General features: G+C 70.8%; 89 protein-coding genes and 7 pseudogenes (1 of these 96 running past the window's edge). 40 read left to right on the top strand and 56 right to left on the bottom strand.

Features of this window, described 5'->3' with window-relative positions; genetic code table 11:
* The 4 genes and pseudogenes from AQJ67_RS49110 to glgB form a co-directional block, all read left to right on the top strand.
* Nucleotides 1-565 (top strand): annotated as a pseudogene (locus AQJ67_RS49110) (alpha-1,4-glucan--maltose-1-phosphate maltosyltransferase); the annotation flags it as partial.
* Nucleotides 562-2,262, top strand: a complete 1,701-nt coding sequence (treS, locus tag AQJ67_RS09220) for a maltose alpha-D-glucosyltransferase (protein WP_062717608.1) — start codon at nucleotides 562-564, stop codon at nucleotides 2,260-2,262. The pseudogene AQJ67_RS49110 and the gene treS, both read left to right, overlap by 4 nt.
* 86 nt (nucleotides 2,263-2,348) lie before the next feature.
* Entirely contained in the window at nucleotides 2,349-3,794 is a 1,446-nt protein-coding gene (locus AQJ67_RS09225; RefSeq protein WP_062717609.1) for a maltokinase N-terminal cap-like domain-containing protein, read from the top strand.
* Nucleotides 3,791-6,424, top strand: coding sequence for a 1,4-alpha-glucan branching enzyme (glgB, locus tag AQJ67_RS09230; RefSeq protein WP_079055851.1), 2,634 nt, complete (start codon nucleotides 3,791-3,793; stop codon nucleotides 6,422-6,424). Before AQJ67_RS09225 ends, glgB begins: the two co-directional genes overlap by 4 nt.
* Before the next feature lie 163 nt (nucleotides 6,425-6,587).
* Here the strand turns inward: glgB and AQJ67_RS09235 are convergent, their stop codons facing one another.
* The 4 genes from AQJ67_RS09235 to AQJ67_RS09250 form a co-directional block, all read right to left on the bottom strand.
* Entirely contained in the window at nucleotides 6,588-8,804 is a 2,217-nt protein-coding gene (locus AQJ67_RS09235; RefSeq protein WP_062717610.1) for a HelD family protein, read from the bottom strand.
* Between the two features lie 162 nt (nucleotides 8,805-8,966).
* Nucleotides 8,967-9,281: a thioredoxin family protein gene (locus tag AQJ67_RS09240; RefSeq protein WP_062718470.1), complete on the bottom strand. Its 315-nt coding sequence runs from the start codon at nucleotides 9,279-9,281 to the stop codon at nucleotides 8,967-8,969.
* 14 nt (nucleotides 9,282-9,295) lie between these two features.
* Nucleotides 9,296-9,682 carry a MerR family transcriptional regulator gene (locus tag AQJ67_RS09245; RefSeq protein WP_062717611.1) on the bottom strand — a complete coding sequence of 129 codons (387 nt, stop codon included), beginning with the start codon at nucleotides 9,680-9,682 and terminating at the stop codon, nucleotides 9,296-9,298.
* A gap of 323 nt (nucleotides 9,683-10,005) precedes the next feature.
* Complete coding sequence (locus AQJ67_RS09250; RefSeq protein WP_062717612.1) at nucleotides 10,006-11,397, bottom strand: cation:dicarboxylate symporter family transporter; 1,392 nt, start codon at nucleotides 11,395-11,397, stop codon at nucleotides 10,006-10,008.
* 197 nt (nucleotides 11,398-11,594) lie between these two features.
* On the opposite strand from AQJ67_RS09250, the pseudogene AQJ67_RS09255 reads away from it, so the two are divergent.
* Nucleotides 11,595-13,280, top strand: a pseudogene (locus AQJ67_RS09255) (sensor histidine kinase); the annotation flags it as partial.
* Between the two features lie 602 nt (nucleotides 13,281-13,882).
* On the top strand, nucleotides 13,883-14,584 hold the full coding sequence (locus AQJ67_RS09260) for a response regulator (protein WP_062717613.1): 702 nt from the start codon (nucleotides 13,883-13,885) through the stop codon (nucleotides 14,582-14,584).
* Here AQJ67_RS09260 and AQJ67_RS09265 read toward each other — a convergent pair.
* Together AQJ67_RS09265 and AQJ67_RS09270 are read right to left on the bottom strand one after the other, a co-directional pair.
* A pseudogene (locus AQJ67_RS09265) lies at nucleotides 14,580-16,955 on the bottom strand (tetratricopeptide repeat protein); the annotation flags it as partial. The gene AQJ67_RS09260 and the pseudogene AQJ67_RS09265 overlap by 5 nt on opposite strands.
* Before the next feature lie 65 nt (nucleotides 16,956-17,020).
* Nucleotides 17,021-17,572, bottom strand: coding sequence for a hypothetical protein (locus AQJ67_RS09270; protein WP_062717614.1), 552 nt, complete (start codon nucleotides 17,570-17,572; stop codon nucleotides 17,021-17,023).
* A gap of 62 nt (nucleotides 17,573-17,634) precedes the next feature.
* Here AQJ67_RS09270 and AQJ67_RS09275 point away from each other — a divergent pair, with 62 nt between their 5' ends.
* From AQJ67_RS09275 to AQJ67_RS50645, 3 genes and pseudogenes are all read left to right on the top strand, one after another.
* A complete protein-coding gene (locus tag AQJ67_RS09275) occupies nucleotides 17,635-18,486 on the top strand; it encodes a 5'-methylthioadenosine/S-adenosylhomocysteine nucleosidase family protein (protein ID WP_107122830.1) in 852 nt (283 codons plus the stop codon).
* A 109-nt stretch (nucleotides 18,487-18,595) separates the two neighbouring features.
* Nucleotides 18,596-20,602, top strand: a complete 2,007-nt coding sequence (locus AQJ67_RS09280; protein ID WP_062717616.1) for an ATP-binding protein — start codon at nucleotides 18,596-18,598, stop codon at nucleotides 20,600-20,602.
* 384 nt (nucleotides 20,603-20,986) lie between these two features.
* Nucleotides 20,987-21,091 (top strand): annotated as a pseudogene (locus tag AQJ67_RS50645) (carbohydrate ABC transporter permease); the annotation flags it as partial.
* A 100-nt stretch (nucleotides 21,092-21,191) separates the two neighbouring features.
* On the opposite strand, the gene AQJ67_RS09285 reads toward AQJ67_RS50645, so the two are convergent.
* The gene (locus AQJ67_RS09285; protein WP_062717617.1) at nucleotides 21,192-22,400 is read right to left on the bottom strand and encodes an RNA-guided endonuclease InsQ/TnpB family protein; all 1,209 of its coding nucleotides are present in this window, start codon (nucleotides 22,398-22,400) and stop codon (nucleotides 21,192-21,194) included.
* Nucleotides 22,397-22,558 (bottom strand): toxin-antitoxin system HicB family antitoxin, encoded by a 162-nt coding sequence (locus AQJ67_RS47520; RefSeq protein ID WP_159058735.1) that lies wholly within the window; start codon nucleotides 22,556-22,558, stop codon nucleotides 22,397-22,399. The genes AQJ67_RS09285 and AQJ67_RS47520 overlap by 4 nt, the downstream gene beginning before the upstream one ends.
* 73 nt (nucleotides 22,559-22,631) lie before the next feature.
* On the opposite strand from AQJ67_RS47520, the gene AQJ67_RS09290 reads away from it, so the two are divergent.
* Together AQJ67_RS09290 and AQJ67_RS09295 are read left to right on the top strand one after the other, a co-directional pair.
* On the top strand, nucleotides 22,632-23,036 hold the full coding sequence (locus AQJ67_RS09290; RefSeq protein WP_279616884.1) for an ABC transporter permease subunit: 405 nt from the start codon (nucleotides 22,632-22,634) through the stop codon (nucleotides 23,034-23,036).
* A gap of 403 nt (nucleotides 23,037-23,439) precedes the next feature.
* Complete coding sequence (locus AQJ67_RS09295) at nucleotides 23,440-24,183, top strand: helix-turn-helix domain-containing protein (protein WP_425264142.1); 744 nt, start codon at nucleotides 23,440-23,442, stop codon at nucleotides 24,181-24,183.
* A 53-nt stretch (nucleotides 24,184-24,236) separates the two neighbouring features.
* Here the strand turns inward: AQJ67_RS09295 and AQJ67_RS09300 are convergent, their stop codons facing one another.
* Nucleotides 24,237-25,262, bottom strand: a complete 1,026-nt coding sequence (locus tag AQJ67_RS09300) for an ATP-dependent 6-phosphofructokinase (RefSeq protein WP_062717619.1) — start codon at nucleotides 25,260-25,262, stop codon at nucleotides 24,237-24,239.
* A gap of 247 nt (nucleotides 25,263-25,509) precedes the next feature.
* Between AQJ67_RS09300 and pta the strand changes: the two genes are divergently transcribed.
* From pta to pyk, 3 genes are all read left to right on the top strand, one after another.
* Nucleotides 25,510-27,612, top strand: a complete 2,103-nt coding sequence (gene pta, locus AQJ67_RS09305; RefSeq protein ID WP_062717620.1) for a phosphate acetyltransferase — start codon at nucleotides 25,510-25,512, stop codon at nucleotides 27,610-27,612.
* Nucleotides 27,609-28,820 (top strand): acetate kinase, encoded by a 1,212-nt coding sequence (locus tag AQJ67_RS09310; RefSeq protein ID WP_062717621.1) that lies wholly within the window; start codon nucleotides 27,609-27,611, stop codon nucleotides 28,818-28,820. The genes pta and AQJ67_RS09310 overlap by 4 nt, the downstream gene beginning before the upstream one ends.
* 94 nt (nucleotides 28,821-28,914) lie before the next feature.
* A complete protein-coding gene (gene pyk / locus AQJ67_RS09315; RefSeq protein WP_062717622.1) occupies nucleotides 28,915-30,345 on the top strand; it encodes a pyruvate kinase in 1,431 nt (476 codons plus the stop codon).
* Between the two features lie 69 nt (nucleotides 30,346-30,414).
* Here the strand turns inward: pyk and AQJ67_RS09320 are convergent, their stop codons facing one another.
* The 8 genes from AQJ67_RS09320 to AQJ67_RS09355 all read right to left on the bottom strand — a co-directional run bounded on the left by AQJ67_RS09320 (nucleotide 30,415) and on the right by AQJ67_RS09355 (nucleotide 51,516).
* Nucleotides 30,415-30,642 (bottom strand): hypothetical protein, encoded by a 228-nt coding sequence (locus AQJ67_RS09320; protein ID WP_062717623.1) that lies wholly within the window; start codon nucleotides 30,640-30,642, stop codon nucleotides 30,415-30,417.
* Complete coding sequence (locus tag AQJ67_RS09325; RefSeq protein ID WP_063807304.1) at nucleotides 30,639-31,667, bottom strand: beta-ketoacyl-ACP synthase 3; 1,029 nt, start codon at nucleotides 31,665-31,667, stop codon at nucleotides 30,639-30,641. Before AQJ67_RS09325 ends, AQJ67_RS09320 begins: the two co-directional genes overlap by 4 nt.
* Nucleotides 31,668-31,702: 35 nt before the next feature.
* Entirely contained in the window at nucleotides 31,703-31,951 is a 249-nt protein-coding gene (locus AQJ67_RS09330) for an acyl carrier protein (protein ID WP_062717624.1), read from the bottom strand.
* On the bottom strand, nucleotides 31,948-33,744 hold the full coding sequence (locus AQJ67_RS09335; protein ID WP_062717625.1) for a fatty acyl-AMP ligase: 1,797 nt from the start codon (nucleotides 33,742-33,744) through the stop codon (nucleotides 31,948-31,950). Before AQJ67_RS09335 ends, AQJ67_RS09330 begins: the two co-directional genes overlap by 4 nt.
* A 129-nt stretch (nucleotides 33,745-33,873) precedes the next feature.
* Nucleotides 33,874-35,067 carry a cytochrome P450 gene (locus tag AQJ67_RS09340; protein ID WP_062717626.1) on the bottom strand — a complete coding sequence of 398 codons (1,194 nt, stop codon included), beginning with the start codon at nucleotides 35,065-35,067 and terminating at the stop codon, nucleotides 33,874-33,876.
* A 39-nt stretch (nucleotides 35,068-35,106) separates the two neighbouring features.
* Complete coding sequence (locus AQJ67_RS09345) at nucleotides 35,107-40,251, bottom strand: type I polyketide synthase (protein WP_062717627.1); 5,145 nt, start codon at nucleotides 40,249-40,251, stop codon at nucleotides 35,107-35,109.
* Between the two features lie 62 nt (nucleotides 40,252-40,313).
* Nucleotides 40,314-48,008 (bottom strand): type I polyketide synthase, encoded by a 7,695-nt coding sequence (locus AQJ67_RS09350; protein ID WP_062717628.1) that lies wholly within the window; start codon nucleotides 48,006-48,008, stop codon nucleotides 40,314-40,316.
* Between the two features lie 319 nt (nucleotides 48,009-48,327).
* Nucleotides 48,328-51,516 (bottom strand): helix-turn-helix transcriptional regulator, encoded by a 3,189-nt coding sequence (locus tag AQJ67_RS09355; RefSeq protein WP_341846152.1) that lies wholly within the window; start codon nucleotides 51,514-51,516, stop codon nucleotides 48,328-48,330.
* On the opposite strand from AQJ67_RS09355, the gene AQJ67_RS09360 reads away from it, so the two are divergent.
* From AQJ67_RS09360 to AQJ67_RS09370, 3 genes are all read left to right on the top strand, one after another.
* Entirely contained in the window at nucleotides 51,515-53,074 is a 1,560-nt protein-coding gene (locus AQJ67_RS09360; RefSeq protein WP_062717630.1) for an FAD-binding protein, read from the top strand. The two genes, AQJ67_RS09355 and AQJ67_RS09360, sit on opposite strands and share 2 nt — an antisense overlap.
* Before the next feature lie 172 nt (nucleotides 53,075-53,246).
* On the top strand, nucleotides 53,247-54,161 hold the full coding sequence (locus AQJ67_RS09365) for an SDR family NAD(P)-dependent oxidoreductase (protein WP_062717631.1): 915 nt from the start codon (nucleotides 53,247-53,249) through the stop codon (nucleotides 54,159-54,161).
* Nucleotides 54,148-54,927 (top strand): thioesterase II family protein, encoded by a 780-nt coding sequence (locus AQJ67_RS09370; RefSeq protein WP_279616880.1) that lies wholly within the window; start codon nucleotides 54,148-54,150, stop codon nucleotides 54,925-54,927. The genes AQJ67_RS09365 and AQJ67_RS09370 overlap by 14 nt, the downstream gene beginning before the upstream one ends.
* Nucleotides 54,928-55,027: 100 nt before the next feature.
* Here AQJ67_RS09370 and AQJ67_RS09375 read toward each other — a convergent pair whose 3' ends face one another.
* The 4 genes from AQJ67_RS09375 to AQJ67_RS09390 form a co-directional block, all read right to left on the bottom strand.
* Nucleotides 55,028-56,392, bottom strand: a complete 1,365-nt coding sequence (locus tag AQJ67_RS09375; protein ID WP_062717632.1) for a hypothetical protein — start codon at nucleotides 56,390-56,392, stop codon at nucleotides 55,028-55,030.
* A complete protein-coding gene (locus tag AQJ67_RS09380; RefSeq protein WP_062717633.1) occupies nucleotides 56,382-56,966 on the bottom strand; it encodes a DUF6114 domain-containing protein in 585 nt (194 codons plus the stop codon). Before AQJ67_RS09380 ends, AQJ67_RS09375 begins: the two co-directional genes overlap by 11 nt.
* Nucleotides 56,967-57,108: 142 nt before the next feature.
* Nucleotides 57,109-57,747: a DUF6230 family protein gene (locus AQJ67_RS09385; RefSeq protein WP_062717634.1), complete on the bottom strand. Its 639-nt coding sequence runs from the start codon at nucleotides 57,745-57,747 to the stop codon at nucleotides 57,109-57,111.
* Nucleotides 57,748-58,411: 664 nt separating this feature from the next.
* A complete protein-coding gene (locus tag AQJ67_RS09390) occupies nucleotides 58,412-59,389 on the bottom strand; it encodes a tetratricopeptide repeat protein (protein WP_062717635.1) in 978 nt (325 codons plus the stop codon).
* Nucleotides 59,390-59,612: 223 nt separating this feature from the next.
* Between AQJ67_RS09390 and AQJ67_RS09395 the strand changes: the two genes are divergently transcribed.
* The gene (locus AQJ67_RS09395; protein ID WP_062717636.1) at nucleotides 59,613-60,248 is read left to right on the top strand and encodes a TetR/AcrR family transcriptional regulator; all 636 of its coding nucleotides are present in this window, start codon (nucleotides 59,613-59,615) and stop codon (nucleotides 60,246-60,248) included.
* 30 nt (nucleotides 60,249-60,278) lie between these two features.
* Here the strand turns inward: AQJ67_RS09395 and icmA are convergent, their stop codons facing one another.
* The 5 genes from icmA to AQJ67_RS09420 form a co-directional block, all read right to left on the bottom strand.
* Nucleotides 60,279-61,979 (bottom strand): coenzyme B12-dependent isobutyryl-CoA mutase large subunit, encoded by a 1,701-nt coding sequence (icmA, locus tag AQJ67_RS09400; protein WP_062717637.1) that lies wholly within the window; start codon nucleotides 61,977-61,979, stop codon nucleotides 60,279-60,281.
* A gap of 74 nt (nucleotides 61,980-62,053) precedes the next feature.
* On the bottom strand, nucleotides 62,054-62,386 hold the full coding sequence (locus AQJ67_RS09405; RefSeq protein WP_062717638.1) for a DUF3817 domain-containing protein: 333 nt from the start codon (nucleotides 62,384-62,386) through the stop codon (nucleotides 62,054-62,056).
* A gap of 48 nt (nucleotides 62,387-62,434) precedes the next feature.
* Nucleotides 62,435-62,944 (bottom strand): MarR family winged helix-turn-helix transcriptional regulator, encoded by a 510-nt coding sequence (locus AQJ67_RS09410; protein ID WP_062717639.1) that lies wholly within the window; start codon nucleotides 62,942-62,944, stop codon nucleotides 62,435-62,437.
* A gap of 63 nt (nucleotides 62,945-63,007) precedes the next feature.
* Nucleotides 63,008-63,322, bottom strand: a complete 315-nt coding sequence (locus tag AQJ67_RS09415) for an antibiotic biosynthesis monooxygenase family protein (protein ID WP_062717640.1) — start codon at nucleotides 63,320-63,322, stop codon at nucleotides 63,008-63,010.
* 20 nt (nucleotides 63,323-63,342) lie between these two features.
* On the bottom strand, nucleotides 63,343-64,611 hold the full coding sequence (locus tag AQJ67_RS09420; RefSeq protein ID WP_062717641.1) for a cytochrome P450 family protein: 1,269 nt from the start codon (nucleotides 64,609-64,611) through the stop codon (nucleotides 63,343-63,345).
* Nucleotides 64,612-64,755: 144 nt separating this feature from the next.
* Between AQJ67_RS09420 and AQJ67_RS09425 the strand changes: the two genes are divergently transcribed.
* Together AQJ67_RS09425 and AQJ67_RS09430 are read left to right on the top strand one after the other, a co-directional pair.
* Nucleotides 64,756-66,387 (top strand): FAD-dependent oxidoreductase, encoded by a 1,632-nt coding sequence (locus AQJ67_RS09425; RefSeq protein ID WP_062718474.1) that lies wholly within the window; start codon nucleotides 64,756-64,758, stop codon nucleotides 66,385-66,387.
* A 54-nt stretch (nucleotides 66,388-66,441) separates the two neighbouring features.
* Complete coding sequence (locus tag AQJ67_RS09430) at nucleotides 66,442-67,410, top strand: amidohydrolase family protein (protein WP_062717642.1); 969 nt, start codon at nucleotides 66,442-66,444, stop codon at nucleotides 67,408-67,410.
* An 86-nt stretch (nucleotides 67,411-67,496) separates the two neighbouring features.
* On the opposite strand, the gene AQJ67_RS09435 is transcribed toward AQJ67_RS09430, so the two are convergent.
* From AQJ67_RS09435 to AQJ67_RS09475, 9 genes are all read right to left on the bottom strand, one after another.
* Nucleotides 67,497-67,817: a TcmI family type II polyketide cyclase gene (locus tag AQJ67_RS09435; protein ID WP_062717643.1), complete on the bottom strand. Its 321-nt coding sequence runs from the start codon at nucleotides 67,815-67,817 to the stop codon at nucleotides 67,497-67,499.
* Nucleotides 67,802-68,257, bottom strand: a complete 456-nt coding sequence (locus AQJ67_RS09440) for an SRPBCC family protein (protein WP_062717644.1) — start codon at nucleotides 68,255-68,257, stop codon at nucleotides 67,802-67,804. The genes AQJ67_RS09435 and AQJ67_RS09440 overlap by 16 nt, the downstream gene beginning before the upstream one ends.
* A gap of 1 nt (nucleotide 68,258) precedes the next feature.
* Nucleotides 68,259-68,525 carry an acyl carrier protein gene (locus tag AQJ67_RS09445; RefSeq protein ID WP_062717645.1) on the bottom strand — a complete coding sequence of 89 codons (267 nt, stop codon included), beginning with the start codon at nucleotides 68,523-68,525 and terminating at the stop codon, nucleotides 68,259-68,261.
* 30 nt (nucleotides 68,526-68,555) lie between these two features.
* Entirely contained in the window at nucleotides 68,556-69,803 is a 1,248-nt protein-coding gene (locus AQJ67_RS09450) for a ketosynthase chain-length factor (RefSeq protein WP_062717646.1), read from the bottom strand.
* Entirely contained in the window at nucleotides 69,800-71,071 is a 1,272-nt protein-coding gene (locus tag AQJ67_RS09455; protein WP_062717647.1) for a beta-ketoacyl-[acyl-carrier-protein] synthase family protein, read from the bottom strand. The genes AQJ67_RS09450 and AQJ67_RS09455 overlap by 4 nt, the downstream gene beginning before the upstream one ends.
* Nucleotides 71,068-71,532: a cupin domain-containing protein gene (locus AQJ67_RS09460; protein WP_062717648.1), complete on the bottom strand. Its 465-nt coding sequence runs from the start codon at nucleotides 71,530-71,532 to the stop codon at nucleotides 71,068-71,070. The genes AQJ67_RS09455 and AQJ67_RS09460 overlap by 4 nt, the downstream gene beginning before the upstream one ends.
* Before the next feature lie 133 nt (nucleotides 71,533-71,665).
* Complete coding sequence (locus tag AQJ67_RS09465) at nucleotides 71,666-72,787, bottom strand: SchA/CurD-like domain-containing protein (RefSeq protein WP_062717649.1); 1,122 nt, start codon at nucleotides 72,785-72,787, stop codon at nucleotides 71,666-71,668.
* Between the two features lie 545 nt (nucleotides 72,788-73,332).
* Nucleotides 73,333-73,626 (bottom strand): MTH1187 family thiamine-binding protein, encoded by a 294-nt coding sequence (locus AQJ67_RS09470; protein WP_062717650.1) that lies wholly within the window; start codon nucleotides 73,624-73,626, stop codon nucleotides 73,333-73,335.
* Nucleotides 73,623-73,967, bottom strand: a complete 345-nt coding sequence (locus AQJ67_RS09475; protein ID WP_062717651.1) for a DUF3817 domain-containing protein — start codon at nucleotides 73,965-73,967, stop codon at nucleotides 73,623-73,625. Before AQJ67_RS09475 ends, AQJ67_RS09470 begins: the two co-directional genes overlap by 4 nt.
* A 254-nt stretch (nucleotides 73,968-74,221) precedes the next feature.
* Between AQJ67_RS09475 and AQJ67_RS09480 the strand changes: the two genes are divergently transcribed.
* The 4 genes from AQJ67_RS09480 (at nucleotide 74,222) to AQJ67_RS09495 (ending at nucleotide 76,899) form a co-directional block, all read left to right on the top strand.
* Nucleotides 74,222-74,854: an AIM24 family protein gene (locus tag AQJ67_RS09480; RefSeq protein ID WP_062718476.1), complete on the top strand. Its 633-nt coding sequence runs from the start codon at nucleotides 74,222-74,224 to the stop codon at nucleotides 74,852-74,854.
* Nucleotide 74,855: 1 nt separating this feature from the next.
* Nucleotides 74,856-75,506, top strand: coding sequence for an AIM24 family protein (locus AQJ67_RS09485; RefSeq protein WP_062717652.1), 651 nt, complete (start codon nucleotides 74,856-74,858; stop codon nucleotides 75,504-75,506).
* Nucleotides 75,503-76,321 (top strand): AIM24 family protein, encoded by an 819-nt coding sequence (locus AQJ67_RS09490; protein WP_062717653.1) that lies wholly within the window; start codon nucleotides 75,503-75,505, stop codon nucleotides 76,319-76,321. The genes AQJ67_RS09485 and AQJ67_RS09490 overlap by 4 nt, the downstream gene beginning before the upstream one ends.
* Before the next feature lie 101 nt (nucleotides 76,322-76,422).
* Nucleotides 76,423-76,899, top strand: a complete 477-nt coding sequence (locus AQJ67_RS09495) for a MarR family winged helix-turn-helix transcriptional regulator (protein WP_062717654.1) — start codon at nucleotides 76,423-76,425, stop codon at nucleotides 76,897-76,899.
* A 16-nt stretch (nucleotides 76,900-76,915) separates the two neighbouring features.
* Here AQJ67_RS09495 and AQJ67_RS09500 read toward each other — a convergent pair whose 3' ends face one another.
* Nucleotides 76,916-78,355 (bottom strand): sensor histidine kinase, encoded by a 1,440-nt coding sequence (locus AQJ67_RS09500; protein ID WP_062717655.1) that lies wholly within the window; start codon nucleotides 78,353-78,355, stop codon nucleotides 76,916-76,918.
* Nucleotides 78,352-79,029, bottom strand: a complete 678-nt coding sequence (locus tag AQJ67_RS09505) for a response regulator transcription factor (protein ID WP_062717656.1) — start codon at nucleotides 79,027-79,029, stop codon at nucleotides 78,352-78,354. The genes AQJ67_RS09500 and AQJ67_RS09505 overlap by 4 nt, the downstream gene beginning before the upstream one ends.
* A gap of 140 nt (nucleotides 79,030-79,169) precedes the next feature.
* Here AQJ67_RS09505 and AQJ67_RS09510 point away from each other — a divergent pair, with 140 nt between their 5' ends.
* A complete protein-coding gene (locus tag AQJ67_RS09510; RefSeq protein WP_062717657.1) occupies nucleotides 79,170-79,790 on the top strand; it encodes a PepSY domain-containing protein in 621 nt (206 codons plus the stop codon).
* A gap of 16 nt (nucleotides 79,791-79,806) precedes the next feature.
* Here the strand turns inward: AQJ67_RS09510 and AQJ67_RS09515 are convergent, their stop codons facing one another.
* From AQJ67_RS09515 to AQJ67_RS09525, 3 genes are all read right to left on the bottom strand, one after another.
* A complete protein-coding gene (locus AQJ67_RS09515; RefSeq protein WP_062717658.1) occupies nucleotides 79,807-81,054 on the bottom strand; it encodes an MFS transporter in 1,248 nt (415 codons plus the stop codon).
* Nucleotides 81,055-81,241: 187 nt separating this feature from the next.
* Nucleotides 81,242-82,198, bottom strand: a complete 957-nt coding sequence (gene meaB / locus AQJ67_RS09520; protein ID WP_062717659.1) for a methylmalonyl Co-A mutase-associated GTPase MeaB — start codon at nucleotides 82,196-82,198, stop codon at nucleotides 81,242-81,244.
* Between the two features lie 46 nt (nucleotides 82,199-82,244).
* The gene (locus AQJ67_RS09525) at nucleotides 82,245-83,441 is read right to left on the bottom strand and encodes an acetyl-CoA C-acetyltransferase (RefSeq protein ID WP_062717660.1); all 1,197 of its coding nucleotides are present in this window, start codon (nucleotides 83,439-83,441) and stop codon (nucleotides 82,245-82,247) included.
* Nucleotides 83,442-83,589: 148 nt separating this feature from the next.
* On the opposite strand from AQJ67_RS09525, the gene mce reads away from it, so the two are divergent.
* The 7 genes from mce to AQJ67_RS09560 all read left to right on the top strand — a co-directional run bounded on the left by mce (nucleotide 83,590) and on the right by AQJ67_RS09560 (nucleotide 93,349).
* Nucleotides 83,590-84,030, top strand: a complete 441-nt coding sequence (gene mce, locus AQJ67_RS09530) for a methylmalonyl-CoA epimerase (RefSeq protein WP_048582912.1) — start codon at nucleotides 83,590-83,592, stop codon at nucleotides 84,028-84,030.
* Nucleotides 84,031-84,263: 233 nt separating this feature from the next.
* On the top strand, nucleotides 84,264-88,112 hold the full coding sequence (gene scy, locus AQJ67_RS09535; RefSeq protein WP_062717661.1) for a polarized growth protein Scy: 3,849 nt from the start codon (nucleotides 84,264-84,266) through the stop codon (nucleotides 88,110-88,112).
* 183 nt (nucleotides 88,113-88,295) lie between these two features.
* Complete coding sequence (locus tag AQJ67_RS09540) at nucleotides 88,296-89,231, top strand: coiled-coil domain-containing protein (protein WP_062717662.1); 936 nt, start codon at nucleotides 88,296-88,298, stop codon at nucleotides 89,229-89,231.
* A gap of 86 nt (nucleotides 89,232-89,317) precedes the next feature.
* Nucleotides 89,318-90,295 carry an ABC transporter ATP-binding protein gene (locus AQJ67_RS09545; protein ID WP_062717663.1) on the top strand — a complete coding sequence of 326 codons (978 nt, stop codon included), beginning with the start codon at nucleotides 89,318-89,320 and terminating at the stop codon, nucleotides 90,293-90,295.
* A 2-nt stretch (nucleotides 90,296-90,297) separates the two neighbouring features.
* Nucleotides 90,298-91,068, top strand: a complete 771-nt coding sequence (locus tag AQJ67_RS09550; RefSeq protein WP_062718478.1) for an ABC transporter permease — start codon at nucleotides 90,298-90,300, stop codon at nucleotides 91,066-91,068.
* A gap of 155 nt (nucleotides 91,069-91,223) precedes the next feature.
* The gene (locus tag AQJ67_RS09555; RefSeq protein ID WP_062717664.1) at nucleotides 91,224-92,483 is read left to right on the top strand and encodes an ABC transporter ATP-binding protein; all 1,260 of its coding nucleotides are present in this window, start codon (nucleotides 91,224-91,226) and stop codon (nucleotides 92,481-92,483) included.
* A complete protein-coding gene (locus AQJ67_RS09560; RefSeq protein WP_062717665.1) occupies nucleotides 92,480-93,349 on the top strand; it encodes an ABC transporter permease subunit in 870 nt (289 codons plus the stop codon). Before AQJ67_RS09555 ends, AQJ67_RS09560 begins: the two co-directional genes overlap by 4 nt.
* 7 nt (nucleotides 93,350-93,356) lie before the next feature.
* Here the strand turns inward: AQJ67_RS09560 and AQJ67_RS09565 are convergent, their stop codons facing one another.
* Nucleotides 93,357-93,689 (bottom strand): hypothetical protein, encoded by a 333-nt coding sequence (locus tag AQJ67_RS09565; RefSeq protein WP_062717666.1) that lies wholly within the window; start codon nucleotides 93,687-93,689, stop codon nucleotides 93,357-93,359.
* Between the two features lie 223 nt (nucleotides 93,690-93,912).
* On the opposite strand from AQJ67_RS09565, the gene AQJ67_RS09570 reads away from it, so the two are divergent.
* Nucleotides 93,913-94,941, top strand: coding sequence for an LLM class flavin-dependent oxidoreductase (locus tag AQJ67_RS09570; RefSeq protein ID WP_062717667.1), 1,029 nt, complete (start codon nucleotides 93,913-93,915; stop codon nucleotides 94,939-94,941).
* Between the two features lie 92 nt (nucleotides 94,942-95,033).
* Here the strand turns inward: AQJ67_RS09570 and AQJ67_RS09575 are convergent, their stop codons facing one another.
* Entirely contained in the window at nucleotides 95,034-95,426 is a 393-nt protein-coding gene (locus tag AQJ67_RS09575) for an SCO5389 family protein (RefSeq protein ID WP_062717668.1), read from the bottom strand.
* Nucleotides 95,427-95,691: 265 nt separating this feature from the next.
* Between AQJ67_RS09575 and nucS the strand changes: the two genes are divergently transcribed.
* Complete coding sequence (nucS, locus tag AQJ67_RS09580) at nucleotides 95,692-96,363, top strand: endonuclease NucS (protein WP_062717669.1); 672 nt, start codon at nucleotides 95,692-95,694, stop codon at nucleotides 96,361-96,363.
* A 100-nt stretch (nucleotides 96,364-96,463) separates the two neighbouring features.
* Here the strand turns inward: nucS and AQJ67_RS09585 are convergent, their stop codons facing one another.
* The 4 genes and pseudogenes from AQJ67_RS09585 to AQJ67_RS09600 all read right to left on the bottom strand — a co-directional run.
* The gene (locus AQJ67_RS09585) at nucleotides 96,464-99,049 is read right to left on the bottom strand and encodes an ATP-binding protein (protein WP_062717670.1); all 2,586 of its coding nucleotides are present in this window, start codon (nucleotides 99,047-99,049) and stop codon (nucleotides 96,464-96,466) included.
* Between the two features lie 262 nt (nucleotides 99,050-99,311).
* On the bottom strand, nucleotides 99,312-99,635 hold the full coding sequence (locus AQJ67_RS09590) for an STAS domain-containing protein (protein ID WP_062717671.1): 324 nt from the start codon (nucleotides 99,633-99,635) through the stop codon (nucleotides 99,312-99,314).
* A 207-nt stretch (nucleotides 99,636-99,842) separates the two neighbouring features.
* Complete coding sequence (locus AQJ67_RS09595) at nucleotides 99,843-100,691, bottom strand: 3-hydroxyacyl-CoA dehydrogenase family protein (protein ID WP_062717672.1); 849 nt, start codon at nucleotides 100,689-100,691, stop codon at nucleotides 99,843-99,845.
* Between the two features lie 136 nt (nucleotides 100,692-100,827).
* Nucleotides 100,828-101,349, bottom strand: a pseudogene (locus tag AQJ67_RS09600) (TetR/AcrR family transcriptional regulator); the annotation flags it as partial.
* Nucleotides 101,350-101,385: 36 nt separating this feature from the next.
* Here AQJ67_RS09600 and AQJ67_RS44900 point away from each other — a divergent pair.
* The 3 genes and pseudogenes from AQJ67_RS44900 to AQJ67_RS09615 all read left to right on the top strand — a co-directional run.
* Nucleotides 101,386-102,211, top strand: a pseudogene (locus tag AQJ67_RS44900) (ATP-binding cassette domain-containing protein); the annotation flags it as partial.
* Between the two features lie 13 nt (nucleotides 102,212-102,224).
* Nucleotides 102,225-102,879 (top strand): annotated as a pseudogene (locus AQJ67_RS09610) (ABC transporter permease).
* A gap of 13 nt (nucleotides 102,880-102,892) precedes the next feature.
* Nucleotides 102,893-103,465, top strand: coding sequence for a cob(I)yrinic acid a,c-diamide adenosyltransferase (locus AQJ67_RS09615; RefSeq protein WP_062717675.1), 573 nt, complete (start codon nucleotides 102,893-102,895; stop codon nucleotides 103,463-103,465).
* Nucleotides 103,466-103,535: 70 nt separating this feature from the next.
* Here the strand turns inward: AQJ67_RS09615 and AQJ67_RS09620 are convergent, their stop codons facing one another.
* Complete coding sequence (locus AQJ67_RS09620; RefSeq protein ID WP_062717676.1) at nucleotides 103,536-104,117, bottom strand: hypothetical protein; 582 nt, start codon at nucleotides 104,115-104,117, stop codon at nucleotides 103,536-103,538.
* 152 nt (nucleotides 104,118-104,269) lie between these two features.
* Here AQJ67_RS09620 and AQJ67_RS09625 point away from each other — a divergent pair, with 152 nt between their 5' ends.
* The 3 genes from AQJ67_RS09625 (at nucleotide 104,270) to AQJ67_RS09635 (ending at nucleotide 108,050) form a co-directional block, all read left to right on the top strand.
* Nucleotides 104,270-105,457, top strand: a complete 1,188-nt coding sequence (locus AQJ67_RS09625) for a sensor histidine kinase (protein ID WP_062717677.1) — start codon at nucleotides 104,270-104,272, stop codon at nucleotides 105,455-105,457.
* On the top strand, nucleotides 105,454-106,095 hold the full coding sequence (locus tag AQJ67_RS09630) for a response regulator (RefSeq protein WP_062717678.1): 642 nt from the start codon (nucleotides 105,454-105,456) through the stop codon (nucleotides 106,093-106,095). The genes AQJ67_RS09625 and AQJ67_RS09630 overlap by 4 nt, the downstream gene beginning before the upstream one ends.
* A gap of 128 nt (nucleotides 106,096-106,223) precedes the next feature.
* The gene (locus AQJ67_RS09635) at nucleotides 106,224-108,050 is read left to right on the top strand and encodes a glycoside hydrolase family 18 chitinase (RefSeq protein WP_062717679.1); all 1,827 of its coding nucleotides are present in this window, start codon (nucleotides 106,224-106,226) and stop codon (nucleotides 108,048-108,050) included.
* A 12-nt stretch (nucleotides 108,051-108,062) separates the two neighbouring features.
* On the opposite strand, the gene AQJ67_RS09640 is transcribed toward AQJ67_RS09635, so the two are convergent.
* The 9 genes from AQJ67_RS09640 to atpB form a co-directional block, all read right to left on the bottom strand.
* Nucleotides 108,063-108,509, bottom strand: a complete 447-nt coding sequence (locus AQJ67_RS09640) for a DUF2550 domain-containing protein (RefSeq protein ID WP_062717680.1) — start codon at nucleotides 108,507-108,509, stop codon at nucleotides 108,063-108,065.
* A 162-nt stretch (nucleotides 108,510-108,671) separates the two neighbouring features.
* On the bottom strand, nucleotides 108,672-109,046 hold the full coding sequence (locus tag AQJ67_RS09645) for a F0F1 ATP synthase subunit epsilon (protein ID WP_030049636.1): 375 nt from the start codon (nucleotides 109,044-109,046) through the stop codon (nucleotides 108,672-108,674).
* 131 nt (nucleotides 109,047-109,177) lie between these two features.
* Nucleotides 109,178-110,614, bottom strand: coding sequence for a F0F1 ATP synthase subunit beta (atpD, locus tag AQJ67_RS09650; protein WP_062717681.1), 1,437 nt, complete (start codon nucleotides 110,612-110,614; stop codon nucleotides 109,178-109,180).
* Nucleotides 110,614-111,531 (bottom strand): F0F1 ATP synthase subunit gamma, encoded by a 918-nt coding sequence (locus AQJ67_RS09655; protein ID WP_062717682.1) that lies wholly within the window; start codon nucleotides 111,529-111,531, stop codon nucleotides 110,614-110,616. Before AQJ67_RS09655 ends, atpD begins: the two co-directional genes overlap by 1 nt.
* 21 nt (nucleotides 111,532-111,552) lie before the next feature.
* Complete coding sequence (atpA, locus tag AQJ67_RS09660; protein WP_062717683.1) at nucleotides 111,553-113,154, bottom strand: F0F1 ATP synthase subunit alpha; 1,602 nt, start codon at nucleotides 113,152-113,154, stop codon at nucleotides 111,553-111,555.
* 125 nt (nucleotides 113,155-113,279) lie between these two features.
* The gene (locus tag AQJ67_RS09665) at nucleotides 113,280-114,095 is read right to left on the bottom strand and encodes a F0F1 ATP synthase subunit delta (RefSeq protein ID WP_062717684.1); all 816 of its coding nucleotides are present in this window, start codon (nucleotides 114,093-114,095) and stop codon (nucleotides 113,280-113,282) included.
* Complete coding sequence (locus AQJ67_RS09670) at nucleotides 114,092-114,634, bottom strand: F0F1 ATP synthase subunit B (RefSeq protein WP_062717685.1); 543 nt, start codon at nucleotides 114,632-114,634, stop codon at nucleotides 114,092-114,094. Before AQJ67_RS09670 ends, AQJ67_RS09665 begins: the two co-directional genes overlap by 4 nt.
* A gap of 41 nt (nucleotides 114,635-114,675) precedes the next feature.
* The gene (gene atpE, locus AQJ67_RS09675; protein WP_009321656.1) at nucleotides 114,676-114,906 is read right to left on the bottom strand and encodes an ATP synthase F0 subunit C; all 231 of its coding nucleotides are present in this window, start codon (nucleotides 114,904-114,906) and stop codon (nucleotides 114,676-114,678) included.
* A 75-nt stretch (nucleotides 114,907-114,981) separates the two neighbouring features.
* Nucleotides 114,982-115,343, bottom strand: the 3' portion of a protein-coding gene (gene atpB / locus AQJ67_RS09680; protein ID WP_062717686.1) for a F0F1 ATP synthase subunit A. Its footprint extends 466 nt past the window's final position; 362 of the gene's 828 nt are visible here — the last part of the coding sequence; its start codon lies beyond the right edge, outside the window; the stop codon is at nucleotides 114,982-114,984.

Below are 115,343 nucleotides of genomic sequence, written 5' to 3' on the forward strand. Positions count from 1 at the left end.
GGGCGGCCGCCCCGCCTTCGAACTGCGCGCCGTCCTCGCCGCCACCCTCTCGCCCACCTGGGGCATCTACAGCGGCTACGAACTCTGCGAGAACACCCCCCTGCGCAAGGGCAGCGAGGAATACCTCCACTCCGAGAAGTACCAGCTCCGCCCCCGCGACTGGACGGCCGCCGAGCGTGAGGGCCGCACCATCACCCCCCTGATCACCCAGCTCAACGCCGTCCGACGGGCGAACCCGGCGCTGCGGCAGCTGCGTGACCTGCACTTCCACCACACCGACAAGGAAGCGGTGATCGCGTACTCGAAGCGAAGCGGTTCGAACACGGTTCTGGTGGTCGTCAACCTCGACCCCCACCACACCCAGGAGGCCACGGTCTCGTTGGACATGCCGCAACTCGGCCTGGACTGGCACGAGTCGGTGCCGGTGCGCGACGAGCTCACCGGCGAGACCTATCACTGGGGCAGGGCGAACTACGTGCGTCTCGAACCGGGCACTCGTCCCGCGCACATCCTCACCGTCCTGCGACCGTCCACCCCGCAGATCGGAGGGTCACCCACAAAATGATCGTCAACGAGCCCGTTCAGGACACCTTCGAGGACACGCCTGCCAAGGATCGTGACCCGGATTGGTTCAAGCGCGCCGTCTTCTACGAGGTCCTGGTCCGCTCCTTCCAGGACAGCAACGGCGACGGTGTCGGCGACCTCAAAGGCCTGACCGCCAAACTCGACTACCTGCAATGGCTCGGCGTCGACTGCCTGTGGCTGCCGCCTTTCTTCAAGTCACCGCTCAGGGACGGCGGTTACGACGTCTCCGACTACACGTCCGTGCTGCCCGAGTTCGGCGACCTCGCCGACTTCGTGGACTTCGTGGACTCCGCCCACCAGCGCGGCATGCGGGTCATCATCGACTTCGTCATGAACCACACCAGCGACCAGCACCCGTGGTTCCAGGAATCGAGGAAGGACCCCGACGGCCCCTACGGCGACTACTACATGTGGGCCGACGACGACAAGCAGTACCCCGACGCCCGCATCATCTTCGTCGACACCGAGGCCTCCAACTGGACCTTCGACCCGGTCCGCAAGCAGTACTTCTTCCACCGGTTCTTCTCCCATCAGCCGGACCTCAACTACGAGAACCCGACCGTGCAGGAGGAGATCCTCTCGGCGCTGAAGTTCTGGCTGGACCTGGGAATCGACGGATTCCGGCTGGACGCGGTGCCGTATCTGTACGCGGAGGAAGGCACGAACTGCGAGAACCTCCCCGCGACCCATGAATTCCTCAGGCGGGTCCGGAAGGAGATCGACGCCCAGTACCCGGACACGGTGCTGCTGGCGGAGGCCAACCAGTGGCCGGAGGACGTCGTCGACTACTTCGGCGACTTCCGCAGCGGTGGCGACGAATGCCACATGGCGTTCCACTTCCCGGTGATGCCCCGCATCTTCATGGCCGTGAGGCGGGAATCCCGCTACCCGGTCTCGGAGATCCTCGCCAAGACACCGGCCATTCCCTCCGGCTGCCAGTGGGGCATCTTCCTGCGCAACCACGACGAGCTGACCCTCGAAATGGTCACCGACGAAGAGCGCGACTACATGTACGCGGAGTACGCCAAGGACCCGCGAATGCGCGCCAACATCGGCATCCGGCGCCGACTGGCCCCGCTGCTCGACAACGACCGCAACCAGATCGAGCTGTTCACCGCGCTGCTGCTGTCGCTCCCCGGCTCGCCGATCCTCTATTACGGCGACGAGATCGGCATGGGCGACAACATCTGGCTGGGCGACCGGGACGCCGTACGCACGCCGATGCAGTGGACCCCCGACCGCAACGCCGGATTCTCCTCCTGCGACCCGGGACGGCTGTCCCTGCCCACGATCATGGACCCGGTCTACGGCTATCAGGTGACGAATGTCGAGGCGTCCATGTCCTCGCCGTCCTCTCTCCTGCACTGGACCCGCCGCATGATCGAGATCCGTAAGCAGAACCCCGCTTTCGGACTCGGCGCCTACACGGAACTCCAGTCGTCGAATCCGGCCGTGATCGCCTTTCTGCGCGAATACGAGGACGATCTCGTCCTGTGCGTGAACAACTTCTCCCGGTTCGCGCAGCCGACGGAACTGGATCTCCGCAGGTTCAACGGGCGGCATCCGGTCGAACTGTCCGGCGGGGTGCGATTCCCGGCCATCGGTGAGCTGCCGTACTTGCTGACGCTCGGCGGGCACGGCTTCTACTGGTTCCGGCTCCGCAAGGACGCCGTCTGAGAGCCCGGGCGGGGCGGTTTCTCCCGCCCCGCCCGGGGCACGCATCAGTAACCACCCCGACCGGCACGGGGAAAGGACGTGACGCCATGTCGAAAGCCGTCACCCGCACCCTCACGACCTCACCAGGTCTCCTCGCCTCGCTGGATCCCCTGCTGCGGGAGTGGCTGCCACGGCAGCGCTGGTTCGCGGGCAAGGGACGTCCGGTCACCGGGTTCTCGCTGGTGGCGGCCACCGAACTGCTGCCGCCCGGCGGCAAGCTGGGCCTGTACCACCTGCTGGTGCGCGCACACCAGGCCCTCACGCCGGTGCCGGGCGCACCCGAGCAGCCCGCCGACTGCTACCAGCTCCTCATAGGGGACCGCGAGGCGCTGCCGCCCCGGCTGGCGCCCGCCCTGATCGGCCACGTGGCGAAGGGCCCGCTCGCCGGACGCACGGTGTACGACGCCCTGTACGACACGCGTCCCACCGAACTGCTCCTGGAGGCGCTGCGCACCGGGGCCCGGATCGGCGGACTGCGCTTCGAACGCGCCGCCGGCCAGGACATCCGGTCCGGTCTGGTGCCGCGCCTGGTCACCTCCGAACAGTCCAACTCGTCGGTCGTCTACGGCGATACGTTCATCCTGAAGCTGTTGCGCCGGGTCGTGCCCGGCGTCAACCCCGACCTGGAGCTGCCGCTGGCGCTGGCCCGGGAGGGCTGCGACCGGGTGCCCGCGCCGACGGCGTGGATCGGCGCGGAGCTGGCGGGCGACTCGTACGTGCTCGGTGTCCTCCAGCCGTTCGTGCAGGGCGCCGCCGACGGCTGGGAGCTGGCGCTGCGGGAACTGGCCAAGGGTGAGGACTTCGCCGCGGCGGCCCGGGCGCTCGGGCGCGCGACCGCCGAGGTGCACACGGCGCTGGCCCGCACCCTGCCGACCGTCACGCTCGGGCACACGCAGGTGCGGCAGCTGGTCGACGGCATGGTCGGGCGGCTGGAGGCGGCCGCGCAGGCCGTACCCGCGCTGCGGCCGTACGCGCCCGGCCTCCGCTCGGCCTTCGCGGCGCTGGCCGATCTGGCCGCCGAGGGGTGCACCTGGACCGCCCAGCGCATCCACGGCGACCTGCACCTCGGGCAGTGCCTGCGTTCGCCGGCCGGTCAGTGGTGGCTGATCGACTTCGAGGGCGAGCCGTCGAAGCCGCTGGCCGAACGGCGGATGCCGCAGCCGCCGGTGCGGGACGTCGCCGGCATGCTGCGCTCCTTCGACTACGCGGCCCACTCGGCCGACCCGCCGATACCCGGCTGGGCCGACACCTGCCGGGCCGCCTACTGCTCCGGGTACGCGCAGGTCAGCGGCGTCGATCCACGCACCGACCCGGTGCTGCTGCGCGCGTACGAGACCGACAAGGCGATCTACGAGGTCGTCTACGAGGCCCGTCACCGCCCCGACTGGCTCCCGGTGCCGCTGTCCGCCATAAGCCGCCTCGCCGCGGACACCGGCACGCCCCCTTCCTCCACTCCCCTCTCTCCACCTTCGCCTAGGAGGCCCAGCCCGTGACCCCCCGCACCACTCCCTCCAGCGGTACGGCATCGAAGAAGACGGCCGAGCAGTCGACGCAGCAGCCGGCCGAGCAGACGAGCGTCGCGAAGAAGGCGGCGACAAAGACGGTGAAGGCCGCCGAGAAGGCCGCGGAGGCCATGAAGAAGGGGACGGCCAAGAAGGCGGCCACGAAGACCGGCGCGGCGAAGAAGACGGCCGCGAAGAAGGCTCCGGCGAAGAAGGCCGCCGCCAAGAAGACCGTGCCCAAGAAGGCCGTGGCGAAGAAGACGGCCGCGAAGACGACCACGGCCAAGACGACGGCGAAGACTACGGCGAAGAGCACCGCCCCGAAGAAGGCCGCCGCCAAGAAGATCCCCGCGCAGAAGGCCACGGCGGCCAAGAAGATCCCGGCGCAGAAGGCGGCCCCCGTCGCGCCCCCGGCTCCCGTGGACGTCGCCGTCTCCCCCGCCCTCGACGCCGCCGACCGCGAGCGTCTCCTCACCGGCACCCACCACGACCCGCACTCCGTGCTGGGCGCCCACCCGGTGCCCGGCGGTGTCGCCTTCCGGGCCTTGCGGCCGTACGCCCTGACGGTCACCGTCGTCGCCGGGGCCCTGCGGGCCGAACTGCACGACGACGGGGAGGGGTTCTTCTCGGGCCTGCTGCCACTGCGGGAGGTCCCGGCCGACTACCAGCTCCTCGTGGCGTACGAGGAGTCGGTGCAGGAGACCGAGGACGCGTACCGTTTCCTGCCCGCGCTGGGCGAGCTGGACCTGCATCTGATCGCTGAGGGCCGGCACGAGGAGCTGTGGAAGGCGCTCGGCGCCGAGCCGATGACGCACCAGGGCGTGACCGGCACCCGGTTCACGGTGTGGGCGCCGAACGCCCGCGGCGTGTCCCTGGCCGGCACCTTCAACTTCTGGGACGGCACGGGCTATCCGATGCGCTCGCTCGGCGGCACCGGTGTCTGGGAGCTGTTCGTGCCGGAGATCGGTGAGGGCGAGCTGTACAAGTTCGAGATCACCCGGCCCGACGGTTCGAAGACGCTGCGCGCGGATCCGCTGGCCCGCCGGACGGAGGCCCCGCCCAACACGTCGTCGATCGTGCACGCCTCGCGGCACGAGTGGGGCGACGCGCAGTGGCTGGCGCGGCGCGGGACGGTGCCGCCGCACGAGGCGCCGTTCTCGGTCTACGAGGTCCATCTGGCGTCCTGGCGGCCGGGGCTGACCTACCGCCAACTGGCCGAACAGCTCCCCGCGTACGTCAAGGACCTGGGCTTCACCCACGTCGAGCTGATGCCGGTCGCCGAGCACCCCTTCGGCGGCTCGTGGGGCTACCAGGTGACCGGCTTCTACGCGCCCACCGCCCGGCTCGGTACCCCGGACGACTTCAAGTACCTCGTCGACGCCCTCCACCAGGCCGGCATCGGCGTACTGATGGACTGGGTGCCCGCGCACTTCCCGCGCGACGACTGGGCGCTGGCCGAGTTCGACGGGCGTCCGCTGTACGAGCACGAGGATCCGCTGCGGTCCGCGCACCCCGACTGGGGCACGCTGGAGTTCGACTTCGGGCGGCGCGAGGTGCGCAACTTCCTGGTGGCCAACGCCCTGTACTGGTGCGAGGAGTTCCACATCGACGGGCTCCGGGTGGACGCGGTGGCCTCCATGCTCTACCTGGACTACTCGCGTGAGCCGGGCCAGTGGGTGCCGAACGAGCACGGCGGGCGGGAGAACCTGGACGCGGTGGCGTTCCTGCAGGAGATGAACGCCACGGTGTACCGGCGGGTGCCGGGGGTCGTGACGATCGCGGAGGAGTCGACGGCCTGGGACGGTGTGACACGGCCCACGCATGTATCCGGTCCCGGCGGCTTCGGGGGGCTTGGCTTCGGGCTCAAGTGGAACATGGGCTGGATGCACGACTCGCTGGAGTACATGGCCAAGGAGCCGGTGCACCGCAAGTACCACCACGACGAGATGACGTTCTCGATGGTGTACGCGTACAGCGAGAACTACGTCCTGCCCATCTCCCACGACGAGGTGGTCCACGGCAAGCGGTCGCTGGTGTCGAAGATGCCGGGTGACTGGTGGCAGCAGCGGGCCAACCACCGGGCGTACCTGGGTTACATGTGGGCGCATCCCGGCAAGCAGTTGCTCTTCATGGGGCAGGAGTTCGCGCAGGGCGCGGAGTGGTCGGAGGCGCACGGGCCGGACTGGTGGCTGCTGGATCCGGCGTACGGGGCGGAGGCCGACCACCGGGGGGTGCGGGACCTGGTCCGCGACCTCAACACGGTGTACGGGCAGACGCCGGCGCTGTGGCAGCGGGACACGGACGCGTCCGGGTTCCAGTGGGTGGTGGGGGACGCGGCCGACGACAACGTGTTCGCGTTTTTGCGCTTCGACGCCGAGGGGGCTCCGCTGCTGGCGGTGTCGAACCTGTCGCCGGTCGTCCGGCAGGACTACCGGCTCGGTGTTCCTGACGACATCCCTGCCTGGTACGAGACGTTGAACACCGACGCGGCGCGCTACGGCGGCAGCGACGTCACCAACCCCGACCCGGTCAAGCCCGAACCCCAGGGCTGGCACGGCCGCCCGGCCAGCATCCGGCTGACGCTGCCACCGCTGGCGACGGTGTGGCTGCGGCCGGCCTAGCTTTCCTCGCCCCCGCCGCCCCTACCCGTCCCATCCTTCTGGGGCTCCGCCCCAGACCCCGCTCCTCAAACGCCGGAGAGGCTAGATCTTTCAGCCCGTCCGGCGTTTGAGGACGAGGCCCCCAGGGACGGGACGGGTAGGGGCGGCGGGGGCGGATTCCGTTCTAGTCGGTGACCAGCGCCGTCGGCAGCCGACCCGTGTGCAGGACTCCCAACCGCTGCGTAGCCCGAGTCAGCGCCACATACAGATCACTCGTGTCGTACAGTCCCGGCTCCACCACCAGCACCGAGTCGAACTCCAGCCCCTTCGACTGCCGCGGGTCAAGGAGCACGACGGTCCGCGTGAGGTCGGGCTCCGCCCCCGCCGTCACCCCGTCCAACACCGCCGCCAGCTTCCGGTGCAGATGGCGTGGTGCGATGACCGCGAGCCGCCCCTCGGCGGGCATGAGTTCCCCGACCGCCTTCGCCGTCGCGCCCGGCAGATCGTCGGTCGCGCGCACCCAGGGCCGTACCCCCGTCGACCGCACCGAACTCGGTGGCTCGAACTCCGGGTTCTCGGCCCGTACGACCGCCGCCGCCAGGTCCATGATCTCGGCCGGGGTGCGGTAGTTGACGCCGAGTCGCGTGTGCTCCCAGCGGTCCTGGACGTAGGGCTCCAGGATCCCCGCCCAGGAACCGACACCCGCCGCCTCCGCGGTCTGCGCCGGGTCGCCGACCAGCGTCATCGAACGGGTCGGGCTGCGCCGCATGAGCAGCCGCCAGGCCATCGCCGACAGCTCCTGCGCCTCGTCGACGATGATGTGCCCGAACGCCCAGGTCCGGTCGGCCGCCGCGCGCTCGGCGGCGCTGCGGTGGTCGTCCTCCTCGTGGCGTTCGGCGAAGCGCTCGGCGTCGATGATGTCGTGCGCGGAGAGGACCTCGGAGTCCTCCTCGTCCTTGTCCTCGAACTCGTAGGTGCGCGACGCGTACGAGACGTCCAGCACGCCCTGTGCGTAGGCGACCTGCGTCTCCCGCTCCCGCTCGGCCAGCGCCCGCTTCACCCGGTCGTCCTCGCCGAGCAGTTCCGCCGCCTCGTCGAGCAGCGGCACGTCCGCCACGGTCCACTCCCGTGTCACGGGCCGGCGGATGGCGGCCGCCTCCTCGTCGGGGAGGTAGCCGACCGGGTCGGCGAGGAAGTCGGCGACCAGGCGCTGCGGGGTCAGCCTCGGCCACAGCTGGTCCACGGCCGCCCACACCTCGGGGTTCTCGGCGAGCTCGTCCCGGATCTGGGTGATGTCGCTGGGGTCGAGGAGGCTGGAGCCGTCGTACGGGTCGGTGCCGACGCGCTCGGCGTACAGCTCGGTGAGCGTGTTGAGGATGTGGCCCTCGAAGTGCTCACGGGCCACGTTGTGCTGGAGCCCCGCGGCCCGGGTGCGCTCGCGGGCCACCTTGACCAGGTCGTCGTCGAGCATGAGGATCTCGCGTTCGTGCTCGATCGCGATCACCGGGTCCGGCAGCGACTGCCAGTCGCGGACGACCTCGGCGAGTACGTCCGCCATGTCGGCGCGCCCCTTCACCGCGGCCGCCTCACGGGTGTCGGCGGCGGTCGCCCGTACTCCCGGGAACAGCTCGCCGACCGTGGCCAGCAGGACGCCGGTCTCGCCGAGCGAGGGCAGGACCTCGCCGATGTAGCCGAGGAAGGCGGGGTTGGGGCCGACGATCAGGACGGCGCGTTTGGCGAGGAGTTCGCGGTACTCGTAGAGCAGGTACGCGGCGCGGTGCAGGGCGACGGCCGTCTTGCCGGTGCCGGGGCCGCCCTCCACGACCAGTACGCCGCGGTGGGGCGCCCGGATGATCTCGTCCTGCTCGGCCTGGATGGTCTGCACGATGTCGTGCATCCGGCCGGTGCGGGCGGCGTCGAGCGCGGCGAGCAGGACCGCGTCGCCGGTGGGGTCCTCGTGGCCGGTCCGCTGCTGGTCGCCCAGGTCGAGGATCTCGTCGTGCAGGGCCGTGACGGTACGGCCGCTGGTGGTGATGTGCCGCCTGCGCCGCAGCCCCATCGGGGTGTGGCCGGTGGCCAGGTAGAAGGGGCGGGCGACGTCGGCCCGCCAGTCGATGAGGATCGGCGTGCGCTCGGCGTCGTCGGTGCGCAGGCCGATCCGGCCGATGCGGTGGCTGACACCCGAGGCCAGGTCGATCCGGCCGAAGCACAGCGATCCGTCCACGGCGTTCAGCGCGGCGAGCAGGCCCGAGCGCTCGGCGACGAGGATGTCCCGCTCCAGACGGGCCTGCATCGGCGTGTTGCCCTGGGCGAGAGCGTCCGTGACGGAGGTCTCGGTGTCGCCGCGCAGCGCGTCCACGCGGGCGTACAGGTCGTCGATGAATTCCTGCTCACGCCGCATTTCACCGTCTTGAAATTCGGTGTTTGACAATTCCGCTCCCGGCCGGATATACTGCGTTCAGTGAACTTCTCCGCGACTCAATGCATTTGAAGTCGCGAACCATTGAATATACGCAGAGAAATCCCCCGAGCGCAATTGCTCGGGGGATTTCTTCGTTCCGGATCAGAGGACGTCGGCCAGTTCCTCCAGCAGCCGCCGCTTCGGGCGGGCACCCACCATCGATTTCACCGGCTCACCGCCGCGGAACACCATGAACGTCGGCATGGACAGCACCTTGTACGCGTTCGTGGTCTCGGGGTTGTGGTCCACGTCCAGCTGGACCACCTTCAGCCGGTCGCCGGTCTCACCGGCGACAGCCGTCAGCACCGGCCCCATCTGCCGGCACGGCGGACACCAGTCGGCGGTGAACTCCACCAGCACCGGCAGCTCCGCCCCGATCACCTCCGCCTCGAAGTCCGCGTCCGTCACCTCGGCCACGCCTGCCGCCTTGATCACAGTTCCTGCCCTCCCAGTTCGCACAACGGTGGTTCCCCCTCGGCCAGCGCCAGCCGCAGACCGATCTTGGCCCGCACGGCCCGCAACTCGCCGATCAGCGCGTCGAGCTCGTCCAGCTTGCGCCGGTAGACCGCGAGCGAGGCGGGACACGAGTCGCCCTCCGGGTGCCCGGCCCGCAGACACTCCACGAACGGCCGGGTCTCCTCCAGGTCGAACCCGAAGTCCTGCAACGTCCTGATCTGCCGCAGCAGCTTCAGGTCGTCCTCGTCGTAGCTCCGGTAGCCGTTGCCGCTGCGCCGCGCGGGCAGCAGCCCACGCGACTCGTAGTAGCGCAACGTGCGCGTCGTGGTCCCGGCCCGTGCGGCCAGCTCGCCGATTCGCATGCGTACGAACGTAATCCTTGACGCCGACGTCAGGGCAACAGCCGTTTGACGTCGAACCGCCCGGCCCCGGTGTCAGCGGGGCCAGCAGGAGGGCCACAACTTCTTGGACGGGCGACGGAACGTAATCATCCGGTAATGCCGTCAGGCGTACGGCAGTTGTGGCTGCCGTACGCCTGAGTGGGGACCAGCGATGGTGACCGGGCGGCTGAGCGACGGGGGAGTATCCCAGCCGCCCGGAGCATGTGTGTGCGTGGCCGCACGCCCGGCCCCGGTTCAGGCGGGGCCGGGCGTGCGGAGCAGGTGGCCCTGGAACGGACCGGAGGTCACGCCCGGGCGAGTTCCTTGTCGCCGTCCTGCTCCGGCGCCTCGGCGGCCGGAGCGGCGCCGTGGCCGTCGTCCAGGAGGGTCTTCTCGTCGAACGGGATCCGACCGGCGAGCACCTCGTCGACCCTGCCCCTGTCGATCTCCTTGGTCCAGGTTCCGATCAGGACCGTGGCGACGGCGTTGCCCGCGAAGTTCGTCAGGGCGCGGGCCTCGCTCATGAAGCGGTCGATGCCGACGATGAGGCCGATGCCGTCCACCAGGGCGGGCTTGTGCGACTGGAGGCCACCGGCCAGCGTGGCCAGACCCGCGCCGGTGACACCGGCGGCGCCCTTGGAGGCGACCAGCAGGAAGAGCAGCAACGGGATCTGCTCGGCGACGGCCATCGGAGTACCCATGGCGTCGGCGATGAACAGGGACGCCATGGTCATGTAGATCATGGTGCCGTCGAGGTTGAAGGAGTAGCCGGTCGGGACGGTGATGCCGACGACGGGCTTGCTGACACCCAGGTGCTCCATCTTCGCGATGAGGCGCGGCAGCGCGGACTCGGAGGAGGAGGTGGACAGGATCAGCAGGAACTCACGGCCCAGGTACTTGAAGAACGTGAAGATGTTGAGGCCGGAGACGATCCGCAGCAGCGCGCCGAGCACGATGAAGACGAAGAGGAAGCAGGTGACGTAGAAGCCCAGCATCAGGATGGCGAGCTGCTTCAGCGCGTCGACGCCGGCCGACCCGGTGACGGCGGCGATGGCGCCGAAGGCACCGATGGGCGCGGCCCACATCACCATGGCGAGGATGCGGAAGACGAGCCGCTGGATGTGCTGCACACCGCGCAGGATCGGCTCACCGGTGGAGCCCATGGCCTGCAGTGCGAAACCGGCGAGCAGCGCGATGACCAGGGTCTGCAGCACCGATTCCGAGGTGAAGGCGGAAACCATCGTGGTCGGGATGAGGCTGAGCAGGAACTCGGTGGTGTCCTTGGCCTCCGTGTCGACCTGCTCGTGGCCGGCGTTCTTGATGGCGTCGGTGATGTGCAGGCCGGTGCCCGGCTCCAGGATGTTGCCGACGACGAGGCCGATGGCGAGCGCGACCAGCGACATCGCGAGGAAGTAGACCATCGCGATACCGCCGACCTTGCCGACCTTCGCGGCCTTCCGTACCGAGCCGATGCCCAGGACGATCGTGCAGAAGATGATCGGCGAGATCATCATCTTGATCAGGTTCACGAAGCCCGTGCCGATGGGCTTCAGCTCGACCGCGAAGTCGGGCGCGACCAGGCCCACGGTGATACCGAGGGCCACCGCGATGATCACCGCGATGTAGAGGTAGTGCGTGCGGTCCCGTTTGGCGACGGGTGCGGCGGGTGCCTTCTCGGGGGAACTGGCGGCGGCCACGGCTGCCCTCCTTGACGTCTTTGTCGGTATCACCGGCGTGCGGCTCACGTCCGGGGGTGGGGGTCTCGCTGACCGGCCGTCGCGCCCCGGGACGGGGGCGTCGTACTCAGCGATGCGGTGACTATCTCCCGCCGTGTGAGGGCGGTCACCCTTCCGTTCATTTAGTTCACAATCAGCCATGGAGGCAGACTGACGACATGCGCATCCCCGTCCCGGTCCCCAGACCCCGCAGCCTGGCCGGCCAGCTGTTCGCCATGCAGGCCGTGCTGATAGCGGTGCTCGTCGCCGGGTACGCGGTCTTCACCTACGTCAGTGACCGCGGGCAGGCCGAGGACTCGGCGGGGCGGCAGGCCAAGGCCGTGGCGCAGTCGATCGCCGACGCGCCGTCCGTGCGGGAGGCGATCCGTACCGGCGATCCGACGGCCGAGCTCCAGCCGTACGCGCTGCGGGTCCAGCGGGACGCCGAGGTCGACTTCGTCACGATCATGAGCCCTGCGGGCATCCGCTGGACGCACCCCGACGAGGACCAGATCGGCCAGCACTTCCGCGGGCACACCGCGCGCGCCCTGCGGGGCGAGCCCTTCACCGAGACGTACACGGGCACGCTCGGCCCGTCCGTGCGGGCGGTCGTACCGATCTACGACGGAGGCGACGAGCCGGCGCACATCGTGGGGATGGTCAGCGCGGGCATCCGGGTCGAGGAGATCAGCAAGCGGATGCAGGACCAGCTGACGGCCCTGCTCGGGGTGGCGGCGGGCGCGCTCGCGCTGGGCGCGGTCGGCACGTACGTCATCAATGCCCGGCTGCGCCGGCACACCCATGGCATGAACGCGGCCGAGCTGAGCCATATGCACGACTACCACCAGGCCGCGTTGCACGCGGTACGCGAGGGGCTGCTGATGCTGGACGGGCAGTACCGTGTGGCGCTGATCAATGACGGCGGGCGTGAGCTGCTGGGCGTGGACGGAGATGTGGTGGGACAGTCGGTCGCGGAGCTCGGCCTGCCCGCCCCGCTCACCGGGGCGCTGCTGGCCTCCGAGCCAAGGGTGGACGAGGTGCATCTGGCCGCGGAACGGGTCCTGGTGGTGAACACGTCGCCGGTGTCCGGCGGTGAGCGGCGCGGCACGGTGGTGACCCTGCGGGACGTGACCGAACTCCAGTCCCTGATGGGCGAGTTGGACTCCGAGCGGGGCTTCACCCAGGCGCTGCGCTCACAGGCGCACGAGGCGGCTAACCGCCTCCACACGGTCGTCTCACTGATCGAACTCGGACGCGCCGAGGAGGCGGTGGAGTTCGCGACCGCCGAGCTGGAACTGGCGCAGGCCCTGACGGACCAGGTCGTCGCGGCGGTGAGCGAGCCGGTGCTGGCCGCGCTGCTGCTGGGGAAGACGGCACAGGCCAACGAGCGGGGCGTCGAACTCGTCGTCTCGGACGACAGCCGCCTCGACGACGGCCTGCTGCCCCCGTCCCTGCCCGCCCGCGACCTGGTGACGATCCTCGGCAACCTGATCGACAACGCGGTGGACGCGGCGCAGGGCAGTGTGGGGGCACGGGTGACGGTGACGGCGTACGCCGAGGGCAGCCAGCGCGGTGAGCTGGTACTCCGGGTCTCCGACACCGGCACCGGCGTGGACCCCGCGCTCGCCGAGACGGTGTTCCAACGCGGCTTCTCCACGAAGCCGGCCGGCCCGGGCGGCCGAGGCCTGGGCCTGGCCCTCGTCCGCCAGGCCGCGACCCGGCACCAGGGCGTGCTGTCGGTGGCGGAGGCGGAGGGGGGCGGGGCCGTGTTCGAGGTGCGGTTGCCGTTGGTGGAGGAGGGGGGCTCGGTGGAGGAGCGGGGCTCGGTGGAGGAGCGGGGCTCGGTGGAGGGGGGTGGCTCGGGGGGAGGGGCTGCCTCGGTGGAAGCTGCTGGCTCGTTCGAGAGGGGCCGCACCGGGACAGGGGCCGCTTCGGCAAAAGACGCCAGGTCGGTCGGCAGGGGTGGTTCGGGTACAGGGGCCGCTTCGGCGGAAGACGCCGGCTCGGTCATGAGGCGCGACTCGGGGACAGGGGCCGCCCCGGCGGAAGACGCCAGGTCGGTCGGCAGGGGTGGTTCGGGTACAGGGGCCGCCTCGGCGGAAGACGCCGGCTCGGTCATGAGGCGCGACTCGGGGACAGGGGCCGCCCCGGCGGAAGACGCCGGCTCGATCAAGAGGGGCCGCTCCGGGACAGGGGCCGCCCCGGTGGAAGACGCCGGCTCGGTGGAGGGGGCGGCTTCGGCAGGAGAGGCGGCTTCGGTGGGAGGGGCAGTTTCGGTGGAGGGGAGCGTCTCGGTGGAGAGCGCGGTCTCGGCCGAGGGGGCCGGTTCAGGACAAGGGGCAGCCCGGGCAGGAGGCACCGCTTCCGCGGCGGAGGCCGGCCTGGCCGAGGGTGCCCCTTCCAAGAAGGGAACCGGCTCGACGGAAGCGGCCGGCTCCGAGGGCGCGGTCGTTTCGAGAGGTGACGTATGACGGCGGCGGCCGAGCAGGCGATTCGCGTCCTGGTCGTGGAGGACGACCCGGTGGCGGCGGACGCGCACATGATGTACGTCGGCCGGGTGCCGGGCTTCGTCGCGGTCGGCAAGGCGCACACGGGAGCGGAGGCGCGGCGCGCGCTGGAGCGGACGCCGGTGGATCTGCTGCTGCTGGACCTGCACCTGCCGGATGTACACGGACTGCAGCTGGCACGGTCACTGCGGGCCGCCGGGCATCACGCGGATGTCATCGCGGTGACGTCGGCCCGGGATCTGGCCGTGGTGCGGGAGGGGGTGTCGCTGGGGGTGGTGCAGTACGTACTGAAGCCGTTTACGTTCGCGACGCTTCGGGACCGGCTGGTGCGGTACGCCGAGTTCCATGCGGCGGTGGGCGAGGCGAGCGGGCAGGACGAGGTGGACCGGGCGCTGGCGGCGCTGCGGGCACCGGGGCCGGCCGCGCTGCCGAAGGGGTTGAGCGGGCCGACGTTGGAGCGGGTGACGGGGGCTGTGCGGGAGGCCGAGGAGGGGCTTACTGCGGCGGGGGTGGCCGAGGCCGTGGGGATTTCCCGGATTACGGCTCGGCGGTATCTGGAGCATTTGGTGGAGGCGGGGAGGGCTGAGCGGGCGCCGGTTTATGGGCAGGTGGGGCGGCCGGAGTTGGTTTATCGGTGGGTTCGGGGGGGTTCTGGGCGGTGAGGGTGGCGGCTCGGGCGCGGGATTGGGCGGCTTCGGCGGGGGCGTTGGCGCGGGTGTAGGCGTCGGCGGCCTGGAGCCAGTTAGTGCGGGCGTCGGCGGGGCGGTGGGCGTGCACGTGGGCGAGGGCCAGGTTATGGAGGGTCTGGCCCGCCCCGTACCAGTCCTCGAACTCCCGGTATACCTCCAAGGACTTGCCGTACGCCTCGATCGCCTCCTCCGCCCGGCCCACGTTCCGCAGGGCGATACCAAGACAGTGCCACGCCTTGCCCTCGCGGTGACGATCCCCTGCGGCCTGGTACAGGTCACGCGCCTGGGTATGGGTATCGATCGCCTTCTCGACCCGGCCCGCCTGTTGTAGGGCGATGCCGAGGTTGTTCCACGCGCTGGCCTCGCGGTGACGGTCCCCGGCGGCCTGGAACAAGTCGCGGGCTCGGGTGTGGGCGTCGATCGCCTCCTGCATCCGACCCACCTCCCGCAGAGTGATGCCGAGGTTGTCCCACGCAATGGCCTCGCCGCAGCGCTCTTCTGCGCCTTGGAACAAGTCGCGGGCTCGGGTGTGGGCGGCAATCGCCTCCTCCTCCCGACCCGCTCCCCGCAGGGCGCTGCCGAGGTTGTCCCACGCGATACCCTCGCTCAACCGCTTCCCCCACCGATGGGCGGCCTCCCGCTCGGCCCCGGCGACAGCGATCCAGTCGTCGAAATACCGCCGCCAGATCAGGTACTCCCCCAGACATCCGGCCAGCCGCACCGCCGTGTCCGCGTACCGCTCCTCCCGCCCCCACAACACCGCCGCCACCAGCCCCGCCCGCTCCGCGTCCAGCCAGGCCAAGGCCTGCCCTCGTTCCGCGAACCGCTCCGGCTCGACCGCCCCCGGCAACCACCTCAACCGGTCATCAGCCGCATCCGCCCACCGGTAATAGAACGCCAGCACCCGCTCCCGCGCCTCCTCCCCCTCCTCCCGCAAACCCGCATCCCGATCCACCACCCCCACCCCGAACCCCCGCACCAGGTCATGCAACCGCCACCACCCCCGCCCACTCCCCCGCTCCACAAGGTGCGCGCGGGCGAGCGCCCTCAGGTCCCGCAGCGGAGGCGCCTCCGCCCCGACCAGCACGCTGACGACCTCGTCGCTCACCTCGGGCCCGGGCGCGAGGGCGAGCAAGCGCAGCAGGCGGGCCTGTTCGGGCGGCAGACGGCGGTAGGAGAGGTCGAAGGCGGCGCGGACGGTGCGGTCGCCGTCGTCGAGGGGGTCGAGGCGGTCGTGCGACGCGGCGAGTTCGGCCACGAGTTCCGCGACCGGCTTGTCCGGGTCTTCCGCCAGCAGTGCGGCCGCGATCTGGAGGGCCAGCGGCAGGTATCCGCAGCGGGCGGCGAGTCGCTCGGCCGCGTCGGGGTCGTCGGTGACACGGCTGTCGTCCGGGTCGGCGATCCGCAGGGCGAGGCCGAGGAGGTCGTACGCGGCCTCGGGCGTGAGCTGGCTCAGGGGAACGAGCCGGGCGCCGAGTTGAGGGAGGCGGTCGCGGGACGTGACCAGGACGCGGTGGCGGGTGTCGCCCGGGAGGAGCGGGCGGACCTGGTCCGGCGACGACGCGTTGTCGGCCAGGACCAGCACCGGCCCGCGTTCCCGCGCGCGCTCGGCGAGTACCGAACGGTAGAGGGCCGCGCGGTCGTCGGACGTGGCGGGGATGTGCCCCGGCGGGACTCCGAGGGCTCGCAGCAGGGACTGGAGTGCCTGGTCGGCGGTGACCGGATCGTCGTCGTACCCGTGCAGGTCGACGAAGAGCTCCCCGCCCGGGAACCAGCCTTTCTCACGGGCCAGGTGCGCGGTCTCGACGGCGAGCGCGGTCTTCCCGATGCCGCCGAGTCCGGACACGGCGGCGACGAGGACCGCCGTGCAGTCCGGCGACCGGGGCACGGCCGCCGGGTCCAGGGCGCGCAGCAGCGCCTCCGTCTCGTCGCCGCGTCCGGTGAAGCCGCCGGGCCTGGGCGGCAGGGAGGCCATGGCCTCCGGCGCGGCGGCCCCGCTCTGCTGGATCACGACCTGGACGCCGACCACCTCACGCAGGAACAGCCCGCCCCGGAAGTCGGTGTGGTCGCCGCCGTACCAGGCCTTCCCGCTGCCCGGCGCGTGCCGCTCCATGGCCTCCGCGACGGCGCCGGCGATCCGCGGGTCGGCGGCGAGCAGGTCCGCGACCCGGCCGCCCCAGGCCCGTACCGCCTCCCGCCGGTCCGGACGCCCCGCCACCTCGGCGAGCGCCTGTGCGGACGCACCCGTGTCCAGCCGCAACGCCCGCGCCAGTTCCTCCGTCATCAGGCGCCCGGCGTCCCCGCCCGCGCCTTCGGCCAGGGCCGCCAGCAACGCCGCTCTCATGTGCCCGTACCGTCCCCCGCTCCATGCCACCGGCCCACGCGGAGCCGTAGGTCAACGGTACGGCGTCAGGCGGGAGTTCGCGCCGGTCTCGCGTACAGCACGACCTGCACGCCGAGGCCGGCCACCGCGAGCGCCTCCAGCACCGAAAGCGTGACGAGCAGCCCGCCGCCCGCCCCGTCGGCCCAGAACAGCACCAGCGCCGCCAGCGGCACCGCGCAGAACGCCGTCAGGTCGACCACGCACTGGATGACCTTCCGGGACCTGCGGCGCGCGTCGCTCCGGTGGGCCCTCTCCCAGCCGAAGGCCGCGAAATCGCTGCCGGGTTGGGCGAGTTGGGCGAGGCGAGGGCCTAGGTCGTCCCGCACGTACCGCCCGATCGCCGAGATCTTCTCGTCGTTGACCAGGTACGTCCACCCGAGGACGACACACACGGGCGGCAGCGCGAGCAGCATGGACGCCTGCTTGGCCTGCGCCGCCGCGGCGATGACGGCGGCGACCACGGCCAGCGTCACGTACAGCAGATTGTCCCGGAACCCGATCCGCGCCTTCTGCTCGTCCTTGATGCTCTGGTACTCGGCGAGCAGCAACTGCCCGACGGTGACGTCCTGTTCCGGCACTCGAATCCCTTCCCCCGGCTGTACGTTAAGAGTGTGCCGGAGACTGACCCACTGTTCTCGTCCTGACCGCGCTCCCTCTCGAATACGCCGCGATCCGCGCGCACGTCGAGAAGCGGCGAGAGCTCGTGCACCCTGATGGGACCCGGGTCGAGAAGGGCCAACTACCCGATACCGGCTGGCAGGTTGCCATGGCCGAGCTGGGGATGGGCGCCGAGCGAGCCGCCGCTCTCACCACCCAGCTCATCAACTGGCTGCATCCCGAGGCCGTGTTCTTCATCGGTGTCGCCGGCAGTCTCAAGGACGACGTCGGGATCGGTGACGTCGTCGTGGGTACGCAGGTGTACGAGATCCACGGCGGCAAGCAGACACCCGAGGGCTTCCTGGTCCGGCCGAAGGCCCTGCCGGGCTCACACGCGCTCGAACAGGCGGCCCGTTCCGCCGTGCGGGACATGCCCGACGTACGGGCGCACTTCATGCCGATCGCCACGGGGGACGTGGTCCTGGCGGACGCCGAGTCCGAGATCGCCGCGTTCATCCGCCGGAGTTACAACGACGCCGGCGCGATCGAGATGGAGGGCTCCGGTGCGCTGCAGGCGGCCCACCTGAACGGCCGGTTGAACGCCCTCGTGATCCGGGGCATCAGTGACCACGCCAACGCCGACAAGCACAAGGCCGACGCCTCGGGATCCCAGGAGCGGGCCGCCCAGCAGGCCGCCAGGGTCACGGTCGCCGTCCTGCGGAAGCAGCAGCCGCGTGAAGGCTCCTCCAACTCCGAGGAGGGGCCCCATCCCGGCCGCGCAGGCGGCGGAATCACCTACGGCGGCGATCACATCGACTTCCGGGGCGGCACCTTCCACGGGCCCGTCACCGGCAAGACCGACAGGCCGGGACAGGGCGACGACGGGGGGCGGTGAGGACCCACCAGCGCCGGAGCGCGGCTCGGGCACCGTCCACGGCCCGGTTCCGGTCGCGACCACCACACTCCCGCCCCGACCACTCGGCTTCACCGGCCGATCGGCGGAGATGGACCGCCTGCTACCGCGTCTCGCGCCCGCCGCGAACACCGAGGCCGCCACGCTCCCTCTCCTCATCTCCGCCGTCACCGGCATGGGCGGCATCGGCAAGACCGCGCTGGCGGTGGAGGCGGCACACCGGGCCCTGGCGAAAGGCTGGTTTCCCGGCGGGACCCTCTTCGTGGACCTGCGCGGCTACGACGACAACCCGGTCACGGCGGACCAGGCGGTCCTGGCCCTGCTCGACGCGCTCGGCGTCCACGGCCCGGACCTCCCTCCGACGACGGCGCGCCAGTACGACACGTACCGCGCCCTCCTGGCCGAGCGGCAGGACCGGACGCTCCTGGTCCTGGACAACGTCTCGACCCCGTCCCAGTACCTGCCACTGCTGCCCGGCACGGCCCACCACGGAGTGCTGATCACGTCCCGGGACCGCCCGGACGCCCTCCCCTTACGCGTCATCGACCTCGAAGTACTCGATCCGGACGAGTCCGCCGCCCTCGTGACACGCGCTCTCCATGAGGCCGACGAGCGGGACGACCGCCCGGCGCGGGAGCCGACCGCTCTCCGCGAACTCACCGCCCTCTGCGGCCACTTGCCCCTAGCCCTCCAGATCGCCGGCGCGATGCTGCGACGACGCCGCCACCGGGGCATCGCCTCGCTGGTGGCCGAGATCGGGAAGGGCGCGGACCCGGCCGCCGTACTCGACAACGGCAGTTCAGGCACGGATGTGTACGGCCGCTCGCTCCTCCTGCGGCCCGTGCTGGAGACCTCGTACCGCCGCCTGCCACCCGACCAGGCCCGGCTGCTGCGTCTGCTCGCCCTCGCCCCCGGCGCGGAGACCGGAACCGAGGCCGTGGCCGCCCTGGCCGACCTGGACACGGAGGCCACGCTGTCCCTGCTGGAGGACCTGGCCGCCACGCATCTCGTCTCGCCGGTCCAGGACGGCGTGGGATCGGCTTCCGGGTTGCGGTGGCGGTTGCATGACCTGGTGCGGGGGTTCGGGGCGGGTGTGGTGGCCGGGGATGCGGGGCTGCGGGAGGAGGGGGAGGCCGCGCGGGAGCGGGTGCTGGCGTTCTATTACCGGTGGGCGGATGCGGCTGATGACCGGTTGCGGTGGTGGCCGGGGAGTAGGGAGCCGGAGCGGTTCGCGGACCGGGGGCAGGCGTTGGCGTGGCTGGACTCCGAGCGGGCCGGGCTGGTGGCGGCGGCGTTGTGGGCGCGTGAGGAGCGGCACGCGGACACGGCGGTGCGGCTGGCGCTGTGCCTTGGGACGTATCTCGACTGGCGGCGGTACTTCGATGACTGGATCACCGTCATGCGTGCTGCTCAGGAGGCCTCATATCGCGCGGGGGACCGCCATAACGAGGCCAGGGCGTGGAACAACCTCGGCGCCGCCCTGCGGGAAGCGGGCCGGGTAGAGGAGGCGATCGACGCCCACACCCGCGCCCGCGACCTGTTCCAGGCTGCCGAGGACCGCCACGGCGAGGCCGCGGCGTGGAACAACCTCGGCAGCGCTCTGCGGGAGGCGGGCCGGGTGGAGGAGGCGATCGACGCCCACACCCGTGCTCTCGACCTGTGCCAAGCTGCCGGGAACCGCCACGGCGAGGCCAGCGCGTGGAACAACCTCGGCCTCGCCTTGCAGGAGGCGGGCCGGGTAGAGGAGGCGATCGAGGCCCACACTCGCGACCTTGACCTGTGTCGGGCCGCCGAGCACCGCCACCGCGAGGCCACCGCGTGGGGCAACCTCGGCGTCGCCCTGCGGAAGGCGGGCCGGGCAGCGGAGGCGATCGAGGCGTACGGCAAGGGCTTGGAAGTCTGCCGGGAGTTCGAGGACTGGTACGGGGCGGGCCAGAACCTCCGAAATCTGGCCCGCGCCCACGAGCACGCCAACCGCCCCGCCCACGCCCACACTCTCTGGCTCCAGGCCGCCGACGCCTACACCCGCGCCAACGCCCCCACCGAAGCCACCCAAGCCCACACCCGAGCCACCGAACTCAACGAGACCGAGATCTAACCCGCATACCCCCGAGCCCCCCGCCAAGGCACCACCGCCCACATCCGCGTCCCACCCCCAGGCTCCCGAGCCTCCCCGAACCCCCACTCCCCATCACGCTCCCGATGATCCGCCGCTCCGTCGGCACGAACCTGATGCTCGTCACCCTCCAGCCCAGCCTGATCTGGGTGATAACGAAGGGCGGCCTCTATCTGCGTCTGCTGCGAACGGAGGCCTGACCGCCGTGCCTCGGACTCTCGCCTCCCCCAAGACCACTCATTGCCTGGCCACCGACGCGGGCCTGCTGGCGGTGACCGCCGCGTTCTTCTCCCCGCAGGTATGAGTGATCCTGTCCTGGCTGGACACGAACGTGAACCTCCGGCTGAAGCTCCTGGAGGGCGTGACCTGCCGATCGCGGCGATCATGATGCCGGTGTATGCGTTGTTCGTGCGGGTGAACCTGATCGACAGCATGCAGGGCACGATCTTCTTCTTCGCTGCCTCTCAACTGCTGGGGCCTGGCCTGGGCCTGGCCCTGGACCTGGACCTGGCTGATGAAGAACTTCGTGACTCCACCCACGCGTGAACGTGCGGGCTTCCTGCGTCGGTGACTAGGCCACGTTGCAGAGGGCCAGCCCGGCCCTGTTGAGGACGTTCGTCGCACCGACGTGGTCCGCGTTCGCCGCGAACCCACACGCCGTGCACTGGAACCTTGTTTGAGTGACGCGGTTCCCCGTGGCCACGTGCCCGCAGCCGGGACACGTGCGGGAGGTGTTGCGCGCATCCACGGGAACCGTCAGGCGACCGGCACTCTCAGCCTTGTTCGCCAGGATTCCGAGGAACTGCGCCCAACCCGCGTCGAGGATGCTTCGGTTGAGCCCGGCTTTCGCGGCGGCGCCGTTGGGCAGGAAGCTGCCGGGCGTGTCCGGATCGGCCTTGTGTGCGGGCGCTTTGGTCATGCCCGCCGTGTCGAGTCGCTCGTGTGCGATGACGTCGTGGTCGCGCACGAGAGCGAGCGCGGTCTTGTGGTGGAAGTCGGCGCGCTGCCTGCGGATCTTGGCGTGCAGCTTGGCGACCTTCCGGGCCGCAGCGCGATGCTTCTTGGTGCGCTGGCGGGTCCGCTTCGGAAACGTCGCGAGATGCCGCTGCGCCTCGGCCAGTTCATCGGCCATCGTCGCGAGGAAGTGCGGGTTCGCGAGGTGCTCGCCGTCCGATGTGGTCAGGAGGTGAGCGACGCCCATGTCGATGCCCACGACCGACCCGGTGGCCGCAAGCGGCTCGACGGGGACCTCGTCACAGGAGAGGACGACGTACCAGCGGGTTCCCTCGCGCTTCACGCTGATCGTCTTGACGCGGCCCTGTACAGGCCGGTGCTGGTGCACTCGGACGTGTCCGATGTTTTGGAGGCGCACGCGGGTCTGCCGGTCGTGCGGGGTGGAATCCCAGCGGCAGCCGTCGCCGTCCTTCGGGAAGGTGACGGTATCGAAGTGCCCGACGCCCTTGAAGCGCGGGTAGCCCGGCGTCTGCCCGGCCTTTACCCGGCGGAAGAACGCTTGGAATGCCTTGTCGAGACGGCGCAGGGTGGCCTGCTGGGAGGAGAACGACCAGCGGCCCTGACGCTCCGGGTCGAACGTCCGGATGGCTTTTAGCTGGGCGGACTGGGCGCCGTAGCGGACGGTGGTCTTCGAGACGTGCCGGTAGGCGTCCCGGCGCTCCTGCAGCGCACCGTTGTAGAGCGAGCAGTGATCCCGCAGCATCTCGCCCAGCGCGACCGCCTGACGGGCCGTTGGGCGCAGGAGGAACCTGTACGCGCGGATCACCGATCACGCCTCCGCTCGGCGCGGAGCCCCTCGGCGAGTAGCACACAGGCGGCGGCGTTGATCGAGATGCCCACGCGCTCGGCGTATGCCTCGATCTGCCGCTTCAGGTCCGGTGAGACGCGTAGGTTCAACGACTCCCGGCGATCACCTCTCGCCACAACCAAGATGCTACCATTTCGCGATGCGCTGCGAACCCGTGCACAGTCGAGGCCGGAGCAGCGCTGAGAAACAATTCCCCCACCAGCCAAAGCCGGTAGTCCCCTTGCCAGGAGATCTGCTGGACAGGGCGCGCCGAAGGAGCTGGAGGAGGCCGCCTGGACGGACGGGGCGTCGTCGCTCCAGTCGCTGGTGCGGGTGGTGCTGCCGCTGATGGGGCCGGGGGTGGCGGTGGTGACGGTGTTCTCGTTCGTGATGATGTGGGGGAACTTCTTCGTTCCCTTCATGCTGCTGCTCACCCCGGACCAGATGCCGGCGGCCGTGAGCATCAACGAGTTCTTCGGGAACCGCGGGACCGTGGTGTACGGGCAGCTGGCGGCGTTCTCGATCATCTACTCGACGCCGGTGATCCTGCTGTACCTGCTGGTGGCCCGGCGACTGGGGGGCGGGTTCGCGTTGAGCGGGGCGGTGAAGGGGTGATCGCGCGGCGGGGCGGGCCGTGTCGCACCGTCGGGATCGAGCCGCGCGCCACCCCCGCCGTCCGACCCGTCGGACCCGTCGGACCGTCCCCCGTTGACGCACTCGTCTTCGACTCCCGCACGCACAGTCGACCCCCGCTTCACTCCCGCCGCGACCGGCGCCGCGAGCCGGAAGGAGATCGACGACAGAAAGCGCTCGCGAATATGCCGCCTGACCTTGCCGTTCACCGCACGTCACCGGCGGCCGACCGCGCCTCGACTCCGTTCGCACGGCACCCGCAGTGCCACCCGGCCCGCACCGCAAACGATCTCGCCCGTCAACGAACCCGTCAGTAGCCGTAGCTTCATACAATCCGTAATCCTGGCCGAACAGACCGTAGTCACGCCACCCGGCCCGGCCTACGTTGTGGCCCGTGCGCCGACCCCAAGCCCAACCGAACCAGCCCAACCGCTCCAGCCGCCGAACCCCACCCACTCCCCCGTTCAACGCCCCCGCCGCCCGCAGGCTCCGTGCCGCCCTCAACATGGGGCCCGAGCACGTCGCCTACGGGATGCGCGCGTCGTACGGACTGCCCTACGTCACCCAGGACCTCGTGGTCGCCTGGGAACGGGAGATCGCCTCCCCCGACAACAGCGAACTCACCGCCCTCGCGGGTGTGCTGTGGTGCTCGCCCAGCGAGTTGCTGGGCAAGCCGCGGACGTTGCGCGAACACCGGCTCGCCCGGGGCCTCGCGCCGGAGGACGTGGCGCGCACCGTGGGGCACGACCTCGTCGCGTACCTGCGCATGGAGGAGAACGACGACTGGCAGGGCAACGACCGCCAGTCCGCCGCCCTCGCCGACGTCCTCGGTCTGACGGTCCCGGACCTCATCACCGTGACCGGCCGTGACAAGGCCCTCGCCGAGCTGCTGCGCAGTGCCGTGACGACGCGCTGGCAGGCGTACGTCCGCCCGGTCGGCAGGATGGTGCCCCTGGACCGGCGGCTGCTGGAGGACGCCCTCCAGGAGCTGCACCAGAACTACCAGGGGCAGATGACCGCCACGCTCAGCTGGGGCGGCGGGGGCAGCGAGTCCAGTGCGGCCGGCCGCGAGTTCATGGACCGGATCGTGGAGCACTTCTGGGCGACGGTCGGGGGCGCCACCGCCTGAACCGGCCGACTCCTCAGTGGCCGGTCCGCGGGTGCGGCTTGAACTGAACAGTCCTAGAAGACGGACTCCGCCTCGTCCATCCGGTCCTTGGGCACCGTCTTCAGCTCGGTCACGGCCTCCGCGAGCGGCACCATCACGATGTCGGTCCCGCGCAGGGCGGTCATCCTGCCGAAGTCGCCCCGGTGCGCGGCCTCCACGGCGTGCCAGCCGAAGCGGGTGGCCAGGACGCGGTCGTACGCGGTGGGCACGCCGCCGCGCTGGACGTGGCCGAGGATGACCGGCTTGGCCTCCTTGCCGAGGCGGCGCTCCAGTTCGAAGGCGAGGGCCGTGCCGATGCCCTGGAAGCGCTCGTGGCCGTACTGGTCGATCGCGCCCTTGCCGTAGTCCATGCTTCCGTCGGCGGGGTGGGCGCCCTCGGCGACGCAGATCACGGCGAACTTCTTGCCGCGGGAGAAGCGCTCCTCGACCATCTTGACCAGGTCGGCGGGGTCGAAGGGGCGCTCGGGCAGGCAGATGCCGTGCGCGCCGGCCGCCATGCCGGACTCCAGGGCGATCCAGCCGGCGTGACGGCCCATGACCTCCACGACCATCACGCGCTGGTGCGATTCCGCCGTGGTCTTCAGGCGGTCCATGGCCTCGGTGGCGACGCCGACGGCCGTGTCGAAGCCGAAGGTGCGGTCCGTCGAGGAGATGTCGTTGTCGATCGTCTTCGGTACGCCGACCACCGGCAGCCCGGCGTCGGACAGCATGCGGGCCGCCGTCAGGGTGCCCTCGCCGCCGATCGGGATCAGCGCGTCGATGCCGAAGTCACGGGCGATGTCGACGGCGCTCTCGCAGGCCTCGCGCAGCCGGTCGCGCTCCAGGCGGGACGAGCCCAGGATGGTGCCGCCGCGGGCCAGGATGCCGCTGACGGCCTCCAGGTCGAGGCCGCGGTAGTGGCCGTCCAGCAGGCCCGCGTACCCGTCCTCGAAGCCGATCACCTCGTCGCCGTACTGCGCGACCGCTCGGTGCACGACCGACCGGATCACGGCGTTCAGGCCGGGGCAGTCGCCGCCTGCGGTGAGAACTCCGATGCGCATCGTGCTGTGTCTCCTGCTCGCTGTTGATACCGGTGAGCCAGTCCGATTGTTTCACGTCCGCGAGGACGATGTCGCTCCCCTACTGACGGGCGCCTTATCCACCGCCAAGGGTATTGTCAAGAGGGTTTCGCTCACCCCACTGGGCGATTTCGCGACGCCCACGAGGACACCCGAGGCGACGAGCGGCGACGACCGACAGTCGACGCTCGACGAGAACGACGGACGACAGACGAAACGGAGAGCACGCGTGACGCGCAGCGTGTACGTGACCGGTATCGACCGCGGCGACGGCCGGCAGGTCGTCGAACTGGGGGTCATGGAGCTCCTGACCCGACAGGTCGACCGGGTGGGGGTGTTCCGGCCGCTCGTCCACCACGTCCCCGACCGTCTGTTCGAGCTGCTGCGCTCCCGTTATCGCCTCTCCCAGGACCCGGCGACGGTGTACGGCATGGACTACCACGAGGCGTCCGCCCTCCAGGCCGAGCGCGGGACGGACGAGCTGGTGTCCACGCTGGTCGACCGGTTCCACGCGGTCGCCCGCGACTACGAGTTCGTGCTGGTCCTCGGCACCGACTTCGCCGACACCCAGCTCCCGGACGAGCTGTCCCTGAACGCCCGGCTCGCCAACGAGTTCGGCGCGAGCGTCATACCCGTCGTCGGCGGGCGGGGGCAGGCCGCCGAGTCGGTGCTGGCCGAGACGCGCAACGCCTACCGGGCGTACGAGAACCTGGGCTGTGACGTGCTCGCCATGGTCGCCAACCGGGTCGCCCGGGACGACCGGGACGAGATCTCCGAGCGGCTCGGGTCGCGGCTGCCGGTGCCCTGCTACGTCGTCCCGGACGAGCCCGCGCTGGCCGCGCCGACCGTCTCGCAGATCGCCCAGTCCCTGGACGCGAAGGTCCTGCTCGGCGACGACTCGGGGCTCGCGCGCGACGCCCTGGGCTTCGTCTTCGGCGGTGCGATGCTGCCGAACTTCCTGACCGCGCTGACCCCGGGCTGTCTGGTCGTCACGCCGGGCGACCGGGCCGATCTGGTCGTGGGCTCGCTGGCCGCGCACAGCGCCGGCACCCCGCCGATCGCCGGTGTGCTGCTCACCCTGGACGAGCGGCCCGGCGACGAGGTCCTCACCCTCGCGGCCCGGCTCGCCCCGGGCACCCCGGTGCTCTCGGTGCCGGGCTACAGCTTCCCCACCGCCGAGCAGCTCTTCTCGCTGGAGGGGAAGTTGAGCGCGGTCACCCCGCGCAAGGCGGAGACCGCGCTCGGTCTGTTCGAGCGCTACGTCGACACCGGTGAGCTGCTGAAGCGGCTCTCGGCGCCGAGCAGCGACCGGGTCACGCCGATGATGTTCGAGCACAAGCTGCTGGAGCGGGCCCGCTCGAACATGCGCCGCATCGTGCTGCCCGAGGGCACCGAGCCGCGCGTGCTGCACGCCGCCGAGGTGCTGCTGCGCCGCGACGTCTGCGACCTCACGCTCCTCGGCCCGGTCGACCGGATCCGCAAGCAGGCCGCCGACCTCGGTATCGACCTGGGCGACTGCCAGCTGATCGACCCGGCCACCAGCGAGCTGCGCGACACCTTCGCCGAGAAGTACGCGCAGCTGCGCGCCCACAAGGGGGTCACGGTGGAGCTGGCGTACGACGTCGTCTCCGATGTGAACTACTTCGGCACGCTGATGGTGCAGGAGGGCCTCGCGGACGGCATGGTCTCGGGGTCCGTGCACTCCACGGCCGCGACGATCCGCCCGGCCTTCGAGATCATCAAGACCAAGCCGGACGCCGACATCGTCTCGTCCGTCTTCTTCATGTGCCTCGCCGACAAGGTCCTCGTCTACGGCGACTGCGCCGTGAACCCCGACCCGAACGCCGTGCAGCTGGCCGACATCGCCATCCAGGCGGCGGCCACCGCCGAGCAGTTCGGTGTGGAGCCGCGGATCGCGATGCTGTCGTACTCGACGGGTACGTCGGGTTCGGGCGCCGACGTCGACAAGGTGCGCGAGGCCACCGAGCTGGTGCGTGAGCGGCGGCCCGACCTGAAGATCGAGGGGCCGATCCAGTACGACGCGGCGGTGGAGCCGTCGGTCGCCGCGACCAAGCTGCCGGAGTCCGACGTCGCCGGCCAGGCCAGCGTGCTGATCTTCCCCGACCTCAACACCGGCAACAACACCTACAAGGCCGTCCAGCGCTCGGCCGGCGCCATCGCCGTCGGCCCGGTGCTCCAGGGTCTGCGCAAGCCGGTGAACGACCTGTCCCGGGGCGCCCTCGTCCAGGACATCGTCAACACCGTCGCCATCACCGCGATCCAGGCCCAGTCCCCCGCCCCGTCCCTCCACGAGAAGGCCACCGCCCAGTGAGTCCGTCCCGCGTCCTCGTCCTGAACTCCGGCTCCTCGTCGGTGAAGTACCAGCTGCTCGACATGGAGGGCGGCAACCGGCTGGCCACGGGCCTCGTCGAGCGCATCGGCGAGGAGACCTCCCGGCTCAAGCACACCCCGCTGGCGGCCGGCGGCGAGAGCCGCGAGTGGACCGCGCCCATCGCCGACCACGAGGCCGCCCTGAAGGCGGTGTCGGCCGAGCTCGCCAAGGACGGGCTCGGCCTGGACTCGCCCGAGCTGGCCGCGATCGGACACCGGGTGGTGCACGGCGGCAAGCGGTTCACCGAGCCGACCGTCATCGACGACGCCGTCCTCGCTGAGATCGAGCGGCTGATCCCGGTGGCACCGCTGCACAACCCGGCCAACCTGACCGGTATCCGCACGGCGCAGGCGCTGCGCCCGGACCTGCCCCAGGTCGCCGTCTTCGACACCGCGTTCCACACGACGATGCCGGAGTCGGCCGCCCGCTACGCCATCGACGTCGAGACCGCCGACGCGCACCGGATCCGCCGGTACGGCTTCCACGGCACCTCGCACGCGTATGTCTCCCGCGCCACCGCCGAGCTGCTGTGCAAGGCGCCCGAGGACGTGAACGTCATCGTGCTGCACCTGGGCAACGGGGCGTCCGCGTCGGCCGTACGGGGCGGTCGCTGCGTGGACACCTCCATGGGGCTAACGCCTTTGGAGGGGCTTGTGATGGGTACGCGCTCCGGAGACACGGATCCCGCCGTCATCTTCCATTTGGCGCGTGTTGGCGGAATGTCCATCGCGGAAATCGACACTCTTCTCAACAAGAAGAGCGGATTGATCGGCCTGTGCGGCGACAACGACATGCGAGAGATCCGCCGGCGGATCGACGAGGGTGACGAGCGGGCCCGATTGGCCTTCGACATCTACATTCACCGGCTGAAGAAGTACATCGGCGCCTATTACGCGGTGCTCGGCCGGGTGGACGCCGTCGCGTTCACGGCCGGGGTCGGCGAGAACGCGGCGCCGGTGCGGGAAGCCGCCGTGGCGGGCCTGGAGCAGCTGGGCCTCGCGGTGGACCCCGAGCTGAACGCCGTCCGCGGTGACGGGCCGCGGCTGATCTCGCCGGCGGGCGCGCGGGTGGCGGTCGCGGTGGTGCCGACGGATGAAGAACTGGAGATCGCGACGCAGACCTACGCGTTGCTCGGGGAGAACGTCTAAACGGCCGAGTAACACGGCTGAGCAATACGAAGCTCATTTGTATCTTCCGCCAGACGGAATATTCCGCGGCGAAACAAACCGATAGGATCGTCCCATGCGCCGTTCGAAAATCGTCTGTACTCTCGGCCCCGCGGTCGACTCCCATGAGCAGCTTGTCTCGCTGATCGAGGCCGGCATGAATGTGGCCCGCTTCAACTTCAGCCACGGAACGCACGAAGACCACCAGGGGCGGTACGAGCGCCTGCGCGCCGCCGCCGAGGAGACCGGCCGGGCCATCGGTGTGCTCGCCGACCTCCAGGGCCCCAAGATCCGCCTGGAGACCTTCGCCGAGGGCCCGGTGGAGCTGGAGCGCGGTGACGAGTTCGTCATCACGACCGAGGACGTCCCGGGTGACAAGCAGATCTGCGGGACCACCTACAAGGGCCTGCCGGGCGATGTCACCAAGGGCGACCAGGTCCTCATCAACGACGGCAACGTCGAGCTGAAGGTCACCGAGGTCGACGGCCCCCGGGTGAAGACGATCGTCATCGAGGGCGGTGTCGTCTCCGACCACAAGGGCATCAACCTGCCCGGCGCGGCGGTGAACGTGCCGGCGCTGAGCGAGAAGGACGTCGAGGACCTCCGTTTCGCGCTGCGCATGGGCTGCGACATGGTCGCGCTGTCCTTTGTCCGGGACGCCCACGACGTGCAGGACGTCCACAAGGTGATGGACGAGGAGGGCCGCCGCGTCCCCGTCATCGCCAAGGTGGAGAAGCCGCAGGCGGTGGCGAACATGGAGGACGTCGTGATGGCGTTCGACGCCGTGATGGTCGCCCGTGGTGACCTCGCCGTCGAATACCCCCTCGAGAAGGTCCCGATGGTGCAGAAGCGGCTCATCGAGCTGTGCCGTCGCAACGCCAAGCCGGTGATCGTGGCGACCCAGATGATGGAGTCGATGATCACCAACTCCCGGCCGACCCGCGCCGAGGCCTCCGACGTGGCCAACGCGATCCTGGACGGCGCGGACGCGGTCATGCTGTCGGCGGAGTCCTCGGTCGGCGCGTACCCGATCGAGACCGTCCGCACGATGTCGAAGATCGTCGCCGCGGCCGAGCAGGAGCTGCTGAGCAAGGGCCTGCAGCCGCTGGTCCCCGGCAAGAAGCCGCGCACGCAGGGCGGTTCGGTCGCCCGCGCGGCCTGCGAGATCGCCGACTTCCTCGGCGGCAAGGGCCTGGTCGCCTTCACCCAGTCCGGCGACACCGCCCGCCGGCTGAGCCGCTATCGCGCCGCCCAGCAGATCATCGCGTTCACCACGGACGAGTCCACCCGCAACCAGATGACCCTCAGCTGGGGCGTCGAGCCGCACGTCGTGCCGTTCGTGAACAGCACCGACGAGATGGTCGACCTGGTGGACCAGGAGATCGTCAAGCTCGGCCTCTTCGCCGAGGGCGACATCGTGGTCATCACCGCCGGCTCCCCGCCCGGCGTCCCCGGCACCACCAACATGGTCCGCGTCCACCACCTCGGCGGCGGCGCACGGGTCTGAGCGGGCCCTGTCTCCATGGGTCGGGGGCTGGAACGGGGCGACAGCCGCCCCGTTCCAGCCCCCGGTCACTCAGCCGTCGGCAGCCCAGCCGCCGGCGGGCAGGCCGCGGGCGAACGTGAGCAGGGCGCGGACCACGGCGTGGTCGTGCTGATCCAGTTCGTCCTGAGCCTGACGCTGTACCGCCTGATGCTGTGGGGCCTGACGCTGTGCCGCCTGACGCTGTGGAACCTGGTCGTCCGTCTGACATACGGGCAGGCCTTCGGCGCGGCCCAGCCGGGGTGCGGGAGGCCCGGTCACGGCGCTCCTCCCCCCGCGGCTACCTCCCCGGGCGGCGCCGCCGGGGACTCGGACGCCAGATCCAGATGGACGACCTGCCCGGCGTACGCCAGCCCGGCACCGAAGCCGAACAGCAGCACGTTGCCCCGCACGTCGGTCTCCGGGCTGCCGGTCATGCGGGACAGCGCGATCGGGATCGTCGCGGCCATCGTGTTGCCGGTGTCCACCACGTCGGTGGCCACCGGTACGCCGTCCAGCTTCAGGTGCCGGGCGAGTGCGTCGACGATGCGCAGATTGGCCTGGTGGGGAACGAAGGCAGCCAGGTCACCGGGCTTGATTCCGACGCTGTCGCAGATCTCCTGGGCCGTGCCGCCCAGCCCGGTGGCCCAGCGGTAGACCGCCCGGCCGTCCTGGCGCAGCACCCGGGTCACGGGGTCGATGGCGATGAGGTCCGCCCGCTCCCCCACGCTGCCCCACCGCACCGGCCCGATGTCCCGGCGCTCGTGCGGCAGCACCACGGCCGCACCGGCACCGTCCGCGAACAGGATGGCCGTGTTCCGGTCCTCCCAGTCCAGCCAGGCGCTGGCCTTGTCGGCACCGATCACCAGCGCTCCGCGACTGGTGCCGGCCCTGATCAGCGCATCGGCCACCGCCAGGGCGTGACAGAAGCCGGCGCAGGCGTTGTTGAGGTCGAACGCCGCCGGATGCGCCAGCCCGAGCCGGGCGGCGACCCGGGCCGCGGTGGTGGGCATGGTCGACTCCGCGCTGGACGTCGCCACGATCACCGTGTCGATCTCACCGGCCCGACGGGCGTGGTGGGGATCCGCGGACAGCTTGGCGAGCGCTTCCCGCGCCGCGCTCGTCGCCATGTCGGCGACCGTCTCGTCCGGGTCCGCCAGCCGGCGTTCCCGGATCCCGGTACGGGCCACGATCCACTCCGCGTCCACGGCGAGCCGCTCGGCGGCGACTTCGGTGGGCAGCACGGTGGCCGGGAGGTAGTGGCCCAACGCGACGATCCGCGCCCCGGGAACAGGGCTGAATTCCATGGGGAGTCTCCTCGCTGCGGTCGTGTCGGAGCCGGTCACGCACCGGCGGCATACGCCGCGGCTTCCTCGATCGTGGGGTACTCGTAGACCACCGTGGCGGATATCTGCCGACCGGTGAACTCCTCAAGTTCCGCGGCCAGTTGCACCGCCTGAAGAGAGGAAAGGCCCAGTTCGCCGAAGACGGCCTGCGGGGAGACGGCCTCGGGGGCGACCTTGAGAAGTTCCGCCACCCGGCGAACCATCCAGGTCCTCACCTGTCGCTGGGTCAGATGCTTCGTGGTCACGGTGCGTCCTTCGGCTCGGTGGATTCCCGGGGCGCCTCCCCGGCGGGTTCGGCGGTCTCGTAGGCGTACTCCCCGCGCAGGTAGGCGGCCCGGCAGGCGCCGCGCTGCACCTTGCCGCTGGAGGTCCGCGGGACCGTCTTCGGACTGACCACGACGACGTCGTCGAGGGTGATTCCGTGCACGGTGGCCACGGCGGTCCGTACCGAGCGGGCGATCTCGGCGCGCTTGGCGGCGGCCTCCGCGTCCCGCCCGGCCGCGCCCTGCCCCGCGCCGACCACGATCACCGCGCGCTCGGCCTCGCCGTCATCGGCCGCGAACGCCGCCGAGGAGCCGGACCGCAGCGCCGAGTGAGCCTCTTCCGCGGTGAGTTCGATGTCCTGGGGATAGTGGTTGCGGCCGCCGATGATGATCAGGTCCTTGCAGCGCCCGGTGATGTACAGCTCTCCGTCGTACAGGAAACCCAGGTCCCCCGAGCGCAGGTACGGGCCGTCGCCGCCACCGGCGGGCTTGGCGGCGAAGGTCTCCTCGGTGGCGTCGGGGTTGCCCCAGTATCCGGTGGGCAGGCCCGGCCCGCCGATCCAGATCTCGCCCACCTGGTCGGCATCGGCCCGTTCACCGGTGTCCGGGTCGACGATGACGACCTCGCGGTCCAGTCGGGTGACCCCGCTGCTGACCAGGGTGCTCCCGGCATCGGACGGCACCACCCGCCCGGCGCTCAGGGCCTCGTTGTCCACGGTGAGCCGGGTGGGCTCGTCGGACACCCGGACCCCGGTCACCAGCAAGGTGGCCTCCGCGAGGCCGTAGCACGGGTAGGAGGCGGCGGAGTCGAAGCCGTACGCGGAGAAGCGTTCGGCGAAGGCGCGCAGAGTCCTGTCCCGCACCGGTTCGGCGCCCGTGTAGGCGACCTTCCACCTGCTCAGGTCCAGACCCTCGCAGTCCGCCTCACGGATGCGGTTGACGCACATGTCGTAGGCGAAGTTGGGGGCGCCGCTGGTGGTGGCCCCGTAGTCGGAGATCGCCCGCAGCCAGCGGACGGGATGCTTGATGAAGGTCAGCGGCGACATCAGGATCGAGTGGCCGCCCACCCACAACGGCTGCACCACATGGCCGATCAGGCCCATGTCGTGAAAGAGCGGCAGCCAGCCCACACCGGTGAGGCCCTCGTCGTGCTCGAAGGCCTCGCGGATCATCTCCTCGTTGTAGGCGAGCGCCCGGTGCGTGACCGTCACGCCCTTGGGCAGCGCCGTGGAACCGGAGGTGTACTGCAGGAAGGCGAGGTCGTCGGGCCCGGGGCGGTGGTCGGCCGGGGCGCCGGACGCCTCGGTGGCGGACAGCTCCGCCACCGTGGTCCACCACAGGTCCGCGAGTTCCGGCACCACGCCGCGCAGCGCGTCCACCAGCTCCGGCGGTACGGCCACGATCACCGCGGAAGGCCGGCAGTCCTCGACGATGGACCGCAGGGTCTCCAGCCGCTGCTTGGAGTGCAGGGGCAGCGGCGGGTACGCCGGTACGGCGATGACCCCCGCCTGCAGGCAGCCCAGGAACGCCGGAACGAAGTCCAGCCCCTCGGGAAGCAGCAGCAGCGCCCGGTCTCCGCGCCCCAGCTTGGCGCGCAGCCCTGCCGCGATGCTGTGCGCCGTGCTCTGCAACGCGTCGTACGTCAGGGTCTGCTGCTCCCCGCCGCTTTCGTTCAGGAAGGTGAACGCCGGCGCCGTGGGCTGCTGGTCGACGTAGTGCTGGAGGCGGTCCAGGACGGTCGTCGTCAGCAGCGATGTCGGCTGCGAAGTGGTCAAGGACGGCGCCTGAGATGCCGCTGATGCCATAGATGTCGCATATGTTGTCATGACGTGAACCCCGTGGTCTGTGTCACCCGGCGGCGGCCGGGCTGTCCGAATGGCTTGGCGGTGCGGGCTGTTGCGGCATCACCGCGACACGAGGACGTTCATCTTCGCGATGCCGTACGACCCCTGCCGCGTTCGGTACTGAGCCGGCTCCTCGGGGTCGAGCGAGAACCGGTCGAGGTGGGCGTAATAGGCGTGGAAGGCACGGTCGGCGAGCAGCCGGGACAGGGCGGCGCCGGGGCAGAAGTGCGGGCCCGCGCCGAAGGCCATGTGGTCGCCCTTGTTGGGACGGTCCAGGTCGAAGGTGTCGGGGTCGGGGAAGTGGCGCGGGTCGCGGTTGGCCGCCCCGAGCAGCACGTGCACCAACGCGCCCTCGGGGATGACGGACCCGTGCAGTTCGACGTCCTGCTTGGTGCGGCGCAGCAGCCACTGGGTGGGGCTGTTCAGACGCAGGTACTCCTCGGCGAAGTCCCCGGTGCGCTCGGGTTCGGCAGCCATCCGCTTGGCCACCTCCGGGTCGCTCAGCAGCAGGTGGAAGCCGCCGCCGAGGAGGTTCATGGTGGTCTCGTGCCCGGCGGCGACGAACGACCAGGCCATGGTGACCAGTTCGTCCCGGGTCAGGTCGCCCGCCTCGTGCTGGACCACCAGCTCGCCCAGGATGTCCTCGCGGTTGGGCTTGCCCTTGCGCTCGGCGGCCAGGTCACCCATGTAGTTCCCGAACTCCATCAGGTCCTCGAAGAACCCGGGTGCCTCGTCGGGATCCATGCCCGCGGCCACCGCGAAGCTGTCCATCACCGCCTGTGACCAGCGGCGCAGATCCGCCTTGCGGTCCAGCGGGATGCCGAGCATGCCGCCGACCACGCGCAGCGGCAGCGAGGTGGTGAACGCCTCGACGAACTCGACCCGGTCGTGGCTGAGCAGGTCGGTCATCAGGTCGTCGACGATGGTCTGGACCCAGTCGCCGAGCGTGCGGACCAGGCGGGCGTTGAACGCGCGGTTGGCCATGTGGCGCAGCCGGGTGTGCTCCGGGGCGTCCCGGTTGACCAGCATCGGCAGGTTCATGTAGTCGTCCCGCCGGATCTGGGAGGAGAACAGCTTCTTGTCCTTCAGCGCGAGTGCGACGTCGTCGTACCGGCTCAGCACATAGAAGTCCGATCCGTCCGCGGCGCCCTCCGGCACATGGTGGACGGGAGCCTCGTCGCGCAGCCTGGCGTACAGCGGCCAGGGGTTGAGGCGGTACTCGCGGCTGGTGAGGTCGATGGCCAGGGTCGTCATCCGTGAACTCCTGTCAGAGTGTGCTCTGGTGCGTCCGGCTCAGGCCGGTTCCGGCGCGTCCGGCCGGGCCGGCGCGTCGATGAAGCCGGTGGCGACGAATCGCCGCAGATACGTGTGGACCAGCTCGGTGTCCAGGGGCGGGCAGGCCGGCCCGGTCCCGTCGAGGGCCGAGCGGGTCTCGGCCGAGTCGGACAGAGGCAGCCGTACGTCGTCGACGGTGTCGTTGAGGAAGGGGGCGAGGCCGAGGAGCGCCATGGTCCCCGAACTGCGGCTGGTCACCCGCTCCTTCCACTCGTCGAACGGCAGCCGCCGCAGCGGGTATCCGAACTCCTCGACGTGGTCGAAGAGTTGCGCCCAGCTCAGCGGCCGGTCGTTGACCAGGTGGAAGGTGCGGCCGCTCAGCTCGGGACGGGCGGCCACTTCCACCACGGCGGCGGCCACGTAGTCGATCGGAGCGGGCTGTACCGGCATCCGCACGTCCTGCGGTGCGATGCCGGCCTCGATGCATCCCTTGAGCATCATGTTCAGGTGGTCGAGCCGGTTGAAGGAGCCCGTCCGGCTGTGCCCACCGGTGTTGATGCGGTGGATGGTGACCGGTACGCCGCGTTCGTGGGCGGTGCGGACCATCTGTTCGGCCACCCACTTGGTCTGCGCGTAGCCGACCGCCAGCGCTCCGCTGCTGTGCAGGTCCTCGCTCTCCCGCACCAGGTCGGCGGTGTAGTCGATGGAGGAGAAGACACCGACGGTGGAGATGAAGTGCACCGGCCGGGCCGCGCCGGCCGTGGCCAGCCGCAGCACCTCCCGGGTGCCGCCGACGTTGGCGTCCTCAAGACCGCTGTAGGGGTACGTCCACTTCACCATGCCGCCGCAGTGGATGATCGAGCCCACCCGGGCGTGGAGTGCGGTGAACGCGTCGCTGTCCAGCCCGAGCAGCGGCCGGCCTAGGTCGCCGACGAGCGGCACGATGCGGTTCCGGTGCGGTCCCGGGTCGACGCCGTAGGCTTCCAGGTTGGCCAGGATCCGCCGCAGGGCATGCGCCTCGTCGTCGGCACGGACCAGGCACAGGACGTCGCCGGGGCGACGGTCGAGCAGTTCGGCGAGCAGGAAGGCACCGACGAATCCGGTGGCGCCGGTCAGCAGGGTGGCCTCCGGCGCGGTGGCCGCGGGCTCCGGCGGGAGGGTGGCGGCGATCGACTCCTCCAGCCACGCCCGTTCGGCCATCTGCTCGACGGTCATGATCTTCCGGCGGCGTGGGCGGGGCTTGGGCACGGGCTGGGGCTTGGGCTTGGCGGAGGGTGCCGACTCCGCCACTTCGGCAGCGGCTGCGGCAGCGGCTTCCGCGGCCTCACCGGCACTCGCCGTATCCGCGGTGTGCGCGGTGTCCGGGGTGTCCGCCAGGTCGGCGGCATCCGCCGTCCCGTCCATCTCCTCGGCGGCCCAAGCGGCCAGACTGCGCAGCCCGCTGCCGTCGAAGATCATCTCCATCGGGATCGCGATGCCCAGATCCCGGTCCACCATGGTCTGCAGCTCGGCCATCATGAGCGAGTCGGCCAGGTCGACCACCGGAGTGTCCGGGTGCACCTCCTCGGGCTGGGAGCCCAGGATGCCGGCCAGTGTCCGTACGAAGTGGTCGAGCAGGAGACGCCGCCGCTGGTCCGGGTCCGCCGCGCGGAGCGCCTCGCGGCCCGGCGCGGAGGCCGCGTCCGGCGCCTGCGGTCCATCCCCGCCGACGGCCCGTTCGGCGGTCAGCCGGCTCAGCATCTGCCGGCTGACCGGGCGGAACGAGACGCCCAGCAGCTCGGCGACCCGGGTGCCGTCCGGCGTGGTGAGCGTGATGTCACCGATGACCGAACCGTCCGCGGTGTCCCGCACCACGGCGGCGCACTCGAGTTCGGCGTCCTCGACCGCCCGGTGCACGGTCATCCGCTGGTAGCCGGTGCCCAGCCGTACCGGCCGTTCGTCCCACCCCGCGGTCCCGGAGTGCGCGGCCACCGCCACCAGTTGCACGCAGGCGTCGAGCAGGAGCAGTTCCGGCCGGATGCCCGCGGTGATCCCAGCGGCGTCCGGACGGGGCTGGACCAGGGTGCCGACCGCCACTCCGGGCCCCCGCGAAGCGCCCTCGACCAGCCGGAAGCTGGGGCCGAGCCGGAAGGACGGGTGCCACGCCCGCCGGTAGAAGGCGTCCTTGTCGAGGGTCTCCGCGCAGCGCGCCCGTACGGCGGCGAGATCGACCTCCGTGCCCTGGGAACCGGTGTCCGGCTCCTCGGGGCCGGCGGGGTCGTCCGCGACGACGAAGGCGGCCAGATGCTGCTGCCAGCCGCCCTTCGGGTCCGCGCTGAACACCCGGGCGCGGGCCCGGCCGGACGCGGCCGGAGCGATGACGACCTGGACGGTCGCCTGGTCGGCGTCGCCGAGCACCAGCGGCCGGGACAGCTCCAGGCCCTCGACGCGCACCGGGCCGTCGAAGACCTCCGCCGCGCAGCGCAGGAGCAGTTCCAGGTAGACCACGCCGGGCACGACGAGCCGGTCGTGCACCCGGTGTTCCGCCAGGAACGGCAGGAGGGACAGCGACAGCCGGGTCTCGCCGATCGTGTCCCCGGTGGCCGCCTTGAGGACGCGGGGCCGCAGCGCCGCGTCCGCGTCGCCGGGGACGGGGACGGGCTGCTGCGCCGCGGTGTCCCGGGCGGGGGGCCGCATCCAGTACGTACGGCGCTGGAAGGGGTACGTGGGCAGCTTGGGTGTCCGCGCGGGCCGTGGGCCGTTGACCCGGGCCCAGTCCACGTCGGCGCCCTCGCTCCACACGCGGGCCAGCGACTGGAGCAGCCACTGGTGCGCACCGGCCGCGGTGTCCGCGGGGGCCGCGGAGGCGACGCGACTCAGCCCGCCCTCCGCCGCCAGTTCATCGAGCACCGGCCACGGGGCCGACGGACCCAGCTCGACCAGGACACGGGTCCGGATGCCCAGCGCGGCCCACAGCACCTCCTCGAACGGGGCGGGATCGGCGGCCTGGCGCAGCCAGTAGTCGACGGTGGCCGCCTCGGCACCGGCCGGTTTGCCAGTGGCGTCCGACACGAACTCGACTTCGGGCAGCCGCAGTTCGGTGTCGGCGAGCACCTTCGCCAGCGTCTCCTGGTCGTCGGCCGCGGCCACGAGGCGGGCGCCGTCGGCGACGGTGAGGACTCCGGCGAGCGCGGCGGCCGCGTAGGCGCCCGCACCATGGCCGGCCACGACGTCCGGTGCCACGCCGACGGACTTCCACCACGACCCCAGAGCCACCGCCCCGGTGTAGGACGCGAGCGCGTCACCGTCGTGCGCCCCCGTGTCGGGGACGGTCAGTGCCGACGGCCTCAGGCCCAGGGCCTCGCACACCTCGTCGACCGTCTCCGTCACCACGTCGATCCGCCCGTACAGGCCGGCCGGCACCCCTGGGCCTTCCCGGCCCGGCGCCAGGAAGGCGATCCTGGGCGCGCCGGTCTCGTCGCGGCGGCCCGAGACCACGCCGGAGGGCAGAGGGCCGCCCTCGGCGATCCGGCTGAGCCCGTCGGCGAGGTCGGTCGGTGAGCCGGCCACCACGGCGGCCCTGTGCGGCAGGTCCGCCCGGCCGACACCGGCCGCCCACGCGACCTCACGCAGCGCGAGAGGGGAGGCCGACTCCCGCACGAACGCGGCCAGTCGACCCGCCGACGCCCGCAGCGCGGCCTCGCTGCGGCCGGACACCTTCACCAGCACCGGACCGTCGTCGGCAGGCTCATCCGTGGCCTCGTCAGCCGTCACGGGCGCGGGCGCGGGCGGGGACTCCAGCACGACATGCGCGTTGGTGCCGCCGAACCCGAACGAGGACACCCCCGCCACCCGCCGGTCCTCCACCCAGGGCGTCAGCTCCGTCTTCACCGTCACCGGCAGTTCGTCCCACGCCACCAGCGGATTCGGGGTGGACAGGTTCAGATGCGGCGGGATCACCCCACGATTCACCGTGAGAACCGTCTTGATCAGGCCCGCGATACCCGCCGCCGCCTCCAGATGCCCGATGTTCGTCTTCACCGAGCCCAGCACCACCGGCCGGTCCGCCGCACGCCCCGCGCCCAGCACCCCGGCCAGCGCCCGCACCTCGATCGGATCGCCGAGCGCCGTGCCCGTCCCGTGCGCCTCCACATAACCCACATCCGCAGGCGCCACCCCGCCCACCGCCAACGCCCGTCGCACCACATCCTGCTGGGCGGGACCACGGGGCACGGTGAGGCCCGAGCTCTTTCCGTCCTGGTTGACGGCGGAACCGCTGATCACGGCCAGGACGTCCTGCCCGTCCCGCACGGCCTCGGACAACGGCCGCAGCACCACGACGCCGCAGCCCTCACCCCGCACATAGCCGTCCGCCGAGGCGTCGAAGGTCTTGCAGAGCCCCTCCGGCGACAGCATCCGCGCCTTCGACAACGTCACCGTCGTCCCCGGTGACAACAGCAGGTTCACCCCACCGACCAGGGCGCTGTCGCACTCACCCGCGCGCAGCGCCTGGCACGCCAGGTGCAAGGCGACCAACGCGGACGAGCAGGCCGTGTCCACCACCAGGCTCGGGCCTTCAAGTCCCAGCACATACGACACCCGGTTCGCGGCGAAGTTCTGCGCGCCCCCCGTCGCCGTATAGCCGTCCAGCCCGGCCACATCACCGCCCGAGGCCGTCAACCGCTCGTAGTCACTGCCGCCCATCCCGACGAACACACCCGTGCGGCTGCCCCGCAGCGAGTCCGGCGCGATCCCGGCGTGCTCCAGCGCCTCCCACACCACCTCCAGCACCAGCCGATGCTGTGGATCGACGCTCATCGCCTCCCGCGGCGGAATGCCGAACAGTCCCGCATCGAACTCCCGCACCCCGTCGATGAATCCGCCGTGGCGTGCGTACGTCCTTCCAGGTGCGTCGGGGTCCGCGTCGAAGAACGCGTCCACGTCCCACCGGTCTCCCGGCACCTCCCGCACCGCCGACCGGCCCTCGGTCAACAGGTCCCAGAAGCCCTCGACTCCCGCACCGGCACCGGGAAAACGGCACCCCACCCCCACGACAGCGATCGGCTCGGTCAGAGCACGTTTGGCCTCGGCGGCCTCGGCGCGTGCGGTCTTCAGCTCGACGAGGGCGCGGCGCAGCAGGTCGGAACGATCGTGTGCGGTGCTGCCGTTGGTGGCTGTTGTCATGATATTCCCCCAGTGCCGGGCATGGTTGTGGTGTGCGTGTGCGTGGTGGGGCTCATGGGTGGCTAGCGCTCCAGTTCCTCGCCGAGAAGGCGCATCAGCTCGTCCTCGGAGAGGTCGTCGAGCTCTGCCGCCTGCTGGTCCTCGGGTTCGGCGGGCTCCGGTGCGGGAGCGGTTTCGGGCGGCAGCACCTCGGTGAGCACGTACTCGGCCAGTGCGGCGATGGTCGGGTGCTCGAAGGTGGCGGTGGCGGGCAGGCGTACGCCGAGCACTCCGTCCACCCGGGTCTTCAGCTCGACGCTGGTGATCGAGTCCATGCCCGCCTCGAAGAAGCCCGCCTCGCGTTCCAGGAGGGTGCCGCCGAGCACGGCGGCGGTCTCCTCCCGCAGACGGTCCTCAAGGAGCCGCCGGCGCACCGCGCCGGGTGCCTCGCGCAGTCGGTCCAGGAGGTCCTGGTCCACGGTGTCCGTCGCCGTGGCGGCGGTGCCCAGCAGTTCCAGCAGCGGACGGCGGCGCTTGGCCTCCAGGACCGGACGGAAGACGTTCCAGTCCACCGGCGCGACGGTCATCTGGTGGCGTCCGGCGCCCAGCAGCCGGTCGAGCGCGGTGAAACCGACCCGGTCGGGCAGCACGTGCAGGCCCATCGACTCGAAGTAGCCGACGTGTTCGGGCGAGACCATGTCGCTGCCGGACCACCAGCCCCAGTTGACGGCGAGTGCGGGCAGCCCGCGTCCGGCGCGGTCGTGCGCCATCACGTCCTGGAAGTAGTTGGCGGCGGCGTAGTGCCCCGCGAGCGCCGAGCCCCACACCGAGGAGGCGGAGGAGAACATCACGAAGAAGTCCAGTTCCGCCCGGTCCGCCAGCGCGTCCAGGACCAGGGTGCCCTCGACCTTGGGCCGCAGTACGGCGCGCAGCTGCTCCCCGTCCATGTCCTGTACGGCACACGGGTCGAACAGTCCGGCCGCGTGCACCACCCCGCGCAGCGCGGGCCACTCGGTGCCGCAGGCGTCGAAGACGGCGGCCATCCCCTCCGCGTCGGCCACGTCGACGGCGGGGGTGTGCACGGTGACGCCCGCGTCCCGCAGTTCCCCGACGGCGCGTACGGCCGGGTCGTCGGGGTCGTCCGACAGTGGCCGGCGACCGGTCAGCACCAGGTGGCGGGCCCCGTGGTCGGCGAGCCAGCGGGCGATCCGCAGGCCGAGTGCGCCGCGACCACCGGTGACGAGATAGGCGGCGTCGGCGTCGACCCGCACGGTCTCCCGCGGGTCGAGTGCGTCGGCCACGCGCAGCCGGGCGACCTTGCGGGTCCCGGTGCGGTAGGCGATCTGGTCCTCGCCGTCGGCGCGCAGCACCTCGGCCACGACGGCCGCGGCGTCGGCGTCGAGGTCGGCCGTCTCCGGGTCCAGGTCGAGCGAGCCGCCCCACACCTCGGGGTGTTCCAGCGCCACCACCCGGCCGAGTCCCCATGCCGGAGCGTGCGACGGGGTCACGGCGGTGCCGTCGACGGCGGCGGCTCCGCGGGTGACCAGCCACAGCCGGGGGGCAGGGTGTCCGTCGGTGACGGTGAGGTTCCGGGCCGCCCACAGCAGGGGGCCGCAGGAGACGGCGAGTGCGGCGTCCAGCTCCTCTCCCGGCGCCCGCGCCTCCGGGTCGGCGTCCAGCGTGCCCAGGTGCAGCAGGCCCCGGACCGGCCGCCCGGCCGACGGGAAGTCCTCGCCGGCGGCCTCCTCGGGGGTGAGCAGCCGGCAGTCGGCGCCGGTGGCCTCCAGCAGTGCGGCGACGCGGGCGGCGACGCCCTGCCGGTCGGCGACCAGCAGCCAGGTGCCCTCGCCGGCCTGGTCCGGACCGGGCCCTTGGGGGGCCTCGGCGGTGCGCCACTGAAGCTCGTAGGTGTTCTCGGCCAGTTGGGTGTCGAGGTCGTCGGTGGGGTCCGCGGTTCCCGGCCCGGTGGACACCGGCTTGGCGGGCAGCCAGTGCCGCTGTCGCTGCCAGGGGTAGCCCGGCAGGGAGACCCGCGGGGCACGGGTCGGCTGTATCGCCTCGTGCGCGAGGTCGTATCCGAGGACGTGCAGTGCGCCGGCCGCGTCGAGCAGGGTGGTGCGGCTGTCGGCGCCGGTCCGCATGGAGCCCAGCACGGTCAGGTGCTCGGCGCGGTCCGTCAGGGTCTGGGCGACCGCGGAGCGGAGCACGCTGTGCGGTCCGATCTCCACCACCGCTGTGTGGGCCTCTTCGCCCACGGCGGCTCGTACGGCGTCGGCGAAGCGCACCGGGCTGACCATGTTGGCGCACCAGTAGCCGGTGTCGAACGCACCGGGCTCGGCGGGTTTCCCGGTGACGGTGGACAGGACGGGCAGGCCGGCGGGCGCGGGAGCCGGGAGGTGGGCCAGCGCCCGCTCCAGGTCGCCCTGGACGGGCAGCATGTACGGGCTGTGGAAGGCGTACTCCTTCTGCACGGTCGCCCACTGGGCCCGGCGTGCGCGGACACGCTCCTCCACCTCGGCCAGGGCCGCCGGGTCACCGGCGATCACCGTACTGACCGGGGAGTTGACGGCGGCGACGGTGACCCGCTCCCCGTAGGGCGCGATCAGGTCGGCGACCTGGTCGGCGCCCAGGCCGACGGCTGCCATGGCGCCCTGTCCCCGGGTGGCCCCCATGACCTCGCCCCGGCGGACCACGATCTCCATCGCGGTGTCCAGGTCGAGCGCCCCGGCGGCATACGCCGCGCCGACCTCGCCCACGCTGTGTCCGAGCACCGCGTCCGGGGTGATCCCCCAGCTGCGCCACACCTCGGTGAGCGCGGCCTGCACGGCGAGCACCGCGGGCTGGGCGATCACGGTGTCGGCCAGGCGGGAGCGGGCGCGGTCGGCCGTGAGCTCGTCGACGAGTGAGAAGTCGGCCAGCCTCCGGACGACCGCGTCACAGTGCCGCAGCACCCGTGCGGCGGTGGGGTCCGCGAGCAGACCGCGTCCCATGCCGGCCCACTGGCAGCCCTGTCCGCTGTAGACGAAGAGCAGCCGTCGGTTCTCGGCGGGGACGACCGAGCCGCGCCGGATGCCGGTGGCCCGTGCCCCGCTCGCGGCGGCGGACACTGTCCTGGCCGCCTCGCTCGCCGAGCGGGCGACCACCGAGGTACGCCGCGGCAGGTGGTCACGGTGGAGCGCGGCGGTGCTGGTGATGCCCGCCCAGTCCGGTCGGCCGGCGGACGCCGCGTCGGGCCGGTCCTCGTCGGCCGCGGCCAGGAAAGAGGCGTAGGTCTCTTCGGTGGCGGCCAGGGCGTCCGGGGTGCGGGCCGACAGCAGCAGGAGTAGGGCGGAGGGCTCTTCGGCGGGCGCGGTCGCGGGGTGTGGGTGGACCTCGTCGGCGAAGTCCCGTCGGGTCTCGGGCGGGGCCTCTCCGAGGATCACATGGGCGTTGGTGCCGCTGAAGCCGAAGGAGCTGACACCGGCGGTGCGGGTGCCGTCGGGCTGCTTCCACTCGGCGAGTTCCGTGGGGATCTCCACCGGCAGCCGGTCCCACGGAAGGTGCGGGTTGGGGGTGTCGAAGTGCAGGTGCGGCGGGATCCTGCCGTGGTGCAGGGACAGCGCCACCTTGATCAGGCCGGAGACCCCGGCGGCGGCTTCCAGGTGCCCGATGTTGGTCTTCACCGAGCCGACCGTCAGCGGGTCCGCCGTGTCGGGGTCCGGGCGCAGCACGTCCACCAGGGCGCCGACCTCCATCGGGTCGCCGAGCGGGGTGCCGGTGCCGTGGGCCTCCACGTAACCGACCGTCGCCGGGTCGGTCCCGCTGTCCCGCAGCGCCTCCCGGATGACGGCCTGCTGGGCCTGCCCGTTGGGGACGGTCAGGCCGGCGCTGCGACCGTCCTGGTTGACCGCGGAGCCGCGCAGCACGGCCCACACCCGGTCCCCGTCGGCGACCGCGTCGGACAGCCGCTTGAGGACGACGACACCGCAGCCCTCGCCACGGCCGTATCCGTCGGCCGAGGCGTCGAAGGTCTTGCAGCGGCCGTCCGGGGACAGCGCGCCGAGTTTGGCCAGACTGACGGTGGTGCCGGGGGCCAGCATCAGGTTGACCCCGGCCACGATCGCCAGATCCGCCTCGCCGGAGCGCAGGCTGCGGGCGGCGAGGTGGGCGGCGACCAGTGACGAGGAGCACGCGGTGTCCACGGCCATGCTGGGACCCTGGGCACCGAGGAGGTACGACAGCCGTCCGGCGGCCACGCTGAAGGTGTTGCCGGTCGCCTGGTAGGGGTCGATGTGCTGGGTGCCGCCGGCGGACAGCAGTTGCATGTAGTCGCTGGTGTTGATGCCGACGTAGACCGCGGTGGTGGAGCCGGCGAGCCGCGCGGTGGTGCAGCCGGCGTCCGCGAGCGCCTCGGTGGCCACTTCGAGCAGCAGCCGCTGCTGCGGATCCATGCTGCGGGCTTCCCTGGGCGCGATGCCGAAGGCCTCGGCGTCGAACAGGTCTACGGGTACGTCGAGGAAGCCACCGCGGTAGGTGTACGCCTTGCCGGGCGCGGCCGGGTCCGGGTCGTAGAAGGCGTCCCGGTCCCACCGGTCCTCGGGTACGGGGGAGGTGGCGTCGCGGCCTTCCGACAGCAGCCGCCAGTAGGCGTCGAGGTCGTTGGCCCCGCCGGGGAAGCGGCAGCCCATGCCGATGATGGCGAGGGGTTCCGCGGTGGCCGACCCGGCCGCATCGGCTCGTTCGACGGACCTGGCGGGGGCGGCGGGGGCCGCCACGTCCAGGTCGGCGAGGTATTCGGCGAGTCGGCGGATGGTGGGGTGGTCGAAGACGGCCGTCGTGGGGATCTGGCGCCCCAGTGCGCGTTCGAGTCCGACGCGCAGCTCCACCACCATCGTGGAGGTGAGCCCGAGATCGAACAGTCCGGTGTCCGCGTCTAGTGCGCCGGCTTCGTCCAGCTCCATCACCGCGGCCAGTTCGCGCCTGAGGTGGGCGACGAGCGCAGCGACGTGTTCGTCGCGGTTGTCCGAGGGGACGGCCACGGGCGCGGGGCGGGAGGCCGCTGTCCGCTCGGGGACGGCATGGGGCGGCTCGACGGTCGCTGCGGCACCGGTCCCGGTGGGCACGAGCGGACTGTCCGGCCCCCAGTACGTCTGGCGCTGGAAGGGGTAGGTGGGCAACTTGGGCAGGTGGGCGGGGCGCGTGCCGGAGACCCGGGCCCAGTCCACCGGTACTCCGTCGGCCCAGACTCGGGCCAGTGACTCCAGCAGCCGGCGGTGCGAGTCGCCGTCCGAGGCCACGGAGGGCAGGCAGGTCACGGCGGCGGAACCCGCGGCGGAGACGATGTGTGGCAGCAGCCCGCCGGTGCCCAGCTCCACCACGATCCGTGTGTCGTCCGCCAGCAGGGCACGCCCGGCGTCGGCGAACCGCACCGCCTCCCGCGCATGCCGCAGCCAGTACTCGACGGTGGCCGGTTCCGGCCCGGCGAGTTCGCCGGTCAGGTCCGATACGAAGTCCAGGGCGGGTTCGTGCAGCCGTACCCCGTCGAAGGCCTCCGCGAAGGGTGCCAGCACGGGCTCCATCTGTGCGGAGTGGAACGCGTGCGACACCCGAAGGGGTACGGCGCGTATTCCGCGTTCGGAGATCCGGGCCACGACCTCCGCCACGGCGTCGCGCGGCCCGGAGACCACGGTCTCGCGCGGGCTGTTGTAGGCGGCGATCTCCACCGCTCCGGACTCGATCCCGGCGATGTGGGCGAGTTCCTCGGGGCCGCAGAACAACGCGGCCATGGCGCCGGTTCGCGGTAGGTCCGCCATCAGCCGGGCGCGAGCGGCGACGAGGCGGGCGCCGTCGGCGACGGTGAAGACTCCGGCGAGCGCGGCGGCCGCGTAGGCACCGACGCTGTGTCCCGCCACGACCTCGGGTGCCACGCCCACGGACTTCCACCACGACCCCAGCGCGACCCCGGTGGTGTACAGAGCCAGCTGGGCGACGTCGGTCTCGGCCAGCGCGGCCGCCGCCTGCGCACCGGGGTCCAGGAGGACCGCCAGCGGCGGTGCGGACAACCCGCCGACCACCGAGGCGACTTCGTCGACGGCGGCGGTCACCGCGTCCACCCGGCCGTGAAGCCCGGCGAGCACTCCGGCCAGCCTGGCCCCCTGGCCCGGCACCACGAACCCGACCCGGGGGGTGCCGGCCGCGGCGAGCCGTCCGCGGACCGTTCCGTCGGCGATCTGGTCGAGCCCGTCGGCGAGCTCGGTCGGTGAGCCGGCCACCACGGCGGCCCGCTGCGGCAGGTCCGCCCGGCCCACACCGGCCGCCCACGCGACCTCACGCAGCGCCAGAGGGGACGCCGACTCCCGCACAAAAGCGGCCATTCGACCCGCCGACGCCCGCAACGCGTCCTGATTCCGGCCGGACACCTTCACCAGCACCGGACCGTCTCCGGCAGACGCATCCGTGGCCTCGTCAGCCGTCACGGGCGCGGGCGCGGGCGCGGGCGGGGACTCCAGCACGACATGCGCGTTGGTACCGCCGAACCCGAACGAGGACACCCCCGCCACCCGCCGCTCCTCCACCCACGGCGTCAACTCCGTCTTCACCGTCACCGGCAGCTCGTCCCACGCCACCAGCGGATTCGGGGTGGACAGGTTCAGATGCGGCGGGATCACCCCACGATTCACCGTGAGAACCGTCTTGATCAGGCCCGCGATACCCGCCGCCGCCTCCAGATGCCCGATGTTCGTCTTCACCGAACCCAGCACCACCGGCCGGTCCACCGCACGCCCCGCACCCAGCACCCCGGCCAGCGCCCGCACCTCGATCGGATCACCCAGCGCCGTACCCGTACCGTGCGCCTCCACATAACCCACATCCGCAGGCGCCACCCCGCCCACCGCCAACGCCCGCCGCACCACATCCTGCTGGGCGCTGCCGCGCGGCGCCGTCAGACCGTTGCTGCGCCCGTCCTGGTTGACGGCGGAACCCTTGACCACGGCCAGGACGTCCTGCCCGTCCCGCACCGCCTCGGACAACGGCCGCAACACCACGACACCGCAGCCCTCACCCCGCACATAACCATCCGCCGAGGCATCGAAGGTCTTGCAGAGCCCCTCCGGAGACAGCATCCGCGCCTTCGACAACGCCACCGTCGTCCCCGGTGACAACAGCAGATTCACGCCGCCCACCAGCGCACGGTCGCACTCACCCGCCCGCAGCGCCTGGCACGCCAGATGCAAAGCCACCAACGACGACGAGCAGGCCGTGTCCACCACCAGGCTCGGGCCTTCAAGTCCCAGCACATACGACACCCGGTTCGCGGCGAAGTTCTGCGCGCCCCCCGTCGCCGTATAGCCGTCCAGCCCCGTCACATCACCACCCGAGGCCGTCAACCGCTCGTAGTCACTGCCGCCCATCCCGACGAACACACCCGTGCGGCTGCCCCGCAGCGAGTCCGGCGCGATCCCGGCGTGCTCCAGCGCCTCCCACACCACCTCCAGCACCAGCCGATGCTGCGGATCGACACTCACCGCCTCCCGCGGCGGAATACCGAACAACCCCGCATCGAACTCCCGCACCCCGTCGACGAACCCGCCGTGGCGTGCGTACGTCCTTCCCGGCACGTCGGGGTCCGCGTCGAAGAACCCGTCCACGTCCCACCGGTCCGCAGGCACCTCCCGCACCCCCGACCGGCCCTCGGCCAGCAGGCCCCAGAAGCCCTCGACTCCCGCACCGGCACCGGGAAAACGGCACCCCACCCCCACGACAGCGATCGGCTCGACGAATTCGTCACGCGCAGGCATGGTTCCCCCGAAAAATTCAGATGGCGATGAGGATTCGGAATCGGCAAAGGCGCACCACCCGCCGACATCGGTGTCGGCCCGTGTGCTGCGGCCCCGGCCAGAACGGCCGGAGAAATCGCCACCGCGACGACGCGGCGGCATCAGATACACAAGAGGCTTGTCGAACGCGGTGCCCGTGACAACCCTTATCCGGGCTTGTAGGGGGTTCGGGGTGCCTGTCTGACCTGCGGATCCCCGCCGACGGGCACCACCCCTACGGACCCCTGCGTGGAGCGACGGGGGCAGGGGCGCCCACGAACGGAGCGCCCCGCCCGGCGGCCTAGGGACAGCGGGGTTCGGGTGTCTGGTCGGCGGTGGGACGCAGTCGGGTGGGTGCGTAGGACGCGGTGTCGGAATGGCTGAAGGCCGACTGGACGGGCAGGTCCTGGCGCCCCTTGACGTTCAGCTTGCGGTAGATGCGGGTCAGATGCTGTTCGACGGTGCTGACGGTGATGAAGAGCTCACCGGCGATCTCCCGGTTGCTGCGGCCCTGGGTGGCGAGGTCGCACACCCGTCGTTCGGCCTCCGTGAGGTGGTCCAACAGGTCGGCGGACGTGTGCTCGTCCGCCTCCGCGGCAGTGGGCAGGGCGTCGGGAGCGGTCGGCATCGGGGGCTCCAGGGGCACGGCCGCCGGGAGGCCGGTGACCACGTGCAGGGAACGCCGGGCCGCCATGCGGGCCTGCGCTGTCTCGCCGAGTCCGCGGTGGGTCTCCTCCAGAGCGGCGAGGGCCTTCACCCACTCGGCCCGGTCGCCGCTGTGCTGCAGCTGGTTCACCGCCTCGGTGAGCAGTTCGGACCGCTGCCTGGGCGGCCGGGTGGCGGCCAGGACGCGCAGCGTCACTCCCCTCGCCCGGGAGTGTCCGCCGGACGTCAGAACCGACAGCTGCTCCTCCGCCAGGCGGCGGGCCGCGTCGGGTTCGCCGAGACCCAGTCGCGCCTCCGCCGCGCCGCAGCGCCACAGCACCATCGTGGAGTGCTTCATTCCCCACTTCGCCATCAGTTCGCCGCAGGCCTGGAAGTCGGCGAGGGCCGCCCGGTACTGGTGGGTGGCCAGATAGTGACAGCCCTTGGCATGCAGATACCGCAGCCCGGGGGTGCTCTCGAACAGCGTCTTTGGCACGGGCATGCTGAGCAGATCGGCGGCCTCGACATGCCGTCCCGTCTCGGTGAGCGCGTGGAGCAGCATGGCGTAGACGACGCCCAGACCGACGCCCCAGGCCTGCGGTGGCATCCGGCTCAGCGCTCGCCGCGCGAAGTGTTCGGCTCCGGCCAGATCGCCCTCGTACAGGGCGACTTGGGACCGCACGGAGGCCATCAGGCCTTCCCACTGGGCGGCGCCCCGGTCCGTGGCTTCCGCGAGCAACCGCTCCGCCCACTCGCGGGCCGGCCCGGGCTCGTCGCAGTCGAGCAGCGTGACCACGGCCACGGCCAGCGACTCGACGGTGCGGTCGGTGAGCCGGGTGGCGCCGAGCACGAGCTCGGCGCTGCGCACGGCGTCGGCACTGGGGCCCTGCAGCTGGACGGTACGCAGATCGGTGAAGATCTTCAGCCGGGTGGCGGTGCTGAACGCGCTGCTGGCCAGCTGCAGATCGCTCACCTTCTCCCGGGTGTCCGGGATGCGCTCGGCGAGTTGGGGGAAGACCGTGGTCAGCATCGCTCGGCGGGCGCACAGTTCCATGGCCAACGGGGGGTCCATGTCGTCCACCAGCCGCGTCAGGCTGCCGTAGAGCCGCGCGATCTTCTCGACCCGGCCGTGCGACCAGAGGATTTCCGGGAGTTCGAGGGCCAGTCGTGGTGCGAGGTGACCGTGCCTGATCGCGGCGGCCAGATACGGATACAGCCGCGGTGCCGCGGCGGGGCGCAGCCGCAGTTCGGCGCGGGCCAGCGCGGCGGCCGCCTCTGCCTGCCGCCGTAGATCGGCGGCGCTGAACCGGAGTGCGAGAAGCAGACACGCCCGGGCCTGCTCGGCGTCGTCGTCGTCGAGCATCTCGCGGGCACCGTCGATGAGGGCCTTCGCCGTCCAGGTCTCGGCGGCGTGATCGGCGCGCAGCAGCTGACGGGCGACGGCGGCCGCGGGCGCGCCCGTGTCGAGGAGCAGCCGTGCCGCCCGCTGGTGCCACGCCCTCCTGTCTTCCTGGGCCATCTCGCCCAGGATCACCCGGACCGCCGCGGGATGGCGCAGCCGGCAGCCGCACACCAGCCCGACGGCGTCGAGCTCGGCCACGGCCCGGGCGACCGCCTCCAGCGGTAGGTCGAGCAGGCGCCTCAGCAGCGCGTGGGTGGCCGCCCCGTCCAGTAACGCGATCCCGCGGGCGACCGCCAGCGTGGTCGGGCCGGCGGAGTGCAGGCAGCCCAGCAGGACGTGACCGAAGGCGGAGCCGGCCGGCGGAATGTCCTCGACCGCCGTCCGTCCGGACGCCCGCAGGTCCTGCAGCAGCGCCTGGACCAGGAGCGGGCTGCCTCCGGTGAGGGCGTGAAGGTCGGCGGCCGGTGGTGCCGCGGTGGCCGCCTCGACCATCTCCCGGACACCTTGCCGGGAGAGCGGACGGAGCCGGATGAAGCTGACGTGCGGGCGGCCGAGCAGTTCGCTGTGCAGCACCGAGTACACCTCGGCCGGCCGCGGACGTTCGGTGAGGATCACGAGCACCCGGGCGGAGGGCAGTCGGCGCACCAGCCGCACCAGGTGGGCGACGGACTCGGCGTCCGCGTTGTGTATGCCGTCCACGGTGATGACGACCGGCTTCAGCTCGGCCATGTCCCGGATGAGTCTGGGCAAGCCGGAGCCGGCCAGAACGCCACCGCCGCCCAGTAACCTCTTCGCCCGCCTGGCGTCCTCCGCACCGAGCGCGGGACTGTCGAGGAGCTCGCTCAGCATGCCGTAGGGGATGTCGCGATCGGACGGGGTGCAGCCGGCGCTGAGCACGGCCACGTCGGCGCCGGAAATCTCCTCGGTGAACTCTCTCAATAACGCGGTCTTTCCCGCACCCGCGACTGCGCTTATCAAAGCGACTCTACCGTGCCCATTTTCGCATTCCGCCAGAAGGCTTCGTATTTGCTGAAGCACTTCGCCCCGTTCGCTTAAATGCATCCTCTTCATCACTTTCCCCGTTGGGTGTTTCAACGTGCGGCAAGACCGCCACCGGACGGGATCACGCAGGTAGATGAGGCTACGCCGACCGATGACCGCTACATCGATCAGCCTAGGAGCCAGCACCCGACAAAAACCCCGAGCCCTCGGTGGACCCCTGCAACTCCTTTGCCGACCCCTCACATTTCGCCATCTGTAAACGGCCGGTTTCACGGAACCCCATAGATGGTAAAGAACCTCGAACCAACCCCTGTTACCTATGGTCACACCCCCCTGTTGTGGGCGACGGAAGTCAGGGGTTGCCCCGACGCGGACGCGCCCGGAATCGTGGGCGGGAGAACCTCCGCAGACCCCCGGTAGAGAAGAGCCCACGCCGCCCATGACCCAGCCTGCGCCCACCCGACGACAGATCCTCAAGCGCGGTGCGGGAGCAGCCGGGACCGCGGCACTGGCCGTCCCCCTCCTCAGCGGCACCGCGAAGGCCGCCGAATCCGTGGACGCCGTTGTGATCGGCAGCGGCTACGCCGGTTCGGTGGCGGCGCTGCGGCTCGCCCAGGCCGGAATCGACTCCGTCGTCCTGGAGCGGGGCAGACGGTGGACCATCACCCCCTCCGGCGACACCTTCGCACCCCAGACCCGCCCGGACGGACGGACATCCTGGCTGTCCACCACCTCCCCCTTGACCCGGGAACCGGTCAACCTGTTCACGGGCGTCCTGGAGGCATACAAGGGCGGCGGGGTGACGTGTCTGGCAGGCGCCGGAGTCGGCGGCGGCTCCCTGGTCAACTACGCCGTCATGGAAGCCCCGTCCGAGCGGCTCTTCCGCGAGAGCTTCGGCACCCGGCTCGACCACACCGAGATGGCCGACATCTGGTACCCCCGGGCGCGCCGGCTGATCGGCGTCGCTCCCATCCCCGACGACGTGCTCGCCTCGCGCCACTACTCCGACGCGCGCGGCTTCCTCACCGCCGCACAGCGCGCGGGGCTGGGGACCCGACGGGTCGACATGGCGATCGACTGGCAGACCGTGCGCGCCGAGATCGCGGGTACGGCGGTCCGCTCGGCGATCGTCGGTGACGCCATGTGGGGTATCAACAGCGGCGCCAAGCGCAGCGTGGACCGCACCGTTCTGGCCGCCGCCGAGGCAACCGGACGCGCCGAGGTGCTGCCGCTCCACCAGGTGGTGGACATCCGGGCCTTCGGCGACCGCTACGTGATCGACTGCCGGCGCATCGACGAGCAGGGCCGTGAGCTGGCGCGCCCGCGGTTCACCGCCCGCTACGTCTTCCTGGCCGCCGGCTCGCTGGGCACCACCCGCCTGCTGGTCCGGGCGAAGGCCCGCGGCGACCTGCCGCACCTCAACGACCAGGTGGGGCGCAACTGGGGCAGCGGCGGCGACCACCTCGTGGCCCACGCCGGTCTGCCGCTCACCAGCACGGCCCAAGGCGGTCCCGCGCACATCCTCGCCACCGACTGGGACAACCCGAAGGCACCGGTGAGCCTGCTGAGCTTCCCGCTGGGCTACCCGGCGCTCGGACCGCTCGTGAACACCGCGCTCGCCATGTCCGTGGCGCCCCCGATCGGCCGGTTCCGCTACCGGGCCCTGAGCGACAGCGCGGAGCTGTACTGGCCCGCCGCCGACCCCCGGATCCTGCGCGTCACCGCTGCCGTGAAGAGCACCGCGCTGCGGCTGGGCGCCGCCACCGGGCTCGGCCTCGACATCGTGACCCCCTTGCTGACCTCCCACTCCACCGGGGGCGTCGTCCTGGGCGAGGCCACCGACTCGGCGGGCCAACTGATAGGCCACCGCAACCTGTTCGCGGTGGACAGCTCCCTGCTGCCCGGATCCACCGGCGCCATGCCGCCGGCACTGACCACCACGGCCCTGGCCGACCGCTCGGTGTCACGGGCCCTGGAACACGTCATCACGACGGGCTGAACCACCGACACCGTCACACCGAGGAGCTGGGATCGCCGGCCCTGCCCCGGCTCGGGCGCCGACGGGCCCTGCACCACGAACCAGGGCGACCTTGGACGACGAACCGGCGTGACAGAGTGAGCCACGGACCACCCGATGCCCCAACTCGCTTCGCAACCAGAGGAATTCAACTGTGACCACGTCCATCATCGTCACTGGCGCCTCCGCCGGGCTGGGGGAGATCACGGCCGGGGAGCTCGCCGCCGCCGGCCATCACGTGATCCTCGCCTGCCGCAGTCCCGAGCGCGGCGAAGCCACTGCCGAGCGCATCCGGGCCCGTACCCCTGACGCCCGTCTGGAGGTGCTCGAACTCGACCTCGCCTCCCTGGAATCGGTCCGTACGGCCGCCGGGAAGCTGCTGGCGGACACCGGCCGGCCGCCCCTGCACGGACTGGTCTGCAACGCGGGCATCCAGGTCGTCAACGGAGTGCAGCAGTCGGCCGACGGATACGAACTCACCTTCGCCACCAATCACTTGGGCCACTTCCTGCTCATCCGGCTGCTCGTCGACCACATCGCGACGCCGGGGCGGATCGTGCTGGTGTCCAGCGAGGTGCACCAGGGCCCGCACAAGTCGATGGGCTTCCCCGCGCCGCGCTGGCAGCACCCCAAGGCGCTGGCCGACCCGGCGCAGACCGAGCTGGGCGACTCCCCGAAGGCGGGACGCGTCCGCTACGCCACCTCCAAGCTCGCCAACCTCTATCTGACCTACGAGTTGGCCCGCCGCCTCGACGGACGCGACATCACCGTCAACGCGTTCGACCCCGGCCTGATGCCGCAGACCGGACTCGACCGGGACTGGCCGAAGTGGACACAGCGGTCGTACCACGCGATGGCCCCGGTGCTTGTCCGGATCCTGCCGGGCGCCCGCTCCGTGGCCCGCTCCGGCGGCGACCTGGCCTGGCTGGCCACTTCCCCCGACGTCGCCGGAGTCACCGGGACCTATTTCTCGGGGCGCCGACAGCGCGCGAGCTCGCCGCAGTCACAGGACGCGTCCCTCGCGGCACAGCTGTGGGAGATCTCGGAGGAACTCGTTGCTGAACGCTGAGCGCACCCGGAACGGGCCGGCCGGCTGGATCAAGCGCTTCCACCCCTCCCCCTCGGCTGCCGTACGGCTGGTGTGCTTTCCGCACGCGGGCGGATCGGCCGGCGCGTACCTGAAGCTCTCCGCACTGTTGCGGCCCGAGGTCGAGGTCCTGGCCCTGCAGTACCCGGGGCGGCAGGACCGCTCCGCCGAGACGCCGCTGCGCGACCTGCACGCGCTCGCGGACCGGGCGAGCGAGGCCGTCGCCGCCTGCGACACCGGCCCCTGCGTCCTGTTCGGACACAGCATGGGGGCCATCGTCGCCTACGAGGTCGCCGCCCGCCTGGAAGCCCGCGGCGCGGGCCCCCTGGGAGTGGTCGCCTCCGGCAGCCCCGCTCCCTCCGCGCCTCGGGAGCAGACGGTCCACCACCTCGATGACACCGCGCTCCTGGCTGAGCTCAGGCGGCTGGCGGGCACCGACCCGCGGGTTCTCGCACAGGAGGACCTGATGAGGCTGACGCTGCCCGCGGTGCGCGCCGACTACGCGGCGCTCGAGACATACGTCCACCCGCGGGGACAGCGGCTCAACTGCCCCGTCAGAGTCGTGGTCGGCGACCGGGACCCCCTGGTGAGTCCGAGGGAGGCCCACTCCTGGGCGGAGCACACCGACGGCGGCCTCGACGTACGGGTGCTGCCCGGCGGGCACTTCTATCTCCAGGAGCAGCAGGAAGAGGTGGCGGACCTCACCCGCACCTGGATCGGCGCCCTGTCCACGGCGCGAAACCTCTGAGCACAGCCGCGGACGACTGCGTACGCCACTGAGGGCGCCCCCTGTGAAAGGGGGCGCCCTCAGCTTTGTGCGCGGCTCCCGGAACGGGCTTACGGGGTGCTCAGTCGGTCATGTAGTTGTGCAACCCGGGAATGTGCAGGGTCCCACCGAACTGGCCTGCCTGGACGACCTTCACATGGGTGAAGTAGATCAGCGGGATGTTCAGCGGCGGCGGATTGTCCGGGCTGAACGTGATCGGGATCAGGCCGAGCAGGTTGCCGGAGATGCTCTCCGTGTACATCACCGTGGCGCCGTCGCGGAACGTGGACGTCGAGCCCCGCGCCGCCTGCACGTGGTAGGTCTTGCCGGACTGCTTGTCCTTCACCGTCTGGTGCAGGTCCCCGATGTCGATTCCGTCGGAGACGACGTACTTCAACACCCTCTTGGTCTTGCCGCTCGCCGTCTTCACCGTGACGATGCCCTTGTAGTCGGCGCCCCTCAGCAGCAGCGAGCTGGCGTCCAGGTACCACGGCTCGTCGGGCAGCGGCACGGGGTTGTCGACGCCGCCCTCCTCGTCCGTGGCGACCGGGCAGTTCTCCGGGTCCGCACTGGAGCTCGCGGACGGGCTCGGCGTGGCGGTGACCTCGTCGGCCGCCTCCTTGGCCGCCTCGGTGGTGTCCTGCACCGTGTCGGACGCCTTGCCGGTGGCCTCCTCGACGGTGTCCTTCACCGTGTCGGTGGCCTTCTCGGCGGTGTCCTTGACCGGGTCGGAGTCCTTGGAGGTGTCCGTACCGGCGTCGGAGGAGCCGTCGGACGCCTCCTCGCTCGCGCTCGCGGAGGGCGTCGGCGTCGGGCTCGCGGACTCCTCGGAGGCGTTGCCGCCCGTGAAGACGTCCTCGATGGCGTCGCCGATGTTCTCCAGCAGGTTGCCGCCGCTCTCGGACGGCGAGGGGGACGCCGTGGCCGTGTCGCCGGACTGGGCCTCGCTCGACTTGCTGGGCGAAGGCGTCGGCGTGGGCTCGGCCGCCTCGTCGGAACCTGAATCCGACGAGGAGGAGTCGCCCGCGGAGTCCGAGGAACCGCCCGTACCGGAGGACTCCGAGGAACCCGAGGAGTCGGAGGAGTCCTCGCCCGCGGACGCCGACGGGGTCGGCTCGGCCGTGTCGTCGTCCGTGGACTCACTGGCGCTCGGGGACGGGGACGCCGAGGCGTCGTCCTCCAGAGCCGCCACGCAGTCCTTGTACTCGTCCGCCGTGAGGCTGTTGGACGTCGGCTTGGTGGCGTTGTCGCTGTCGGCCTGGGCGAGCGTCGGTGTGAACCCCATTCCCATGAGGACCGCGGTGGGCATCGCCGCCAGGGCTATCGCCTTGCCGGCCGGCATGTGGAACCTGGTGAACAGCGGCTTCTTGGGTGCCGCGTGTCGCGGCCCGGTTCTCACACGGGACTTGTCCACCTCAGTCCCGTGGGTCACCTCGTCAGCCGGCACTGTGCCTCCCGTTCGCCCCGTTCGCCGGGCTCGTTCCTGACAGATCGTTCGGCTTGCCCCACGCGTCCGTGTCCTGAACGGGCTTGAGGACCGTGGTGTCGGGGTCCCGGCCCTCAGGAGCGCCACCCGCTCCCGTCCCGTCCTGCGCCACCGCCTCCGAGTCGGGCGGCGTGCCCGGGACCCACGACACGGCCATCGCTCCGCCGATGAGGGCGAAGAGGAAGCCGATGAGGAAGCCACCGAGGTTGGACAGCGGGATGGAGACGAGCGCCAGCAGGATCGCCGCGACGCCCGCGAAGGTGCGGACGTGCTTCTGGAACCACAGAGTGAAGCCCAGGACGACGAGCAGCACACCGATGATCAGGGAGCTGGAGCCCCCCGCGGTCTGCATCGCCAGCGTCAGATGGCCGATCTGCAGGTTCGCGTACGGGAAGTAGGCGATCGGGAGTCCGCCGAACATGACGAACAGACCGGCCCAGAACGGCCTCGTGCCCCGCCAGGCCCGGAAGTTCCGCCGAAAGACCCGGAGGTAGTGCTCGTCATGGCCGGGCGCGGCAGGAGTCTCGGCGCTCATCGAAAACAGCTCCCTGGTACGGCGTTGCTGTGATGGTGGTGCGGTGTAGGTGGGTTGTGGTGCCTGTGACCACTTGTGAAGAAAGCGGGCGGAGAGTGGACGGGCGGGGGCGCCATCGGCTCCCCCGCCCGTCAGTGAGTGCTTAGTAGCACTCCTTGACACCCGTCGACAGCGACATCTTCAGACCGCTGAGCTTGAAGGTTCCGGCGGTGGTCGCCCACGCCGTCTGCTTCACGCCGACCAGCGTGGCCTTGTCGGCCTGCTGGGCGAAGCCGAAGGGGTTGGCCTGCTCGCCGCCACCCTTCATGCCCGGACCCTTGCTGGCGTCCTTGGCGGCCACACCGATGTCGATGTTCTCGAACGTGGCGTCGGCCTCGAGGTCGGCCACGTCGATGTACAGGTTCTTGGCCTCGACCGGCTTCTTCGGGTCTTCACCCGCCCGCAGGATCAGGCTGACACTCCCGAGGATCGGGATGTCGGGGGTGACCACGGACTGGCACAGGTTGTTGATCGTCGCGGTCTGGAACCCCGAGACGGCGACGGGGTGAACCGTCTTCTTGCCGGAGAGCGTGTAGCCCTCGTCAAGAGCGCCGTACTGCGAGAAACCGTTACCGACGAGTTTGTCGGTCGTGACCTTGAACGACTGGCCGGAGACACTGAACGACGCGGCGAGAGCGCCCTGCGCGAGGGCGACACCTATCGCAGCCGTGGCGGCGACGCTGGGCACCATGACCACAGCGAACCGCTTCCATCTGGTCCCGCCACGCACCTGGGACTCCATATTTCCTCCTTCTCGGACGTACATCTCCTGGCCTCGACCGAACTTTTCGAAGTCGACGGCTCGGCCGGGCAGGGATGGGAGAAGTGCTACGTCCTCGGGAAGGAGAGCGCCTGCGATCGGTGGCGCGAACCGCGCCCGAACAACCGGCGATCACCCCCGAGCGACAACCACTGGTCGCGCCTGACACGCATCACGCACAACCTTGCTGGACAGGCTTCGCCGGATGAGCGAAGACCCCCCTGTCCAAGAGCCGGCGCCACTGCCGCCGACTCTGCTCGGTGGGGACCCAGGAACTCCCGTGACCCGACCGGCTGTCGGGGTACGGGAATGGACCGAGCGTGGCCGATCGTGGTGCATTCTCGCCGCCCGCACAAGGGGCTTCGTTACTCGGTAGTAACGGCGGGATAACCGAACAACGACCCGCCGGTCTCGGACAGCGACTCAGGGTGGTGTCCAGTGGCCGGACAAGTCCATTAATCACCGGACAGAATCCGACAGAACGACGCCTCCGACTTACCCGCAGTAACTGCGGCCGCGATTACCAAGATTTGGTAAAGCGCGGCCGCAATGATGCTCTGTCAGCAAAATCCTTCACTCGGGCAACACGCGCCGATGCGTTTAGTGACTGGTCAGAACGGGGTCGCCGCCCCGCCCCGGGGCCCGGTCAGAACAGCGCACGCGCCAGGGCCCGGCGCGCCGCCGCGACCCGCGGGTCCTCGCCGCCGACGACCTCGAACAGCTCCAGCAGCCGAAGTCGTACGGCATCCCGGTCGTCACCCACCGTGCGCGCGACCGTGTCGATGAGCCGCCCGAAGGCGTCCTCGACATGTCCGCCCACCAGATCCAGGTCGGCGGCGGCGATCTGCGCGCTCACGTCGGCGGGCTTGTCGGCGGCGTCCTTGCGCACCTGCTGCGGGTCGAGACCCTGCACGCGCTGGAGCAACTCGGCCTGCGCGAGCCCGAGTTTGGCCTCCATGTTGGCCGGGTCCGCACTCAGTACGTTCTTGTACGCCTGGACCGCGCCGGCCAAGTCCCCCGCGTCCAGGGCCTGCACCGCGGCCTCCAGCAACGCGTCGTACGGGCCGACCGGTTCGGCGGGAGCGGACTGGGCGCCGCCGCCGGGCTCGGCGTCGGGGTCGACGGCGAGGCCGGTCAGACCGAACCGCTGCTCGGCTACGGTGACGAGCTGGTCCAGCGTCTCGCGGATCTGCGCCTCACCGGCCGCCCCCTGGAAGAGCGGCAGCGCCTGCCCGGCGACGACGGCGAACACGGCGGGAATGCCCTGCACGCCGAACTGCTGCATCAGCATCTGGTTGGCGTCGACGTCGATCTTCGCGAGGAGGAAGCGGCCGTTGTACTCGACGGCGAGCCGCTCCAGTACCGGGCTCAGCTGCTTGCAGGGCTGGCACCACTCGGCCCAGAAGTCGATGACGACGGGCACCTCGGCGGACCGCTGAAGGACCTCCCGCTCGAACCCCGCCTCATCGACGTCGATGACGAGGTCGGCGGGCGAGATGGCCCCTCCCCCGCCCTGCCGGGCGGCCTCGGCACGCACCTGCTCCGCCTTCGCCTTGGCCTCCTGGGCCGCCTTCACCGCGGCGAGGTCGACGACTCCGCTCATGGACATGTTCCGTGGCTGCATGCGTCTATCCTCCCCCGTCCGGCGCGCACTGTGAAAAGCGGTGTGAAAGCCGGGCCCCGCCCGGCCATGATGTCGACGCCGGGTCCCCACCCCACGTCAGTGGTCGTCGCTTTCGCTACGAGACGTAGCGTAATGGCATCGAGTGCCTCCGGAACACCACCCCCCGGTGATCTCCCTCACGACCACACAGAATCCCCGGATATCGCGGGGATATGGTCGGAGGATGCAGAGCCGCACCCCCGCCACCCGCCCCGGCCGCCCGCGCAGCGCGGCCGCGGCCACGGCGATCCTGGCGGCGACGCGGGAGGCTCTGGTCGACCTGGGCTGGTCGAAGCTCACCCTGGGAGACGTCGCGGCGCGCGCGGGGGTAGCGAAAACGACCATTTATCGACGCTGGCCCGGCAAGAACGAGCTGGTGGTCGACGCGGTGGCGGAGCTCTTCGACGAACTGGAGCTTCCCGACCGGGGCTCCCTGGCCGCCGACATCGAGGGCGTGGTCCTCCAGTTCGCGACGATCCTGGACCGCCCCGAGGCGAGAAGCGGCCTGATGGCGGTGGTGGCGGAGTCGACGCGGGACGAGGCGCTCAGGGAACGCATCCGCGAGTCGATCGTCGAACGCCAGAAACGGCTCGTCCTCCAGGGCCGGACCCGCGCCCAGACCCGCGGCGAGCTGCCACCCGAGTCCGATTCCAAGGACGCGGCCCGCACCGCCGACCTCGTCTTCGACGTCGTCGCCGGCGCGGTCGTCCACCGCACCCTGGTCAGCGGCCGCCCCGCCGACGAGGAGTGGGTACGCGGCTTCACCCAGGTCCTGCTGCTGGGCCTGCGGGGAGCGGCCGCGCTCCCCGCCGATCCCTGAGGGGGTCGGCAGGGAGGGAGGGCGGGCGGCTCAGAAGCCCGGCGGCTCCGTGTACACCCCCCACTCGTCCCGCAGGACCCCGCAGATCTCACCGAGGGTCGCCTCGGCCCGGACCGCCTCCAGCATCGGCTCGATCATGTTGGCGCCGCTGCGGGCGGCCGTCAGCATGGTGTCGAGGGCCGTCCGGACCGCCGACTCGTCCCTCGCCGTCCGCCGCGCGGAGAGCACCCGCACCTGCTCGCGCTCCACCTCGTGGCTCACCCGCAGGATCTCCAGGTCGCCGGTGACGGAGCCGGTGTGGGCGTTGACGCCGACGACCCGCTTGTCGCCCTTCTCCAGCGACTGCTGGTAGCGGAACGCCGACTCGGCGATCTCCCCGGTGAACCAGCCGTCCTCGATCCCTCGCAGGATGCCGGAGGTGATCGGACCGATCGGGTGCCGCCCGTCCGGGTGTGCCCTGAGGCCCCGCTCCTTGATCTGCTCGAAGATCTTCTCCGCGTCGGCCTCGATCCGGTCCGTCAGCTGCTCGACGTACCAGGCACCGCCCAGCGGGTCGGCCACGTTGGCGACGCCGGTCTCCTCCATGAGGACCTGCTGGGTGCGCAGGGCGATCTCCGCGGCCTGCTCGGAGGGCAGCGCGAGGGTCTCGTCGAGGGCGTTGGTGTGCAGCGAGTTCGTCCCGCCGAGCACGGCCGCCAGCGCCTCCACGGCCGTACGGACGACGTTGTTGTACGGCTGCTGGGCGGTCAGCGAGACGCCGGCGGTCTGGGTGTGGAAGCGCAGCCACTGCGCCTTGTCGGTCCGCGCCCCGTACACGTCCCGCATCCAGCGCGCCCAGATGCGGCGGGCGGCGCGGAACTTGGCGATCTCCTCGAAGAAATCGACGTGCGCGTCGAAGAAGAAGGACAGGCCGGGAGCGAAGACGTCGACGTCCAGACCTCGGGAGAGGCCCAGCTCGACGTAGCCGAAGCCGTCGGCGAGGGTGTACGCCAGCTCCTGCGCGGCCGTCGCCCCGGCCTCGCGGATGTGATAGCCGGAGACGGACAGCGGCTTGTAGGCGGGGATGCCGGCCGCGCAGTGCTCCATGAGGTCGCCGATGAGACGAAGGTGCGGCTCGGGCTGGAAGAGCCACTCCTTCTGGGCGATGTACTCCTTGAAGATGTCGGTCTGGAGCGTGCCGTTGAGGACGCCCGGGTCGATGCCCTGGCGCTCCGCCGCCACCAGGTACATGCAGAAGACGGGGACGGCCGGCCCGCTGATGGTCATGGACGTCGTCACGTCGCCGAGCGGGATGTCCTTGAACAGGACCTCCATGTCGGCGGCCGAGTCGATGGCGACCCCGCAGTGCCCGACCTCGCCCAGTGAGCGCGGGTCGTCGGAGTCGCGGCCCATGAGCGTCGGCATGTCGAAGGCGACCGAGAGTCCGCCGCCGCCGTTGCGGAGGATCATCTTGTAGCGCTCGTTGGTCTGCTCGGCGTTCCCGAACCCGGCGAACTGCCGGATGGTCCACGTCCGCCCTCGGTAGCCGGTCGGATACAGCCCGCGCGTGTAGGGGTACTCCCCGGGCCACCCGATCCGCTCGAAGCCCTCGTACCTGTCTCCCGGCCGGGGCCCGTACACCGGCTCCACGGGATCCCCCGAGAGCGTGCTGAAATCCGCCGTGCGCTTGCGCGCGGCGTCGTACCGGGCCTGCCAGCGACGGCGGCCCTCCTCGATGGCGTCAGCGTCCATACCCTCGAATTTACTAGGACGTCCTAGTAAATGTCGATGGGAGAACCGCCGTACGCGTCGGTACGGCGGTTGTGTCAGGCGTTGGCGACGGCCGGGGCCTGCCCGCTGACCAGGGGTTCCACCTGCGCGGTGACCTTGCGCTCGACGAAGAAGGCCGCGAAGGGAATCGTCCCGGAGAGCAGCACCCACAGCAGCTTGCCGAACGACCACTTGGCCTTGGAGCCGAGGTCGAAGGCGAAGACCAGGTAGATGATGTAGAGGAAGCCGTGGACCTGGGAGACGGCGAAGGTGACGTCCTCGCCCTTGTCGAAGCCGTACTTGAACACCATGCAGGTGCACAGCACGAGCAGCATGACGGCGGTGACGTAAGCCATCACCCGGTAGCGGGTCAGGACGCTCTTCTTCATGCGTACGAGCGTAACCACCCGTTCCGGGAGATCTTGTCCGGGGCCCGCTCAGCCCTCGTCGAAGTCGTGCGCCGCCACCCTCAGCGGCCGCAGCATCGCGAAGATCTCCGCGCACTCCTCGGCGTCGTACACCCCGAGCCCGAAGTCCATGGCCATCAGGTCGCGGGTGGCGGCCTCGACGACCTCGCGGCCCTTGCCGGTGATGGAGGCGAGCGTGCCGCGCCCGTCGTTGGGGTTGGGCCGCTTGTCGACCAGGCCCGACCTGACCAGCCGGTCGACGGTGTTCGTCACGGACGTGGGATGCACCATGAGCCGCTCGCCGATCTTGGACATCGGCAGCTCGCCGGCCTTGGAGAAGTTGAGCAGCACCAGCGCCTCGTACCGCGCGAACGTCAGCCCGTACGGCTTGACCACCGAGTCGACCTCGGCGAGCAGGATCTGCTGTGCGCGCATGATCGAGGTGATGGCGGCCATCGACGGCACGTTGCCCCAGCGCTGCTTCCAGAGTTCGTCGGCGCGCGCGATGGGATCGAAGGGAAGACTGAGCGGCTTCGGCACGCGACCGACCTTACCGGCCGGTCACATGCCGGTCAGCCCTGTCTCGCCTATCGGTCGGCCGCTCTATACGGCCGCCGGGCCGGCCAGGTCCCTGATCCGGAAGACGGACGTCGACCGGTCCTCGTGCAGACAGGCGTTCATCGGTCGGACCAGGGCCTGGTGGTCGGGGTCGGTCCGCCACCGCTGGACGGCCTGAAGGCTCTCCCACTCGCTGGTGAGCAGCCAGCGGGCGGGATCGTCCAGGGAGCGGCAGAGCTGCTCGCCGAGGTGTCCGGGGAAGCGCTCGGCGCGTTTCAGCACGGACCGGTAGGACTCCACGAAGTCGCTCTCGCGGCCCTCGCGCACGTGGAGCAGGCGCAGGACGCGCACGCGTTCCATGGGTTGCACCGTGCCTCGCGTCAGGACGGGTCGAGGACGACGGGCAGTTCCGCCAGCCCGCGGAAGGCGGGGAACGGCACCGTCATCCAGCGCGCCTCCTCCGGTGCCACCGCCAGGGTCATACGGGGGAACCGGGCGAAGAGCGAGGTGAGGGCGAGCTGCATTTCCAGCCGGGCGAGTGGTGCGCCGATGCAGTAGTGCGGGCCGTAGCCGAAGGCGAGATGGGTCGCCTGCACGTTCGGGCGCTGGACGTCCAGCTCCTCGGGCGCGGCGAACATCTCCGGGTCGCGGTTGGCGCCGGTGATGGAGATCTGGACGAGCGCGCCCTTGGGGATGAGCACGTCCCGGATCACGATGTCCTCCTTCGCGTGCCGGAAGGTCGAGTTCTCCACGGAGGTCTCGAACCGGAAGATCTCCTCGATGGCCGCGTTCATGGAGTTCGCGTCCCGCAGCGCCAGTGCCTTCTGGTCCGGCCGGCTGAGCAGGTGGTAGACGGCGTTGCCGATCTGGTACGCCGTCGACTTGTGGCCGGCGAAGAGCAGCACCCACGCCGTCGAGACGAGTTCGTGGTCGGTGAGCGCGCCTTCCTGGTCCTGGGCCGAGACGAGTGCGCTGAGCAGACCTCCGTCCGGCTCCTGACGCTTTCGGGCGCACAGGTCGACGAGATAGTCGCGCAGATTTCCCTCGGCGATTTCCAGCTTCTTCCGCGCCTCCGGTCCGAAACCGGTCTGCGCGACGGTGGCGGACCATTCCTGGGCCTGCTTGCGCTCGTTCTCCGGGACGCCCAGGAGTTCACAGATGACATGGAGCGGCAGCGGGAAACAGAACTCCGGGAGCAGGTTCACCGCCCCCGACTTCGGGCACTGCTCCAGGAGTTCGTCGGTGATCTGCTGGACGCGCGTCCGCAGCGATTCCACCCTTTTCGGAGTGAAGGTGCTGCCGACGATTCTCCTGAGCCTGGTGTGCTTCGGCGGGTCGGAGAAGAGCATGTTGTCGTCGAGCGCGATCGACGAGTCGCCGAAGATGCGGTGGTAGGCGTCGATGGCGCCGTACATGTCCTTGCTCAGCCGAGGGTCGGCGAGGGCGGCTCGGGCGTCGTCATAACGCGTGATGAGGTACGTCTCGACGCCGTGCGGCGGAGACAGCGGGCAGACCGGCGCCTTGTCCCGGAGCGCGGCGTACACGGGATGCGGGTTGGCCCGGAACTCCCGGGTGCAGTTCGAGGCCGCTGCCGCGGCCTCCTCGGGTGACAGTGCCTCGGATTCCTCGGATGCGAATGCTTGCGTCATGACTGGTCCCCGGGTCGGCGTGAATTTCCGTGGTCGGAGCCACAGTTTCCCGGGCCGCACCGCGCCGCAAACGATGCTGGTCCATATGGGTCGGCTCGCCGGAACACGTGTGTGTGACAGTCCTACTTGGTAAACATCGTCGACGTGAGCGGACACGAAGCGGAATCTGTACCTGTTCTCATCGTGGGCGGATCCCTGGTGGGTCTTTCCACTTCGGTTTTCCTGGGGCGCCTCGGAATCGAGCACATGCTCGTGGAACGGCACGCCGCGACCTCCACGCACCCGCGCGGCCGCGGCAACAACGTGCGCACCATGGAGATTTACCGGACCGCCGGCCTGGAGTCACGTATCCGTGAGGCGGCCCGTGTGCTCTCCGGGAACGACGGCATCCTCCAGGTGGACAGACTCACCGGGACGCAGCGCCGCTGGATCGTCGGGGACATCTCCGGCGGCATGGACATCTCCCGGGTGAGCTCCTCCGACTGGTGTCTGTGCAGCCAGAACGACCTCGAACCCGTGCTGCTGGAGTACGCCCGCGAACAGGGTGCCGACATCCGCTTCAGCTCGGAGCTGCTCTCCTTCGCCGAGCACGCGGACGGGGTACGGGCCCAGATCAGGCGCCGGGACACCGACGAGACGTACACCGTGGACGCCCAGTACGTGGTGGCCGCCGACGGTCCGCGCAGCCCCGTCCGGGGCCACCTGGCGATCGGTCAGTCGGGGCCGGGCGAGCTGTTCCACAACGTCAGCGTGACGTTCCGCAGCAGGACCCTGCAGGACCACGTCGGAGACCGGCGGTTCGTCGTCTGCTACGTCACCGACCCCGCCGGCGAAGGCGCCCTGCTGCCGGTGGACAACAAGGAGCGCTGGGTGATCCACGTGCCCTGGTATCCCGACCGGGGCGAGGAACTGGAGGACTTCACCGACGAGCGCCTTTCGGCACACATCCGCGCGGCCGTCGGCGTGCCCGACATCGACGTCGAGATCACCGGCAAGGCGCCCTGGCACGCCTCGAAGCGGGTCGCCGACAGCTACGGCGCCGGCCGAATCTTCCTGGCCGGCGACTCGGCCCACGAGATGCCGCCCACCGGGGCGTTCGGCTCCAACACCGGCATCCAGGACGCCCACAACCTGGCCTGGAAGCTGGCCGCGGTGCTGCGCGGCTGGGCCTGCACGTCGTTGCTCGACAGCTACGAGCTCGAACGGCGCCCCGTCGCCCTCGCGACCGGCACGCGCGCGTGCGTGCAGGCCGCCGACGAGCAGCACCCGGGCTTCAGCCCCGCAGCCGGACGCAACAACGACCCGGCGGACCTGATGACCGTCGCCCTGTGCTACCGGTACGCGTCCAACGCCGTGGTGGGCGCCCACGCGGAGCAGCCGATCGTGCCCGACGCCTTCCAGCTGGGCGGTGAGCCGGGCAGCCGCGCGCCCCATATGTGGGTCATGCGCGGCGACATGAGGATCTCCACGCTCGATCTGTACGAGCGTTCCTTCGTGCTGCTCGCCGGGTCCGGCGGGCAGAAGTGGCGGACCGCGGTGGAGCGGGCCTCGCTGAACCTGGGCGTGCCCATCGAGGCGTACCTCGTGGGGACCGGACCCGATCACGACCTCGTGCCCGACACGGACGCCGACTGGGCGGAGTTGCACGGCACGGCCGAGGACGGTGCGGTGCTCGTACGGCCCGACGGCTTCGTCGCCTGGCGGGCGGACGCCGCGATGCCGGACGCCGACCGAGTCCTGACGAACGTGATGCAGAGCCTGCTGTGCCGTGACTGAACACCCGCCCCACCCCCGCTCCCCCTTCCGCAGACCCACCCCGAGGACGCTGCCATGACCCTTGCCGGACGCATCGACGTCCATCACCACTTCACCGCCCCGGCCTGGCTGGACTGGGCCGAGGAACGCGGTGTCGTCAACCGCGAGAAGCTGCCCTGGTGGACCCGCTGGGACCTGAACGCGGCGCTGGAGATCATGGACAAGACGGGGATCGGCACCTCCGTCATGACCGTGGCGATGCTGGGCCGGTTCCGTGAGCAGGCCGAGCGCAAGGAGAGCGCCCGGGTCGCCCTGCGGGCCGCGGCCGACGTCGTCGAGGCCGACCCCGCGCGCTTCGCCTTCTTCACCCCCGTCTTCCTCGACGACCTGGAGCTCTCCTCGTGGAGCGTGCGGCACGGTCTGGACGAGCTCGGGGCGATCGGGGTGAGCACCCGCACCAGCGTCAACGGCGTCTTCCTCGGCGACGAGTCGCACGACCGGCTGCTCCAGGAGCTGAACGACCGGTCCGCGGTCATCAGCACGCACCCCATGGAGGTGGCGGTCCCCGGCAAGGACGGCGGCGAGGGGCTGCCCGGGACGCCGCCCTTCGTGTGCGACTTCCTGCTGGACACCACGCGCGCGGCCATCAACCTGATCCGCAACGGCACCCTGGACCGCTATCCGAACCTCAGCTTCATCCTCCCGCACGGCGGGGGCTTCCTCCCCTACATGGCCACCCGGCTCGACCTCTTCGGCGGGCGCATCAACCCGCCGATCGAGCCCGGCCGGGTCCAGGACTACCTGCACCGGTTCTACTTCGACACGGCCGGCCCCATGTCACCCTCGGCCACGCCCACCCTGCTGGCCACGGTCGACCCCGACCGCATCCTCTTCGGCACCGACTGGCCGCCCACCCCCGCGCACGTCATCGTCGACAGCGTGACGCCCGCCCTGGACGGCGACCCGTTCCTCTCGGAGCAGCAGCTCCAGGGCATCAACCGGGAGAACGCGCTGCGGCTGATGCCGGGCCTCGCGCGTTCGTAGAACTCATGGGGTTCGCAAAGGGCCGCCGCCCGCGCTGAGTCTGCGCGGGCGGCGGCCCTTTCCGGTCTGTTCCGGGTTCGGCGGTGTCAGCGTTCCCACTGGTAGAAGCAGCGCGCCATCGCGTCCTTCGGACTCCGCCAGGTCTCCGGGTCGTACGGGCTGACGAAGGCTTCGAGCCGCTTGCTGATGCCGACGAACTCGGGGTGCTGGGCCACCTTGGCGATGGCGGGTCCCGGGTCCTGCTCCGCCTCGATGAAGTGCATGTACACATCGCCGAACTGGAACAGGGAGCGCTTGGTCACCCCGACCAGGTGCGGGAGTTCGCCGCGGTCGGAGTCCGCGAAGACGTCGGCGATGTCCTTGGCCGACTGCGGGGCCATCCTGGCGACGATCAGTCCGTGGTGCATTCGGCCTCCACCCGCTTGCGGATGAGCTCCATCTGGATGGGCGAGTTGCGGTTGATGATCTCCGTCATCCCGGCGTCGTCGACCGGGGCGTCGGGCTTCATCGCGAAGTCCTGCGTCCAGTGCATCCGGGTGCCGCGGGGGGTCTCCTCGTACTCCCACACGATGTTCATGAACTCGAACGGGCCGGTCTCGACCCTGCGGGCACGGACGACGAGCTTCTCGCGGTCGGCGACCCGCTCCGACACCCAGCTCCACACCTTGCCGTTCTCGTCGGGGTGCATGGTCAGGCGGAAGGTCACGGTGTCGCCCTCGCGGGAGAGCACCTCGCAGGAGGCGTACTCGCTGAACAGCTGGGGCCAGCGGTCCAGGTCGTTCGTCATGTCCCAGACGAGGTCGACGGGTGCGGCGATGGTGATCTCGTTCTCGGTGTGTCCGGGCACTTCAGGCTCCTGTCGTGAGGGCGCCGTTGACGAGGTCGAGGAAGGCGCGGGGGCTCTTGCAGCGCTCGGCGTCGGTGGGCAGCGCCCGCCCGTGCCGGTTCTCCAGTTCGCCCACGATGCCGAGCAGGCCGAGCGAGTCCAGTCCGAACTCGCCGAAGGGTGTGTCCACCCGGCGTTCGAGTTCCTGCGGGTCCACGGTCACGCCGGCGGCCTTCTTCATCAGTGCGGCCAGTTCCTCGACGGTCACTTCGGTCACGTCGGTGGTCATGCGGGGTTCTCCTTGTTGTTCCTGTTCGGTTCAGCGGGCCGGTCCGGGGCCACGGCGCAGGACGAGCGCCGCGTTGGAGCCCATGAGTCCCCGGCTGAGGACCAGCGCGGTGCGCAGCTCGGCCGGGCGGGGCCTGGCGGTGACCAGGTCGATGTCGTGGCAGATGTCGAAGACGCCGGGCGTCGGCGGGATCTGCCCGTGCTCCATGGCCTGCACCGCGGCCACGATGTCCAGCAGCGGCGCCCCGCAGTACGACCGTCCGATGCCGGTCTTGGGGGCGGTCACCGGCACGCGGGTGCCGTGCGGGCCGAGGGCGTCGGCGAGGGCGAGCGCCTCCGCGCGGTCCGCCTCGGGGATGCCCATCGCGTCGGCGAAGACCACGTCGATCTCCTCCGGTGCGCAGCCGGCCTCGTCGAGGGCACCGCGGATGGCGTGCGCGAGCCCCTCCCGCGACCGGTCCCAGCGGGAGGCACCGGTGAAGGTGGCGGCGTGTCCGGCCACGGTGGCCCGCACGAACGCGTCCCGGCGCCGGGCCCGTTCCAGGTCCTCCACGACCAGGACGGCACCGCCCTCGGCGGGTACGAAACCGCAGGCCGCCGCGGTGAAGGGGCGGTAGGCGCGGTCCGGGTCGGCCTCGGTGCTGAGCTCGGGATAGCCGAGCTGGCAGACACCCGAGTAGGGGGCGAGCGGCGCCTCGGCGGCCCCGACCACGACCACTTCGGTCCCCCGGTGCACGGCCCGTGCGGCGTGCGCGACGGCGTCCAGGCCACCCGCCTCGTCGCTGGCCACCACCCCGCAGGGGCCCTTGAAGCCCTTGCGTATGGAGATCTGGCCGGTGCTGGCCGCGTAGAACCAGGCGATGGACTGGTACGGCCCGACGAACCGGGATCCCTGTCCCCACAGCTTCTGCAGTTCGCGCTGGCCGAACTCGCCGCCGCCGGACCCGGCCGCGGTGACCACGCCGACGGAGTACGGCGAGTCGGCGGCGCTGCTGCTCAGCCCCGCGTCCTGGAGGGCGGCGTCGGCGGCGGCCAGCGCGAAGTGGGTGAACTTGTCGGTCTGGACGAGGAAGGTCTCCTCGATGAGGGCCGACGGGTCGAATCCGCGGACCTCGCCGGCGACCCGGAGCGGAAGGTGCTCGCAGCCCTCCCGGGTGATCCGGTCCAGTACGCTCGCGCCCTCCTTGACGGACTTCCAGTAGGTGTCCGCGTCCAGTCCGTTGGGCGCGACCACACCGAGGCCGGTGACCGCGGTGTGCCGGGTGCCTCGACCGCTCATCGTCGTCTCCTCCCACTCGGCCCCGTCAGCAGCACCGCGGACTGGAACCCGCCGAAGCCGCTGCCCACGGAGAGCACGTTGTCGAGCCTGCGCGGGCGGGCGGTGCGCGGGACGTAGTCCAGGTCGCACTCGGGGTCCGGGGTCTCGTAGTTCGCCGTCGGCGGGACCACCTGACGGGCCAGCGCGAGCACACAGGCGACGACCTCGATCGCGCCGATCGCGCCGAGCGAGTGGCCCACCATGGACTTGATCGAGCTCATGGGCGTGTCGTAGGCGTGGGCGCCCAGCGACTTCTTGACCGCGGCGGTCTCGTGCCGGTCGTTCTGCCGGGTGCCCGAGCCGTGCGCGTTGACGTAGTCGATCTCCGTGGGGTCGACGCGCGCGTGGTCGAGCGTGTCGTCGATGGCCCGGGCCATCTCCAGGCCCTCACAGGTCAGTCCGGTCATGTGGTAGGCGTTGCCGAAGGTGGCGTAGCCGCCGATCTCGCAGTAGATGTGCGCACCGCGCGCCCGGGCGTGCTCCAGCTCCTCCAGGACGAGTACGGCGGCGCCCTCGCCCATGACGAAGCCGTCGCGCTGTGCGTCGAAGGGTCGGGAGGCGTGCTCCGGGTCGTCGTTGTTGGGGGAGGTGGCCTTGATGGCGTCGAAGCAGGCCATGGTGATCGGGGAGATCGGGGAGTCCGAGGCGCCGGCTATGCAGAGGTCGGCGCGGCCCTCCTCGATGGTGTGGAAGGCGTAGCCCACCGCGTCGAGTCCGGAGGTGCAGCCGGTGGACACGGTCTGTACCGGGCCCTGGGCGCCGAACCGCTCCGCGACGTCCGCGGCCAGTGTGCTGGGCGAGAACGCCCGGTGCAGCTGCGGCTCGGCGGCACGGTGGTCGACGTCCCAGCGCTGTCCGCGTTCGCTGACGAGGACGTAGTCGTGTTCGAGCCGGGTCGTGCCGCCGACGGCGCTGCCCAGCGACACCGCCACCCGCCAGGGGTCCTCGGCGGCGAAGTCGACACCGCTGTCGGCGACGGCCTCCCGGGCGGCGACGAGGGCGAACTGTATGTACCGGTCGGCGCGTTCCACGACGTCGATGTCGAGGCCGTGCGCGAGCGGGTCGAAGTCGCACTCGGCGGCGATCCGGGAGCGCAGGCCCGCGGGGTCGAACAGGGTGATGCCGCGGGTCGCCGTACGGCCGTTGGAGAGCAGGTCCCAGAACGCCGGCACCCCGATCCCGCCCGGGGCGACCACGCCTATACCGGTGACCGCCACCCGCCGGGTCATGACAGCACCCCTGGGCGTTCCGGCTGCGCACCCTCCCCCTGGACGAGCGGGTACGTCTGGACGTCGTCGCTGATCTCGGGGGCCTCGGTGTCGACGTGGCCGAGCTTCGGGTTCGGTGCGAGGGGGCCCAGATGGAAGATCATGCGGGCTTCCTCGTCGCCGACGTTGCGGAAGCGGTGGCGCATGTCGATGGGGATCATGAGGCCCTGGTCGGACCGGAGAGGAAACGTTTCCCCATCCAGGTCGACCTCCAGCCTGCCCTCGACGACGTAGATGAACTCCTCGGAGTACGGGTGATAGTGCTCGCTGATGCGTTCGCCGGGCTGGATGATGGCCAGGCCCATGAAGCCGCTCGTGGCACCCACCGTGACCGGGGTGAGCAGGGTGCGCAGGTCGCCGCCGCGCTTGCGGTTGGGCTCGATCTCGTTCAGGTCCACGACGCGCGGGCGCATCTTGTCCATGGTCTGTCTCCAGGTCGTTCGGTGGGGGCGGGTCGCTGTACGGGGCCCTGGACGGCGGCCGCTGTGCGGTTCGCTGTGCGGTCCGCCGGACCGGCGGTTCGCTCGGCGGGTCCCGGTGCGACTCCCTGTTCGGTCAGGACTGCGCTGCCCTGCGGTCGGTGATCAGTGCCATGTCGGCGTGCGTCAGGAGACGGGTCGCCTCCCGTTCGCCCCTGAGCGGTCCCTCGACGCCGAGCGCGTCGCCGTCGAGCAGCCGGGCCAGCACGGCGGCCTTCCTCGGGCCGTGGATGCCGAGTGCCATGACCGGATCGGTCTCGGGGTCGCCCCGTACGTCGATGAGGCGGACGACGATGTCCTCGCGCTGGAAGACGGTGCTGCGGTGCACGGGCCCTGCCGGGTCGGCCGCGGCGGTCTCGTCCTGCCTCGCGAGGAACCGGGCCAGCGCCATTCCGCAGCCCTCTTTGGCCGGGTAGTAGAGGGCGCGCCGGGTGAGGCCGGCCGGTTCCGGGCCGCCGCGGGTCACGTGGTGGACCGGGGGCATGGCGGCACGGGCGAAGAAGGTCCGGGCGGACTCGGGGTCGGTGAGATCCCGGTGCTGCTCCAGGTGGGGGTTGAGGGCCTCTTCGACGGCCCGGATCTCGGGCTGGCGGGAGACGTGGCGCAGCGCCGTCGTGAGGTCGCCCTCGACCTCCACGGTTCTGACGACCCGGTTGCCGTGCATGAACAGGGTGGTGCGGCGCAGTCGCGTGCTGTCGTCGACGCGGGCCTCTGGTGGGGCGTAGCCGGCGAGGATCTCGGCGACCTTGGACTCGGAGCCGGGTTTGACGGTGAAGGTCAGGGCGTGGCGGATGACCCCGTCGCCGACGCGTACGTTCCTCTGGAGGCCGTCGGTGCGGGGGTGGGCGCCGCCGGTTTGGCCGCCGGTCTCGCGGACGATGCCGTAGCGCAGCGAGCGGATCTCGCGGGCGCAGCGGGTCAGGGGCCGGACGGTCTCGATGTGCTCGTCGCTGTTGACCCAGGCGTGGTACGGCGGGGCGGTGGCCCATTCGCTCGTGATGAGCCACTGGGACGGGTTCTCCAGGGACTGGCACAGTTGGTCACCGAGGTGACCGGGGACGGACGCGACGCGGTCGCGCATCTGCTCGTACGCGTCCAGGAACTGTTGCTCGGCGCCTTCGTGGAGGTCGACCAGCAGAAGGACTCGCATCCTGGAGCCGTCGAACGCCGACTGGGATGTGTAGGGCGAAGTGGTCATCCGGCAGACCCTTCCTTCGCGGGAGCAAGCGGCGGCCGTCCGTGTCCACCAGCGCGAACGCGGGTTTCGGCCCTGAGCCTTCATCGTGGGTCAGGGCCCTGGGGTCCGCGAGCCGCGCGGGCCAATTGAGGGAACTGCGGGGGGGGTGGGTGGGGCATGTGCCGTTGCTGGCGCGTGGGTTGGGGTACGGGGGGGGTGCCTGCGGCGGGGCGTGGCGGCTTGGTGGGGGTGCGCGTGGCGCGGTACAAGGCCCTCCCCAGGCCCTTTCAGCCCGCCCACGGGGGCTACTCCGACCCAGGCACTTCCAACCCCGCCCGGCACTTGAGAACAAGACCAGCCGCAGCCCCCACCCACCCGCAGGGGGCTACGCGCCCCCAGGCACCCCAGCCCGTCCGGCGTTTGAGGACAAGGCCGGAGGCCGATGGGGGTCCAGGGGGCGCAGCCCCCTGGCGGGGTCGAAGGGGCGGAGCCCCTGGGGATGGGACGGGTAGGGGCGGCGGGGGCGAGGAAAGGCCCCGGTCGGGCAAGTCGCCGGGGGGACTTGGTCAGTCGGCCAGGTGGCGTTCCACCGTGGCGACCTTGGACGTGAGTCCGTCCGTCACGCCGGGCCGGATATCGGCCTTGAGGACCAGGGAGACCCGAGGCGCCCGCGCCTCAACCGCGGCCACGGCTCGCTTGACCACGTCCATGACCTCGTCCCACTCACCCTCGACGGAGGTGAACATCGCATCGGTGCGATTGGGCAGACCGGACTCACGAACCACCCGGACGGCGTCGGCGACGTACTCCCCCACGTCCTCGCCGACACCCAGCGGTGTCACGGAGAAGGCGACGATCATGCGTTGACGATCCCTTCCTTACGGGCACGGGTGGCGATGACCGCGTCCTCGGCCTCGCGCTTGAGCCTGCGGTCGGCGAAGAACCCGCCGGTCGGCAGGACGGAGAGGACGAAGTAGAGCGCGGCGGTCTTCAGCGGCCACTTGGCACGGTTCCAGGCGTCCGCCCAGAAGATCACGTACAGGATGAAGAGGACGCCGTGGACCGCCCCCATCACGGGCACCGCGTTGAAGTCCGTGGTCCGCTTCAGCACCGAGCAGACGAGCAGGAGCAGGAACGACACCGCCTCGGGGGCCGAGACGAGGCGGAGGCGGCGGAGGGAGGTGGCGGTCTTGATGTCCACGGGTCACCTTCGGTGGGTTCGGTGGGTTTCGGGTCTTCGGGTCTTCGGGTCTTCGGGGTTTCAGGGATTCGGGGTTTCAGGGATTCAGGGAGAGACGTTCCGTCGTTCGGACGAGCTTGTGAACGCAAGCACAAACGCTCGTCCATTGTGGCAAACACCGGGGCGTGGGTCGGCCTCGGGGTGGCGTCAGGGATGAAGTCCACCCTCAGGATCTGTTGGCGGTGGGCACCGCCGGTTACCTTCGCTGCGTGGCGATGTTCCGACTGCAAGGCAGCAAGGTGCTCGCCGTCGACATGACCGGGGATGCCGTGAAGGCGAAGAACGGCTCGATGGTCGCGTACGACGGGCAGATGGCCTTCAAGAAGATGAGCGGTGGCGGTGAGGGCCTGCGGGGCATGGTGACCCGGCGGCTCACCGGTGAGCAGATGACGGTGATGGAGGTGAAGGGGCACGGGACGTGCTGGTTCGCGGACCGGGCCTCCGAGATCAACCTGGTGAACCTCCAGGGCGACAAGCTGTACGTCGAGTCGAGCAACCTGCTCGCGACCGACGCGGGACTGCGGACCGGCACGTCCTTCACGGGGATGCGGGGCGCCTCACAGGGCAACGGGCTGTTCACGACGACCGTCGAGGGGCACGGGCAGGCGGCGATCATGTCGGACGGGCCAGCTGTGGTGCTGCGGGTCAGTTCGCAGTATCCGCTGACCGTCGATCCTGGGGCCTATGTGGCTCATCAGGGGAATCTGCGGCAGTCCTTCCAGTCCGGTGTGACGTTCCGCACGCTCATGGGGGAAGGCGGCGGCGAGGCCTTCCAGATCCGGTTCGAGGGGGACGGGCTGGTGTACGTACAGCCGAGCGAGCGGAACACGATCGCGGGGGACGTGTGAGATGGGCTTCCGTGAGATCAACTCCAGGATGGTCGAGGCGACCGTCGTGCCGGGGCAGAAGCTGTTCAGCCAGCGGGGCGCCATGCTCGCCTACAAGGGGGACGTCTCCTTCACCCCGAACATGGCCGGCGGCCAGGGCGGGATCATGTCGATGATCGGGCGCCGGGTCGCCAACGAGGACACCCCGCTGATGGCCGTCGAGGGCAGCGGGACCGTGCTTTTCGGGCACGGCGGGCACCACGTCCAGGTGATCAACCTCTCCGGCGACACCCTGTGCGTCGAGGCGGACCGCCTCCTCGCCTTCGAGGGCACCCTCCAGCAGGGCACGATGTTCCTCGGCTCGCAGGGCGGGGTCATGGGCATGGTGCGCGGGCAGATCAGCGGGCAGGGGCTGTTCACGACGACCCTGAAGGGGCACGGGGCCGTGGCCGTCATGGCGCACGGCGGCGTCTTCGAGATCCCGATCACCCCGCAGCGCCCGGTCCATGTGGACCCCCAGGCCTATGTCGCCCACCACGGCGACGTGCGCAACAAGCTGTCGACGGCGCTGGGCTGGCGCGACATGGTGGGCCGGGGCTCCGGTGAGGCCTTCCAGCTGGAGCTCAGCGGAAGCGGTGCGGTGTACGTCCAGGCGTCGGAGGAGAAGCTGTGAGCCCCTACGGAACCCCCGGCGGCTTCGGAACCCCCGCCGGTCCCACGGTCTTCGACCCGGCGACCCTGCCCTGCGACGACAACGTCAACGCCTACACCTTCTGCGTGGAGCTCAAGGGGAGCCAGTGGTTCCTGCAGAAGGGGAAGATGATCGCCTACTACGGCTCGATGGAGTTCAACGGCGTCGGACACGGCCGGCTCGACCGACTTGTCCGTACGTCCTTTCATTCGCCTCTGCACGCGAGCGACTGGGTCGTGGCCGAGGGCTCGGGAAAGATGCTGCTGGCCGACCGGGCCTTCGACGTGAACTCGTACGACCTCGAAGACGGCAACCTGACCATTCGCTCCGGCAACCTGCTCGCTTTTCAGCCAACTCTCGCACTCAAACAATCGATCGTGCCGGGTTTTCTGACACTGATCGGAACCGGAAAGTTCGTGGCCGCATCTAACGGTCCGGTGGTGTTCATGGAACCCCCGATCCGGGTGGACCCGCAGGCGCTCGTCGGCTGGGCCGACTGCCCGTCGCCGTGCCACCACTACGACCATGGCTACATGACCGGCGTGATGGGCGGTCTACGTGCACTGACAGGCCTCGGCGGGGCCTCCGGAGAGGAGCACCAGTTCGAGTTCGTCGGAGCGGGTACGGTCCTGCTCCAGTCGACCGAGACCCTGCTGGCCGAGCAGGCCACGGGGGCTGTTCCGTCGGGGGCCGGAGTACCGGGTGCCGGCGGGACGCACACAAGCCCTTCACAGACGGCCGGTACACAGCGCCTTCCCGGACAGCTCGGAGACCTCCAGCGTCGCTTCGGGCTGTGAGCGGTAGTCTGCGGAGTGTGACATCGAACGTGTGCGCACACAGGGATGTCACAGAAAACCCTCGCTAGTTCGCCTTTCAACTTTTTAGGTAGACTTCATTCATGGAGACCGAGACGGCCACCCACTGGCTGACCGATGCGGAGCAGTGCGCCTGGCGCACCCACCTGGAGGTCAACAGGCTCTTGACGTACCAGCTCGAGAAGGACCTGCAGCCGTTCGGCCTGACAATGAACGACTACGAGATCCTGGTGAACCTCTCCGAGTCGGACGACGTACGGATGCGGATGAGCGACCTCGCGTCCGCCACCCTTCAGTCCAAGAGCCGCCTGTCCCACCAGATCACCCGGATGGAGAACGCGAACCTGGTCCGGCGTGAGAACTGCGAGTCCGACCGCCGCGGGCTCTACGCGGTCCTCACCGAGCACGGCATGGAGACCATGCAGAAGGTCGCGCCGCATCATGTGGCGTCGGTGCGCCGGCACTTCATCGACCTGCTGTCCCCCGACTCCCTGACGGAGCTCGACAAGGCCCTCAAGCCCATCGCCGAGCACCTGCGCGGCCAGCGGGGACGCCCGTGAGCCGGGGCCCCCGGCTCTAGCGAGCCTGCGGCAGGCGGAGTTCGAACAGGGCTCCGCCCGCCGGCGCCCGGCCCACGGTGAGCGTGCCCCCGTGCCGTACGGCGACGTCCCGGGCGATGGCCAGGCCCAGCCCGGCACCGCCGTCGTCACGGCTGCGGGCCTCGTCCAGCCGGACGAACCGCTCGAAGATCCGCTCCCGGTCGGCCTCGGCCACCCCGTCCCCGTCGTCGGCGACGGCCACGACAGCCCACTCCCCCTGCCGTTCGACGGTCACGGTGACCGCCGAGCGTGCGTGCCGTCCGGCGTTGTCCAGCAGGTTGGTGAGCACCCGCCCGACCTGCGCCCGTGACCCGGCCACCGTCACGGCCCCCGCGTCCACCGTCACTCCCGTGCGCCCCTCGGCCTGTTCGCGAGCCAGTGCGCCGAGGTCGAACCGTGTGTCGCCGGGCCGCTCCCCCGCGTCCAGACGGGCGAGCAACAGCAGGTCGGAGGCGAGATCCTGGAGTCGTACGGTGTCCTGCACGGCGCCGTCGAGGTCGAGCAGCTCGGGGTGCGCGGTGCCCACCTCCAGCTGGGTGCGCAGGGACGCGATCGGGCTGCGCAGCTCGTGCGAGGCGTCCGCGACGAACCGGCGCTGGCGTTCCACCGAGGCCTGGAGGGCGGCCAGCGTCTCGTTCGTGGTCAGCGCGAGACGGGCGACCTCGTCGTGGGTGTCCGGCACCGGCACGCGACGGGCGAGGTCCTCGGACGCGGTGATCGCCGCCATCTCGGTGCGGATCCCCTCGACCGGGCGCAGGGCGCGCCGGGTGACCAGCCAGGTGACGCCCGCGACGACGCCGAGCAGCAGCGGGAAGCCGATCAGCATGACCGTCAACGCCGTCCTGACGGCGCTCTGTTCGGCGGAGAGCGGCGCGCCCGCGTACACGGTCAGCTGCCCCCGGCCCTCGACCTCGACATGGACCTCGGCGAAGCGGTAGTCGTCGCTCTCGCCGTCGAGCGTGGCGGTGCCGTTCGTGAAGCTGGTGTGTTCGCTGATCTCGCCCGGTTCGAGGGCTTCGCCGGCCGAGTCGTCGTCGGCGTCGTCGGCGTCGTCGCCGGGGTCCTCACCGCTGTCGGCCGTACCGGGCGAGGTCCGCGGCTGTGGCCGCACCGCCTCGCTGCCCGTGCCGCTGATCCGTTCCAGGTCCTCACTGGCCGCGAGCAGGTTCCCCTGCTCGTCGAGGATTTGGACGGGTTCGTCGTTGTCCACCGACAGCGGTTCGTCCGGACGCTTCAGCGCGATGTCCGTGGCCACGGCCCGTGCGGTGTGCTCCGCCTCCGTGCCGGCCTGCCCGACCAGGTTGGACCGCAGCGACAGCAGTACGGCGGTCCCGGCCGCGACCAGTGCCACGGCGACCACCAGGGTGGCGGCCAGCGTCGCCCGGGACCGGACGGAACCGAACAGAGGGCGCCTCATGGCGATGCCTCCATTCGCTCCAGCCGGTAACCGGCCCCGCGCATCGTCCGGATGAGCCCGGCGCTCAGCTTGCGCCGCAGGGTGCTGACGTACACCTCGACGATGTTCGGATCGCCCTCGTACGCGAAGTCCCAGACGTGCTCCAGGATCTCCGCCTTGGACACCACCTCGCCGGCCCGCACCACGAGTTGCTCCAGGACCGCGAACTCCTTGGCGGTGAGGACCACTTCGGCGTCGCCGAGGAAGACGCGGCGCGCGGCGGTGTCGACCTTCAGATCCCCGTGGACGTGCACGGGCGAGGCGCCGGCACCCTGTCCTCCGCGCCGCAGCAGCGCCTTGACGCGGGCGACCAGGACGACGTACGAGAACGGCTTGGTCAGGTAGTCGTCGGCGCCGGTGTCCAGCCCCTCGGCCTCGTCGTACTCGCCGTCCTTGGCGGTCAGCATCAGGATCGGCACGTCGTGGCCGGCGGCGCGCAGGGCGGCGCAGACGCGGTAGCCGTTCATGCCGGGGAGCATGATGTCGAGGAGCACGAGGTCGTACGACCCCTCCGAGGCCCGGTACAGCCCTTCCCTGCCGTCGTGGACGACGTCGACGGCGTAGCCCTCGGCCGTCAGGCCCTTGGCGAGCGACAGGGCCAGCCGCTTCTCGTCCTCCACGATCAACAGGCGCATGCGTAAAGGTTCGCAAAGCAAAGCTGAAGATCTCTTCAGGGGGCTTCAGGTTCCTCTCAGCGTCGGTTCGGCAGATTGGTCTGCGTCGAAACGAAGTCATACGAAACGACGTAGAACATGACCACCCGGGAGGGAACCCCATGAAGCGCAACATCGTCATCGCCACCGTCGCCGCCGCGGCCCTGATCGGAGGCGGCACCGTCGCGGCCTACGCGGTCGGCGGCGACGAGAGCGCGCCCACGCAGCGGCAGTCGAACGTGCGGGTCGCCGACGACGACCGGGACGACGACGCTCAGGACGCGGCCGAGGACAAGGCGGACGACCGGAACGACGACGACCGTACGGCGGTCACCGGCACCCGCGTCACCGCCGCCGACGCGATCACCGCCGCGCTCGCGCACACGCCGGGCACCGCCGTCTCCGCCGACCTGGACGACGACGGCTCCCACGCCTGGGAGGTGAACGTCGTCAAGGGCGACGGCACCGAGCACGACGTCCGGGTCTCCGCCGACAACGGCAAGGTCCTCGGCGTCCAGCGCGACGACGATGACGACAACGACGGCCGTGAGGACCTCGCCGCGCTGAAGGGCGCGGGCGTCGACGCCGGCGAGGCCGCCCGGGCCGCGTCGGCGAAGGGCACCGTCACCGACGTCGACCTGGACGACGACGGTCCCGCCGCCTGGAACGTGGACACCACGAAGGGCGAGTGGAAGGTCGACCTCAAGACGGGCAAGGTCACCCAGGACCAGGACGACGACTGACGCCGAGCGCCTCACGTCACAGCGTGACCCGAGGGGTACGGGACATCCCGTACCCCTTCTCGCGTCCCGGCGCAGTCCGCGCCACGGCCAGTGCCGTCAGCAGCATCACGCCCCCGGTCACCGCGAAGCACACGCCTACGGACAGCCGCCCGACCAGCACACCGGCCGCCGCGGCACCGGCCGTACTGCCCGCGTTGACGGCCGTGTTGACCCAGGCCCCGGCCTGGACCCGGGCCTCGGGCGCGGCGGTCTCGTCGGCGATGAGATACGCGGTGGTGATCAGCGGCGACACGAAGACACCGGCGACCGCGACCGCCACGGCGAGGGCGCCAAGCCCCTGCGTCAGTGCCGCCGCGCACAGCGCCAGTCCCAGTCCGGCGGCCTGCACGGCCAGCCGTGTCCCGGCGGCGCACCGCCATGCCACCGCCCCGTTGAGCAGCCCGCCGACGGCGCTTCCGGCGGACAGCGCGGCGAGCACCCAGGCGGCGCTGCCCGCGCCGTGGCCGCTTCCCCCGGCGAAGACGACGACCAGCAGATCGAGCACGCCCAGGGCGAGGCCGACGCCCGCGGCGGCGATCACCGGCCGGCCGAGACCCCGCAGTACCCGCCGCCCGGCCGCACCCGGCCCCGCCTCGCGTCCGCCGGCCGGCACCGCGCGCACCACGGGCGACGACACGAACCCGGCCGTCCCCACGACCATCAGCCCCGCCCCGAGGAGCACCCCGGCCGCCGGCGGGGCGAACCCGACGAGGACGCCCACCAGCAGCGGCCCCGAGACGAAGAGCAGTTCCTCCGCGACGGCGTCGAGGCTGTAGGCGCGCTGCGTCAACGCCCGGTCCGGGGCCATCCGCCCCCACACGGCACGCATGGTGGGCCCGAGCGGCGGAGTGCAGGCACCGGCGAGGGCGGTGACGACCCCGAGGGCGAGCGGCGAGGCGACACCCGGCCGCCACGCGAGCGCCGCGAGCAGTCCGAGCAACGCCGAGTGGGCCGCGGCCATCGGCACGAGGGCCCGGCGCGGCCCGTGCCGGTCGATCAGGGCCGCCCGCGCGGGCGACAGGAAGACGCTGGTACCGGAGAACAGCGCCATGACGACGCCGGCCACCGCATACGACCCGGAGGCCCGGGTCACCGCGAGCATCACCGACAGCGGGGCGACACCGTAGGACAGCCTGCCGAGCAGGGCGGCGGCGAAGGTTCGGCGGGCATGGGGGATCCGGAGAACGGCGGCATACGAAGGCCGCGCCACAGATGTGGAAGACACAGGGGGGATTCCTCGACTCAAGGCGGAAAGGGGACGCCGAAGCGCCACGCCGGTCACGACCGAGCGGCCGTGCACCGTACGCGGGCGAGGCGTGCCCTATGCCAAGAGGAGGTACATGCGGGTCAACCTAGCAGCGCAGCACCGGAGTTGACACGAATGTCGACACATCGCGGTGCTGTCGAAGTGCTCAGGTCCGAGTGAGCCCCGCCACCAGTTCGTCCGCCGCCCGGTACGGGTCCAGTTCCCCGGCGACGATCCTCTCCGCCAGCGCACCCAGCCGGCGGTCACCGTGCAGGTCGGCGATCCGCTCCCGCAGGGCCGTGACGGCGATGGCCTCGACCTCGCGGGCGGCGCGGGCACGGCGGCGTTCGGTGAGGACTCCGCGCTCGTCCATCCAGGCCCGGTGCTTCTCCAGGGCCTCCAGGACCTCGTCGACGCCCTCGCCGCGCGCGGCGACCGTCTTGACGATCGGGGGGCGCCAGTCGCCGGGGCCGCGGGACTCGCCGAGGCCGAGCATGTGGTTGAGCTCGCGGGCGGTGGCGTCGGCGCCGTCGCGGTCGGCCTTGTTGACGACGTAGACGTCGCCGATCTCCAGGATGCCCGCCTTCGCCGCCTGGATGCCGTCGCCCATGCCCGGGGCGAGCAGGACCACGCTGGTGTCCGCCTGCGAGGCGATCTCCACCTCCGACTGGCCCACGCCCACGGTCTCGACGAGGATCACGTCACAGCCGGCCGCGTCCAGGACGCGGATCGCCTGCGGGGCCGCCCAGGCGAGACCGCCCAGGTGGCCGCGCGTGGCCATCGAGCGGATGTAGACGCCGGGGTCGGAGGCGTGGTCGGACATCCGGACGCGGTCGCCGAGGAGGGCGCCGCCCGAGAAGGGCGAGGACGGGTCGACGGCCAGGACGCCGACCCGCTTGCCCTGCTTGCGGTACGCCGTCACCAGGGCCGACGTCGAGGTCGACTTGCCGACACCCGGCGAGCCCGTCAGCCCGACCACGTACGCGTTGCCCGTCAGCGGCGCCAGTGCCTCCATGACCTCCCGCAGCTGCGGGGACGCCCCCTCCACCAGGGAGATCAGCCGGGCCACGGCCCGCGGCCGGCCTTCCCTGGCCTGGGCCACCAGGGTGGAGACGTCCTGCATCACAGCTCCGTTCACGAAAGGTCCTACGGGGTCCTGCCAGGAGAACTCAGGCCTTGGGTACCCGCACGATCAGCGCGTCACCCTGGCCGCCGCCGCCGCACAGCGCGGCCGCGCCGACGCCGCCGCCCCGCCGCTTGAGCTCCAGGGCCAGGTGCAGGACGAGCCGCGCACCCGACATACCGATCGGGTGACCCAGGGCGATGGCTCCGCCGTTGACGTTCACCCTTTCCGGGGACACTCCGAGGTCCTTCATTGACTGCACCGCGACGGCGGCGAAGGCCTCGTTGATCTCGATCAGGTCGAGGTCGGAAACCTCCAGGCCCTCCTTCTTCAGGGCGTGGGCGATGGCGTTGGACGGCTGGGACTGAAGGCTGTTGTCCGGGCCCGCCACATTGCCGTGGGCGCCGATCTCGGCGATCCAGTCCAGGCCGAGCTCCTGCGCCTTGGCCTTGCTCATGACGACGACCGCGGCGGCGCCGTCCGAGATCTGGGAGGCCGAACCCGCCGTGATCGTGCCGTCCTTGGCGAACGCCGGACGCAGCTTGCCCAGCGACTCCGCGGTGGTCTCCGCGCGGATGCCCTCGTCCTTGCTGAAGACGACGGGCTCACCCTTGCGCTGCGGGATCTCGATCGGGGTGATCTCGGCCTCGAAGATGCCGTTCTTCTGGGCGGCGGCCGCGCGCTGGTGGGACTGCGCGGCGATCTCGTCCTGCTCGGGACGGCGGATGCCGAGGCGGGTGTTGTGCTTCTCCGTGGACTCGCCCATGGCGATGTTCTCGAAGGAGTCGGTCAGCCCGTCGTGCGCCATCGCGTCGAGCATCTCGATCGCGCCGTACTTGAAGCCCTCGCGGGACTTCGGCAGCAGGTGCGGGGCGTTGGTCATGGACTCCTGGCCGCCCGCGACGATCACGTCGAACTCGCCCGCGCGGATCAGCTGGTCCGCGAGCGCGATGGCGTCGAGGCCGGACAGACACACCTTGTTGACGGTGAGCGCCGGCACGTTCATCGGGATGCCGGCCTTGACCGCGGCCTGGCGCGCCGGGATCTGGCCCGCGCCGGCCTGGAGCACCTGGCCCATGATCACGTACTGCACCTGGTCGCCGCCGATCCCCGCACGGTCGAGGGCGGCCTTGATCGCGAAGCCGCCGAGGTCGGCTCCGGAGAAGGACTTCAGTGAACCGAGCAACCGTCCCATGGGCGTACGCGCGCCCGCGACGATCACAGAGGTAGTTCCAGAAGACATGAGGTGCGATCCCCTTCCAGCTGGACAGCCGAGGAGTGAACGAGGGTTTACTTCGAATGTACTGAGTGGCACTCCGTGCCGTCACCGGGCCGTCGGTGTGATCGCGCGCACGTTGCGTAACCACCTCCGGGGCGCTGCACTGAATTCCATGCTGACGCGAATCGACCACATCGGGATCGCCTGTTTCGACCTCGACAAGACCGTGGAGTTCTACCGGGCCACGTACGGCTTCGAGGTCTTCCACTCCGAGGTCAACGAGGAGCAGGGCGTCCGCGAGGCCATGCTCAAGATCAACGACACCTCCGACGGCGGCGCCTCCTACCTGCAGCTTCTCGAACCCACCCGCCCGGACTCCACCGTGGCGAAGTGGCTCGACAAGAACGGCGAGGGTGTCCACCACATCGCTTTCGGTACGGCGGACGTGGACGGCGACGCCGCCGACATCAAGGACAAGGGCGTACGCGTTCTGTACGAAGAGCCCCGACGCGGCTCCATGGGGTCACGAATCACCTTCCTGCACCCAAAGGATTGCCATGGCGTACTGACAGAACTGGTCACTTCGGCGCCTGTTGAGTCACCTGAGCACTGACCCCCGTACATATGGGCCGGTAGGGTTGGGGGCGGTCGCCGCTCAGTCCAGGGTGACCCGGCCCCTCCGTCAGAGGTGGGACCGTTTCCGGGGTCCGGGTTTCGGGGGACGAGGGTGGGGCAACAGCCCGTGCTCCGCCGTTGATCTGACACCATTCCCCGGGGGCCCCGTTCGGCGGATGGACGGTGCTCGTATGGAGAGACTTGCGACCAGGGGACGGATGGGACCGCGCAGTGCGGGGCTACGAACGCCAGGAGCGAGAGCCGGCGGCTGACGTCGACCACCTCTCTCGGTTCGAGGCCGAGATGGATCGGCTGAAGACCGAGCGGGAAAAGGCGATCCAGCACGCCGAGGACCTCGGCTACCAGGTCGAGGTGCTGCGCGCCAAGCTGCACGAGGCGCGGCGGACCATCATGTCCCGGCCCGCCTTCGACGGCGGCGACATCGGCTACCAGGCCGAGCAGCTGTTGCGGAACGCGCAGGTCCAGGCGGACCAGCTGCGCCAGGAGGCCGAGCGCGAGCTGAGCCAGGCCCGGGCGCAGACCCAGCGCATCCTCCAGGAGCACGCGGAGAACGCCGCACGCCTGCAGGCCGAGCTCCACCAGGAGGCGGTGACCCGCCGCCAGCAGCTGGACCAGGAACTGGCCGAGCGCCGCCAGACCGTCGAGTCACACGTCAACGAGAACGTGGCCTGGGCGGAGCAGCTGCGCGCCCGCAGCGAGCAGCAGGCCCGCCGGCTCCTCGACGAGTCGCGTGCCGAGGCCGAGCAGGCCATGGCTGCCGCGCGTGCCGAGGCCGAGCGGCTCACCAGCGAGGCCCGGCAGCGCCTGACCGGCGCGGCCGAGGAGGCCCGTGCGGAGGCCGAGCAGATCCTGCTCCGGGCCCGTACGGACGCCGAGCGGCTGCTGAACGCCGCCTCCACGCAGGCCCAGGAGGCCACCGACCACGCCGAGCAGCTGCGCAGCTCCACGGCGACCGAGTCGGACGCCGCCCGCCGCCAGGCCACCGAGCTCAGCCGGGCCGCCGAGCAGCGCATGACGGAGGCCGAGGAGGCGCTGCGCAAGGCGCAGTCCGAGGCCGAGAAGCTGATCACCGAGGCCAAGACGGCCGCCGAGAAGACGCTCGCCGGCGCCGAGTCGGCGAACGAACAGCGCACGCGTACGGCGAAGGAGCAGGTCGCCCGCCTGGTCAGCGAGGCCACCAAGGAGGCCGAGAGCACCAAGGCGGACGCCGAGCAGATCGTCGCCGACGCGCGTGCCGAGGCCGAGAAGATCGTCGCCGAGGCCGCCGAGAAGGCCCGCACGATCACCGCCGAGGAGAGCGCGACCCAGCTGTCCAAGGCGGCCAAGACGGCCGAGGACGTCCTCAACAAGGCGCAGCAGGACGCGCAGAACACCACCAAGGCCGCGGCCGAGGAGGCCGAGCGGATCCGCACCGAGGCCGAGGCCGAGGCGGACCGGCTGCGCGCCGAGGCGCACGACATCGCCGAGCAGCTCAAGGGTTCGGCGAAGGACGACACCAAGGAGTACCGCGCCAAGACGGTCGAGCTGCAGGAGGAGGCCCGCCGACTGCGCGGCGAGGCCGAGCAGCTGCGCTCCGAGGCGGTCGCCGAGGGCGAGAAGATCCGCGCGGAGGCCCGCAAGGAGGCCGTCCAGCAGATCGAGGAGGCGGCCAAGACCGCCGAGGAGCTGCTCGCCAAGACCAGGCAGGACGCGGACGAGCTGCGCCAGAAGGCCACGTCGGACAGCGAGAAGGTCCGCACCGAGGCCATCGAGCGGGCGACGACGCTGCGCCGGCAGGCCGAGGAGACCCTTCAGCGCACCCGTCAGGAGGCCGAGCGGCACCGCGAGGAGGTCGTCGAGCAGGCCGAGGGCATCAAGTCCGACGCCGAGCGGGCCGCGCGGGAGCTGCACGAGGAGACCGAGCGGGCCATAGAGGCCCGCCGTACCGAGGCCGCCGAGGAGCTGACGCGGCTCCAGACCGAGGCCGAGCAGCGGCTCACCGCCGCCGAGCAGGCGCTGGCCGACGCCCGCGAGGAGGCCGCGCGCATCCGGCGCGAGGCCGCCGAGGAGACCGACCGGCTGCGCACCGAGTCCGCCGAGCGGATCCGTACGCTCCAGCAGCAGGCCGAGGACGAGGCCGACCGGCTGCGCGACGAGGCCGCGTCGGACGCGTCCGCGTCCCGTGCCGAGGGCGAGGCCATCGCCGTACGCCTCAGGTCGGAGGCCGCGGCCGAGGCCGAGCGGCTGAAGTCGGAGGCGCAGGACACGGCGGACCGCGTTCGCGCGGAGGCGCAGGCCGCCGCCGAGCGGCTCGCCGCCGAGGCGTCCGAGACGCTGGCCGCCGCCCAGGAGGAGGCCGCCCGGCGCCGCCGCGAGGCCGAGGAGACCCTCGGTTCCGCCCGGCAGGAGGCCGACCAGGAGCGCGAGCGGGCCCGCGAGCAGAGCGAGGAGCTGCTGGCCTCCGCCCGCAAGCGGGTGGAGGAGGCACAGGCCGAGGCGGTGCGGCTGGTCGAGGAGGCCGACCGGCGCGCCACCGAGATGGTGTCGGCGGCCGAGCAGCACGCCCAGCAGGTCCGCGACTCCGTGTCCGGGCTGCACGAGCAGGCCCAGGAGGAGATCTCCGGGCTGCGCAGCGCCGCCGAGCACGCGGCGGACCGTGCCCGCCGGGAGGCGCAGGAGGAGGCGGACCGGGTCCGCTCCGACGCCTACGCCGTGCGGGAGCGGGCCAGCGAGGACGCGGGCCGCATCCGGCGCGAGGCGAACGAGGAGTCCGAGGCCGCCAAGTCCCTCGCCGAGCGGACGGTCGGGGAGGCCATCGCGGAGGCGGAGCGGCTGCGTTCGGACGCCGCCGAGCATGCCCAGCGGGTGCGTACGGAGGCGTCGGACGCCATCGCCGAGGCCGACCAGGCCGCGTCGCGCACCCGGGCGGACGCCCGCGAGGACGCCAACCGGATCCGGTCGGACGCGGCGACGCAGGCCGACACCCTCATCACCGAGGCGCGTTCGGAGGCGGAGCGGCTCCAGTCGGAGACGATCGCGGAGGCCGACCGGGTGCGCACCGACGCGCTCGCCAAGGCCGAGAAACTGGTCGGGGACGCCACGTCGGAGGCGGAGCGGCTGCGTGCCGAGGCCGCGCAGACGGTGGGGTCGGCCCAGCAGCACGCCGAGCGGGTCCGCGGCGACTCCGAGCGCGTCAGGGCCGAGGCGGCCGCGGAGGCGGAGCGGCTGGTCAACGCGGCGCGCGAGGAGGCCGAGCGCACCCTCGAAGAGGCCCGCAAGGACGCCGGCAAGCGGCGTCAGGACGCGGCCGAGCAGGTCGACAAGCTCATCACGGAGACCACGGCCGAGGCGGACAAGCTGCTGACCGAGGCGCAGGCGCAGGCGCACAAGACGACCGCGGACGCCGAGGCGCAGGCCGACACCATGGTGGGCGCGGCCCGCAAGGAGGCCGACCGGCTGGTCTCCGAGGCGACGGTCGAGGGCAACTCGATGGTGGAGAAGGCCCGTACGGACGCGGACGAGCTGCTCGTCGGCGCCCGCCGGGACGCCACCTCGATCAGGGAGCGCGCGGAGGAGCTGCGCGACCGCATCACGACCGAGATCGAGGAGCTGCACGAGCGGGCCCGCCGTGAGTCGGCCGAGACGATGAAGTCGGCCGGCGACCGCTGCGACGCGCTCATCAAGGCCGCCGAGGAGCAGTTGGCCAAGGCCCAGGCGAAGGCGAAGGAGCTGGTCTCGGAGGCGAACTCCGAGGCGGGCAAGGTCCGTATCGCCGCCGTGAAGAAGGCCGAGGGGCTGCTGAAGGAGGCCGAGCAGAAGCGGTCGACGCTGATCCGGGAGGCCGAGGAGCTCAAGGCCGAGGCGATCCGCGAGGCCCGGCGCACGGTCGAGGAGGGCAAGCGCGAACTGGAGGTCCTGGTCCGGCGCCGCGAGGACATCAACGCCGAGATCTCCCGTGTCCAGGACGTCCTGGAGGCGTTGGAGTCCTTCGAGACGCCGTCCGCCGCGAAGGACGGCGGGGTCAAGGCGGGTGCGACGGTGGGAGCACCTCGATCGGGTGGCAAGTCGTCAGACGGCTAGCGAAGCGAGCGCGTTCGGGTGTCTCCTGGGGCCTTTGACCAAGTTTTTGGCAAGCCGTCCGACGGTTAGCCACTCAAAAGGGGTCTCATTCTCCAGATCAAACACGTATCCGCTCGATGACACACCGCTTCGGCCCCTAGGATTCCACTTATCACCTCACCGGTCTCATTCGACAGGAACCCCATGAGCGACACTTCCCCCTACGGCTTCGAGCTTGTGCGGCGTGGGTACGACCGCGCTCAGGTGGACGAACGGATCTCCAAGCTCGTCTCCGACCGTGACAGCGCTCTCGCCCGCATCACCGCTCTGGAAAAGCGCATCGAGGAGCTCCACCTCGAGACGCAGAACGCCCAGGCTCAGGTAACCGACGCAGAGCCGTCGTACGCCGGTCTCGGCGCGCGTGTCGAGAAGATCCTCCGCCTCGCCGAGGAAGAGGCCAAGGATCTGCGCGAGGAGGCACGTCGCGCGGCCGAGCAGCACCGCGAGCTCGCGGAGTCGGCGGCCCAGCAGGTCCGCAACGACGCAGAATCGTTCGCTGCGGAGCGCAAGGCCAAGGCCGAGGACGAAGGCGTCCGGATCGTCGAGAAGGCCAAGAGCGACGCGTCCCAGCTGCGCTCCGAGGCGCAGAAGGACGCGCAGTCCAAGCGCGAGGAGGCCGACGCCCTCTTCGAGGAGACCCGTGCGAAGGCCGCGCAGGCCGCCGCCGACTTCGAGACGAACCTCGCCAAGCGCCGCGAGCAGTCGGAGCGCGACCTGGCGTCCCGTCAGCAGAAGGCGGAGAAGCGTCTCGCGGAGATCGAGCACCGCGCGGAGCAGCTGCGGCTGGAGGCGGAGAAGCTGCGCACCGACGCCGAGCGCCGGGCCCGCCAGACGGTGGAGACCGCCCAGCGTCAGGCCGAGGACATCGTGGCGGACGCCAATGCCAAGGCCGACCGCATCCGTTCGGAATCCGAGCGCGAGCTCGCGGCGCTCACCAACCGCCGCGACAGCATCAACGCTCAGCTGACGAACGTCCGCGAGATGCTGGCGACGCTCACGGGCGCCGCGGTGGCCGCCGCCGGCACCCCGGCCGAGGACGAGCCGATCACCCGTGGGGTTCCCGCCCAGCAGACCCGGTAACGATCCGGCGCACGTCTGCTGAATTTTGGCAAAGCCCTCTGCCACTGGGGTGGCAGAGGGCTTTGTCCCGTTTTAGCGTGGGCGGCATGATCGAGCTCGAGGGGCTGACCAAGCGGTACGGCGAGAAGGTGGCGGTCAACAACCTCACCTTCACCGTCAGACCGGGCATCGTCACCGGTTTTCTCGGCCCCAACGGCGCCGGGAAGTCCACGACGATGCGGATGATCCTCGGCCTCGACCATCCGACCGCCGGTCAGGTCCGTATCGACGGCAAGCGCTACGACCAGCTCAAGGACCCGCTCACCTATATCGGCGCGCTGCTGGAGGCCAAGGCCTGGCACGGCGGGCGCAGTGCGTTCAACCATCTGCTGTGTCTCGCGCAGAGCAACGGCATCGCGACGAGGCGGGTGCGCGAGGTGCTGGAGACGGTCGGGCTGACGGCGGTCGCGAAGAAGAAGACCAAGGGCTTCTCGATGGGCATGGGCCAGCGGCTCGGCATCGCGGGCGCGCTGCTCGGCGATCCACGGATCCTGATGTTCGACGAGCCGGTCAACGGGCTCGACCCCGAGGGCATCCACTGGATCCGGAACCTGATGAAATCGCTGGCCGCGCAGGGGCGGACGGTGTTCGTCTCCTCCCATCTGATGAGCGAGATGGCCCTGACCGCCGACCACCTGGTGGTCATCGGACAGGGGCGGCTGCTCGCAGACACGTCCATGGCCGACTTCATCGAGCGGAACTCTCGGTCGTACGTCCGGATCCGCACCCCGCAGCGGGAGCTTCTGCTGGACGTCCTGCACACGACCGGGATCACGGCGGTGGAGGCCGGGGACGAGGCGCTGGAGGTGGACGGCAGCAAGGCCGAGCAGATCGGTGAGCTGGCGGCGCGGCACGGTGTGGTGCTGCACGAACTGAGCCCGCAGCAGGCCTCGCTGGAGGAGGCGTTCATGCAGCTGACGGCGGAGTCGGTGGAGTACCACGCGCACGCCGACGCCCTGCCCAGCGAACAGCAGGAGCTGCGGCGACAGCAACAGCAGTGGGGCAGCGAATGGAGGAGGAGCTGAGCATGGCAGCCACCCAGGTCGTCCGCTCCGAATGGACCAAGATCCGGTCCGTGGCCTCCACCGTGTGGACGCTGTCCCTCGCCGTGGTGGTCACCATCGCCCTCGGGATGCTGATCTCGGCCCTGTCGAACAACGAGTTCGACAACATGAGCGAACGGGACAGGCTCTCCTTCGACCCGACGTTCATCAGCTTCGCCGGGATGAGCCTCGGTCAGCTCGCGCTGATCGTATTCGGGGTGCTCGTCGTCTCGAACGAGTACAGCACCGGCATGATCCGCACCTCCCTGGCCGCCGTGCCGCGGCGCGGGACGTTCCTGGCCAGCAAGATCGCGGTGGCGACCGGCCTCGCGCTCGTCGTCGGCCTGGCCACCAGCTTCGTCACCTTCTTCCTGGGGCAGGCGATGCTCGGCGACCACCGGGCGGAGATCGGCGACCCCGGGGTGCTGCGGGCGGTGATCGGCGGCGGGCTCTACATGACCCTCATCGCGATGTTCTCGATGGGCGTCGCCGCGATGCTGCGCTCGCCGATGCTGTCGCTGGGCATCCTGATGCCGTTCTTCTTCCTGGTCTCCAACATCCTCGGCAACGTCTCGGCGACCGAGAAGATCGGCCGTTATCTGCCCGACCAGGCCGGCAGCCGGATCATGCAGGTGGTCACCCCGATCGACGACGACAAGCCGTACGGCCCGTGGGGCGGCCTCGGGATCATGGTGCTGTGGGTGATCGCGGCGCTCCTCGGGGGTTACCTCACGCTCAAGAAGCGGGACGCCTAGCGGGGCCTGGGGACAGGGGCGCGGGGCCGCTGGAGAGCCGTCGGCGCGCGAAGTTTTACTTGCCCTTGAGTGGAACCGTCAGCGCCTAGGTATCCTCCTAACCCTTACGGGGGGCGTGTGCCCCGCTGTCCTGATCCTTTCGATGGGTGCGGAGCATGATCGAAGCAGTCGGCCTGACCAAGCGCTACGGCGACAAGACCGCTGTGTACAACTTGTCCTTCCAGGTGCGGCCCGGTTCCGTCACCGGCTTCCTGGGCCCCAACGGCTCGGGCAAGTCGACGACGATGCGGATGATCCTCGGCCTGGACAACCCGACGGCCGGGCGCGTCACGATCGGCGGCTATCCGTACCGCAAGCTGCCCAACGCCCCCCGCCAGGTCGGCGCCCTGCTGGACGCCAAGGCCGTGCACGGCGGCCGGGCCGCCCGCAACCACCTGCTGTCCCTCGCCCAGCTGTCCGGCATCCCGGCCCGGCGCGTGGACGAGGTACTGGGCGTGGTCGGCCTCCAGGACGTGGCCGGCAGGCGCTCCAAGGGCTTCTCGCTCGGCATGGGCCAGCGGCTCGGCATCGCCGCCGCGCTGCTCGGCGACCCGCAGGTGCTGCTGTTCGACGAGCCGGTCAACGGCCTCGACCCCGAGGGCATCCTCTGGGTGCGCAATCTGATGAAGTCGCTGGCGGCCGAGGGCCGTACCGTCTTCGTCTCCTCGCACCTCATGAGCGAGATGGCGCTGACCGCCGACCACCTGATCGTGATCGGGCGCGGCCAACTGCTCGCCGACATGAGCGTCAAGGACTTCATCGCGGCCAACTCGGCGGGCTTCGCCCGGGTCCGTACGCCCGACACCGAGCCGCAGCTGCGCGAGAAGCTGTCCGCGGCGCTGACCGAGGCGGGCGGCCATGTGCTGCCCGAGCAGGACGGCGCGCTGCGGGTGACCGGGCTGCCGCTGCCCCGCATCAGCGACCTCGCGCACGACACGGACGTACGGCTGTGGGAGCTGTCGCCGCACCAGGCCTCGCTGGAGGAGGCGTACATGCGGATGACGCAGGGCGCGGTCGACTACCGCTCGACGGTCGACCAGAAGGCAGGGCTCCAGCAGCAGCTGCCGCCGGGCGCGCAGCCGCCGATGCCGGTGCCGGGGCAGGGCCAGCCCGGCTGGTACGCCCCGCCGCCGCCCCAGCAGGGCGGGCAGCCGTTCACCGCGCCGCAGGGTCAGCCGGGGCCGTACGGCGGCCCTGGCGCCCCCGTCGCGGCGCCGGGGGCGGATGCGCCCAACCCGTACGCCCAGCAGGCGCCCCAGGCGCCCCAGGCACCGGCTCAGCCCCCTGCCGCGCCGCCGCAGGCCCCGGCCCAGCCGCCCGCCGCGCCCGCCCCTGCTGCCCCTGCCGCCCTGACCAAGCCCGAGGACGCCCGATGAGCACGCCCCAGCCCCCGATGCCGCAGACCGCCGCACCGAACTGGCAGGCGGCGCCCGGCTCCTCGTACCCCTCCTACACCTCGCCGATCCCCGTCGTGCGCACGCATCTCGGGCACGCGCTCGCCTCGGAGTGGACGAAGATCCGGTCGGTGCGCTCGACGATGTGGACGCTCGGCGTCTTCGTGCTGCTCGTCGTCGGCATCGGCCTGTCCGTCGCCGCGCTGATCGCCGGCAACGCCTCGGAAGGCAGCCTGAGCAAGGAGAACCCGCTGTCGTTCGGGTTCTTCGGGCTGCTGCTCGGCAGCATGTGCATCATCACGCTCGGCGTGCTGACCACCGCCTCGGAGTACGGCACCGGCATGATCCGGACCACGGTGACCGCGTGCCCGTCCCGCGGCCGGGTGCTGGTGGCGAAGTCGATCGTGTTCTTCGCGGTCGCGTTCGTGGTGACGCTGGGCTCGGCCCTGCTCGTCGCCCTCGCCGACGTGTCCATGCTGGACGCGCGGGAGCCCAGCGGCCAGGAGTGGCTGAAGGGCACGCTCGGCATCTCGCTCTACATGGCGCTGCTCGGCCTGCTCTCGCTCGTCGTCGGCTCGATCATCCGGCACTCGGCGGGCGCGATCACCATCATGATCGGTGTGCTGCTGGCCCCGCTGGTCATCGCGCTGTTCATGTTCTCGGAGTCGCTGCAGGACCTGCAGCAGGCCCTGTTCGAGTACTCCATCCCGAACCAGCTCAGCGTCTTCTACTCCCAGTCCCTCAGCAATTCCGGCCCGTCGGGCTGGGACCCCCTGTGGATCATGCTCGGCGTCACCGCGGCCGCCTTCGCCGGCGCCTACGCCCTCCTGGAGAAGCGCGACGTCTGACCCGCCCCTAGAACTTCGGCGCGTTACGGGACCGCTGCACCCGCGTGGTGCGGCGGTCCTTCGCGTTCCAGCAGGCCTTGTGCCAGTGGCGGCGGTCGTCGACGCCCGCGTGGGCCGGCCAGGCGACGACGTGGGGGACGCCGTCCGGGATCAGTTGGTCGCAGCCGGGGCAGCGGTACGCCTTGCCCTGGGCGCTCGCGCCCGCCACATGCCGTACGTTCCACTCCTCGTCCTGCCAGCTCTCCGTGGACTGCCAGCCGCCGTAGCGGCCGGAGCGATCGTCCTCGGCGCTGTTTCCGGACGAGCCGACTCCCTTGGGTCGGTTGCGACGCGGGGACACGGAACACCTCACGGGGCTATACAGGATGCAGGGGCCATGTCCAGCCTACGCGGCGCGGACAGGGGTAGCCGTACGGCACCAACCCCCACAAGTCCCCCATGCCGACGATCGATTCTGCAGACAATCCGCAAATCTCTTCGTCAAGCCGTGTCCTCGGCACGTGTCAGACGGTTATGCCGGGTGGGGGAGCTCCGCGTCGGAGCCAAGGAAGCAGGAAAAGGCAATGCACGTAGGTAGTTTCGTGTTGGCGGCCCGGTTCCCGGGACAGGGCGAGGGGGAGGCGCTGCACCGCGCGGTCCGCTCCGCCGAGGTCGCCGAGGAAGCGGGGCTCGACACCGCCTGGGTGGCCGAGCACCACTTCGTGCCGTACGGCACCTGTCCGTCCGCGATCACCCTGGCCGCCCTGCTGCTCGGCCGCACCCGCCGGCTGAGGGTCGGCACGGCGGTCAGCGTGCTGCCCACCGCCCACCCGGTGGCCCTCGGCGAGCAGGCCGCGCTGCTGCACATCACCTCCGGCGGGCGCTTCTCGCTGGGCGTGGGACGCGGCGGGCCGTGGGTCGACCTGGAGGTGTTCGGCTCGGGTCTCAAGGCGTACGAGGAGGGGTTCCCGGAATCACTCGACCTGCTGCTGCGCTGGCTGCGCGAGCCCTCGGTCGCGTCCGCCGGCGAGCAGTTCGACTTCCGCGAGGTCCCCGTCGTCCCCCGGCCGTCGGAGTGCCTCACGGACGCCGAGGGCCCGGAGGTCGTCGTCGCGTGCACGTCGCCGAAGAGCGTACGGCTGGCGGCCGAGCGCGGGCTGCCGATGCTGCTCGGCATGCACGTGGGCGACGAGGAGAAGGCCGAGATGGTCGCCCTGTGGCGGGAGCACGCCCGCGCGGCCGGGCGACCGGCCGACGAGATCCGGGGCGCGGCCCATGTGTCGGCCGGCGTCTGCCAGATCGCGGACCGGCGCACGGACGCGGTGGAGACGCTGACGAAGGCGATGCCGGGCTGGCTGCGGCAGGGCCTGGAGGCCCATGTCACGGTGGACGGCCGCCATCGCGCGATGCGCGACCCGCTGGCGTACACCGAACTGCTCTGCGGACTGCACCCGGTGGGCACCCCGCGCCTCGCCGCCGACCGCCTGGCGGCGACCAGCGAGCGGACCGGCATCTCCCGTTTCGCCCTGCTCGTCGAGGGCTCGGGCGACCTGGCGGCGACCGAGGAGAACGTCCGTCGACTGGGCGCCGAAGTGCTCCCGCACCTCGGCTGAAAGGCCCTGTCCCACCGTGCCGCCAGGGGGCTTGCCGCCCAGTACTGATTGCACCTCCCGCGTACGGAGCGGCAAGCAAGCGGCTTACTGCGTCAGCAGTCCCTGAATTCCGGAGACTGGTTCAGCAGCTGGCTGCGCACCGAGGTGAAGCGGGCAAGCGACTCGTCGACCGAGCCGTCGAGCGGGAACACCGCCACCCGGTGGCAGTTCTGGAAGGCCAGTCGCACCCCGAAGTGCCGCTGCAGCGCGCCGCGTATCGCGTCACTCGCAAGCGCACGCAGCAACTGGCCACGTGCCTGCTCGTCCGGCGGCGGCGTCTGGTTGTCGGCGAACGAGCCGCCGTCGACCTTCAGCTGGGCCACCAGGGAGCTGATCATCTCCCACGCATAGGGCAGGGAGGTCCGGACGCAGTCGACGAATTCTGCTTCATCGACCTCGCCTCGCTCGGCCTGTTCGAGTAGGGCCGGTGAGACGTCGAGCGACATGGGTTCTCCTCTCGGACCCCCACAACAGCGGGGGTTACCTGACAGATAGGGGAGTTCGCGATACCGAACACTCTGCGTATACGCGTCGCGACCTCCCGTTTAATACGGTAGGCAACAGACGGTGACGGCACCAGGAGAATGCGTACATGGGCGGTCCTCGTTAGGCGCACAATCGGCCAGAAATGAACAGGGGCAGTCCGGGGTCATACGGACTACCCCAGGGCGAATCGCGTCGACACCGGCCCGTCGAGTAGCGTTGCGGACCATGCGTCTCGTCATTGCCCGATGCTCCGTCGACTACGCGGGCCGGCTCACCGCCCACCTGCCCTCGGCGCCCCGTCTGATCCTGGTCAAGGCGGACGGAAGCGTCTCGATCCACGCGGACGACCGGGCCTACAAGCCCCTGAACTGGATGTCGCCGCCGTGCACCCTGAAGGAGGGTGACGGCGAGCAGAAGGACATCTGGACCGTCACCAACAAGGGGGGCGAGAAGCTCATCATCACGATGGAGGAGATCCTCCACGACTCCTCGCACGAACTCGGCGTGGACCCCGGCCTGATCAAGGACGGCGTGGAAGCGCACCTCCAGGAACTCCTCGCCGACCGCATCGAGACCCTCGGCGAGGGCTACACGCTCATCCGCCGCGAGTACATGACGGCCATCGGCCCCGTCGACATCCTGTGCCGGGACGCCGACGGCCAGACCGTCGCGGTCGAGATCAAGCGGCGCGGCGAGATCGACGGCGTGGAGCAGCTGACGCGCTATCTGGATCTGCTGAACCGGGATCCCCATCTCGCCCCGGTCCGCGGGATCTTCGCGGCCCAGGAGATCAAGCCGCAGGCCCGCGTCCTCGCGACGGACCGCGGGATCGGCTGCCAGGTGCTGGACTACGACGCCATGCGCGGCATCGAGGACGACAAGCTGCGGCTGTTCTGACGCGCGGCTGTCGGCGGTTCTACGACGGTGAGGGCCGGGTCCGCCAACGGACCCGGCCCTCTTGTCTTTCGTGCTTGTCCTGAAGCGGGCCTCAGGTGTGTCAGATCACGGTGTCCGAGCCGGTGCTCGGCGTGCCGTCGTCCGTGCTCTGGGGGGCGCTCGCGGAGCTGGTGGTCTCCGTGGGGCTGGAGGAGGCCGGTCCGCTGGCGGAGGTCGAGCTCGTCGGCGGTTCCGTCGGAGAGGTCGTCGGCTCGTCGGTCGGCGTCGGATCCTCCGTCGTCGGGTCCTCCGTCGGCGTCGGCTCGTCTGTGGTCGGCTCCTCCGTCGGCGGCTTGGTCGAAGAGGTCGGCGGCTTCGTCGGCGACGACGGTGGCTTCGTCGGCGAGTTCGAGGAACCGCCGCCGGGCTTCTGCGTCCCGCTCGGATCGTCCGACGGCTCCGTCGCGCCGTCCGTCGGCGTCGGGTCGTCCGACGTGCCGTACGTCCCGTCGGGGCCCGGGTCGGTGGGCCGGCTGGTGGCCGTGCCCGTGTCGCCGGAGCCCTTGCCGTCGTCGCCCTCGGCCCTGTCGGCGCCGATGCTGTCGTCGCCGATGCCCTGGCTGGCGGACGGGTTGACGCCGACCTGGGTGGCCGGGCTGTCGGTGTTGTTGTCGGAGGTGGCGCCGAGGGTCACCACCGTGCCGAGGACGGCCACGAGCAGGGCGCCCGAGCCGGCCGCGACGAGGTTGCGCCGGGCGAAGCCGCGGACGCCGCCACGGCCCTTGTGCGAGGTCGCCGGGGACGGCGACGGCGAGGGCGGCGAGGCGCGGTGGGTGACCAGCGTCGTGGCGTCACCGCCGGGCGGCGGGAACGCGGCGGCCGGTACGCCTCCGGGCGGCGACTGCGACTCCTCGTACCGCGCGTCCGGCACCTCCTCCCCCGCCGTCGCACCGAACGCGGCCACTCCCGGTGTCGTGCCGGAGCGGTCCGAGACCAGGGCGAGGGCACGGCGGCCGGCGACGGTGCCGCGCTTGTCGGCGAGGGCGCCGCGCAGGCCGATGGAGGTCTCCAGCTCGGCGCGGGCCCGGTCCAGCCGGCCGCCGCAGAGCGCGAGGACGCCCAACTCGTGGTGGAAGTAGGCCTGTTCGGTGACCTCACCGGCCAGGCGGGAGGCCTCGGCGCCGGCCCGCAGCACCCGCTCCCAGGCGCTCCAGTGCAGCCCGGCCGCGAACGCGGGTCCCGCCGTGCGGGCGAGCCGCACGGTCGGGCTCTCCTCGCCCTCGGTGGGCGGCGTCGTACCCGGCACGAGTACGCCGAGGGCGGCGAGCACGGCGTCCGCCTCGGCGCACACGCGCTCCGGGGTGACCGAGGGGTGGCCGGCCCACCAGGCGTAGTGCTGGGCGGCGGTGAGGGCGTGGTCCTGGACGTCCGCGGCGTATCCGGCAGCCGCCAGCTGGGCCTGCACACCGGCGGCGAGCCGGTAGCGGGAACCGACGGCCGAGACCAGCCCGCAGTCGGCGAGCTCGCCCAGCGCGGCGTCCGCGTGGGTGTCGCCGACCAGCGCGGGCAGATGCGCCTGGTGCGGCACCTCGCCGCCGAGCGCGACGGCGAACCTCAGGGCGGTACGGGCCGAGGCGCTGAGCCGTGAGGCGAGCAGCGGGGCGGGTCCGGCCGCCTCGCCGAGGGAGGGCAGCGGTGTCTCCTCGCCGCGGCCCTCGGTGTCGTACGCCCCGTCGAAGGGCGCGTCGGCCGAGGGCGGGGTGTCCTCGAAGACGCCGTACTCGTCCACCGCGTCCGCGCCGGACCGCAGCCGGTCCCGCTGTCGCAGCAGGGCGCCGGCCTGGACGAACCTGAGGGGCAGGCCCTCCGACTCGAACCACAGGTCGCCCGCCCAGTTCGCCTCGTCCTCGGTGAGGACCCGGCCGACCTGGCGCTCCAGGAGCTCCACGCTCGCGGCCCGGTCGAACCCGGCGAGGGCGACCTCCTCGATGCCGGAGTCGACGGACGGCGCGGGCACGTCGGGCGTGGCGCCGAGCAGGAACGCGCACTCGGGGGTCGCGTCCAGCAGCTCGTCGAGGGCGGCGCCGCCGAACTCGACGTCGTCCAGCACGACGACCGCGCCGATCTCCCGCACGAAGCCGAGCAGTTCGTCCTGATCCGGGCGGTGCAGGGGAGCGCTGTAGACGGCGTAGAAGAGGTCGTACAGCAGGTCGTCCGGGGTGCGGTGGTAGCCGGTGAGCCGGACCACGCCGTCGGGGGCGAGGTCCGCGCAGTCCTCGGCGACCAGGTCGAGGAGGCTGGTGCGGCCGGCGCCCGGGGCGCCGACGAGGCGTACGGAGCGGCCGCGGGCGAGCATCCGGACCAGCTGTTCGCGCTCGTCCTGGCGGGCCAGCAGTGGCTCGGCGGGACGGGTCGGGCCGGGTGGGACGGGCGGCCTGGCTGCGCGGTCGACCTCGGCGCGTTCGGCCGGGGTCAGCTTCTCGGGCCGCGACGGGCGCTCCGCCGGCGGGCAGACCTCGATCTCGCTGCCGTCGACGGGGTTGACCGTGAGCAGGAAGTCGCCCGAGACCAGTTGCACGGTGCGGGCCAGTGCGGGCGCGTGCTGTCCGAAGTCGGTGGTGAGGGGGTCCCTGGGCGGGCGATGGCGCGACGACTGGCCGTCACCGTCATGGCCGTACTCCTCGGGTCCCCGGTTGTTCGGGTCCATAGGTTTCAAGCCCCCCAAAAGCGTCGTGTGCCCAAGCCAAGCCCCTCCCGGCCTTGCTGCACACCGCGCTGTCGCTTCTGGTCCGGGCCCGCCGAGAAGGGTTTGTCTAGGTGGCGGGCAGCCGAACCCTAAACCTTTGCACAGTATCTACGACAGACCGGGGTGCCGCGCCGTCCGAGACATCACAGTCTCGTGAGGATTGTGCGTGAGGTGCGCTTCGCAACCGGAACGCCCGACTGTCCCGCCCCATCCGTGCCGGGTGTCACACCCGGGGCAGGGACTCCACCCCGATACCGCCCTCGATCGCCAGGATCCGGTGCAGCCGGGTGGCCACCAGCAGGCGCTGCATCTGCGGCGGTACGCCGCGCAGCACCAGGCGTCGCCCGCAGCGGCCGGCCCGCCGGTGGGCCCCCATGATCACCCCGAGTCCGGTGGCGTCCCAGGAGACCAGCTCGGACAGGTCGAGCACCAGATCGCCGACTCCGTCGTCGACGGCCGAGTGCAGGACCGTACGGGCGTCCGCCGCGCTGCGGACGTCGAGGACGCCCCCGACGACCAGTTCGGCGTGGTCGCCCCTGATGTGCATATGCGCTCCCCAAGCGTGCGTCGTTGCTCCGCGATGCGTTGCCTGTGCTGTTCCTGTGCCTGTGTTTGCTACGAGTCTTCGCTGTGGCCGGTGATGCAACCTCTGACTGCGTTCAGCGGCCAGAGGTTGCCGTCTGTAAGCGAACCGATACCGAATTCACCCCATCGCGTGATGGGCGCGAGGGTCTGTGCGGTGGTCTACGAAACCTCAGTAGCTGTAAAAGCCTTGCCCGCTCTTGCGGCCGATGTCACCCGCGTCCACCATCCGGCGCATCAGCTCCGGCGGGGCGAACTTCTCGTCCTGGGACTCGGTGTAGATGTTGCTGGTGGCGTGCAGCAGGATGTCGACGCCGGTGAGGTCGGCCGTGGCGAGCGGGCCCATGGCGTGGCCGAAGCCCAGCTTGCAGGCGAGGTCGATGTCCTCGGCGGTGGCGACGCCCGACTCGTACAGCTTGGTGGCCTCGACGACGAGGGCCGAGATCAGCCGGGTGGTGACGAAGCCGGCCACGTCCCGGTTGACGACGATGCAGGTCTTGCCGACGGACTCGGCGAACTCCCGCGCGGTGGCGAGGGTTTCGTCGCTCGTCTTGTAACCGCGGACCAGCTCGACCAGCTGCATCATCGGCACCGGCGAGAAGAAGTGGACGCCGACGACCCGCTCGGGGCGCTCGGTGGCCGCCGCGATCTTGGTGATCGGGATCGCGGAGGTGTTGGAGGCGAGCACGGTGTCGTCCCGCACGATCTTGTCGAGCGCGCGGAAGATCTCGTGCTTGACCTCGAGCTTCTCGAAGACGGCCTCGATGACGACGTCCGCGTCGGCGGCGGCGTCCAGGTCGGTGGTCGCGGTGATCCGGGCGAGGGCGGCGTCGGCGTCGTGCGCCTCCAGCTTGCCCTTGCCGACGAACTTGTCGTACGACGCCTTGATGCCGTCGGTGCCACGCTTGAGAGCCTCGTCGGTGACGTCCCTGAGGACTACGTCCCACCCCGCCTGAGCGGAGACCTGGGCGATCCCGGAACCCATCAAGCCGGCGCCGATGACGGCAAGCTTCCGTGCCACTGTTGCGACTCCCCTTTGAAACGCCTTACACCCTGTTTAGGTTGCTCTTCGGCGGACCTTAGCGCTCGTGAGGGACTGTGTGACCGGTTAGTAACGCGAGTCACGTCTCATCTGACGGACATCACACCGGCACGGGTCATTGAGCGCCTCGGACGGCGTAGTTGAGCACCTTCGCGCTCAACAGCTCCTCGATGTCGTCGAGAAGTACGAGCATCTCGCGTGACACTTCGTCCGGATTGTGCCCCTTGAGCATCTCGCGGCCGACGGCGACGAAGACCGTCTGATGGATCCAGGCGATCTGACCGGCGATCAGCCCCGGAAGCGGGTCACCTGCGGACGCGCCGGCCTCTTCGCGCAGGGTCGCTTCGAGGTGGTCGTGGATCTCCTGCTGGAGGCTCCAGAGCCGGGACCGCAGCGGCGGCACCTCGTGGATGACGCGCATGAAACGGTCATAGCCCTCCATGAGGCCGAGCCGGGGCGAGACCGCCTCCGCCTCCGCGCGCAGCTCCCGCAGCACGGTCCGGGCGGCCGACTCCCCCTTGTCCCGGGCGCGCACCCAGCGGGAGAGCTGTTCCACGACTCCGGCGGAGCGGTCGAAGAAGAGGTCCTCCTTCGCCGGGAAGTAGTTGCAGACGGTGTTCACGGAGACGTCGGCGGCGCATGCCTCCGGCGGGAGAACCAGATCCGAGGGCGGGTGCGGAGCCCCCCTCCCCCTCCCCCTCCCCCGACGCGCCCAGCCCACGGCTCAGGCAGCCCGCCAGGGCACCGCGGCATCGATCTGACCGTCCGCGAGGGCGAGATCCTCGGTTTCCTCGGCCCGAACGGGGCCGGCAAGACGACGACCCTGCGGATGCTGACGACCCTGCTGGCGCCCACCGGGGGCGCGGCCACCGTGGCGGGCCACGACCTGGCGGCCGACCCGGCCGCGGTACGGCGGGTCTGCGGATACGTGGCCCAGTCGGGCGGCGTCGATCCGCAGATCACCGTGCGGGAGGAACTCGTCACCCAGGGCCGCCTGTACCGCCTGCCGAAGGCGCGGGCGCAGGCGCAGGCGCAGGCGCAGGCGCAGGCGCAGGCGCAGGCGGCCGAGCGTGCCGGGGAGTTGGCCCGCGACCTGGGGCTCACCGACCTCCTCGACCGCAAGGCCGGCGCCCTCTCCGGCGGGCAGCGGCGCCGGCTCGACATCGCGTTGGCGCTGACGCACCGCCCGAAGGTTCCTGTTCCTCGACGAGCCGACGACCGGCCTCGCCCCGGGCAGCCGGGCCGACCTGTGGGACCAGATCCGGTGCCTGCGCGACGAGCACGGCACCACGGTCTTCCTCACCACCCACTACCTCGACGAGGCCGACGCCCTCGCCGACCGGCTGGTCGTCGTCGACCGGGGCGTGGTCGTCGCGGAGGGCACGCCGAGCGCGCTGAAGCTGGAGCACGGCGGCTCGATCGACGCCTCGCTCCAGGACACGTTCCTCGCCATCACCGGCCGCAGAGCCACGCCGGCCGACGCCGCCCCCGTAGCCGTATGGGAATCCTTAGATGCTGTTCCAGGACACGGCCCTCATCTACGGCCGCTATCTCCGCCAGTCGTTGCGCTCTCGCTTCGCCCTGTTCTTCGGCGTGCTGATGCCGCTGCTGTACCTGCTGTTCTTCGGTCCGCTGCTGACGGATCTGCCGCTGGGCGAGGAGGGCAGTTCGTGGCAGGTGCTGGTGCCCGGGCTGCTCCTCCAACTCGGCCTGTTCGGGGCATCGTTCGCGGGCTTCGCGATCATCATCGAGAAGGGCCACGGCGTGGTGGAACGCATGCGCGTGACGCCCGTCAGCCGTCTCGCCCTGCTGCTGGGGCGCGTCTTGCGCGATGCCACCGTCTTCGTCTTCCAGGCGGTGCTGCTGTGCTGGCCGCGCTCGTGATGGGGCAGCGGGCTCCCCTGCCCGGTGTGCTGATCGGCTTCGCGTTCGTCGCGCTGCTGACGCTGTCGCTGGCCTCGCTGTCGTAAGCGCTCGCGATGAAGGTGCGCACGCCGCAGGAGTTCGGCCCGGCGGTCAACGCCATGACGATGCCGATGATGCTGCTGTCGGGCCTGATGCTGCCGATGGCTCTGGGACCGGCGTGTACGGCGTCCTGGTCGCGCTCGGCTTCACCGCACTGGCCGTGACAGTCGGCACACGCGTGTTCCGAACCGCCGACGCGTAACTACGCTGGTCACATGGTCAATCTGACGCGCATCTACACCAGGACCGGCGACCAGGGCACCACCGCCCTCGGCGACATGAGCCGGGTCGCCAAGACCGATCTGCGGATCTCGGCGTACGCCGACGCCAACGAGGCGAACGCGGTGATCGGCACGGCCATCGCGCTGGGCGGACTGGACGAGGAGGTCGTCAAGGTCCTCACCCGCGTGCAGAACGACCTGTTCGACGTGGGCGCGGACCTCTCGACGCCGGTGGTGGAGAACCCGGAGTTCCCGCCGCTCAGGGTCGAGCAGTCCTACATCGACAAGCTGGAGGCGGACTGCGACCACTTCCTCGAGGCGCTGGAGAAGCTGCGCTCCTTCATCCTCCCGGGCGGCACGCCGGGCGCGGCCCTGCTGCACCAGGCCTGCACGGTCGTACGCCGTGCGGAGCGCTCGACGTGGGCGGCGCTTGAGGTGCACGGCGAGGTGATGAACCCGCTGACGGCGACGTATCTGAACCGTCTGTCCGACCTCCTGTTCATCCTGGCGAGGACGGCGAACAAGGAGGTCGGGGACGTGCTGTGGGTACCCGGCGGAGAGCGCTGAGCGGATCGCGCCCCAAAGGGGCGCGGGGAACTGCGCGACCAGCCGCGACGGACCCTTGGATGATCACGGCTTATCGGACCCGTTCCTTCGAGGTGACGAGGCTGTCGGCGTGCTCCGGCTCTGCCTTCGGCTGCTTCGGCCAGATCAGGTAGGCCAGCGCGACCAGGCCGTGGATCCCCGCGGCGCGCAGTGCCGCCCACTGGAAGGACCGCAGGGACGAGGTGTCGCCGTCCCCGACGTACCAGATCGCGCCCTGGAGCAGGGTGAGGGCCACCGCCGCCGCGAGGAGCGTGCGCAGCCACAGGCGGCCCTCGTGCCGGGCCCTCGCCATGCCGTACCGCGGCGGCTTCGGCGGGCGCGGGGCGCCGGCCAGGCGGTGGGCGGCGTGGCCGTCGAGCCAGCGGATCGTGTAGTGGCCGTACGCCACGGTGTAGCCGATGTAGAGCGCGGCCAGGCCGTGCTCCCAGCCGGGTTCGGCGCCGTTCTTGAGGTCGATCGCCGTCGCGACGAACAGGACCAGCTCCAGCACCGGTTCGCACAGCAGCAGCACCACGCTCGTACGACGCCACTTCAGCAGGTAGCGGACGGCCAGGCCCAGGGCCAGCAGCACCCAGAAGCCGACCTCGCAGGCGATGATGAGGGCGACGATCACAACATGCTCCCTTCGGTCACCCTTCCAGGCTCCCGGCGGGCGCGGCCCCTTTCGTCGTCGGCGGTGACGAAACCGCCGTACATCGAAAGATGCAGTCCAGGACCCTCCCCCGGAATCAGGCGTCGGCCGCGGCCACCGTGTTGGATGGAGTCATGGCCCTCCCCCGCCCGCACCGCTTCGACGTGTACATCGCCATCGGCGGGCTGCTCGGCGGGCTGCTGCTGGTGGGCATCGGCCTGGCCACGCGGCCCGCCAAGGATCCGATCACGCTCTTCGACGGCCCCTGGCCGATCCTGGTGCCGCTCACCGTGATGGCCGGCTGCGAGCTGCTGCGCCGGGCGGCGCCGCGCGCGGCCCTGCTGATCGGCACGCCCGCGATCTGCGCGGACGTCTTCACCCAGGGCAACCTGGCCACGATCCTGATGTTCACCGACATCATGTACGCGGCCGTGCTGTACGGCCCGCTCGCCTCGGCCCGCCGTATCCAGTGGATCACCGGTCTGCTCACGGTGGCCGGGACGCTGGTGCCGTTCGCGGTGTGGCGCGTCCCGGAGGCGCTGCTGATCGGCGTGGTCGTCGGTGTCGTGGCGTACGCGCCCGCCGCCACCGGCTGGATCGTCCGCAACCACCGCGACGCCGCCGAGGCCGCCCGGCTGCGCGCCGAACAGACCGCGCTGCTGGCCGAGGTGGACCGCGCCCAGGCCGTGACGTCGGAACGCGCCCGTATGGCACGGGAGTTGCACGACATGGTCGCCAACCATCTCTCCGCCATCGCCATCCACTCCACGGCCGCGCTCTCCCTCGACGACCCGAAGACCTCCCAGGAGGCTCTTTCCGTCATTCGCGAGAACAGCGTCGCGGGGCTCGCCGAGATGCGCCGGCTCATCGGCATCCTGCGTGACTCCAGCGGCGACACCGAACCGGTCGCCGCACCCACGCTGGACGGCCTCGACGCGCTGGCCGAGGGCGCCCGCGTCAACGGTCTCGACGTCCGCCTCGACGCGGAGCCCTGCGATGTCCCGGCCCCCGTCGAGCTCGCCGCCTACCGCATCGTCCAGGAGGCCCTGACCAACGCCCTCAAGCACGCCTCCCCCGGCCGCGTCACGGTTGCCCTCACTCACCGGGACGGCTCCCTCAGCGTGGCCGTGTCCAGCCCGTTCGGTGACCGTGACGGGCCCCGCGCGCCCGGCTCGGGTGCCGGGCTCGTCGGGATGCGGGAGCGGGTCGGGCTGCTGGGCGGCGCGTTCGAGGCCGGTCCCGTCGACGACCCGGCCTCGACGCACGGCAAGATCTGGGTCGTACGCGCCACGCTGCCCGTGTCCGAAGGAGACAGAGAATGATCCGCGTCCTGGTCGCCGAGGACCAGTCCGCCGTCCGCGCCGGGCTGGTCCTCATCCTGCGCAGCGCGCCCGACATCGAGGTGGTCGGCGAGGCGGCGGACGGCGAGCAGGCGGTGGCCATGGCCCGTGACCTGCGGCCCGACCTGGTGCTGATGGACGTACAGATGCCACGCCTCGACGGGGTGTCGGCGACCCGGCAGGTGGTCGCCGAGCGACTGGCCGACGTGCTGGTGCTGACCACCTTCGACCTGGACGAGTACGTGTTCGGGGCGCTGCGCGCCGGGGCGTCCGGGTTCCTGCTCAAGAACACCGAGGCCAAGGACCTGCTGGCGGCCGTCCGCACGGTGGCGCGCGGCGAGGGCCTGATCGCCCCGGCCGTCACCCGGCGGCTGATCGCCGAGTTCGCCGCGAAGCCGGTGCGGGAGCCCACGGCAGACCCGGCCGTGCTCGACGCCCTCACCCGGCGCGAGCGGGAGGTGCTGTCCTGCCTCGGCGAAGGGCTGTCCAACGCCGACATCGCGGCACGGCTGGATATGGCCGAGGCGACGGTGAAGACCCACGTCAGTCGTCTGCTGGGGAAGCTGGAGCTGCGCAGCCGGGTGCAAGCGGCCGTGCTGGCCCAGGAGTTGGGGATCTAGGGGTTCGGAGCACGGCCGTGCACGAGAGTGGTCCAGACCTATTGACCTGTGGTCCAGACCTTTCTATTCTCGCGGCACCGTGGGCGTGAAGGCTCAGTCACGCCCCCAATTCCCCGAGGAGGCGCAGCATGCGCTTCAGACACAGAGCCGTGGCGGGGTTCGCGACCCTGCTGCTGCCGCTGGCTGGCCTGGTCGGCCTCGCGAGCCCGGCCGAGGCCGCGACATCCGCCACCGCCACCTACGCGAAGACCCAGGACTGGGGCTCCGGCTTCGAGGGCAAGTGGACGGTGAAGAACACCGGCACCACCTCCCTCAGCTCCTGGACCGTCGAGTGGGACTTCCCCTCCGGCACCTCCGTCACCTCCGCCTGGGACGCCGACGTCACCTCTTCCGGCACCCACTGGACCGCCAAGAACAAGTCCTGGAACGGCACCCTCGCCCCCGGCGCCTCCGTCAGCTTCGGCTTCAACGGATCCGGCTCCGGCTCCCCCGCCAACTGCAAGCTGAACGGCGGCAGTTGTGACGGCGGCACCACGGAACCCGGCGACAGCGCGCCCAGCGCCCCCGGTACGCCGAGCTCCTCCGACATCACCAACACCTCGGTGAAGCTGAGCTGGTCCGCCGCCACCGACGACAAGGGCGTCAAGAACTACGACGTCCTGCGTGACGGCGCCAAGGTCGCCACCGTGACGACCACGTCGTACACCGACACCGGCCTCACCGCCGGCACCGACTACTCCTACACCGTCCAGGCCCGCGACACCGCCGACCAGACCGGCCCGGTCAGCGGCGCCCGCGCGGTCCGCACCACCGGCGGCACCACCGACCCGCCGCCCACCGGCGACAAGGTCAAGCTCGGCTACTTCACCGAGTGGGGCGTCTACGGCCGCAACTACCACGTCAAGAACCTGGTGACCTCGGGCTCCGCCTCGAAGATCACTCACATCAACTACGCGTTCGGCAACGTCAAGAACGGTCAGTGCACCGTCGACGACACCTACGCCGCCTACGACAAGGCCTACACCGCCGACCAGTCCGTCAGCGGCACCGCCGACACCTGGGACCAGCCGCTGCGCGGCAACTTCAACCAGCTGCGCCAGCTGAAGGCCAAGTACCCGCACATCAAGGTGCTGTACTCCTTCGGCGGCTGGACCTACTCCGGCGGCTTCGGCCAGGCCGCCGCCAACGCGGCCGCGTTCGCCAAGTCCTGCAAGGCCGTGGTCGAGGACCCGCGCTGGGCGGACGTCTTCGACGGCATCGACATCGACTGGGAGTACCCGAACGCCTGCGGCCTGACCTGCGACACCAGCGGGCCGGCTGCCTTCAAGAACCTCATGTCCGCCCTGCGCACCGAGTTCGGCCCGAACTACCTGGTCACCGCGGCCATCACCGCCGACGGCTCCGCCGGCGGCAAGATCGACGCGGCCGACTACGGCGGCGCCTCGCAGTACCTCGACTGGTACAACGTGATGACGTACGACTACTTCGGCGCCTTCGACGCGGACGGCCCGACCGCCCCGCACTCGCCGCTCACCTCGTACGCCGGCATCCCGCAGGCGGGCTTCAACTCCGCCGACGCCGTCGCCAAGCTCAAGTCCAAGGGCGTGCCGTCCAAGAAGCTGCTGCTCGGCATCGGCTTCTACGGCCGCGGCTGGACCGGCGTCACCCAGGCCGCCCCCGGCGGCTCGGCGACCGGCGCTGCCCCCGGCACCTACGAGGCCGGGATCGAGGACTACAAGGTCCTGAAGAACTCCTGCCCCGCGAACGGCACCATCGCCGGCACGGCGTACGCCTACTGCGGCAACAACTGGTGGTCGTACGACACCCCGTCGACCATCGCCGGCAAGATGACCTGGGCCAAGAACCAGGGCCTCGGCGGCGCGTTCTTCTGGGAGTTCAGCGGCGACACCGGCAACGGTGAGCTGGTGACCGCCATCAACAACGGGCTCAGCTAACAGCCAGAGGCACTAAGCGACATTGACGCGCTGACCGGGCGGGGCTGCTTCCAGCCACGCGAGAAATCCGGTCAGCGCGTCTTCGCTCATGGCGAGTTCGAGGCGCGTGCCCCGGTGCAGGCAGGTGAGGATCACCGCGTCGGAGAGCAGCGCCAGTTCCTCCTCGCCGTCCGGTACGCGGCGGCCGGCCACCTCGATGGCGGAGCGCTCCAGGATGCGGCGCGGGCGGTAGGCGTAGGAGAAGACGCGGTACCACTCGATGCGGTCGCCGTTGTAGCGGGCGACGCCGTAGGACCAGCCCTTGCCGTTGGTGTCGGGTTTCTCCGGGACGTCCCAGCGCAGGGAACAGTCGAAGGTGCCGCCCGAGCGCTGGATGAGTCTGCGGCGCAGGCCGAAGACGAACAATCCCAGCACCACGAGGGCGACGACGATTCCGCACACAGTCAGAGCGAGGACCATCGGCACCGACCTCCTCGTCTCCTAGGTAACGGAACGGAAAAAACTTCCATATCTGCCTCAGCCGCGACCGGCACCGGATTGCTCCGGTCCCAGCCGCGGCTGAGTGACGTCATCGCGTGCGCTCCCCCAGAGCCTAAAGGGCTCGGGAGGTGACCTGGGGGGTCAGCGCGCCGTCGCCGCCCGCAGGCGGACCTCCGCGCGGCGCTCGGCGGACGCGTCGTCGTCCCCCTTCGCGCGCTCGAGTGCCCGCTCCGCGCGCTGGACATCGATCTCGTCCGACAGCTCGGCGATCTCGGCCAGCAGCGACAGCTTGTCGTCCGCGAAGGAGATGAAACCGCCGTGCACCGCGGCGATGACGGTTCCACCTTCACTCGTACGGATGGTCACCGGGCCCGACTCCAGCACACCGAGCAGCGGCTGGTGACCGGGCATGACGCCGATGTCGCCGGACGTGGTGCGCGCGACGACCAGGGTGGCCTGGCCGGACCAGACCTCACGGTCGGCGGCGACCAACGCGACGTGCAGCTCAGCAGCCAAGGTGGCTCCTCGGGTCACCACCCGGCGGTTCTGCCGGGTGTTGGTTACAAGTCTAGTAGGCGTGAGTGAGGGGGCGGGACGAACCCCCGCCCCCTCCGTCAAGAGCTCAGTGGCTCAAGAGCACTGGTGCGTCAGGAGACGCCCAGCTCCTTCGCATTCTTCTTCAGGTCCTCGATACCACCGCACAGGAAGAACGCCTGCTCCGGGAAGTGGTCGAACTCACCGTCGATGATCGCGTTGAACGCGGTGATCGACTCGTCCAGCGGCACGTCCGAACCGTCCACGCCGGTGAACTGCTTGGCGACGTGGGTGTTCTGGGACAGGAAGCGCTCGACACGGCGGGCACGCTGGACGACCAGCTTGTCCTCCTCGCCGAGCTCGTCGATGCCGAGGATCGCGATGATGTCCTGGAGGTCCTTGTACTTCTGCAGGATGCCCTTGACACGCATGGCGGTGTTGTAGTGGTCCGCCGCGATGTAGCGCGGGTCCAGGATCCGGGACGTGGAGTCCAGCGGGTCCACGGCCGGGTAGATGCCCTTCTCGGAGATCGGACGGGACAGAACCGTCGTCGCGTCGAGGTGGGCGAACGTGGTGGCCGGGGCCGGGTCGGTCAGGTCGTCCGCGGGGACGTAGATCGCCTGCATCGAGGTGATCGAGTGACCACGGGTCGAGGTGATGCGCTCCTGGAGGAGACCCATCTCGTCGGCCAGGTTCGGCTGGTAGCCCACCGCGGAGGGCATACGGCCGAGCAGGGTCGAGACCTCGGAACCGGCCTGGGTGAAGCGGAAGATGTTGTCGATGAAGAACAGCACGTCCTGCTTCTGGACGTCACGGAAGTACTCGGCCATGGTGAGGCCGGCCAGTGCGACGCGCAGACGGGTGCCCGGGGGCTCGTCCATCTGACCGAAGACCAGGGCGGTCTTGTCGATGACGCCCGAGTCGGCCATCTCCTCGATGAGGTCGTTGCCCTCACGGGTGCGCTCACCGACACCGGCGAACACGGAGACACCGTCGTGGTTGTTGGCGACGCGGTAGATCATCTCCTGGATGAGCACCGTCTTGCCGACGCCGGCACCGCCGAACAGGCCGATCTTTCCACCCTTGACGTACGGGGTGAGAAGGTCGATGACCTTGACGCCGGTCTCGAACATCTCGGTCTTCGACTCGAGCTCGTCGAAGTTCGGGGCCTTGCGGTGGATGCCCCAGCGCTCGCCCTCGTACTGCTCGTCGACGTTCAGCACCTCACCGAGGGTGTTGAACACCTTGCCCTTGGTGAAGTCACCGACGGGCACCGTGATGGAGGCACCGGTGTCGGTGACCGCAGCCTGGCGGACCAGACCGTCGGTGGGCTGCATCGAGATCGTGCGGACCAGGCCGTCACCCAGGTGCTGGGCGACTTCCAGGGTCAGCGTCTTCTTCGCACCCTCCTGAGCCGGGTCGGCGACCTCGACGTGAAGGGCGTTGTAGATGTCGGGCATGGCGTCGACGGGGAATTCCACGTCGACGACCGGGCCGATGACCCGGGCGACGCGGCCCGTGGCAGCGGCCGTCTCAACTGTCGTCGTCATTACCTGTCACTCCCCGCGGTCGCGTCGGCCAGGGCTGCGGAGCCACCGACGATCTCGCTGATTTCCTGGGTGATTTCGGCCTGGCGGGCCGCGTTGGCAAGCCGCGAGAGCGTCTCGATGAGCTCTCCCGCGTTGTCGGTGGCCGACTTCATCGCGCGCCGCGTGGCGGCGTGCTTGGAGGCGGCCGACTGGAGCAGCGCGTTGTAGATACGGCTCTCCACGTAGCGCGGCAGCAGGGCGTCGAGGACGTCCTCCGCCGAGGGCTCGAAGTCGAACAGCGGAAGGATCTCGCCCTTGGGGGCAGCCTCCTTCGCGACCTCTTCGAGGCTGAGCGGCAGCAGACGGTCGTCGAGGGCCGTCTGCGTCATCATCGAGACGAACTCGGTGAAGACGATGTGGAGTTCGTCCACGCCGCCCTCGGCCGTGTCCTTCTCGATCGCCTCGATCAGCGGAGCCGCGACCTTCTTGGCGTCCGCGTACGACGGCTCGTCGGTGAAGCCGGTCCACGACTCCGCGATCTTGCGCTCACGGAAGTTGTAGTGGGCGACACCACGGCGGCCGACGATGTAGATCTCGACCTCCTGGCCCTCGCGCTCCAGACGCGCGGTCAGCTGCTCCGCGATCTTGATGGCGTTCGAGTTGAAGGCGCCGGCGAGACCGCGGTCGCTCGTCAGGAGCAGCACCGCGGACCGCGTGACCGTCTCGGCCTGCGTGGTCAGCGGGTGCTTGGTGTTCGAGCCGGTACCGACCGCCGTGACCGCGCGGGTGAGCTCGGTCGCGTACGGCGTGGAGGCCGCCACCTTGCGCTGTGCCTTGACGACACGCGAGGCGGCGATCATCTCCATCGCCTTGGTGATCTTCTTGGTCGCGGTGACGGATCGGATGCGACGCTTGTAGACCCGGAGCTGGGCTCCCATGAGTCAGGTCCCTTCCTTACGTCACTTGGAGGCGCTGGTCGCCTTCGGACCGGCCTCTTCGCCGAGCAGCTTGCCGTCCGAGGTCTCGAACTGCTTCTTGAACTCGGCGATGGCGTCGGCCACGGCGGTCAGCGTGTCGTCCGACATCTTGCCGCCCTCCTTGATGGAGGTCATGAGGCCCTGCTCCTTGCGGTGCAGGTACTCCAGGAGCTCCTTCTCGAAGCGGCGGATGTCGGCGACCGGAACGTCGTCCATCTTGCCGGTGGTGGCACCCCAGACCGAGACGACCTGGTCCTCGGTGGCCATCGGCTCGTACTGAGCCTGCTTGAGCAGCTCGACCAGACGCGAACCACGCTCCAGCTGCGCCTTCGACGCGGCGTCCAGGTCGGAACCGAAGGCGGCGAACGCCTCCAGCTCGCGGTACTGGGCCAGGTCCAGACGGAGACGACCGGAGACCTGCTTCATCGCCTTGTGCTGCGCGGAACCACCGACTCGGGAGACGGAGATACCGACGTTCAGCGCGGGGCGCTGACCGGCGTTGAACAGGTCCGACTCCAGGAAGCACTGGCCGTCGGTGATGGAGATGACGTTGGTCGGGATGAACGCCGAGACGTCGTTGGCCTTGGTCTCGACGATCGGCAGACCCGTCATCGAGCCGGCGCCCATGTCGTCGGAGAGCTTCGCGCAGCGCTCCAGCAGACGGGAGTGCAGGTAGAAGACGTCACCCGGGTAGGCCTCACGGCCCGGCGGGCGGCGCAGCAGCAGGGACACGGCGCGGTAGGCGTCGGCCTGCTTCGAGAGGTCGTCGAAGATGATGAGGACGTGCTTGCCCTCGTACATCCACTGCTGGCCGATGGCCGAACCGGTGTACGGCGCCAGGTACTTGAAGCCGGCCGGGTCGGACGCCGGGGCGGCGACGATGGTCGTGTACTCCAGCGCGCCGTTCTCCTCCAGCGCGCGGCGGACCGACGCGATCGTCGAGCCCTTCTGGCCGATGGCGACGTAGATGCAGCGGACCTGCTTGTTCACGTCGCCCGAACGCCAGTTGTCGCGCTGGTTGATGATCGTGTCGACGGCCAGGGCGGTCTTGCCGGTCTGGCGGTCACCGATGATCAGCTGACGCTGGCCACGGCCGATCGGGGTCATCGCGTCGACGGCCTTGTAGCCGGTCTCCATCGGCTCGTGCACCGACTTACGGGCCATGACGCCCGGAGCCTGCAGCTCAAGGGCACGGCGGCCGGACGTCTCGATCTCGCCGAGGCCGTCGATCGGGTTGCCGAGCGGGTCGACGACGCGGCCGAGGTAGCCCTCGCCGACGGCCACGGAGAGGACCTCACCGGTACGGGAGACCGGCTGCCCCTCCTCGATGCCGCTGAACTCACCGAGGATGACGGCGCCGATCTCGCGCTCTTCCAGGTTGAGCGCGAGGCCGAGGGTGCCGTCCTCGAACTTCAGCAGTTCGTTGGCCATGGCCGAGGGCAGGCCCTCGACCTTCGCGATGCCGTCGCCGGCAAGGGTGACCGTACCGACCTCCTCGCGCGAGGCCGCGTCCGGCTTGTACGACTGGACGAAGTTCTCCAGCGCGTCCCGGATCTCCTCCGGCCGGATCGTGAGCTCCGCCATCTGGGTTCCCTGCTCTCCTTGTTGGGCCCGAAGTTTCACTTTGGGGGTCTGGGGGCGACCCCCAGGATTCTTCTGCACGGCCCAACCAGGGCCGTCGTAAGTATTACTGCCTATTGAGTTGCTGTTCAGCTCGCCAGGCGGCGGCCGGCGTCCTCGATGCGGTCCGCGAGGGAGCCGTTGATGACCTCGTCACCGACCTGCACCCGCATTCCGCCGACGACCTCGGGGTCCACGTCGAGGTTGAGGTGCATCGGGCGGCCGTAGAGCTTCGCGAGGGCGGCGCCCAGGCGCTGCTTCTGCCGGTCGCTCAGCGGCACCGCCGAGGTGACCACGGCCACCATGCGGTCCCGGCGGTCGGCGGCGAGCTTGGACAGGGACTCAAGTCCCGACTCCAGGCTACGTCCACGCGGCGCGGTCACAAGACGCGTGACCAGACGCTCGGTGGTCGCCTTGGCCCGGCCGCCGAGCAGGCTGCGCAGCAGCTCGCCCTTGGCCGTCCCGGTGGCGGCGCGGTTGGTCAGCGCGGCCCTCAGCTCGGTGTTCGAGGAGACGATCCGGCCGAACCGGAACAGCTCGTCCTCGACCTCGTCGAGCGTGCCCGCCTTCTGCGCGGCAGTGAGGTCGGCGGTGTTCGCCAGCTCCTCCAGCGCGTCCACCAGGTCGCGGGACTGCGACCAGCGGGAGCGCACCATGCCGGCCAGCAGATCGACGGTCTCGCCGCCGACCTGACCGCCGAGCAGGCGCTGGGCCAGCTCGGCCTTGGCCTCGCCGGCCTGCGCCGGGTCGGTGAGGACCCGACGCAGCGACACCTCGCGGTCGAGCAGCGCGGTGACGGCGGCCAGCTCGTCGGCGAGCTTGGCCGCGTCGACGGACGTGGAGTCCGTCAGCGCGTCGAGACGCTCACGTGCGGCTGCCAGGGCCTCGCGGCTCGCTCCGTTCATCGCGCGGCCTCGGCCTTCTCCTCAAGGTCCTCGAGGAAGCGGTCGATGACGCGGCTCTGCCGGGCGTGGTCCTCCAGGGACTCACCGACGAGCTTGCCGGCCAGGTCGGTGGCGAGCTTGCCGACGTCCTGGCGCAGCGCGGACGCGGCTGCCTTGCGGTCGGCCTCGATCTGTGCGTGACCGGCGGCGACGATCTCCTCGCGCTGCCGCTGGCCTTCCGCGCGCATCTCGGCGATGAGCGTGGCGCCCTGCTCCTGCGCCTCCTGGCGCAGACGCGCGGCCTCGTGCCGGGCCTCGGCGAGCTGAGCCTTGTACTGCTCGAGCACGCTCTGGGCCTCGGTCTGGGCGGCCTCGGCCTTCTCGATACCGCCCTCGATGGCCTCGCGGCGCTCTTCCAGAACCTTGTTGATGTTCGGGAGGAGCTTCTTGGCGAGGAAGCCGAAGACGATGACGAAGGCGAGCAGGCCGATGACAAGCTCAGGGATCGGCGGGATGAGGGGGTTCTCCCCCTCACTCGCCGCGATGAGCAGCTGGCTCATGTGAGTGCCTTTCGTCTAGTCGGCTGGACTGGATTCGCTGATCAGTAGCCGTAGACGAACGGCATGACCAGACCGATCAGGGCGAGCGCCTCACAGAAGGCGAAGCCGAGGATCTGGTTGGCACGGATCAGGCCGGCGGCCTCGGGCTGACGGGCGAGCGCCTGGGTGCCGTTACCGAAGATGATGCCGACGCCGACGCCCGGGCCGATCGCGGCGAGGCCGTAACCGATGGAGCCGAGGGAGCCTTCGACAGCAGCAAGGGTCTGGGACATGCCAGTTCTTCCTTTTCTTTACGGACCGGTGGGGGTTGGCCACCGGACGATCTGTGGAGGTGGGAGGGCGGTGGCTCAGTGGTGCTCGGCGAGAGCGCCCTGGATGTAGGTGCACGTCAGCAGGACGAACACGTACGCCTGCAGGGCCTGGATGAACAGCTCGAAGGCGGTCATCACGATGACCATCACGAACGAGACACCCGCGTAGGCGATGCCGAAGCCGTTCAGCATGTACCAGCTGGCGATCGTGAACAGCAGCAGCAGGGTGTGGCCCGCGAACATGTTCGCGAACAGTCGCACCGCGTGCGTGAACGGCCGGATCAGCAGGTTCGAGAAGAGCTCGATCAGCATGGCCAGCGGAAGCACCGCGCCGAGCGACTTGTCGTAGCCGGTGACGTTCTTCCAGAAGCCGACGAAGCCGTGCCGCTTGAAGGTCA

The organism is Streptomyces caeruleatus (assembly GCF_001514235.1).
GTDB lineage: Bacteria > Actinomycetota > Actinomycetes > Streptomycetales > Streptomycetaceae > Streptomyces > Streptomyces caeruleatus.

Coding starts and splice junctions, on each gene's coding strand:
- treS (WP_062717608.1), top strand. CDS start 562: ATGATCGTCAACGAGCCCGTTCAGGACACCTTCGAGGACACGCCTGCC.
- AQJ67_RS09225 (WP_062717609.1), top strand. CDS start 2,349: ATGTCGAAAGCCGTCACCCGCACCCTCACGACCTCACCAGGTCTCCTC.
- AQJ67_RS09235 (WP_062717610.1), bottom strand. CDS start 8,804: ATGCGGCGTGAGCAGGAATTCATCGACGACCTGTACGCCCGCGTGGAC.
- AQJ67_RS09245 (WP_062717611.1), bottom strand. CDS start 9,682: ATGCGAATCGGCGAGCTGGCCGCACGGGCCGGGACCACGACGCGCACG.
- AQJ67_RS09260 (WP_062717613.1), top strand. CDS start 13,883: ATGACGGCGGCGGCCGAGCAGGCGATTCGCGTCCTGGTCGTGGAGGAC.
- AQJ67_RS09280 (WP_062717616.1), top strand. CDS start 18,596: ATGGACCGCCTGCTACCGCGTCTCGCGCCCGCCGCGAACACCGAGGCC.
- AQJ67_RS09300 (WP_062717619.1), bottom strand. CDS start 25,262: ATGCGCATCGGAGTTCTCACCGCAGGCGGCGACTGCCCCGGCCTGAAC.
- pyk (WP_062717622.1), top strand. CDS start 28,915: ATGCGCCGTTCGAAAATCGTCTGTACTCTCGGCCCCGCGGTCGACTCC.
- AQJ67_RS09325 (WP_063807304.1), bottom strand. CDS start 31,667: ATGGAATTCAGCCCTGTTCCCGGGGCGCGGATCGTCGCGTTGGGCCAC.
- AQJ67_RS09340 (WP_062717626.1), bottom strand. CDS start 35,067: ATGACGACCCTGGCCATCGACCTCACCAGCCGCGAGTACCGCCTCAAC.
- AQJ67_RS09345 (WP_062717627.1), bottom strand. CDS start 40,251: ATGACAACAGCCACCAACGGCAGCACCGCACACGATCGTTCCGACCTG.
- AQJ67_RS09350 (WP_062717628.1), bottom strand. CDS start 48,008: ATGCCTGCGCGTGACGAATTCGTCGAGCCGATCGCTGTCGTGGGGGTG.
- AQJ67_RS09360 (WP_062717630.1), top strand. CDS start 51,515: ATGACCCAGCCTGCGCCCACCCGACGACAGATCCTCAAGCGCGGTGCG.
- AQJ67_RS09355 (WP_341846152.1), bottom strand. CDS start 51,516: ATGGGCGGCGTGGGCTCTTCTCTACCGGGGGTCTGCGGAGGTTCTCCC.
- AQJ67_RS09380 (WP_062717633.1), bottom strand. CDS start 56,966: ATGAGCGCCGAGACTCCTGCCGCGCCCGGCCATGACGAGCACTACCTC.
- AQJ67_RS09385 (WP_062717634.1), bottom strand. CDS start 57,747: ATGGAGTCCCAGGTGCGTGGCGGGACCAGATGGAAGCGGTTCGCTGTG.
- AQJ67_RS09390 (WP_062717635.1), bottom strand. CDS start 59,389: ATGCAGCCACGGAACATGTCCATGAGCGGAGTCGTCGACCTCGCCGCG.
- AQJ67_RS09395 (WP_062717636.1), top strand. CDS start 59,613: ATGCAGAGCCGCACCCCCGCCACCCGCCCCGGCCGCCCGCGCAGCGCG.
- icmA (WP_062717637.1), bottom strand. CDS start 61,979: ATGGACGCTGACGCCATCGAGGAGGGCCGCCGTCGCTGGCAGGCCCGG.
- AQJ67_RS09405 (WP_062717638.1), bottom strand. CDS start 62,386: ATGAAGAAGAGCGTCCTGACCCGCTACCGGGTGATGGCTTACGTCACC.
- AQJ67_RS09415 (WP_062717640.1), bottom strand. CDS start 63,322: ATGGAACGCGTGCGCGTCCTGCGCCTGCTCCACGTGCGCGAGGGCCGC.
- AQJ67_RS09420 (WP_062717641.1), bottom strand. CDS start 64,611: ATGACGCAAGCATTCGCATCCGAGGAATCCGAGGCACTGTCACCCGAG.
- AQJ67_RS09430 (WP_062717642.1), top strand. CDS start 66,442: ATGACCCTTGCCGGACGCATCGACGTCCATCACCACTTCACCGCCCCG.
- AQJ67_RS09435 (WP_062717643.1), bottom strand. CDS start 67,817: ATGCACCACGGACTGATCGTCGCCAGGATGGCCCCGCAGTCGGCCAAG.
- AQJ67_RS09445 (WP_062717645.1), bottom strand. CDS start 68,525: ATGACCACCGACGTGACCGAAGTGACCGTCGAGGAACTGGCCGCACTG.
- AQJ67_RS09450 (WP_062717646.1), bottom strand. CDS start 69,803: ATGAGCGGTCGAGGCACCCGGCACACCGCGGTCACCGGCCTCGGTGTG.
- AQJ67_RS09455 (WP_062717647.1), bottom strand. CDS start 71,071: ATGACCCGGCGGGTGGCGGTCACCGGTATAGGCGTGGTCGCCCCGGGC.
- AQJ67_RS09460 (WP_062717648.1), bottom strand. CDS start 71,532: ATGGACAAGATGCGCCCGCGCGTCGTGGACCTGAACGAGATCGAGCCC.
- AQJ67_RS09465 (WP_062717649.1), bottom strand. CDS start 72,787: ATGACCACTTCGCCCTACACATCCCAGTCGGCGTTCGACGGCTCCAGG.
- AQJ67_RS09470 (WP_062717650.1), bottom strand. CDS start 73,626: ATGATCGTCGCCTTCTCCGTGACACCGCTGGGTGTCGGCGAGGACGTG.
- AQJ67_RS09480 (WP_062718476.1), top strand. CDS start 74,222: ATGTTCCGACTGCAAGGCAGCAAGGTGCTCGCCGTCGACATGACCGGG.
- AQJ67_RS09485 (WP_062717652.1), top strand. CDS start 74,856: ATGGGCTTCCGTGAGATCAACTCCAGGATGGTCGAGGCGACCGTCGTG.
- AQJ67_RS09495 (WP_062717654.1), top strand. CDS start 76,423: ATGGAGACCGAGACGGCCACCCACTGGCTGACCGATGCGGAGCAGTGC.
- AQJ67_RS09500 (WP_062717655.1), bottom strand. CDS start 78,355: ATGAGGCGCCCTCTGTTCGGTTCCGTCCGGTCCCGGGCGACGCTGGCC.
- AQJ67_RS09505 (WP_062717656.1), bottom strand. CDS start 79,029: ATGCGCCTGTTGATCGTGGAGGACGAGAAGCGGCTGGCCCTGTCGCTC.
- AQJ67_RS09510 (WP_062717657.1), top strand. CDS start 79,170: ATGAAGCGCAACATCGTCATCGCCACCGTCGCCGCCGCGGCCCTGATC.
- meaB (WP_062717659.1), bottom strand. CDS start 82,198: ATGCAGGACGTCTCCACCCTGGTGGCCCAGGCCAGGGAAGGCCGGCCG.
- AQJ67_RS09525 (WP_062717660.1), bottom strand. CDS start 83,441: ATGTCTTCTGGAACTACCTCTGTGATCGTCGCGGGCGCGCGTACGCCC.
- mce (WP_048582912.1), top strand. CDS start 83,590: ATGCTGACGCGAATCGACCACATCGGGATCGCCTGTTTCGACCTCGAC.
- AQJ67_RS09540 (WP_062717662.1), top strand. CDS start 88,296: ATGAGCGACACTTCCCCCTACGGCTTCGAGCTTGTGCGGCGTGGGTAC.
- AQJ67_RS09545 (WP_062717663.1), top strand. CDS start 89,318: ATGATCGAGCTCGAGGGGCTGACCAAGCGGTACGGCGAGAAGGTGGCG.
- AQJ67_RS09550 (WP_062718478.1), top strand. CDS start 90,298: ATGGCAGCCACCCAGGTCGTCCGCTCCGAATGGACCAAGATCCGGTCC.
- AQJ67_RS09555 (WP_062717664.1), top strand. CDS start 91,224: ATGATCGAAGCAGTCGGCCTGACCAAGCGCTACGGCGACAAGACCGCT.
- AQJ67_RS09560 (WP_062717665.1), top strand. CDS start 92,480: ATGAGCACGCCCCAGCCCCCGATGCCGCAGACCGCCGCACCGAACTGG.
- AQJ67_RS09570 (WP_062717667.1), top strand. CDS start 93,913: ATGCACGTAGGTAGTTTCGTGTTGGCGGCCCGGTTCCCGGGACAGGGC.
- AQJ67_RS09575 (WP_062717668.1), bottom strand. CDS start 95,426: ATGTCGCTCGACGTCTCACCGGCCCTACTCGAACAGGCCGAGCGAGGC.
- nucS (WP_062717669.1), top strand. CDS start 95,692: ATGCGTCTCGTCATTGCCCGATGCTCCGTCGACTACGCGGGCCGGCTC.
- AQJ67_RS09585 (WP_062717670.1), bottom strand. CDS start 99,049: ATGGACCCGAACAACCGGGGACCCGAGGAGTACGGCCATGACGGTGAC.
- AQJ67_RS09590 (WP_062717671.1), bottom strand. CDS start 99,635: ATGCACATCAGGGGCGACCACGCCGAACTGGTCGTCGGGGGCGTCCTC.
- AQJ67_RS09615 (WP_062717675.1), top strand. CDS start 102,893: ATGGTCAATCTGACGCGCATCTACACCAGGACCGGCGACCAGGGCACC.
- AQJ67_RS09625 (WP_062717677.1), top strand. CDS start 104,270: ATGGCCCTCCCCCGCCCGCACCGCTTCGACGTGTACATCGCCATCGGC.
- AQJ67_RS09630 (WP_062717678.1), top strand. CDS start 105,454: ATGATCCGCGTCCTGGTCGCCGAGGACCAGTCCGCCGTCCGCGCCGGG.
- AQJ67_RS09635 (WP_062717679.1), top strand. CDS start 106,224: ATGCGCTTCAGACACAGAGCCGTGGCGGGGTTCGCGACCCTGCTGCTG.
- AQJ67_RS09640 (WP_062717680.1), bottom strand. CDS start 108,509: ATGGTCCTCGCTCTGACTGTGTGCGGAATCGTCGTCGCCCTCGTGGTG.
- atpD (WP_062717681.1), bottom strand. CDS start 110,614: ATGACGACGACAGTTGAGACGGCCGCTGCCACGGGCCGCGTCGCCCGG.
- AQJ67_RS09655 (WP_062717682.1), bottom strand. CDS start 111,531: ATGGGAGCCCAGCTCCGGGTCTACAAGCGTCGCATCCGATCCGTCACC.
- atpA (WP_062717683.1), bottom strand. CDS start 113,154: ATGGCGGAGCTCACGATCCGGCCGGAGGAGATCCGGGACGCGCTGGAG.
- AQJ67_RS09665 (WP_062717684.1), bottom strand. CDS start 114,095: ATGAACGGAGCGAGCCGCGAGGCCCTGGCAGCCGCACGTGAGCGTCTC.
- AQJ67_RS09670 (WP_062717685.1), bottom strand. CDS start 114,634: ATGAGCCAGCTGCTCATCGCGGCGAGTGAGGGGGAGAACCCCCTCATC.
- atpE (WP_009321656.1), bottom strand. CDS start 114,906: ATGTCCCAGACCCTTGCTGCTGTCGAAGGCTCCCTCGGCTCCATCGGT.